General features: G+C 70.6%; 67 protein-coding genes and 7 pseudogenes. 47 read left to right on the plus strand and 27 right to left on the minus strand.

Annotated elements, in window-relative coordinates; all coding sequences use genetic code 11:
• Positions 1 to 74: 74 nt before the first annotated feature.
• Positions 75 to 1,190: an IS5 family transposase gene (locus AC5WS8_RS33540; protein ID WP_496107291.1), complete on the minus strand. Its 1,116-nt coding sequence runs from the start codon at positions 1,188 to 1,190 to the stop codon at positions 75 to 77.
• The gene (locus AC5WS8_RS33545; protein ID WP_496107292.1) at positions 1,105 to 2,073 is read right to left on the minus strand and encodes an ISAs1 family transposase; all 969 of its coding nucleotides are present in this window, start codon (positions 2,071 to 2,073) and stop codon (positions 1,105 to 1,107) included. The genes AC5WS8_RS33540 and AC5WS8_RS33545 overlap by 86 nt, the downstream gene beginning before the upstream one ends.
• Positions 2,074 to 2,483: 410 nt before the next feature.
• On the opposite strand from AC5WS8_RS33545, the pseudogene AC5WS8_RS33550 reads away from it, so the two are divergent.
• Both AC5WS8_RS33550 and AC5WS8_RS33555 read left to right on the plus strand, forming a co-directional pair.
• Positions 2,484 to 3,487, plus strand: a pseudogene (locus AC5WS8_RS33550) (IS5 family transposase).
• Between the two features lie 161 nt (positions 3,488 to 3,648).
• On the plus strand, positions 3,649 to 4,461 hold the full coding sequence (locus AC5WS8_RS33555; RefSeq protein ID WP_496107293.1) for a hypothetical protein: 813 nt from the start codon (positions 3,649 to 3,651) through the stop codon (positions 4,459 to 4,461).
• A gap of 83 nt (positions 4,462 to 4,544) precedes the next feature.
• Here the strand turns inward: AC5WS8_RS33555 and AC5WS8_RS33560 are convergent.
• Both AC5WS8_RS33560 and AC5WS8_RS33565 read right to left on the minus strand, forming a co-directional pair.
• Positions 4,545 to 4,634: pseudogene (locus tag AC5WS8_RS33560) on the minus strand (IS5/IS1182 family transposase); the annotation flags it as partial.
• A gap of 69 nt (positions 4,635 to 4,703) precedes the next feature.
• Positions 4,704 to 5,261 (minus strand): DNRLRE domain-containing protein, encoded by a 558-nt coding sequence (locus tag AC5WS8_RS33565; RefSeq protein ID WP_496107294.1) that lies wholly within the window; start codon positions 5,259 to 5,261, stop codon positions 4,704 to 4,706.
• Between the two features lie 291 nt (positions 5,262 to 5,552).
• Between AC5WS8_RS33565 and AC5WS8_RS33570 the strand changes: the two genes are divergently transcribed.
• From AC5WS8_RS33570 to AC5WS8_RS33580, 3 genes and pseudogenes are all read left to right on the plus strand, one after another.
• Positions 5,553 to 6,773 carry a metallophosphoesterase gene (locus AC5WS8_RS33570; RefSeq protein ID WP_496107295.1) on the plus strand — a complete coding sequence of 407 codons (1,221 nt, stop codon included), beginning with the start codon at positions 5,553 to 5,555 and terminating at the stop codon, positions 6,771 to 6,773.
• Between the two features lie 285 nt (positions 6,774 to 7,058).
• Positions 7,059 to 7,325 carry a hypothetical protein gene (locus AC5WS8_RS33575; protein WP_496107296.1) on the plus strand — a complete coding sequence of 89 codons (267 nt, stop codon included), beginning with the start codon at positions 7,059 to 7,061 and terminating at the stop codon, positions 7,323 to 7,325.
• A gap of 30 nt (positions 7,326 to 7,355) precedes the next feature.
• Positions 7,356 to 7,493: pseudogene (locus AC5WS8_RS33580) on the plus strand (uS14 family ribosomal protein); the annotation flags it as partial.
• Between the two features lie 199 nt (positions 7,494 to 7,692).
• On the opposite strand, the gene AC5WS8_RS33585 reads toward AC5WS8_RS33580, so the two are convergent.
• From AC5WS8_RS33585 to AC5WS8_RS33605, 5 genes are all read right to left on the minus strand, one after another.
• Positions 7,693 to 9,762: a putative Ig domain-containing protein gene (locus AC5WS8_RS33585; RefSeq protein ID WP_496107297.1), complete on the minus strand. Its 2,070-nt coding sequence runs from the start codon at positions 9,760 to 9,762 to the stop codon at positions 7,693 to 7,695.
• 1,214 nt (positions 9,763 to 10,976) lie between these two features.
• Entirely contained in the window at positions 10,977 to 12,020 is a 1,044-nt protein-coding gene (locus AC5WS8_RS33590; protein ID WP_496107298.1) for an NAD(P)-dependent alcohol dehydrogenase, read from the minus strand.
• Positions 12,021 to 12,044: 24 nt separating this feature from the next.
• Positions 12,045 to 13,313: a cytochrome P450 gene (locus AC5WS8_RS33595; protein ID WP_496107299.1), complete on the minus strand. Its 1,269-nt coding sequence runs from the start codon at positions 13,311 to 13,313 to the stop codon at positions 12,045 to 12,047.
• A gap of 60 nt (positions 13,314 to 13,373) precedes the next feature.
• Positions 13,374 to 14,777 (minus strand): NAD(P)/FAD-dependent oxidoreductase, encoded by a 1,404-nt coding sequence (locus tag AC5WS8_RS33600; protein WP_496107300.1) that lies wholly within the window; start codon positions 14,775 to 14,777, stop codon positions 13,374 to 13,376.
• Positions 14,774 to 14,992: a ferredoxin gene (locus AC5WS8_RS33605; protein ID WP_496107301.1), complete on the minus strand. Its 219-nt coding sequence runs from the start codon at positions 14,990 to 14,992 to the stop codon at positions 14,774 to 14,776. Before AC5WS8_RS33605 ends, AC5WS8_RS33600 begins: the two co-directional genes overlap by 4 nt.
• Positions 14,993 to 15,821: 829 nt before the next feature.
• Here AC5WS8_RS33605 and AC5WS8_RS33610 point away from each other — a divergent pair.
• The 3 genes from AC5WS8_RS33610 (at position 15,822) to AC5WS8_RS33620 (ending at position 17,154) form a co-directional block, all read left to right on the plus strand.
• A complete protein-coding gene (locus AC5WS8_RS33610) occupies positions 15,822 to 16,253 on the plus strand; it encodes a hypothetical protein (RefSeq protein ID WP_496107302.1) in 432 nt (143 codons plus the stop codon).
• Positions 16,254 to 16,507: 254 nt separating this feature from the next.
• Positions 16,508 to 16,930, plus strand: coding sequence for an SsgA family sporulation/cell division regulator (locus AC5WS8_RS33615; RefSeq protein ID WP_496107303.1), 423 nt, complete (start codon positions 16,508 to 16,510; stop codon positions 16,928 to 16,930).
• Positions 16,931 to 16,980: 50 nt separating this feature from the next.
• Positions 16,981 to 17,154 carry a hypothetical protein gene (locus tag AC5WS8_RS33620; protein ID WP_496107304.1) on the plus strand — a complete coding sequence of 58 codons (174 nt, stop codon included), beginning with the start codon at positions 16,981 to 16,983 and terminating at the stop codon, positions 17,152 to 17,154.
• Between the two features lie 174 nt (positions 17,155 to 17,328).
• Here AC5WS8_RS33620 and AC5WS8_RS33625 read toward each other — a convergent pair whose 3' ends face one another.
• Both AC5WS8_RS33625 and AC5WS8_RS33630 read right to left on the minus strand, forming a co-directional pair.
• Positions 17,329 to 17,964: a TetR/AcrR family transcriptional regulator gene (locus AC5WS8_RS33625; protein WP_496107305.1), complete on the minus strand. Its 636-nt coding sequence runs from the start codon at positions 17,962 to 17,964 to the stop codon at positions 17,329 to 17,331.
• Between the two features lie 433 nt (positions 17,965 to 18,397).
• The gene (locus tag AC5WS8_RS33630) at positions 18,398 to 19,033 is read right to left on the minus strand and encodes a TetR/AcrR family transcriptional regulator (protein ID WP_496107306.1); all 636 of its coding nucleotides are present in this window, start codon (positions 19,031 to 19,033) and stop codon (positions 18,398 to 18,400) included.
• Between the two features lie 138 nt (positions 19,034 to 19,171).
• Here AC5WS8_RS33630 and AC5WS8_RS33635 point away from each other — a divergent pair, with 138 nt between their 5' ends.
• The 6 genes from AC5WS8_RS33635 (at position 19,172) to AC5WS8_RS33660 (ending at position 26,089) form a co-directional block, all read left to right on the plus strand.
• Positions 19,172 to 20,317 carry a VOC family protein gene (locus AC5WS8_RS33635; RefSeq protein ID WP_496107307.1) on the plus strand — a complete coding sequence of 382 codons (1,146 nt, stop codon included), beginning with the start codon at positions 19,172 to 19,174 and terminating at the stop codon, positions 20,315 to 20,317.
• Positions 20,314 to 21,252, plus strand: a complete 939-nt coding sequence (locus AC5WS8_RS33640; RefSeq protein ID WP_496107308.1) for a fumarylacetoacetate hydrolase family protein — start codon at positions 20,314 to 20,316, stop codon at positions 21,250 to 21,252. The genes AC5WS8_RS33635 and AC5WS8_RS33640 overlap by 4 nt, the downstream gene beginning before the upstream one ends.
• A complete protein-coding gene (gene mhpA / locus AC5WS8_RS33645) occupies positions 21,249 to 22,862 on the plus strand; it encodes a bifunctional 3-(3-hydroxy-phenyl)propionate/3-hydroxycinnamic acid hydroxylase MhpA (RefSeq protein ID WP_496107309.1) in 1,614 nt (537 codons plus the stop codon). The genes AC5WS8_RS33640 and mhpA overlap by 4 nt, the downstream gene beginning before the upstream one ends.
• A gap of 16 nt (positions 22,863 to 22,878) precedes the next feature.
• Positions 22,879 to 24,912, plus strand: a complete 2,034-nt coding sequence (locus AC5WS8_RS33650) for an acetoacetate--CoA ligase (protein ID WP_496107310.1) — start codon at positions 22,879 to 22,881, stop codon at positions 24,910 to 24,912.
• Positions 24,909 to 25,262, plus strand: coding sequence for a DoxX family protein (locus tag AC5WS8_RS33655; RefSeq protein ID WP_496107311.1), 354 nt, complete (start codon positions 24,909 to 24,911; stop codon positions 25,260 to 25,262). Before AC5WS8_RS33650 ends, AC5WS8_RS33655 begins: the two co-directional genes overlap by 4 nt.
• 134 nt (positions 25,263 to 25,396) lie before the next feature.
• Positions 25,397 to 26,089, plus strand: a complete 693-nt coding sequence (locus tag AC5WS8_RS33660) for a hypothetical protein (protein ID WP_496107312.1) — start codon at positions 25,397 to 25,399, stop codon at positions 26,087 to 26,089.
• A gap of 132 nt (positions 26,090 to 26,221) precedes the next feature.
• Here the strand turns inward: AC5WS8_RS33660 and AC5WS8_RS33665 are convergent, their stop codons facing one another.
• Complete coding sequence (locus AC5WS8_RS33665) at positions 26,222 to 26,824, minus strand: TetR/AcrR family transcriptional regulator (protein WP_496107313.1); 603 nt, start codon at positions 26,822 to 26,824, stop codon at positions 26,222 to 26,224.
• A gap of 119 nt (positions 26,825 to 26,943) precedes the next feature.
• Between AC5WS8_RS33665 and AC5WS8_RS33670 the strand changes: the two genes are divergently transcribed.
• On the plus strand, positions 26,944 to 27,756 hold the full coding sequence (locus tag AC5WS8_RS33670) for an SDR family NAD(P)-dependent oxidoreductase (RefSeq protein ID WP_496107314.1): 813 nt from the start codon (positions 26,944 to 26,946) through the stop codon (positions 27,754 to 27,756).
• 213 nt (positions 27,757 to 27,969) lie between these two features.
• Here AC5WS8_RS33670 and AC5WS8_RS33675 read toward each other — a convergent pair whose 3' ends face one another.
• Positions 27,970 to 28,227 (minus strand): hypothetical protein, encoded by a 258-nt coding sequence (locus AC5WS8_RS33675; RefSeq protein ID WP_496107315.1) that lies wholly within the window; start codon positions 28,225 to 28,227, stop codon positions 27,970 to 27,972.
• Positions 28,228 to 29,264: 1,037 nt separating this feature from the next.
• Here AC5WS8_RS33675 and AC5WS8_RS33680 point away from each other — a divergent pair.
• The 21 genes from AC5WS8_RS33680 (at position 29,265) to AC5WS8_RS33780 (ending at position 57,009) form a co-directional block, all read left to right on the plus strand.
• On the plus strand, positions 29,265 to 30,743 hold the full coding sequence (locus AC5WS8_RS33680) for a sugar transferase (protein ID WP_496107316.1): 1,479 nt from the start codon (positions 29,265 to 29,267) through the stop codon (positions 30,741 to 30,743).
• Between the two features lie 73 nt (positions 30,744 to 30,816).
• Entirely contained in the window at positions 30,817 to 32,133 is a 1,317-nt protein-coding gene (locus AC5WS8_RS33685; RefSeq protein ID WP_496107317.1) for a nucleotide sugar dehydrogenase, read from the plus strand.
• Positions 32,123 to 33,388: a glycosyltransferase family 4 protein gene (locus tag AC5WS8_RS33690; protein ID WP_496107318.1), complete on the plus strand. Its 1,266-nt coding sequence runs from the start codon at positions 32,123 to 32,125 to the stop codon at positions 33,386 to 33,388. The genes AC5WS8_RS33685 and AC5WS8_RS33690 overlap by 11 nt, the downstream gene beginning before the upstream one ends.
• On the plus strand, positions 33,385 to 34,752 hold the full coding sequence (locus AC5WS8_RS33695) for a Wzz/FepE/Etk N-terminal domain-containing protein (RefSeq protein ID WP_496107319.1): 1,368 nt from the start codon (positions 33,385 to 33,387) through the stop codon (positions 34,750 to 34,752). Before AC5WS8_RS33690 ends, AC5WS8_RS33695 begins: the two co-directional genes overlap by 4 nt.
• Positions 34,749 to 36,269 carry a Wzz/FepE/Etk N-terminal domain-containing protein gene (locus AC5WS8_RS33700; protein ID WP_496107320.1) on the plus strand — a complete coding sequence of 507 codons (1,521 nt, stop codon included), beginning with the start codon at positions 34,749 to 34,751 and terminating at the stop codon, positions 36,267 to 36,269. Before AC5WS8_RS33695 ends, AC5WS8_RS33700 begins: the two co-directional genes overlap by 4 nt.
• A gap of 3 nt (positions 36,270 to 36,272) precedes the next feature.
• Positions 36,273 to 38,228 carry an asparagine synthase (glutamine-hydrolyzing) gene (gene asnB / locus AC5WS8_RS33705; RefSeq protein WP_496107321.1) on the plus strand — a complete coding sequence of 652 codons (1,956 nt, stop codon included), beginning with the start codon at positions 36,273 to 36,275 and terminating at the stop codon, positions 38,226 to 38,228.
• Positions 38,225 to 40,408 (plus strand): bi-domain-containing oxidoreductase, encoded by a 2,184-nt coding sequence (locus tag AC5WS8_RS33710; protein WP_496107322.1) that lies wholly within the window; start codon positions 38,225 to 38,227, stop codon positions 40,406 to 40,408. Before asnB ends, AC5WS8_RS33710 begins: the two co-directional genes overlap by 4 nt.
• Positions 40,405 to 42,363 carry a heparinase II/III family protein gene (locus AC5WS8_RS33715; RefSeq protein ID WP_496107323.1) on the plus strand — a complete coding sequence of 653 codons (1,959 nt, stop codon included), beginning with the start codon at positions 40,405 to 40,407 and terminating at the stop codon, positions 42,361 to 42,363. The genes AC5WS8_RS33710 and AC5WS8_RS33715 overlap by 4 nt, the downstream gene beginning before the upstream one ends.
• A 208-nt stretch (positions 42,364 to 42,571) precedes the next feature.
• Entirely contained in the window at positions 42,572 to 44,098 is a 1,527-nt protein-coding gene (locus tag AC5WS8_RS33720) for a right-handed parallel beta-helix repeat-containing protein (protein WP_496107353.1), read from the plus strand.
• 1 nt (position 44,099) lies between these two features.
• Positions 44,100 to 45,332 carry an O-antigen ligase domain-containing protein gene (locus AC5WS8_RS33725; RefSeq protein WP_496107324.1) on the plus strand — a complete coding sequence of 411 codons (1,233 nt, stop codon included), beginning with the start codon at positions 44,100 to 44,102 and terminating at the stop codon, positions 45,330 to 45,332.
• Positions 45,333 to 45,334: 2 nt separating this feature from the next.
• A complete protein-coding gene (locus AC5WS8_RS33730) occupies positions 45,335 to 46,576 on the plus strand; it encodes a glycosyltransferase (protein ID WP_496107325.1) in 1,242 nt (413 codons plus the stop codon).
• Positions 46,573 to 47,808 carry a class I SAM-dependent methyltransferase gene (locus AC5WS8_RS33735; RefSeq protein WP_496107326.1) on the plus strand — a complete coding sequence of 412 codons (1,236 nt, stop codon included), beginning with the start codon at positions 46,573 to 46,575 and terminating at the stop codon, positions 47,806 to 47,808. Before AC5WS8_RS33730 ends, AC5WS8_RS33735 begins: the two co-directional genes overlap by 4 nt.
• On the plus strand, positions 47,805 to 48,602 hold the full coding sequence (locus AC5WS8_RS33740) for a glycosyltransferase family protein (RefSeq protein WP_496107327.1): 798 nt from the start codon (positions 47,805 to 47,807) through the stop codon (positions 48,600 to 48,602). Before AC5WS8_RS33735 ends, AC5WS8_RS33740 begins: the two co-directional genes overlap by 4 nt.
• Positions 48,599 to 49,246 carry a PIG-L deacetylase family protein gene (locus tag AC5WS8_RS33745; protein WP_496107328.1) on the plus strand — a complete coding sequence of 216 codons (648 nt, stop codon included), beginning with the start codon at positions 48,599 to 48,601 and terminating at the stop codon, positions 49,244 to 49,246. Before AC5WS8_RS33740 ends, AC5WS8_RS33745 begins: the two co-directional genes overlap by 4 nt.
• A 3-nt stretch (positions 49,247 to 49,249) precedes the next feature.
• Positions 49,250 to 50,275: an NAD-dependent epimerase/dehydratase family protein gene (locus tag AC5WS8_RS33750; protein WP_496107329.1), complete on the plus strand. Its 1,026-nt coding sequence runs from the start codon at positions 49,250 to 49,252 to the stop codon at positions 50,273 to 50,275.
• Complete coding sequence (locus AC5WS8_RS33755; protein ID WP_496107330.1) at positions 50,272 to 51,609, plus strand: DUF4910 domain-containing protein; 1,338 nt, start codon at positions 50,272 to 50,274, stop codon at positions 51,607 to 51,609. Before AC5WS8_RS33750 ends, AC5WS8_RS33755 begins: the two co-directional genes overlap by 4 nt.
• A 5-nt stretch (positions 51,610 to 51,614) precedes the next feature.
• The gene (locus tag AC5WS8_RS33760; protein WP_496107354.1) at positions 51,615 to 52,925 is read left to right on the plus strand and encodes a hypothetical protein; all 1,311 of its coding nucleotides are present in this window, start codon (positions 51,615 to 51,617) and stop codon (positions 52,923 to 52,925) included.
• A complete protein-coding gene (locus AC5WS8_RS33765; RefSeq protein WP_496107331.1) occupies positions 52,922 to 53,869 on the plus strand; it encodes a glycosyltransferase family 2 protein in 948 nt (315 codons plus the stop codon). Before AC5WS8_RS33760 ends, AC5WS8_RS33765 begins: the two co-directional genes overlap by 4 nt.
• Positions 53,866 to 55,110 (plus strand): polysaccharide pyruvyl transferase family protein, encoded by a 1,245-nt coding sequence (locus tag AC5WS8_RS33770; protein WP_496107332.1) that lies wholly within the window; start codon positions 53,866 to 53,868, stop codon positions 55,108 to 55,110. The genes AC5WS8_RS33765 and AC5WS8_RS33770 overlap by 4 nt, the downstream gene beginning before the upstream one ends.
• The gene (rfbC, locus tag AC5WS8_RS33775; RefSeq protein WP_496107333.1) at positions 55,107 to 55,658 is read left to right on the plus strand and encodes a dTDP-4-dehydrorhamnose 3,5-epimerase; all 552 of its coding nucleotides are present in this window, start codon (positions 55,107 to 55,109) and stop codon (positions 55,656 to 55,658) included. Before AC5WS8_RS33770 ends, rfbC begins: the two co-directional genes overlap by 4 nt.
• Before the next feature lie 7 nt (positions 55,659 to 55,665).
• Positions 55,666 to 57,009, plus strand: a complete 1,344-nt coding sequence (locus AC5WS8_RS33780) for a glutamate-1-semialdehyde 2,1-aminomutase (RefSeq protein ID WP_496107334.1) — start codon at positions 55,666 to 55,668, stop codon at positions 57,007 to 57,009.
• Positions 57,010 to 57,029: 20 nt separating this feature from the next.
• Here the strand turns inward: AC5WS8_RS33780 and AC5WS8_RS33785 are convergent, their stop codons facing one another.
• From AC5WS8_RS33785 to AC5WS8_RS33815, 7 genes and pseudogenes are all read right to left on the minus strand, one after another.
• Complete coding sequence (locus AC5WS8_RS33785; protein ID WP_496107335.1) at positions 57,030 to 57,689, minus strand: phosphatase PAP2 family protein; 660 nt, start codon at positions 57,687 to 57,689, stop codon at positions 57,030 to 57,032.
• Between the two features lie 821 nt (positions 57,690 to 58,510).
• Positions 58,511 to 58,723: pseudogene (locus tag AC5WS8_RS33790) on the minus strand (hypothetical protein); the annotation flags it as partial.
• A 174-nt stretch (positions 58,724 to 58,897) separates the two neighbouring features.
• On the minus strand, positions 58,898 to 59,821 hold the full coding sequence (locus tag AC5WS8_RS33795) for an NADP-dependent oxidoreductase (protein ID WP_496107336.1): 924 nt from the start codon (positions 59,819 to 59,821) through the stop codon (positions 58,898 to 58,900).
• A gap of 199 nt (positions 59,822 to 60,020) precedes the next feature.
• Positions 60,021 to 60,104 (minus strand): annotated as a pseudogene (locus AC5WS8_RS33800) (alpha/beta hydrolase); the annotation flags it as partial.
• Positions 60,105 to 60,108: 4 nt separating this feature from the next.
• Positions 60,109 to 63,261, minus strand: a complete 3,153-nt coding sequence (locus tag AC5WS8_RS33805; protein WP_496107337.1) for an FAD-binding and (Fe-S)-binding domain-containing protein — start codon at positions 63,259 to 63,261, stop codon at positions 60,109 to 60,111.
• Between the two features lie 27 nt (positions 63,262 to 63,288).
• Positions 63,289 to 64,437 carry an enolase C-terminal domain-like protein gene (locus AC5WS8_RS33810; RefSeq protein ID WP_496107338.1) on the minus strand — a complete coding sequence of 383 codons (1,149 nt, stop codon included), beginning with the start codon at positions 64,435 to 64,437 and terminating at the stop codon, positions 63,289 to 63,291.
• Positions 64,434 to 66,236: a thiamine pyrophosphate-requiring protein gene (locus AC5WS8_RS33815; RefSeq protein WP_496107339.1), complete on the minus strand. Its 1,803-nt coding sequence runs from the start codon at positions 66,234 to 66,236 to the stop codon at positions 64,434 to 64,436. The genes AC5WS8_RS33810 and AC5WS8_RS33815 overlap by 4 nt, the downstream gene beginning before the upstream one ends.
• Positions 66,237 to 66,333: 97 nt before the next feature.
• Here AC5WS8_RS33815 and AC5WS8_RS33820 point away from each other — a divergent pair, with 97 nt between their 5' ends.
• A complete protein-coding gene (locus tag AC5WS8_RS33820) occupies positions 66,334 to 66,615 on the plus strand; it encodes a hypothetical protein (protein WP_496107340.1) in 282 nt (93 codons plus the stop codon).
• A gap of 18 nt (positions 66,616 to 66,633) precedes the next feature.
• Here the strand turns inward: AC5WS8_RS33820 and AC5WS8_RS33825 are convergent.
• Positions 66,634 to 67,371 (minus strand): annotated as a pseudogene (locus tag AC5WS8_RS33825) (sigma-70 family RNA polymerase sigma factor); the annotation flags it as partial.
• Between the two features lie 189 nt (positions 67,372 to 67,560).
• Here AC5WS8_RS33825 and hpnR point away from each other — a divergent pair.
• Together hpnR and qcrB are read left to right on the plus strand one after the other, a co-directional pair.
• Complete coding sequence (gene hpnR / locus AC5WS8_RS33830) at positions 67,561 to 69,078, plus strand: hopanoid C-3 methylase HpnR (RefSeq protein WP_496107341.1); 1,518 nt, start codon at positions 67,561 to 67,563, stop codon at positions 69,076 to 69,078.
• A gap of 192 nt (positions 69,079 to 69,270) precedes the next feature.
• A complete protein-coding gene (gene qcrB, locus AC5WS8_RS33835) occupies positions 69,271 to 70,911 on the plus strand; it encodes a cytochrome bc1 complex cytochrome b subunit (protein WP_496107355.1) in 1,641 nt (546 codons plus the stop codon).
• Between the two features lie 10 nt (positions 70,912 to 70,921).
• On the opposite strand, the gene AC5WS8_RS33840 is transcribed toward qcrB, so the two are convergent.
• From AC5WS8_RS33840 to AC5WS8_RS33855, 4 genes are read right to left on the minus strand one after another with little or no spacing between them, the layout of a single operon-like run.
• The gene (locus tag AC5WS8_RS33840; protein WP_496107356.1) at positions 70,922 to 71,404 is read right to left on the minus strand and encodes a hypothetical protein; all 483 of its coding nucleotides are present in this window, start codon (positions 71,402 to 71,404) and stop codon (positions 70,922 to 70,924) included.
• A gap of 5 nt (positions 71,405 to 71,409) precedes the next feature.
• Complete coding sequence (locus AC5WS8_RS33845) at positions 71,410 to 71,781, minus strand: hypothetical protein (protein ID WP_496107342.1); 372 nt, start codon at positions 71,779 to 71,781, stop codon at positions 71,410 to 71,412.
• A complete protein-coding gene (locus AC5WS8_RS33850; RefSeq protein ID WP_496107343.1) occupies positions 71,778 to 73,448 on the minus strand; it encodes a cytochrome c oxidase subunit I in 1,671 nt (556 codons plus the stop codon). The genes AC5WS8_RS33845 and AC5WS8_RS33850 overlap by 4 nt, the downstream gene beginning before the upstream one ends.
• On the minus strand, positions 73,445 to 74,107 hold the full coding sequence (locus AC5WS8_RS33855) for a cytochrome c oxidase subunit II (protein WP_496107344.1): 663 nt from the start codon (positions 74,105 to 74,107) through the stop codon (positions 73,445 to 73,447). Before AC5WS8_RS33855 ends, AC5WS8_RS33850 begins: the two co-directional genes overlap by 4 nt.
• Before the next feature lie 691 nt (positions 74,108 to 74,798).
• Between AC5WS8_RS33855 and AC5WS8_RS33860 the strand changes: the two genes are divergently transcribed.
• The 6 genes from AC5WS8_RS33860 to AC5WS8_RS33885 all read left to right on the plus strand — a co-directional run bounded on the left by AC5WS8_RS33860 (position 74,799) and on the right by AC5WS8_RS33885 (position 80,718).
• Positions 74,799 to 75,260, plus strand: a complete 462-nt coding sequence (locus AC5WS8_RS33860; RefSeq protein ID WP_496107357.1) for an ATP-binding protein — start codon at positions 74,799 to 74,801, stop codon at positions 75,258 to 75,260.
• 399 nt (positions 75,261 to 75,659) lie between these two features.
• Complete coding sequence (locus AC5WS8_RS33865) at positions 75,660 to 76,031, plus strand: sensory rhodopsin transducer (protein WP_496107345.1); 372 nt, start codon at positions 75,660 to 75,662, stop codon at positions 76,029 to 76,031.
• A gap of 338 nt (positions 76,032 to 76,369) precedes the next feature.
• On the plus strand, positions 76,370 to 76,897 hold the full coding sequence (locus tag AC5WS8_RS33870; RefSeq protein ID WP_496107346.1) for an HPP family protein: 528 nt from the start codon (positions 76,370 to 76,372) through the stop codon (positions 76,895 to 76,897).
• A gap of 450 nt (positions 76,898 to 77,347) precedes the next feature.
• Positions 77,348 to 77,992 carry a PepSY domain-containing protein gene (locus AC5WS8_RS33875; RefSeq protein ID WP_496107347.1) on the plus strand — a complete coding sequence of 215 codons (645 nt, stop codon included), beginning with the start codon at positions 77,348 to 77,350 and terminating at the stop codon, positions 77,990 to 77,992.
• A gap of 11 nt (positions 77,993 to 78,003) precedes the next feature.
• On the plus strand, positions 78,004 to 78,411 hold the full coding sequence (locus AC5WS8_RS33880; protein ID WP_496107348.1) for a hypothetical protein: 408 nt from the start codon (positions 78,004 to 78,006) through the stop codon (positions 78,409 to 78,411).
• A gap of 525 nt (positions 78,412 to 78,936) precedes the next feature.
• Positions 78,937 to 80,718: a glycoside hydrolase family 15 protein gene (locus tag AC5WS8_RS33885; protein ID WP_496107349.1), complete on the plus strand. Its 1,782-nt coding sequence runs from the start codon at positions 78,937 to 78,939 to the stop codon at positions 80,716 to 80,718.
• On the opposite strand, the gene AC5WS8_RS33890 is transcribed toward AC5WS8_RS33885, so the two are convergent.
• Together AC5WS8_RS33890 and AC5WS8_RS33895 are read right to left on the minus strand one after the other, a co-directional pair.
• Complete coding sequence (locus tag AC5WS8_RS33890; RefSeq protein ID WP_496107350.1) at positions 80,690 to 81,742, minus strand: SDR family oxidoreductase; 1,053 nt, start codon at positions 81,740 to 81,742, stop codon at positions 80,690 to 80,692. The two genes, AC5WS8_RS33885 and AC5WS8_RS33890, sit on opposite strands and share 29 nt — an antisense overlap.
• Positions 81,739 to 83,544 (minus strand): thiamine pyrophosphate-requiring protein, encoded by a 1,806-nt coding sequence (locus AC5WS8_RS33895; protein ID WP_496107351.1) that lies wholly within the window; start codon positions 83,542 to 83,544, stop codon positions 81,739 to 81,741. Before AC5WS8_RS33895 ends, AC5WS8_RS33890 begins: the two co-directional genes overlap by 4 nt.
• A 274-nt stretch (positions 83,545 to 83,818) precedes the next feature.
• Between AC5WS8_RS33895 and AC5WS8_RS33900 the strand changes: the two genes are divergently transcribed.
• Together AC5WS8_RS33900 and AC5WS8_RS33905 are read left to right on the plus strand one after the other, a co-directional pair.
• Complete coding sequence (locus tag AC5WS8_RS33900) at positions 83,819 to 84,292, plus strand: SPW repeat protein (protein ID WP_496107352.1); 474 nt, start codon at positions 83,819 to 83,821, stop codon at positions 84,290 to 84,292.
• Between the two features lie 114 nt (positions 84,293 to 84,406).
• Positions 84,407 to 84,695 (plus strand): annotated as a pseudogene (locus AC5WS8_RS33905) (copper chaperone PCu(A)C); the annotation flags it as partial.

Genomic DNA, 84,695 nt, shown 5'->3' on the forward strand with positions numbered 1-84,695 from the left:
TTAGGCTCAGAAGATCACTAGTTACAGACCGCTACGGGGGAGCCATGGCCGTCACCTACTTGATGCTCGCGCGGCTACCTGAAGGGGGCCTGGGCGCCTTCGACGCTTATGAAAGCGCCGTCCTGCCGCTCCTTGCCGAGTATGGCGGGCGCCTTGAGCGCCGACTGCGCACTCTGGACGATCAGGTCGAGGCCCACCTCATCACCTTTCCCAGCAGCGAGGATCTCGCTGCCTATCGGGCGGATCCCCGGCGCTCTGCTGCTGCACCGCTGCTGGAGTCGTCTGGGGCAGCGGTCGAACTGCTTGCGGTGCGCGACGTTTAGAGGTGGCGCGGATACGGGTGCGGTCATGGTCGTCGGCTCGGGCGTTCGTCCCAGCGGTGAGTCGTCCATGCCCGCCGGATGAGACTGCGCACGGTGATGACCGAGTCGGCCAGGTCGAAGAATGCGTCGATGACGGTGGCGCGCCGCTCGTAGCAGCGGGCGAGCCGGTAGAAGGCGTTCTGCCAGGCGTGGGTACGCTCCACGTGCCACCGCTGACTTGCCTGGATGGGCGCCTTTCTCGCCTTTGTGCGCGATGCGGCCGTGCAGGCCGCGTTCGTCGAGCACAGTGTGGGTCTTGTCCGAGTCGTAACCGGCGTCCAGGTGCACGATGACGTCGACGGGCAACGGCCCCAGGTCGGCCAGGCGGTCCAGGGTCGGGGCGAGCAGCGGGGAGTCGTGGCGGTTGGCGCCGGCCAGGACACGGCCCAGCGGAATGCCGTATCCCTCCGTCATGCCCGAGCGTTTCAGGCCCTGTTTGCCGGGGTCGACGGGGGAACGCCCGGCTACCTCGCCGCCTCCGGGAGCCTTGGTGATGGAGCCGTCCACGGCGATCTGGTCGAGGACGAGGCCGACGATCCGGTCGTAGGACTCCAGCGCGATCTGCTTGAGCCGGGCGAAGACGCCCAGTCGTATCCACTCGTCTCGGCGGCTGCGGATCGTGGTGGCCGAGCAGGTCGTATCGGCGATCGCCTCGTAAGAACAGCCGAAGCGCAGCAGCTGCAGCATCTTGTCGAAGACGATCCGGTCGCTGATGCGCCGGCGGTGGCAGCCGAGTGGATGGTCAGGGTGGTACTCCGGCCGCTCGGGCAGCAGGACCGCGAATTGGTCCCAGAGCGGTTCGGTGAGCCATGATGGCAGCGCGGGCACAGGTTTCCTCAGTGATCACAGAGCGTCGCAACTCCATGATCAGCGGGACCTGTGCCCGTTCTGTTGCCGGTGTCCCCCAAACGCGCCTATCCGCGCGACCTCTTATGCGGCGGATCTCGCAGCGCCCGTGGCCGGTTCCGCGCGTGCGGCCTTGGAGAGGGATATCCCTCCAGGGGAGGGCTTCGAGTTGCCGGCGCAGGTTCTTCTGGTTGCGCTTGACGATCACGATGTAGTGGGCCCGCCGGCCCAGGAGGTAGGCGGCGTGCTCGCGCTGGGTGTGCAGCGCATCGCTGGTGACGACCGTGCCAGCGAGATCGGCGAAGGTGTCCAGCAGCGGCTGGAAGCACGTGGTCTCGCCGGTCTTCTCGCCGACGTCCAACTGAGCCAGGACCAGACCGGTGGTGTGGTCGAGGGCGCCGAGCAGGTGGATCCTGCGGCCCTCGGCCTTGGCTGCGCCGCGCAGGCTCTTGCCGTCCACGGCAAGGCCATGCAGCCCAAGAGTGCCGGGTTGCGCCGGGCGGCGGTCCGCGAGCCAGCGGCCCACCGCCCGGTCCAGTGCGTCACCGTCGATGCGGGCCGGCAGGCGGCGTACTGCCGATTCCGAGGGAGCCAGCCGCTTGGGCAGGAGCGGATCCGGACAGGCACCGAGCTGTTCCAGTACGTGTTCCGGGGCATCCGCGATCCACTCGCCGACCGCAAGGAGTGACGTCGCTCCGGCCAGCACGGCGCACGCTGCGAGCGCGAGTACGACGGCGAGGGCGTGCCGTATCCCGCGTGGATCACGGGGATCCGGTACTTCCGCCAGGCGCTCCAGCAGCCCGGGGATCTCCTCGGGCGCGGCACCGGGGAACTCGCGGAGCTGGCCAAGGGCAGGTGGGATCAAGGATGATGCGTCGACAGGCACGGTCTTCCGGTCAGGTCATGGGGCGTCGAGAACTCCATGATCTTGGAAGCCGTGCCTGTCGCGCTGCCGGCCTGCCGAGCCGGCAGAACGTCATAAAATGGACGTCACGCGACTACGCCGAAGCCTTGCCCGAGGCGACACTCGGGCCGTCGGAATGCCCGCCGTCAGCCACCGAAAGCGAAACGGTCCACCGACTCCGTCGGCGGACCGCCATGCAAGATCGAGGCTAGCCTCGGGCTTTCGCGAGTGCGGGTGTCCGAAACCAGATCAAATGAGTGAACAGTACAGGTGACCTGGGACGATGGGGCTCATCTAGGGCGCGTATCGGGTCGTGATCAATCTGCGGGATGTGCCTTCGTGGCATGGTCTGGTCCGGTAGACCGTTGTACGTGACGCGAGTGCAACTGACCGACCCGGAATGGGAGTTCATCGAGCCGTACCTGCCGATCGGCGAGTACGGCCCGTACCCTGAGCGGCTGCGGCAGCAGTTCGAGGGCGTGATCTGGCGGTTCAAGACGGGCGGTCAGTGGCGGGAGATGCCGACAGAGTTCGGTGCATGGTCAACCGTCCACAACCGGTTCCGGCAGTGGCGTGACGCCGGGGTCTTCGAGGCCCTGCTGGAGGGCCTGATCGCGGAAGCCGCGAAGCGCGGTGAGGTGGACCTGTCCCTGGTCAGCATCGACTCCACCACCGCCCGTGCCCACCACGACGCGGCCGGGATGCACCTCGACGAGGACGTCGTCACCGCCCTGGAGAAAGCCGCCGTCGAGGAGGAGACGGCCAGGTCAAAGGGGGCGGCCTCGAAGAACAAAGAGGGCAGGAGACCGAAAGCGATCCAGTGCGGGAAGAACGACGACGCGTCCGGCGGCGGCGGAAACTCCGGCTGAAGGCCGCCCTCCTCGGACGCTCCAGGGGCGGGCAGACCAGCAAGGTCCATCTCGCCGCCGACCGCAAGTGCCGCCCGCTGGCGTTCATCCTGACCGCGGGCCAGGCGGAGGACAGCCCACAGTTCGTCCCCGTCCTGAAGAAGGTGCGGGTGCGCGGGCCCGTCGGCCGCCCCCGCACCCGGCCGGACGCAGTCGCCGGAGACAAGGCTTACTCGTCTCGCGGCAACCGTGCCCACCTGCGCAAACGCGGTATCAAGGCGGTCATCCCGGAGAAGAAGGACCAAGCCGCCAACCGGAAGAAGAAGGGCAGCGGAGGCGGTAGGCCCGTCAGTCACGACACCGAGCTCTACAAGGAACGGAACACCGTCGAGCGGGCGATCAACAGGATGAAGGCATGGCGAGGCATCGCCACCCGCTACGACAAGACCCCGGGGAGCTACCTCGCCGGACTCCACCTCCGGGCGTCCGTGATCTGGATCAAGGACCTCACACGAGCGACCCCTTGATCACAACCGAATACGCTCCCTAGTTCCTGTTCGTCATCGGGCAAGCTGCACCTCTTGGGTGAAGGAGCTTGTGGGAAGCCGAAAATCGTGGAGCGCTGTCATCATGGTTGGCAGGGGCGCGACGGGACGGCGAGGCCCTCGGGGAGTCGGAGGAGGGGGATATGGGGGACGACGGCATCGGCATTCCACCACTGCTGGTCCCGGACGTACTGCCGAAGCGGGTAGAGAGTGCGGCGGCGGCTCTGGAGCTCGGCGCGATACTGGGTCGCGGCTGGGGCACCGCGCCGCGTGGAAGGCGCACCCTGTGGGCATTCGAGCACGGCCTGGTGATCACCACCGGCAGGTTCTGGCGTGTCGTCGCTTCGTACCGTTGGCCTGACGTCCGCAGCGTCGTTTTCGACTTGATGCTCGACGCCGAGCTCCAGCGGGAATGGGGCAGCATCGTCCATCAGTTCAGCCGCCTGCTCGCGTTCGAGTTCGCCGACGGGCAACAGCAGCGTCTGACCTTGTGGGACGCTCCCGACCGCACGGGTGTCAACATTTTCAGGATGTCCGGCATCCGGGAGGACTATCCCCGCTCGGCGTTTGCGCCGTTCATCGGCGTCGTGCGCGACAAGGTGGCCGCGGTTCAACTGCCGGAGGTGTGCCGTCGGCTGACTGGCGGCGCCGAGGTGGACTTTGGCGCGTTCGTCGCCTCGCCGGAGGGACTGCGACACGAGGAGATGCTGGTCCGGTGGTCCGAGCGGCCACTTGTCTGCTTCGAATTCGGCTACTCCATGCTGGCGCCGATGGCGAAGCCGTTGCATCAAACTGCCACCACCACGGTCCGCTGCAAGCTGCGCGACGCTGTCCCCCTTGGACGGCCGCGTGCGGAGGTCAAGGCGGAGGAGGTGCTCAACCTGCGGACGCTCGAGCTGCTGTGCGAGGGCATGCAGGACGAGCCGCCCCTCTTCACGGTGTCGGGGCCGCGCTAGCCAAGGATCGTTCGGAGCGCGAGACGGGTGCGTAGCGAAGGGGTGCGTGGAGAGTGCCCCCGGGCACCCTCCACCCTCTCCTGCCGGTCCGGCACCGGCCGCGGGCCGGGAGCCTTCTCGGGCCAGGGCGGCAGCAGCGGTTCGATCAGCGCCCACAGGTCATCGTCCACGATCCACGGCCGAGTACTCACTCCCTACCGAACGGCTGAATCATCACCCCGGTCACCGCCGACCACGGCCGTTCAACAAGAGATGACGCGCAGGAGCGGGCCGAGGTGGGGGGCGGAGGCTTCCGAGGACAGGAACAGGGTGCGTTCCTGCGGTCCGGTGGAGGACTCGTCGCTGAGCTTGACCAGCGCGCCCTGGTTGGAGGTGGGGCTGGTGATCCAGCCCTGGGTCAGGGAGGTGGCGTCCCACCAGTGGCGGCCGACGTCGAAGACGGTGCCGACGGTGCCGACGGTGGCGGAGTGGTCACCGCCCGGTGTCGTCCACGCGGTGCTGGAGTCGGCGTTGTTCCACGTGACGGTGGATTCGCCGAAGTCCTTGTTCAGGCCGTGAAGTTCGCAGACCGCACCGTTGGTACCGGTGGTGGTCTCCGCACCCCACATGAACATGCGGGACCCAAGGACGGTCGCCGAGCTCGGGATGGCGGAGGTGTCGAACCTCAGCGCCACACGGGCCTTGCCGTAGGTGGTCGAGTTGTTGCCGACCTCCGGCCACTTCTGGCCACGCCGTAGGACTGGATCGCGTCCTCGTTCGTCGTGGGCCGGCCGGAGGACAGGGTCGTGTCGCTCACCCACTTCCGGACGGTGTCGGTCACCGGGAACTTGTACCACTGGTTGTAGTCGTCGTCCCGCACCCGCAGGCTCCTCGCCTCAGCGGCCGCCGGCGGGGCGCTGCTCATCGTCTCCGCCTGCGGCAGCGACGGAGGCCACACCGGGGCCGCCGGACCGGTCAAGGCGGACACGAGCAACTCCTCCGCCGCGTCCGGCGCTTCGCCGAGCGGCGCGCTCCCATGAAGGCCGGTCCGGCCGGCCCGAGGGCGACCGGATACAGTGCGCGAGACGGCAGCCGGGTCAGGGAGGGAAAGCGTGACCGACACCAGCAACACCCGACCGGCCGAGGATGAAGCACAAGCGCCGCGGCAGAGCCGACTGCACCGCCTGATGCGCTCCGTCCCCCTGATCGCCCCCGTCCTGCTGTGGTCCGTGCCCTGCTGGGTGCTGCTGCACAGCGGCCAGCACTGGCCGCTGCCCGTCACGCCGGTCGGCACCGCCCTGTTCGCCCTCGGCCTCATCGGTATGCCGCTCGCGATGGTGCGCGGCCACGGCCGGCGCCAGCACGACCGGGCGGCGATCATCGGTGACACCCTGCTGGGCACCAGCTGGGTTCTGTTCACCTGGTCCGTTCTGCTCGGGGTTCTCTTGCGGCTCGCCCTGACCGTGGCCGGCGTCGGCGAGAGTCAGGACCGGGCCCGAATTGTCACTTGGGCCGTCCTCGGCGTAACCGCCGTACTGCTCGGCTGGGGCTACGCGGAGGCCCGCCGCGTGCCACGGGTGCGCCGACTCGACGTGCAACTCCCACGGCTGGGTGCCGGGTTGGACGGCCTCCGCGTCGTCCTCATCACCGACACCCACTACGGCCCACTCGATCGCGCCCGCTGGTCGGCACGGGTGTGCGAGACCGTGAACACCCTGGAAGCCGACCTGGTCTGCCACACCGGCGACATCGCGGACGGCACGGCCGAACGCCGCCGCGCCCAGGCCGTCCCACTCGGTACCGTGCGGGCCACCCGGGCCCGTGTATACGTCACCGGCAACCACGAGTACTACAGCGAGGCCCAGGGCTGGGTCGACCTGATGGACGAGCTGGGCTGGGAACCGCTGCGCAACCGCCATCTGCTGCTCGAACGCGGAGGCGACACCCTCGTGGTCGCCGGCGTGGATGACGTCACCGCCGAGTCCTCCGGCCTGGCAGGCCACCGCGCCCACCTCGCCGGAGCCTTGAACGGCGCCGACCCCGACCTGCCCGTCCTGCTCTTGGCGCACCAGCCCAAGTTCGTCGACCGGGCGGCAGCCGCCGGCGTCGACCTCCAACTCTCCGGCCACACCCACGGCGGCCAGATATGGCCCTTCCACCACCTGGTCCGCACCGACCAGCCTGCCCTCGCCGGCCTCAGCCACCGCGGCACCCGCACCCTCCTCTACACCAGCCGCGGCACCGGCTTCTGGGGGCCGCCGTTCCGCGTCTTCGCCCCCAGCGAGATCACCCTGCTCGTGCTCCGCTCCCCGCACCCGCCCACCTCGCCGTAGCACGGGGCGGGCCCACGAATCCGCTACGGGGCCGTACGCCGTCACGCGCGGCACACCGAGAAGCCTGTCGCCACCTACCCCTACGTCGGCTCGCACCTCGCGCTCGCCGTCGCGCCCACCGCGAGATGGATCTGCAGCGGCAACCAGGACGCATCCATCCACATCTGGCGCGCCCGCGACGGCGGGGAACCGACCGCGTCCGGCCACCCGGAGAAGGTCTCCCGCCTCGCCTTCGACGACACCGGCTTCCGGTTGGCCGCCGACGGCGCACCCGAACGTGACCGTGTGACTTCTCCGGCAAGGGGCCGGAGGGCACGGCACCGCGCTCGCCTGGCGGCCGGGCACCTCACCGGCGGCGGCGCCGACGGCACCGTAGCCCTGTGGCACGCGACCGCCGGGCGGGCGCAGGCACGCCTGCGCCCGGTGCGCGAACTGGGCGGCACGGACGCGGCGGTCGCCGCACTGGCCTGGACGGGTCCCCGCCCGCCGGCCATCTCCTGGTGGGACGGCCAGATCCGGACGTACGGCGTGCCGTCCCGGACCGCGCTGTGAACCGCTCCGCCCAGTGGGAACCACGTCGGCGCCACCCGCCTGCGCAATCGCGACTCCGTGGACGGACACCCCCGCGGCTACCCGCGCGCCTTCGGGCTGTCCCGAATCCGCGTACGTGGGATGGCCCACGCAGGCGAGCTCCCTGGCGTGACCAACAGCAGCGGGTGACCCGGCACGCCAGGGGCTCACAATGGGCGCGCCAGCGGCGCAGCCCGAATCCGTACCCGGCTTCGGCCGCGCCTTCCGCCACTCTGGACGGCGGGCGGGCGGTGGCACCGGCTTGTGGCGTTCTGCAACGAGCGGGTGGTCACGGCGTATCCCGCACGCGGACGGCTTCCGCGTGCGGGACCCATGGTCGTTCCGGGGATCAGCCGGTCGTCAAGGCGGTGTCGTCGACGACGAAGCTGGTCTGCAGCGAGGAGTCCTCCACGCCCTTGAACTTCAGGGTGACCGTCTGGCCCGCCAACGAGGACAGGTCGAAGGTCTTCTGGGCGTAGCCGGAGGCGTGGTTGAGGTTCGAGTAGGTCGCCAGAGTGGTCGAACCGGCGGTCACCGTCAGCTTGTCGTACGCGGTGCCGGAGGTGGTCTCCGCGGTGTCGATGTGCAGGTAGAAGGTGAGCGTGGCCTTGCACCCGGCCGGGATCGTCACCGACTGGGACAGCGTGTCGGTGTGCGAGAAGCCGTAACCGTCCAGCCAGGCGTAGTACGAGCCGCTGTGGGCCGCCTCACCGGTGTCGTTGACGATCACACCGCTGGTCGCGCTCCAACCGGTGCTGCCCGACTCGAAGCCCGGGTTGGCCAGCAGCTGGGAGGAGGTGCAGCCGCCACCGCCGGAGGCGACCGTCCAGGTGAAGGAGGTCGAGCCGGAGGCCCCGGTGGAGTCCTTCGCGGTGACCGTCACCTGGTAGGTGCCCGCAGTGGACGCCGTGCCGGAGATCAGGCCGCTGGAGCTGTTGATGGACAGCCCCGTCGGCAGGCCGCTCGCGCTGTAGGTCAGGGCTGCCCCCGCGCTGTCGGTGGCCTTGATCTGCAGGCTGACCGAGCTGCCGGTGGTGGTCGACTGGCTGCCCGGGTCGGTGACGGACACCGTGTTGCCGCTGGAGCTGCCGGCGGTGAAGGCGGCGGTGCCGTTCGGGGTGCCCCAGCCGGTCGGGCCGTCGTAGCCGGTGCCCGCGGTGCAGAAGTACGACGGGGAGCAGCTGCCGTTGTTGCCGCTGGTCACGTCGTACAGGTTGGCGGTGTGGGAGTACGGGTACTTCGCCGCGTAGTCGCTGGAGCCCGGGGCGCCCGCGAGGGCGTAGACGGACGCGATGATCGGCGAGCTGGCACTGGTGCCGCCGTAGACCGCCCAGCCGGAGCCGCCGTAGGTGTCGTAGACCGCCACGCCGGTGGCCGGGTCGGCGACCGCGGAGACGTCGGCCTCCATGCGCTTGGAGCAGCCGGTGTCGGTCTGCCAGCTCGGCTTGGGGTCGTACGCCGAGCAGCCGGAACCGGTGCCCTCGGTGGAGCTGGTGTTCCACACCGACTCGCTCCAGCCACGGGAGTTGGAGGCGGTGGTGAGCGCGGTGCCGCCGACGGCGGTCACGTACTGGGAGGTCGCCGGGTACTCGGCGCCGTAGCCGGAGTCGCCCGCGGAGACGGTGATCGCGACGCCCGGGTGCTTGAAGTACGAGGTGTCGTCGCTGGTCTGGGAGGAGTCCTCGGAGCCGCCCCAGCTGTTGGAGACGAACTTGGCGCCCAGCGCGACGGCCTCGTTCTCGGCGGCGCCGAGGTCGGCCATGGTCGCGGAGTTGGCCTCGACCAGGATGATGCTGCAGTTCGGGCAGACCGCGCTGACCATGTCGATGTCGAGCATCTCTTCGCCGGCCCAGCCGCTGTCGTTGGTCGGCAGCGAGGTGGTGGAGCCGGTCTGGCTGACCTGCTTGAAGCAGCCGTTGGCCTTGGTGCAGGCGGACAGGCCGAACTGGGAGCGGTAGGTGCCCAGGTCCGACTCGGCGTTGGGGTCGTTGTAGGCGTCCACGATGCCGACGGTCATGCCGGAGCCGGCCGTGGTGGGCAGGTTGTAGGCGCTGTGCAGGTTCGCCGGGGACAGGCCCGAGGGCGCGGCCGCGGCCAGCGCCGAGGCGAGTCGCTGCTTGATGTCCGTGCGGCGCTGGGCGAAACAGGACGCATGACCTGGTTCGGCGGTGGCACACAGGCGCTGGGTCGGCACCTTCTGGCCGGCCTTGCCGGTCGAATGGTAGGTCTGCCGCTCGGGGGCGGTCAGCGCCTTGTCGTTCTGCGTGACCTTGGAGGTCTGAGGGTGGGTCGCGGCAGGCTGGGCGCCCGCCGTCGGTGCGGCGGTGAATCCGGCGACCGTCAGAGCGAGTGCGGGAAAGGCGACGGCGAGAAGTCTTCGCAGACTCCGTCTCCGCCCGCTCGGGTGTGACTCACGCATGGGGTACTGCCTCCGGTTGACGTGGGGTATCGCACTGGATGGGCAGGCCCGTGATTGCGCGTAGCGGCGGTGGAACCGCGCAGTCAGGAGCATGACATTCACAGCGCCCTACACGCCGGGTGAGCGTGACATGACAGGACGCGAGGGGAACGTAGACCGGAACGGGTCCTACCGGGCAGTACCGGACCGAATTCTTTACTTCTCCATGGAATGCGATTGACCCCCTCATGGGGCCGGCACGTGCCGGCCGGGAGTCGGGCCCGGAACTGACCCTGGCGGGTCTCGACAGCATCTTCCGTGACGGGGCTGATTCTGCTGATCAGCCTGAACTCCCTTCCGGGACCGCACAGCGACCGCAAGCGCCGCTTTCACCGTTGTCCAGCATCGGCGGCACCCTCGACGAGCCCGATGACGTGTCAGCCGGCCGCGCACCGCCGCGCGGCCTCCGGCCACCTGCGTTGAGACCGCCGCGCCCCCAGGGCGCTCCAGCCCCGAGGGTGCACGGATCTACGGCCCGACCACGCCCGTTCGCGCCCTGCCGCACACGCGCAGAGGAGCCGTGCTCCTCCCATGGCGACGGGAGTTTCACGGCACGCGCCCCGGGGCGGCGCGGAAAGCGCGGCCGGTGAAGAGGTTCATGATCCAGGCATGGTGAGCAGAACGCTCGGTCTTCTGGCGCTGCTGGTTCGCCCTGCTCGCGGTCGTTTTCAGGCCATGGCGGTGCGGTCGGAGACGAGGCCGACGACGGCTCGGTAGGTCTCGGGCAGGCGATGACGTCGGTGGGTCCAGCGCATCAGTTCCTTCCGGCGTCTGTGACCGGCCAGGCGTGCTCGACGATGGCTTCCGCGACCGAAGCGGGACCGGGCCCGGCCGAGTCCTGGATCGCGTCGGCCTCGCGAAGGCCGCTCGATGAGCGTCGGCTGAGGTCGAGCCGGTGGGCGACCGGCGGGCACGCACGTGTCCCGCAATGGTTCACTTCCCCGAGGACGAAGAACGCCCCGCAACGGCCCTGGCGGACGTCGCGGTTACAGTGTTCGGGGCGGCACTGAAGCTCCGACGGACACCCGCTACGCGGGGTGATGACGGAGCCGCCGGCGCCAGGGGCCCGTACCTCACCTTGCTGGACCCCCGTTCGCCTTCCCCACCCGGGCGACCGCTGACGGCCATCGACGCGACCCTGCTTCCGGGTGTCCCGTCCGGGTCGGCGACGGCGTTCACGCGTGGGGGGTGATGACGGCGCGTCCTTGGATCCTGCCGTCGTGCAGGAGCTGGTAAGCCTCGTTGGCGCGTTGCAGGGGGAAGTGCTCGACCAGCACCTTGATCTTCTCCTGCTGGGCGAGCGTGATCACATCCATCAGTTCGGTGAGGGAGCCCCAGTAGGGCGAGGCGACCGAGCACTCGTGCGGCGGGCTGGAGAAATCGACGGGCAGGGCTCCGCCGCCGAGGCCGACGATGGTCAGGTGGCCGAGCATCCTGGCCACTTCAGCGGCCATCCGCAGCGTCGGGTCGATGCCCACCATGTCCAGCACGAGCTGGGCGCCCTGTCGCCCCGTCATGTCCTTGATACGCGCGATCGCTTCGTCGCCCGAGAGCAGGGCCTCGTCGGCCCCCATGCGCTTGGCGGTCTCCAGCTTTCCTGTGTCGGTGTCGACGGCGACGACGGTGGTCGCCGCGCTGAGCGCGCGCAGGATCTGGATGGTCATCTGGCCCAGGCCGCCGGCCCCGATCACGACCGCGGTCGAGCCCGGTCCCAGCAGGTGCAGCGACCGTTTGACGGCGTGATAGCTGGTCAGTCCGGCGTCGCTGAGCGGGGCGGCCCGGCGGGGGTCGAGGGTGCCGAGCGGAATCAGGTGGCGCGCCGCGGGGACCAGCAGGTACTCGGCCATGCCGCCGTCGTGACCACCGCCCAGGCCCGGGCCCTCACCACCAAGGTTCTGGCAGTAGTTCTCCCTGCCCTGACGGCAGTTGGCGCATATGCCGCAGCCCCAGGAGCCGTAGACGATCACGGGGTTTCCGAGCTCGAACCCGGTGACGCCCGGTCCCAGCCGTTCCACCCATCCCGCGTTCTCATGGCCGAGCGTGAAGGGAAGGTTCGTGAAGCCGGGCAGCGGTTCGGATGCCTGCATGATGTGCAGATCGGAGTGACAGGCACCGGCACCTGCGACCTTCACCAGGACCTGCCCCGGGCCGGGCTCGGGCACCGGCACCTCGCGCAGCTCGGGCGGCTGCCGCCAACCGACGAGTTGAAAAGCCCACATGGCGATCCTTCACTCACACACTGGTCAGTCGCGGATCCCGTCGATGTCGACCAGGACGTGTCGCGGTCCACGGAAGATCTGGTTGTGCCGGTACGGTGGCGGGTCCTCGACCAGCCGAGGGTTCTGCACACGCCGGACGAACTCGCCGACCGCGATCTGGACCTCGAGTCGCGCGAGCGGGGCGCCGAAGCAGAAGTGGATGCCCTGACTGAATCCGAGGTGCTGGTTGTCGCGGCGTTCGAGGTCGAGTTCGTCGGGGTCGGTGAACCGTTCCGGGTCGCGGTTCGCCGAGCCGTACGCCAGGAAGATCGGCGCCCCCTTCGGGATGGTGGTGCCGGCGATGTCGATGTCTTCCACGGCGGAGCGGGTGTGCCAGAACTGCACCGACGACTCGAAGCGCAGCAGCTCCTCCACCCCGGGCACGATCAGCTCGGGCCTGCGGCGCAGCTTCTCGAGCGCGTCGGGGTGCCGCAGCAGGGTGAGCACGCTGTGGGCGATGAGGTTGACCGTGGTTTCGTGTCCCGCGAAGATCAGGAGCAGGGCGTTGCTCGCGAGCACGCCCTGGGACATCCGTTCCTCCGTGCCGTCCTCGTTCACCATGGCCGAGAGCATGCCCGGTCCGGGCTGCCGGGCGTACCGGTCGAGCAGATCCGCTGCGAACTGCCCGAACTCCTGCACGGCCTGGCGGCCCCCGGCCAGCCGGCTCTGCATCTCCTCGGAGGCGGCCTCGGGGCCGAAGTCCAAAGCGTCGAGGGCCGTTTCGATCCAGTGGTGGAAGCGTGGCTCGTCCTCCAGTGGCACGCCCAGGACCTTGCAGATCACGGTCACCGGCAGGGGGTAGGCGAAGTCGTCGACGGCGTCGATCCGGGTCTTGCCCTTCATGTCGTCCAGGAGCTTGGCCACGATGCGGCGGATCTCGGGTTCAAGGTCGGAGATCAGGTGAGGGGAATGGGGAGGGCCGACGAAATGCGGCGTCATCATCCGGCGATCCCGATCGTGCTCGGGCGGATCCTGGGTGATGATGTTCGGCTCCAAAGAGATGACCGCCTCCGTGATCGGCTCGGCCTCCGCCGATCCCTCGGCCGGGGTGGCGGCCGGGACGGGACACTTGCGTGGATCCGAGCTGACCCGGGGGTCGTGCAGCAGCGTGACGATCTCCCGGTAGGTGCTGACGACATAGGTGCCGTCCGGCTGCCGCGCCACCGGTGTCTTGCGCAGTTCCTCGTAGAACGGGTACGGGTTGGCGCGGTTGGCGTAGCGGAGGGCCTGCTGCCAGGGGGTTTCCTCGACCACGAGGCTCCCCTCCTTCTCCTGTCGATGCTGTCCGCCTACAGGCTTGGCCCGGCGAGCGCGTCAGCGACGCCGCGGCCGGAACTCGGCCGTCCGCTCGCTCGGGGCGTGTCCGGTCAGGACGACGTCGGGGATCGCCGTCGGGACCCTTGGGTCCGGGAACTCGGCCGGCATCGGCTTCGTGTCGGGCGGCTGGTCCCAACCCGGCGGCGGGGGCGGGAACGGACCGGATCGCTCGATCAGCTTCCCGTAGTACTCCAGCCACTTGCCGTGATCGAAGGTGACGGCCGCGACGATGCGGCCTCGGTGACCGTAGGCGGCGGCGAAACTGCGCTCCGCGACCGAACCCTGGGTGAAGACGATCTCGTCACCGAAGGGCGGCACCCCGACGGACTTGATGTTCACGCCGAACTGACCGGACCAGAAGCCGGGCAGCAGCAGATGCGGGCGATAGTGGGGCTCGAGGTTCACCATGTTGTGCGCCGCGACCTCGGCGCCGAAAACGGCGTTGTCCCAGTGCTCCATCGCCAGGAACTGGTACTCGTACAGCACATGCGGCGCACGCGCCACGTCGCCCGCCACGTAGATACTGTCGGTGACCACGCCGTTGATGTCGAAGGCCCGACCGCCGGCGTCACACCCGACGCCCCAGAAACCGGCTGCCAGTCCTGAGCCCTCCAGCCACTCCACGTTGCGGATCGACCCCAGGGAGGCCACGACCACGTCGGCGTCCACGGTGGTTCCGTCGGACAGACGCGCACGCCGCACATGCCTGCCGGAGTCGCCCTCCAATGACGACACGCCCAGCCCGCAGCGCAGGTCCACGCCGTGATCGCGCTGCAACTGCGCGGCGATCTCCCCGATCACCCCGCCGAGCGCGCCGACCAGCGGCGACGAACCCCGCTCGACGACGGTCACCGGGATGTCGAGTTCCCGGCAGACAGAGGCCACTTCGGATCCGATGAACCCGGCGCCGATGACCAACACTCGCGACGGCGGCTCGGCCAGCGCCTTTTGCAACTGCTCCGCATCATCACGCGAGCGGATCGTGTGGACACCGTGCAGGGCGGCCTCGGCCGGGTTCGGCCACTGCCGCGCGCGGGTGCCCGTGGCGATCAGCAACCGGTCGTACGGCACCTGCTCGCCGTCGGCAAGGCGCACCTGCTTGGTGTCCCGGTCCAGCCCGATGGCGGCCACCCCGAGCCGCCAGTCGGCATCCACCTCTCGCATCCGGGGCAGCTTCGTGTGGTCGGCCGGCACCCAACCTTTGAGTACCTGCTTGGACAGCGGGGGACGGTCGTAAGGCTCGTACGGCTCGTCCCCGATGATGGTCAGGGAACCGGTGAAGCCCTCCTCGCGCAGGGTTTCCGCCGCCCGCAGCCCGGCCAGAGAAGCACCCACGATGACGATCCGGCCGCTGGCCCGGAACTCGCGCACCAGCTCGGCGACCGTTGCCCTCAAGGTCATGGCGTCTCGCCCCGCTCCGCGCCGTCCACGCGGTCGATCACGATCGCCTGCACCGGGCATGCCGCAGCCGCTCGCTCGACCTGCAGGCGCCGCTCGTCATCCGGGTTCGGCTCATACGTGAGCGCCTCCTGCCCGTTCAGCCTGAAGACCTCGTGCGCCAGATACACGCACTGTGCGTATCCCTGGCAGCGGTTCAGGTCCACGACGATCCGCATGGGCAGACTCCTTCCGTTCTGCCTCCCGCCCCACGGCGACCATCGACCCGGTCATGAAGCCTCGGTCACCAGGCCATGGATCCGTTCTCAAGCCTCCCGTCAGGCGACCGGGCTGGATGTCCCCTCCGTCGCCGTCGGCCAGGCCACCGGCTGAGCAGGTTCGGCCCTGTTCGCTCCGCCGCTTCCTCCACGATGACGTTTGTCGGCTGTGCGCCGGCACAGCTGGACGGTGCCGGTACTTCGACGGCGTCGGCATCAGGGTGTACCGGGTGGCACGCCCCAGAAAAATACTCGTCCCGCCTTCCGTCGATCGCAAACCCGCCACTGCGGCAAACAAGCTGTCCCAGGACAGATGCAGCGTGGGCAGCAAAGCGAGCAAAACCGGACGCTCTGTCGGCTGTTGACGAAGGGGCCGACTTCGACCGTCACCCGGTGCCCTCGCCTCCCGGGGCTGAGGCACTCTCCGAACCGGTGAAGCCGCCGATCACCAGAACCGCTCCGGCTGCGCATCCCGCCGTTCGGCCGGCCCGACCGCGCCCTCGGGCGTACGCAGGGTGCACACACCTCGTCGCGGCCTCGGCAAAAGCCGGTGCGCCGGGGGTGCCGGTCACGGGCAGCTCACAGCGCAGAGCGGAATCTGCTGGTACTCGTGCGCGCCGGTGACCCGGTTACCTTCGTCACTTCGACATTTCCATACGGCGTATGGTAACAATGGAAGGGCAGTTCCATACGACGTATGAAACTGGTCGCTCGGACCACGTCAAGCGCAGCACATCGCCTGACGGAACCGCCGTTGGCGCAGATCGCGCCAACCGGGAAGGAAATGATCATGAAGCAGCTCACGAAGCGAATCGCCCTCGCGGTCTCCTCCGTTGCGGTCACCGGTGTCGCCGTCCTCGGTGCCGGGGGCACCGCTTCGGCCGCGCCCCTTGCATCCACGCACGTCCAGCGCCCGACCGAAGGGGGCGTGGCCGCTGATTACAGCTGGGACCACGGCGTCGGCTACCTGCTCGAGCAGGGCTACTCCTGCGACGCGATCCGCGGCTGGCACCAGGACGCCCACCACCCCGACTCGCCCCGGCACGACTGCGACGGTCTCTTCTACCGCGATGGTCACTTCTACCGCGATGGTCACTTCTACCGCGGAGAGGGCGAGGGTCGCGGCTGGAAGTCGGACAGGTCGTACCACCACGACCGGAACCACCTCTGGCACGACGGCCGGGGCAGGGACCACTACGACCTGAGCCGCGAGGAGCGGTGAGACGGGGACTGGTCGGGGCCGTGGGACCGGGCCGTCTCCTCGCGGCCCGATCCCTGCCGACGGCACAGACACGCCCGGCGGTCGGGGGCCGGCGCCCGCGACCACCGGCCGAGTAAGTGCCCCACCGCGCTCATCGTGCGATGCACCGGTGCCGTCCGGCGCCCGCGGCCTGCTGTACCGCCTCCGCCCGCGCTGCCTCGTTGCCACAGACCGGCGTGAGGCGCCGCCGAGCCACGCCCAGAAACGGAAAGCCGATGAAGAAGTCCTTGCAGGCCATAGAGCGGCGGGTGGCCGTACAACTGATCGTCTCGCGCGACTACTCAGTGCCCCTGTGCGTACGTCTGCGGTATGAGCCCAGTGATCCCTATGTCGTCCGTGCCACTTTCTTCGTCGACTGTGACGAGCCGGTCGAATGGGTTCTGGGGCGGGATGTTCTGACTGATGGCCTGAAGGGTTCCGCAGGCTACGCGGACGTCCGGATCTGGTCGGCCGCGGGGCGGGGAGACCAGTCGGTGTACATCGCCCTCGGGTCCTCCGCCGGCACCGCCTTGCTCGAGGTCCCGGTGCTGGATCTCGCCTCCTTCCTTCGGGACACGGAGGCTCTGGTGCCACGGGGTACCGAGTCCGGACACATCGCCTGGGACGTCGAACTGGCGCACCTCCTCTCGCGAGGCTGACCGCCGAACGGCTGGAGGCGTACCTGTCGAGTCCTGAATTCCGTGCGGACGTGAAGGGTTTCGACATCAGCCAGATCGTCGGCCTCGACGAGACCCTGCTGACACCCACCGCGGACTCACCCATGGACGAAGTCGGTGGGGTCGGCCGTGGCGGTCGGTCCGTCAGCCGAGCGGCGGCCGCCGGGGATGTGGTCGCTACAGCCAGAGCGCTCTCGGTGCGGTGAACCGAACGGCTCGACGGGCGGCGATCACGATGGCGATGAGCAATCCGAGCCCGCAAGCCGGCTCGCCCGCACTGAAACGACCTTCTCCGGAGATCGGGTGCCCTCCTGCGCGGAGCGACCTGAGCTCGCCGGCCGCGCACGAGCCGCAAGCCGTAGGGCTTCAGGGCCACGGACTCAAGGGCGGCTGACGTCCTGGCCGTTACGACCGGCGGTGAGCCGTCCCTCCAGGCCCGTGACAAGTGTGTCGATCACCAGCCGGAACATGTGGTCCTGATCAGGGCCTGACTGGTCCGCGTCCGCGACCTCGTCCGTGCCGGCAGCGGCACCCGGGGGCTTGAGGCTCGCCCACTGCTGGAGCGCCCCGTTGAGTTCCGCGCCGAGGACACCGATGACGACGGCGACCATCAGCGCGGCGATCTCCGGGACCTCCGGCTGGGGCACCCCGGCAGCGGCCACGATCGCGGTGAGGGCTGTCCAGAACGGGTCGTCGGGCTGGATGAAGTCCGGCTGGTGGCTGAAGGAGTAGGCCATCAACTCGGGATGACGGTGCGCCAGGGCCCGGAAGTCCGTGGCGAGCAGGCGGATGCGCTCCTGCCAGGGGGCGTCCTCCAGCGTCACGGTGCGGAACTGGGCGCCGACCATTCTCGTCACGCCGCGCAGCACGGCTTCCTTGTTCGACACGTGGTGGTACAGCGACATCGGGTTCGCGTCGAGTTCGGTGGCGAGTTTGCGCATGGTGAGCGCCTCGACCCCGTCCTCGTCGATGAGCCGCAGGGCGGCGGCATGGATCCCGGCCTCGGTCAGGGGCACGTCCCTCTTCCTGGTTCCCCGCGGGGGACGCCTCACCTTCTTTTCCATACCACGTACGATACCAGTTACGTACGCCGTACGGAAATCGCCGGACCTGCAGACCGGCGACACCCGAGCGCAGGTCGCGGTCAAGCGGTGTCGGGGTGCACCTGACCGTCACCCACGGCTCCAGCCTGGGCTCCTGCGAGGACCTGGCGCGCACCATCGCCGACCGCGGTGAGCGCTCCGGGTTCGGGACCACCCTCGTCAGCCTGGACGAGCCGGGCGACAACCTGCCCACCGAGGGCCTGCCCGCAAGCACTGATGCCGGCCGTCGCCGAGGAGCACGCGGCGAGCACATGGGCGGACCCCCACGGGTGAGGCCGCGCCGACCGCGTTTCGGTGGCCGCCGGTGTGGCAGCACCGGCGGCCGCGCGGAAGGTGTAGGGCGTTGTCAGGCAGGGTCCGGCAGCGGGCGCCGGGTGACCTCATGGGCGTCGTCCGCGGGGACACCGAGCATGCGCAGGACCATCTCGGCCAGGTCGGAGGCGGCCTCGTCGCCGTCGAGGTCCGGGCGGTCCAGCCTGAGGGCCATCAAGGACAGCAGGGTGCCGCCCAGGGCGGACAGGGCGGTGGTCGCGTTGCCGCAGGTGAAGCGGCCCGAGGCGATGCCGATCTCCAGGTCGCGCAGGGCTCGCGGGGAGAGGCCGCTCTCGGAGTGGATGTGGGACAGACCGCGGTCGCGCAGGATCCGCAGGAGTTCGGGGTGGGAGTCGGCCATCCGGGCGGTGAGCCGGAAACCGACCGCGACCAGCTCGGCCGGGTCGTCGATGCCTTCCACGCGCACGTCGATGACCTGCCCGAACTCCTCCAGGGCGTCCGTCACCGCCGCGTCGAAGAGCTCCGTCTTCGACTCGAAGTGGTTGTAGAAGGACCCGAAACCGACGTCCGCGCGCTCGGCGATGGCCTGGATGCTGGCGCTGGCGTCCCCGGTCTCCGCGAGGATCTGCCGGGCCGCGCGGATGAGGGCCTGACGGGTCTCGGCGCGGCGCCGCTCGAAGCGGTTCCTGGGCGGGGCTGACGTCGACATACGACCGAGTGTAACAACCGCGCCGATGACTGCCACATGACTGATGATTCTCTCAACTCTTTGGTTCACCTCTATTGACGATGAGAGTCGGCAAAGTTGATGATTTCCTCATTACGGCAGTGTTGCTTGGAGGACACCATGTCCCACACCCGCGTTAACAGGGCCGATCTCCAGACGCCCCACCAAGATCTGCACAGCGAGCTGGGCGCCCTGCGAGGTGAGCACCCCGGACGAGCCCGGAATCCCGTGATCAAGGTGACCGACCTGGCATGGCTGGAGTTCGAGAAGCCCGACCTGGACCGGGCCGAGGTGTTCGCCCGCGACTTCGGATTCGCCATAGCCGCCCGCACCGAGCGGGAACTGTGGCTGCGCGGCACCTTCGCGGGCTCCCCCTGCATGGTCATCCGCCATGGGCCGGCGTCCCGCTTCGTCGGGCCGGCGTTCCGCGCGGCGGAGCGCGCCGATCTCGGCCGGCTCGCCCGCGCGACCGGAAGTGACGTCCGGGACTTCGACGTACCCGGCGGCGGGCAGTCGGTCACCCTGCTCGATCCCTCGGGCTTCCCGGTCCGGGTCGTGCACTGCGCCGAGCTGCTGCCCGCTCTGCCCGGGCAGCAGCCGCTGATCCTCAACACCGGCATCGAAGGCCCTCGTACGAACGCCACCCAGCGGCCGCCCCGCGAGCCGTCGCGTATTCAGCGGCTCGGGCACGTGGTGCTGGAGACACGGGTGTTCACGCGGGCCCTGGACTGGTACCTGGACACGCTCGGGATGATCGTCAGCGACTTCCTGTTCCTGGACGGGCAGCGCGAGCGCGGTCCGACCATGGCGTTCATCCGCTGTGACCAGGGCAGCCTGCCGGTGGACCACCACACCCTCGCCCTGCACCTCGGGCCGGGCACCGGCTACGTCCACTCCGCCTACCAGGTCACCGACCTCGACGCGATCGCAGCCGGCGGCGAGTACCTGGCCGAGCGCGGATACAAGCGCAGCTGGGGGATCGGCCGGCACATCCAGGGCAGCCAGCTCTTCGACTACTGGCGCGACCCCGACCGCTTCATGCTGGAGCACTTCGCCGACGGTGACCTGTTCTCCTGCGACCTCGAACCGGGATGGGCGCCGATGTCGGCGAGTGGTCTCGCGCAGTGGGGGCCGCCCGTCACCCGCGACTTCCTGGGCGCCAACCCCTCCCCCGCCAAGCTCCGCGAGGTCATGACGGCCCTGCGCGGCGACAACGAACTCGACTCAGCACGCCTGCTGGGCCTGATGAAAGCGATGAGCTCATGAGCACCAACGTTCTGCGCACCCCCGACGGCTGGTGGGTCGTCCGCAACGAACGCGCCGTCCGCATCGAGACCAAGGCGGTCACCACCGCCGAGCTGATCGCCGACCGGGACGCGGTCCGCGAGGCCGCCGCCTCCGCCGACAGCGGCACGCCCGTCGCCGACCTGGTGGCGCTGCCCCCGGTCACCACCCCTTGCCGAGTGGTCGCCCAGATGGTCAACTACCGTAGCCACGCGAAGGATTCGGGCTTCAACGGCGACATCCCGCCGACCTTCTTCCGCAAGGCGTCCGGCTCGGTCAGCGGCCCGCACGAGCCGATCGTCCGCCCCGCGCACGTGAACTTCCTCGACTACGAAGTCGAACTCGGCCTCGTCATGGGCGCGCCGCTGCCGGTGGGCACCGTTGTGGAAGAGCGGGACCTGCCTTCGTATGTCGCCGGGCTCGTCCTGACCAACGACGTCAGTGCCCGCGACGTCCAGCTGACCAGGACGCAGTTCTACGAGAGCAAGTCCTACCCGACCTTCACCCCCACGGGCCCGTACCTGGCCCTGCTGGAGCCCGGGGACTTCGCCCACCTGCTGAACCTGCGGCTGCGGCTGAACGTCAACGGCGTACCGCGCCAGGACCGCACCCTCGCCGACATGATCGTACGACCGGCGCAGGCGCTCACCCTGCTCGCCCGCTTCCAGACCCTCGACCCCGGTGACCTGCTGCTGACGGGCACCCCTGGCGGCACGGCCCTGAAGGCCCCGCCCAAGCCCGTCGAGAAGATCGCCGCCCTGCTGCCGCCCGCACTGAAGTGGAAGGCGTTCTTCAAGGGCCAGGCCAAGAACCCCCTCTACCTGCAGAACGGTGACCTCGTCACCGCCACGATCGCCACCCCTGACGGGCGGATCGACCTCGGCGAACAGCGGACCGCTGTGGCGGACGCGAGGTGAGCGCCACAACCAGGAGGCCGGTGGTCATCATCGGTGCGGGACCCGTCGGAGTCACGGCCGCGCTCCTGCTCGCCCGGTCCGGGGTGCGCAGCCTGCTCCTCGAACGGCACCGGGACGTCTACCCGCTGCCGCGTGCTGTCGTCGTGGACGACGAGGTCCGGCGGATCCTGCAGAGCGTCGGTGTCCACGAGGAGTTCGCCACCCTCGCCCGCCCGGCGCCCGGGTTGCGGCTGCTGGACGCCCGGCGCCGCGTGATCGCCGAGTTCCCCCGGTCCCTGCACGGACACCACGGCTTCCCGCAGACCAGCATGTTCGACCAGCCGGAGCTGGAACGGCTGCTGCGCGACGCCCTGGCCCGCCGCCCCGAGTGCGAGCTGTGGGGCGGTGTGGAGGTCGTGTCCGTCACCCAGGGCAGCGACGGCCCGCCCGCTGCCGCCGGTCCGGTGCGGGTGACCCTCCGCCGCGAGGGCAGCGACGAGGACGAGCACGTGTGGGCCGATGCCGTCCTCGGCTGCGACGGCGCCGGCAGCCTCACCCGCGACGCCATCGGCGCCGTGTGGGAGGACCTGCACTTCGAGGAGAGCTGGCGGGTCATCGACGTACGCACCAACCTCCCGGTGCGCACCTGGGAAGGCGCCGAGCAGATCTGCTGCCCCACGCAGCCCGCCACCTTCATGCGAGTCGGCGAAGACCGCTACCGCTGGGAGTTCCGGCTGGCCGAGGGTGAGTCCGTGGACGGCCCGGAAGGACTGGAGCAGCTGCACGAGCTGGTCGCCCCCTGGGTCGACCTGCCGTCCGCTGCCCACGGGGGCGACGACTTCGAGGTGATACGGCAGGCGCGGTACACCTTCCGGGCCCGCCTCGCCGACCGGTGGCGCCGGGGGCGTGTCTTCCTGCTGGGCGACGCGGCCCACCTCACCCCGCCCTTCATCGGGCAGGGCCTGTGCGCGGGCCTGCGCGACGCCCGCAACCTCACCTGGAAACTCGCCCGCGTCCTTCAGCAGGGCGCAGACGACCGACTGCTGGACACCTACCAGCAGGAGCGCAAGCCGCACGCCCGCCACGTGATCCGTGTCGCGGTCGCCGTCGGCTGGGCCATGACCGGCGGACAGGACCGCGCTGCGGCGTTCCGCCGGGCCGTGGTGGGCGCGGTCTGTCGCATCCCCGGCGTGACCGCGGCGGTGAGCCATGACCTCAGCCCAGCGCTGACCGCCGGTCCACTCGTACGGCGCCGCCCCAGGCTGACCGGCCGCGTCCTGCCCGGCACCTTCTGCCCGCAGCCCTGGGTACGGCATGACGGCAGGCGAGTGCGCCTCGATGACATCCTCGGGGACTCCTTCGCAGTCCTGACCACGGTGCCGCCCACGGCGCAGATGACGGCCGTGGCCATGGCACTGGGCGCCCGGACGATCCACGTCGACGACCTGGACGACGACGGCACACTGGCCGCCTGGCTGGGACGCGGCCGTGCCGACGCCGTCCTGCTGCGGCCCGACCGCGTCGTGACGGACACCGTCCCGGCCGGCGCCGGCGACTTCACGGACACAGCCGCCTGGGCCCCCCTGCTGCACACGGCCCGCCGTACCGCCGACGCCCGGCCCGTCACCTGACCAGGAGCACCACGCCATGACCACCCCGCACCCCACGCCGCATCCGGAACCGTTCCTGTCGCCCGACCCGAAGACTGCCGCCGGCAGCCGCATCGCGGACTTCGCCCGCTGGGCCGCCCGGCGCCGGGGCGCCGAAGGCATCCAGGACCCCACCGACTACCAGGCCCTGCACCACTGGTCCGTCACCGACCTGGAACGTTTCTGGGCGGCGGTGTGGGAGTACTTCGACGTCGACGCTGCCACTCCGTACGAGCGGGTGCTGGCCGAGGAGACCATGCCCGGCGCCCGCTGGTTCCCCGGAGCCACCCTCAACTACGCCCACCACGCACTGCGCAACCTGCACCCGGACGCTCCCGCGATCACCGCACTGGACGAGACCGGAGCCGGCTACGAGATCACGGGCCGGCAACTGCGCGCCCAGGTCGCCTCCGTCGCCGCCACCCTGCGCGACCTGGGCGTCGGACAGGGCGACCGGGTGGTCGGCTACCTGCCCAACACCCCCCACGCCGTCATCGCCTTCCTCGCCACCGCCGGCCTGGGCGCGGTGTGGTCGGTGTGCGGCCAGGACTACGCGCCCAAGGCCGCCGCCGACCGCTTCGCCCAGCTCGAACCGACGGTGCTCATCACCGCGGACGGCTACCTCTTCAACGGCGCCACGCACGACCGTCGCGCCGCCTCCCTCGAACTGGCCGACGCCCTTCCCACCCTGAGGGCCGCCGTGCTCGTGGACCACGTGGGCCTCGCCTGGCCCGAGCAACGGCATCCGCGGCTGACGGTGCCCTGGGAGGACGCGGCCACCCGCACCGAGTACCTCTCCATCGCCCCGGTGCCCTTCGACCACCCGCTGTGGGTCGTCTTCTCCTCCGGCACCACCGGCCTGCCCAAAGGCATCGTCCACGGCCACGGCGGCGTCCTGCTCGAGCACCTGAAGATCCTCGGCCTGCACTGCGATCTGGGCGTCGGGGACCGCCTGCTGTGGTACACCACCACCCACTGGATGATGTGGAACCTGGTCGTCTCCACCCTGCTGACCGGCGCCACCACCTGCACCTACGACGGCAGCCCCGCGCCGGTGGCGCGCCCGGACGTCCTGTGGGAGCTGGCGGCCCGCCACAAGGTCACCGTCTTCGGAACCAGCCCCCAGTACCTGCTGGCCATGGCCAAACTGGGCGTCGAACCCTCCGTGCACGACCTGTCGGCCATCCGCGTCGTCGGCAGCACCGGCTCCACCCTGCCCGCCTCCGCCTACCGCTGGGTCCGCGACCACGTGGACGCGGGCATCCAGCTGGCCTCCACCAGCGGCGGCACGGACGTCGTCTCCGGCTTCGCCGGCAGCGCCCCCACCACGCCGGTGTGGGCGGGTGAGCTGTCGGCCCCCAACCTCGGCGTGGCGCTCGCGGCGTACGACGGCGCGGGACAACCGGTCGTCGACCAGGTCGGCGAACTCGTCGTCACCCGCCCGATGCCGTCCATGCCGCTGTACTTCTGGAACGACCCCGACGGCAGCCGCTACCGCGACGCCTACTTCACCGCCTACCCGGGCGTATGGCGGCACGGCGACTGGATCACCCTCACCTCCCACGGCTCGGTGGTCGTCCACGGCCGCTCCGACGCCACCCTCAACCGCAACGGCGTGCGCCTGGGCAGCGCCGACATCCACGACATCGTCGAACGACTCCCCGAGATCACCGAGGCCCTCGTCATCGGCGCGGAGGAACCCGACGGCGGCTACTGGATGCCCCTGTTCGTCGTCCCCGCGCCCGGTGTCACGCTGGACGACGCCCTGCGCGAGAAGATCCGCGGCGCCATCCGCACCGGCGCCTCCCCCCGCCACGTCCCCGACGAGGTCCTCGCCGTACCGGCCATCCCCCACACGAAGACCGGCAAGAAACTCGAAGTCCCGGTCAAGCGCCTCCTCCAGGGCGCTCCCGCCGAGCAGGTCCTCAACTCCTCGGCGGTCGACAACCCGGACCTCGTCGCCTACTTCGCCGGCCTGGGAGCCGAACGCCGCCAGGCCCGTCACCCGCACACCGTCAAGGACGCTTCATGAGCCTCTCCGCCGCCCTGGCCTGTCCGATCGTGCTGATCTTCGCCCTGCTGGGCACAGCCAAGATCCTGGCCCTCGGCCCGATGCCCGAGCTGGCCGCCCACGCCGGCTTCACCACCTCGGCCTACCGGCTGATCGGTGCGCTGGAGGTGGCGGGCGCCATCGGCGTGGCGATCGGCCCGGCCCTGCCGCTGCTCGGAGAGCTGGCCGGCCTCGGCCTCCTGCTGCTCCTCGGCGGTGCCGTGACCACGCACGTACGCAAGGGAGACGGGCCGCCGAAACTCGTCCCCGCGGTGGTGTGTGCCGCACTGGTCGCCTGGTATCTCGTGCTCCTTGCCGGTGCCGGTTCGTGACGTCGGCTGAGCGCCGTAGCAGCCACAGGCAGGAGCATCGTGCTCGTCTGCGGCTGCGCGCAGGCGGCCGAGCCTCCTGAGTCCTGTCAGCGAGCTCACGCCGGGGCTGGCACACTGAATCTGTGGTTCCGCTGATGACCGCGACCGACCAGGCCGCGTCCTCATCGCTCACAGGCGCCGGTGTGGTGTCGGTCTGCGCACTGCTCTTCACCGTCGCGTCGTTCTGGTGGCTCAACGCCAGACAAGGGCGCCTGAAGACATGGGAGCCCCACGCCTTCGCAGCGATCATCCACTCATCGACGGCCCGCCTGCGGCTCCCGCTCGTCCTTCACAACACCGGCCCCAAGCCGATCGTCGTACAGGACCTCCTCCTGACCTTCCCCGACGAGCCGGCTTCTCACCTGCCGCTGCTGTGGGTGTCCTCACCGTCCCGCCTCCAGCCGGGGCTGGACGAGGAAGCGAAGCTACCGGCCGGGTTCGTTGTGCCCGGGAGAGAAGCGCAACAGCTCTTCATCGAGTTCGAGGCACCCTTTTCGGGATTCATTCCGGAAGCTCGTGACTACCAGGTCCAGCTGCAGGCAAGAGTCGGCCACCGCAAGGGGTGGCGGCGCCTCCTGACGTTCACCCTGCGGGCCGCCAACATCGTCGATCCGGATCGCTACACCGTCTACGACAACGCACCGGTCGAGCTGACGAAGGAAGATCGGAAAAGGGCGGATGCCGCACTCCTTGAACTGCTGCAAGAGGAAGGAGACGACTCCGCTCCGGGCGGCAGGAGACCGCGGCGTTCTTCCCATGACGACGGCGACGCCGGCACGAGCCGCTGACGCAGCACCCGTCGGCCGAGCACGCTCCTGCTGCGATCAGGAGATCACGGCTCCTGCGGTCACGCCGACACCAGGACGCCACGAACCCGCTGATCGCTACGGCAGCCTCCCGCGACTGATTCTGGCGGCTCCTCATCCGCGGACTGCGGCGACCGCCTCGTCGAAGGCCCGCTCCATGTCGATCGTCCCGCCGCTGCGCACCCAGGCGTCCGTTGCGACCTCCAGGCAGGCCAGGGCACAGGCGGCGATCGCGCGGGCCCGCAGCTCGTTCATCGGGTCCGCGGCGGCGCCCAGGCGTCGCACGACGTCCGGGACGAGCAGGTCCGTCCACTGCTGGCGTTTCTCCAGCCGGCGCGCCCGCAGGGAGGACGAGGCGTGCAGCATGTCGGTGATCTTGAGCATGTCCTCAGGTGAGTAAGGGAGCGAGTCGTGGAGCGCCTTGAGGGCCGCCCGGAGAGCCTCCCAGGGTGGTTCGCCGGTGGGACGCGCTTCCAGTGCCGTCCGCAGGGCCTCGCCGTGGTCGGCGTGGTCACCGAGGACGATGTCCTCTTTGGTGCCGAAGTAGCGGAACAGTGAGCGGCGCGAGATGCCGATCTCGTTCGCGATCTGCTCCATGGTGGTGGCCTCGAATCCGTGCTCGAGGAACAGCCGCATCGCAGTGGAGACGATCTCGGCCTGTACAGCTCGCCGGGTGCGCTCCCGCAGCCCCGCTGGATTGCCCACGCGATGGTCCATGACTCCGTAGCCTACCGCGCTCCGCACTCAGTACCAGTCTGGCACTCTGTGACAGATTCGGCGTACAGTGCCAGCACAGTGCACCGCCGAGAGTGTCCACCGCTTCCCGGGAGCAGCCCATGCGCACCGTCGACTACCACGGCCAGACCACCCTCGTCACCGGCGCCAGCGCCGGCATCGGCGCCGAGTTCGCCCGGCAGATGGCCGCCCGCGGCTCAGACGTCGTCCTCGTCGCCCGCCGCGCGGAACGGCTGGAGAAGTTGGCCGCCGAACTCACTGCGGCTTACGGCGTACGAGCCGCCGTCATCCCACTGGACCTGAGCCTGCCCGCCGCGGGGCAGACCCTCGCCGAGGAGGTGGCGCGCCGCGGCCTGGAGGTGACCAGTGTCGTGAACAACGCCGGATTCGGTACCTTCGGCCCGTTCCACACCGAGGACCCCGAGCGGCTCGGCCAGGAGGTCAGCGTCGCCATCGCGGCCGTCGTCGACATCAGCCGGGCATTCATCGAGCCGCTGCGGACCGCCGGCACCGGAGTGCTGGTCAACGTCGCGAGCATGGCCGCGTACTTCCCCATCCCGAACATGGCCGTCTACGCGGCTGCCAAGGCGTTCGTGCTGCACTTCACCGAGGCCCTGTGGCATGAATCCCGCGGGACCGGGCTGCGCGTGCTCGCGCTGTCGCCCGGAGCGACCAGCACCGAGTTCTTCGACGTCGTCGGCACGGATGCGGCAGACGGCGGCAGCAAGCGCCAGTCCCCCCAGGAAGTCGTTGCCACAGCACTGCGAGCGCTCGACCGCCGCACACCACCGCCGAGCGTCGTCTCAGGCCGGCTCAACCGCGTAATGGCCGGCCTGGGCCGGGGGTTGAGCAGGCGTCACGCGGTCCTGCTCATGGGATCCATGACCGCCGCACACGAGGGTCCGGCCCTTTGATCGGGCGACTCCGCCGTGTCGCCGTGCTCAGCGAGAGACCTGACCGACGACGAGCGGGCGGTACCGCAGTCGCTGCCGCCGAGGGGCACCAACCGGCGTGACGGCCCGTGAACCGGGGCGGGCACGCACACACCGCCCTCGAGGCGCCGGCGGCGGCGCAGCCGTACCCGCGGCGACCGGCCGGCTGATCCGCACGCAACCGCGCAGTCGTGGTCAGGTGCCCTCGGGACCCGGCTCGAACGTGAAATAGATGCTCAGGCAGTAGGGCTCGGCCTCGCCGTGGAGGAAGTCCCACGACACGTCCGACAGCCGGATCTTTTGGTCCTGCACCCACTCATGGGCCTTCTTGAAGGCTTCCGCGGCAGTTGCGGCCAGGAACAGCTTCCTGGCCATGGGATGCACTCCGGTCACGGCTTCCGAGTCGTCAAATCCCTCCGGAACGTCCAGGCAGAAGTCGGGATGCAGCACCATGAAGTGCGCCCTTCCAGTCGGTTGGCGAGTACGAATCGTCAGAGGCCGATCCTCCGGGCTCGACGCCAGGGAAGACCTCCGCACGCCCAGGAAGGGTTGCTTCCGCCGACCGCGCGGCTGGGCGACGCAGCCGGTGAACGGCCCTGTGCGTGCGCCTCGCCCCGGTGGCGGAAACATCCGGCCTCCGCATTCGCCGGTGGGGTGTGACCGCCCGCCACCCGGCCGGTCGTGGTCAGCGTTGGTCGGCCGGTTACGGGGGCGTGGGCCGTCGGCCAGGGCGACGTCTGCCGGGTGCTCGCACTGGGTGAACAGGGCGTCGGCGGCGGCGAGTACGGCCGCCCGGTTGCGGGCGGCGCCCTTGCGCGGGCTGCGCTCGGGCACGGGATTCCTTCTCTGCACCTTGACGGAACGGTCCACGGGGCCGGTCCGTGGAGGGCTCACACCGGCCCGTTGCCGGCTTCGGTGACGCGCCATCAGGCGGCTGCGGCAGTGCCCCGGCCCCGGTGCCCGCGGTGCGGCGCCGCCCTCGTGATCAGCGGCGCTCGCTCCACAACAGCGCGCGGTGGCGTCAAGACACCGGTGGGCGGTCGCCGATCGACGGATCCGGCCTCATTGATTGACCACAAATTTCACACATCCTCTCTTCATACCGGACCCGATGGTCTAGATTGACTCGTGCTTCAGCTGTTCGAGCATGAGGCGAGCAGTAATGATCTATGGTCCGGCGCTGCGGAAAGCCAGCAGTCACGTCCCCGGCGCCGGGCGTGGGGGTGATCAATTCCTGGAGTCCGAGGGGGGCCTTGGGCGCGGGGAGCACCCGATGTTTCGACGGGTTTCCGCGCACCTCGAGAGTCGGCAGGACATGCAAGTCTGCTGCCGCCTGGGTGGGTTGCCCGAGTAGCTCTGGAACAGCCGGGATGAATGCGCGGGGGGCGGGGGCCTCCCGAGGGGAATCAGTGCCGGGAGGCGGGGGCCTCCCGGGGGGCGAAACAGTGTGAGGCGATCACGTCGAATCACTGGGGACCTTGGGGGGTTCTGTGCGGCGAGGGGAACTTGTCAGCCCATTTCCGTCGACGGGCGGGCGTCTGGCGAACGGGGCGATCAGCCGGCCCGTGATCGACTGGGAGCAGCGGTACCGCCGTACCGTGATCACCAGCGATACCGTGGCCACCGCCTTCGTGGTGGCGGCGATCGGAAATTTCTTCGGGGACCGGGACGCGGCCAACTGGCACGAGAAGTGGGGAATTCTCGCATTCGGCACGGAGCTGCTGGTACTTGGGGCGCTTGCGGTGAGCCGGGCATGGGCTCCGGCCGTGCTCGGTCAGGGCGCGGAGGAATTCCGCCGGCTCGGACGCTCACTGTTCATGGCGACCGTGGTACTGGCACTCGGCGGAATCGCCCTCACCTCGCGCAACATCAAACTCTGGATATTCGTCGCGATCCCCGCGATCGCGCTCATCACCATGCCCGCTCGGTATCTGCTGCGCCTCTGGCTGCACAAACAGCGGAAGGAAGGCCGGTGCCTGAGACCGGTGCTCGCCGCCGGAAGCACGACCACCGTGCGCGATCTGATCACCCGCACCCGTAAGTTCCCGCACCTGGGCTGGCGAGTGGATGCGGTGTGCACGCCGGACGGTCTCGGACCCGCCGGTGACCAACTGGACGGAGTGCCGGTCGTCGGCCGACTGGCGGACGTCGCGGGCCACGTCCGCCGCGACGGCTACCGTGTCGTCGCGGTCACACCCGACCCGCACTGGTCACCGGACCGGCTGCAGCGGCTGGCCTGGAACCTCGAGGGCAGCGACGCCGAGATGGTCGTGGCTCCGGTGCTGATGGAGGTGGCCGGCCCGCGGCTGCACGTCGACGCGGTGCTCGGGATACCCCTGCTGCGGGTCAGCATGCCGACCTTCACCGGAGGCCGCCGGGCGATCAAAGGAGTCGTCGACCGGATCGGCGCAGCGATCCTGCTGCTGCTGTTCGCGCCGCTGATGGTGTTAGTCGGGCTGCTCGTGCTGGCGGACAGTCGGGGCGGGGTGTTCTACCGCCAGCGCAGGGTCGGCAAGGACGGCCGCGAGTTCACCATTCTCAAGTTCCGCACCATGGTCGCCGGGGCCGACCGGGCGCGTGCCGAGCTGGCCGACCTCAACGAGGGCGCCGGCCCGCTGTTCAAACTCCGCCGGGATCCCCGGGTGACCCGGGTCGGAACGGTGCTGCGCCGGTACTCGATCGACGAGCTCCCACAGCTCTTCAACGTGCTCACCGGGTCGATGTCGCTCGTCGGTCCGCGGCCTCCGCTGCCGGAGGAGTGCGCTGCCTACGGACCGGACATCCGGCGGCGGCTGCTGGTCAAGCCCGGACTCACCGGCCTGTGGCAGATCAGCGGGCGCAGCGACCTGTCGTGGGAGGAGGCGGTCCGGCTGGACCTGCGGTACGTGGAGGACTGGTCGCTCGCCCTGGACACAGTGATCTTGTGGAAGACGCTGCGTGCCGTGGTCTACGGGCAGGGCGCCTACTGATGCGCGGGGGTCGTCGACCGGCCCGGCGCGCGGACCGCAGGCCGGAAGGCCTGCCTGGGGGGAGGAACGGGTCATGAGAGTCAGCGTCTTCGGGCTCGGCTACGTGGGCTGCGTGTCGGCCGCGTGCCTGGCCGGCATGGGTCACGAGGTCATCGGGGTGGACGTGAACCAGGTGAAGGTCGACCTGGTCAACGACGGCAAGGCCCCGGTGGTCGAGGAGAGGATCGACGAACTCATCGCCGAGGTCGTGAGAACCGGGGCCTTGCGCGCCACCGGCGACGTCCGCGAGGCGATCACGGGCAGCGAGGTGTCGCTGGTCTGCGTGGGCACGCCGTCGGAGCCCAACGGCAGCCTGTGCACCACGTACCTGGAACGGGTCACCGAGCAGATCGGCGCCGCGCTGGCCGAGCGGGGTGGGCGGCACACCGTCGTCTTCCGCAGCACCATGCTCCCGGGCACCTGCCTGAACCTGCTGGTACCTCTCCTGGAGAAGCACGTCGGCGGCACGGCCGGGGTGGACGTCGGAGTCGCGGTCAACCCGGAGTTCCTGCGCGAGGGCACAAGCGTCCGGGACTTCTTCGACCCGCCCAAGACCGTCGTCGGCGAGCTCGACCCGGCAAGCGGCGACGCGGTGCTGGCGCTGTACGACGGCCTGCCCGGCGAGGTGTTCCGGGTGCCGATCCCGACGGCCGAGGCGATCAAATACGCGGACAACGCGTTCCACGGCCTCAAGATCGGCTTCGCGAACGAGCTGGGCGCGGTGTGCCAGGCGCTCGGGGTGGACTCGCACCAGGTGATGGACGTGTTCCTGGCCGACCGCAAGCTGAACATCAGCCCCGCCTACCTGCGGCCCGGCTTCGCCTTCGGTGGCTCGTGCCTGCCCAAGGACCTGCGCAGCCTGGTCCACGCGGCGCAGCGGGCCGACGTCTCGGTGCCAATCCTCGCCCACGTGCTGCCCTCCAACTCCGACCATCTGAAGCGCGCGGTGGAGCTGGTCGAGCGCACCGGCAAGCGCCGGGTGGGCCTGTTCGGGTTGTCCTTCAAGCCCGGCACCGACGACCTCCGCGAGAGCCCGCTCGTCGAGCTGGCGGAGAGGCTCTTCGGCAAGGGGTACGAGCTGAAGATCCACGACGCCAACGTGAGCCTGTCCCGGCTGCTCGGCGCGAACCGCGAGTACATCGAGACCCGGCTGCCGCACCTCGCGCAGCTGCTCGCCGATTCCGTCGACGAGGTGCTGGAGCACGCCGAGGTGTGCCTGGTCGGGACCAGGGATCCGGCCGTGCTGTCGGCGCTGCCCCATGGCGACGGCCCGGTGATCGTCGACCTGATACGCCTTCCCGACGCCGAGGCGCGCCGGACCGAACCGGGGTACATGGGCCTTGCTTGGTAACGCAACCAGCGGCGACGGGTCGGACCGGAGCGCGCTGATCCTGGTGGAGAACCTGTCCGTGCCGTTCGACCGGCGGGTGTGGCAGGAGTGCACGACGCTGCGCGACGCGGGCTGGACGGTACACGTCATCTGCCCTCAGGGGAGTAAGCGGGACACGGAACCGGAGGCGGAGATCGACGGGGTGCGGATCCACCGCTACCCGTTGCGCGCGGCCACCGGAGGGCCGGCCGGCTACCTGCGGGAGTACGGATCGGCGTTGTGGCACACGGTCCGGCTGGCCCGCACGGTGGGGCCGGTCGACGTGGTCCACGCCTGCAACCCGCCCGACCTGCTATTCCTGCCTGCACTGTGGCTGAAGCGGCGCGGCGCGCGGTTCGTCTTCGACCAGCACGACCTGGTACCCGAGCTCTACCTCTCCCGGTTCGGCCGCGGCGAAGACCTGCTCTACCGCGCCGTGTGCGCGCTGGAACGGCTGACCTACCGGACCGCGGACGTCGTGCTCGCCACGAACGAGAGCTACCGGGACGTCGCGATGCGCCGTGGCGGCCGGCGGCCGGAGGACGTCTTCGTGGTGCGCAGCGCGCCTCAGGTCGACCGGTTCCGCCCGGTGCCACCCGAACCGGAGCTGAAGCGCGGCAAACCTCATCTGCTGTGCTATCTCGGCGTCATGGGCCCTCAGGACGGCGTCGACTACGCCTTGCGGTCCCTCGCGAGGCTGCGTGACGAGCTCGGGCGGACCGACTGGCACGCGGTGTTCGTCGGCGCCGGCGACGCCTTCGACGCGATGGTGGAGCTGTCCCGACGGCTCGGACTCTCGGAGCAGGCGCAGTTCACCGGGCGCATTCCGGACGCCGACCTGGTGCGCTACCTGTCCACCGCGGACGTGTGCCTCTCCCCCGACCCGCGCAATCCGCTCAACGACGTGTCGACCATGAACAAGGTCCTGGAGTACATGGCGATGGGCCGGCCGATCGTCTCGTTCGACCTGAAGGAGGCGCGGGTCTCCGCCGGTGACGCCGCCGTCTACGCGCCCGCCAACGACGAGGCCGAGTTCGCCGGGCTCATCGCGCTGCTGCTGGACGATCCGGAGACCCGGACCCGGATGGGCAAGATCGGCCAGGAGCGGGTCAGCGGGCGGCTTTCCTGGCGGAACTCGCAGGCATCGCTGCTCGCCGCCTACGCCGCCGCGTGCCGTGACCGCGCTCCGGTGTCGGCGGGCGACCCGCTCCGCGCAGGGAAGAGGCAGCGCCGTTGAGCGATGACACGATACGTCTGGTCACGATCGGGCGGATTCTCCGTCGGCGTTGGCGGCTTCTCGCCGTCGTCACCATGATGGGTGCGCTCGTCGGCTACGGCGCGTCTTTGCTGTTCCCGCCGCGGTACACGACCTCGGCATCGGTGCTGCTGCCGGGTGCGTGGGAGGAACGCGAGCTGCTGACTCAGGCCGAGATCGCGACCAGTTCGGTGGTGGTCGACCGCGCGGCCGCCACGCTCGGGTGGAGAGGGGTCAGCGGCAGCGAGCTGCGGGATCGGGTGACCGCCACGGCCGCCGACGGGAACATCATCCAGATCTCCGGCACGGCCGACACCCCCGAGCGCGCACAGCAACTCTCCGACCAGGTGGCCCAGCAGTTCGTCACATACGCCGCGCGGGTCGTGGGCGGCAACACCGACCCCGACGCGGCGGCGCAGCTCGAGGCACTGCGGCAGATGGTGGAGAAGACCAGCGGCCGCATCACCAAGTTGGCCGAGGCGGCCGATCCGGGTCAGACCGTGGAGAGCGTGCAGGCCCGCACCGACCTCGAGAAGCTGCGCACCACGCTGCAGGAGGCCATGAACAAGCTGGACCAGGCCGGCCCGGCCGCCGACAAGGCCAACATGGTCGTCATGGGGCCGGCACCCCGGCCGGCCGGCGAGGCACCGCCGACGAGGGTGCAGCTCGTCGTCGCCGGCGCACTGCTGTTCTTCCTGCTCGCGGTCGTCGGCCATCTCACCGCCGCACGGATGAGCCGCCGACTGCGCACCGAGCCGGAGATCGTCGCGGCGCTGGGCTCGGCGCTGCTGGGTACCGTCGACGTACCCGGTGAGCGGCCCGTGCACCGGCCGAAGGGCCGTGGCGCGCGGGCCTGGATCCGCTGGCTGCTGGGCGTCGACACCAGATGGGACGCGCCGACCCCGCGGTCGTCCGGCGGCGACGCCGGCAGGCAGATCCGCTACCGGCGGGTGTGCGCCCGCATCCGGGACCAACTGCCGGCCCCCCGGCGGCTGCTGGTTGTCGTGCCGGACGGCGACGAGATCGCCCGCCGGGCCGCCGGACAGCTCGTCGCCGAGGCCGGGACCGATCCGCTGCTGCGGGTGGTGGGGGTTCCCGTGTCCCGGCCGATGGTGCCCGACCACGACAACGAGTCCGGTGCCCTGGTCGTGCTCGGCGCGGGCAGCTGGACCGCGGAGGAACTCGCCGGCATCGCCGACGCCTGTGTGGACGCGGGGCATGAGGTCGTCGGCATCGTCGTCGCCGACACGGTCCAGGTCCGTCCGACGCGGTCCGCAGGCCATCCTCCGGATGAGGCCACTCTGACGCTCGCGGTTCGCGGCCGCACGACGGGAGGTTCGGCGTGACGACGAGCGAGACGTCGGAGTCGTCGGCCGCCGCTCCGCTGCTGGACCTGCAGGCGCTGGTGGTGGCGGTGCGCAGGCGCCGCCGTCTCTGGTGCTCCGCGGCGCTGCTGGGGCTGCTCATCGGCGCGGCGGTCGCCGTCCTGCTGCCGCCGCAGCCGACCGCGGTGACCAAGGTGCTGGTCGCGCACAAGGAGGACCAGCCGAACGACCCGGGAACGCTGATCCGCACCGACGTCGCGCTGCTGCACACCACGCAGATCGCCGGCAAAGCCCTGCGGTCCCTTGGATCCCCGGAAACGCCGGAGGACTTCATGCAGGAATACGGGGGCGTCGGCGTGACCAACAACGTGCTGCAGATCACCGTGACGGGTGACAGCGAGGCGGAAGCGATGGCCCGTGCCAAGGCGCTGGCCGATGCGTTCGTCGCGGACCATGTGACGCGGATACAGGCAGCCGCGGACGCCGAGGCCAAGAGCCTGCTCGACCAGCGTGACCGAATGCGGGACGAACTCGCCCAGGTCAACAAGGCGATCGGAGACGGATCGCCGCAGAGCGGGCCGAAGGCGGCGGCGAACCTGGAGTCGCTCTTCGCCCGCCGGGCCGAACTCACCTCGCGTATCACCGATTTCGGCCAGCGCGCCGCGGAGGCCCGCATCGGCACGCCCCAGCTCGTCGCCGGCACACAGGTCGTGGACGCCCCGCACGCGGTGCGGCACTCCCTGCCCAAGAGCGCCGCCACCGACGCCGCGATCGGGCTCGTCCTCGGGCTGGTCCTCGGGCTCGCGGTGGCCGCGGTCGGCACGGTGGTGGCGGACCGCCCCGTGCTGCGCCGGGACATCGCGGCGAACCTCGGTGCCTCGGTCATCGCGGAGCTGCCCCGCCGATCGGGCAGGCTGTGGCAGCGCCGACGGACACGGGCGGCACGCGAACGGCTCACCGCGTCCCTGGCCCGTACCGTGCGCAACTCCGCGGAACCGGTGTCGCTGCTGGAACTGGGCTGTGCGCGCAGCACGAGCGTGATCGCCCTGGACCTCGCTCGCGCACTGGCGGCGGAGGGGCCAGTGGTCGTCGTCGATGGTCTGCCCGGCCTGCAGCTCGCCGGCCGCCGCCCGACGCCAGGGGACCCCACCGTGGTCAGCGGCGAGCGCGCCGCGGCCGTGTCGCCCCGGGAGCGCAGGCTCGGCGTCGGCTCGGTGGGGCCCGGCACGGCGTGGACCGACCTCCAGTACCTCGGCACCCAGACGGTGCTCGTCGTGCGGGCCGGGCACGGCAGCGCCGCATGGCTGCACACCGTGGCGCGGCAGCTCGCGGACCAGCGCATCGTGGTGATCGGTGTGGTGCTGATCGACCCCGATCCGCGTGACCGGACCGACGGCACGCTGTGGGACGGGCTGCACACCGCGCTGCGCGGCCAGAACGAGCGGCTGGCCCGGCAGAGCGGGACGGGCCGGCGGCGGGCGGAGCGGCTGCCGATATGGGCGGCAGGGGCCCCGGACAGCGACCAGGAGGCGCGGTAGGACATGTGTGGCATCGCAGGCACTTACCGATGGCCGGACGGGAAGGCCGTGACCGACCGGCTCACCGACACGCTCGCCCACCGCGGTCCCGACGGCGCGGGCCGGTACAGCCACCCCGTCGGCGACGGCGAAGTGCACCTCGGGCACCGCCGGCTGGCCATCATCGACCTGTCCGGGACCGGCGCCCAGCCGATGGTCTCGGACGGCCTCGCCCTGACGTACAACGGCGAGCTGTACAACGCGCCCGAGCTGCGTGCCGAGCTGGCGGCCGCCGGGGTGCGCTTCCGCGGCACCTCCGACACCGAGGTGCTCCTCGAGGCCTGGCGGCGCTGGGGCACGGACTGCCTGCCGCGGCTGCGCGGCATGTTCGCGTTCGGCGTCTTCGACGAGCGGACCGGTGACCTGGTGCTCGCCCGCGACCAGCTCGGCATCAAGCCGCTGTTCCTGCTCCGGCGCGGCGAGGGTCTGGTGTTCGCCTCCGAGCTCAAGGCGCTCACCGCCGCGACCGGCGGGTCGCTGGAGGTGGACCATGCCGCACTGGTCGCCTCGCTGCTGTACTACTGGGTGCCGGACTCGCGCTGCGCGTTCCGCGAAGCCGAGAAGCTGCCGGCGGGGAGCTGGCTGAAGTACCGGGCCGACGGCCGGGTGGAGCGCGGCCGGTTCTGGGACCTGAAGCACGTCGCCACCGAGGGCCGGGAGCGGGCCCGGGCCGGTGAGCGGCCGGACATAGCCGCCGTCGTCGAGGAGTCGACGCGGCGCCACCTGCTCTCCGACGTGCCCGTGGCGACCTTCCTCTCCGGCGGCCTCGACTCCAGCTACCTGACCGCGCTGGCGGCCCGCCACCAACCCGGGATCTCCGCGTACACGATCGGGTTCCGCGCCGAGGACGCCAGGTTCGAGGCGATGCCGGACGACCTGCGCTACGCCCGGCGGGTGGCCGAGCGGTTCGGCGTCGACCTGCACGAGATCGAGATCGCTCCCAACGTGCTCGACCTGCTGCCGCAGATGACGTACCACCTGGACGAGCCGATCGGCGACCCCGCCGCGATCAACACGTTCCTGATCTGTTCGGCCGCCCGGGAGGCCGGGGTCAAGGTGATGCTCTCGGGGATGGGCGCCGACGAGCTGTTCGCCGGGTACCGCAAGCACCTGGCCAATCTGCTGGCGCTGCGCTACCAGCGCGTGCCGCGGCCCCTGCGGCGCGGGGTGTCCGCGGCCGTGGACCGGCTGCCGGTCGCCACGTCCCGCCGGGGGTACCGGTCGGTGCGCTTCGCGAAGCGGTTCCTCTCCTTCGCCGATCTGCCGGAGGAGACCGCGTTCCGGCGCAGCTACACCATGTACGACCAGGAGGAGCTGCTCGCCCTGCTGGATCCGGACCTGGCCGGGACGGTCGAGGACGTGCTGACCGAGCATGCGGACATCTACGAGGACAACGACCTCGACGACTTCGTCAACCGCATGTGCCTGGGCGACGCCCGGATGTTCCTGCCGGGCCTGAACCTCGCCTACACGGACCGCTCCAGCATGGCCGCGTCGACCGAGGTGCGGGTGCCTTACGTGGACGTCGAGGTGGTCGAGGCGGCGTTCGCCGTGCCCGGTGATCGAAAGATCGTCGGACGGCAGGGCAAGGCCGTCCTGAAGGAGGCGGCCACCTCGATCCTGCCCCGGGAGATCGTGTACCGGCCCAAGGGCCTGTTCAGCGCCCCGCTGCGCGCCTGGATGAGCCGGGATCTGGCACCGCTGGTGCGCGAGGTGGTCAACGACGGCGTCCTCGTCCGTTCCGGGTTCCTGCGCCGGGACGCGCTTCAGCGGCTCGTCGCCGAGGACGCCGCCGGGCAGCGGGACTTCTCCAAGCATCTGTGGCATGTGCTGACCCTCGAGTACTGGTATCGCGACGCGACCTCTGGGTCCGGCCAGAGCACTCGGTTGACGGCTTGGAAATCAGAGGAGTTCGGGTGAAACAGGTTGTGCAGAACTACAAGAGCGGCGAGCTGGCGGTGCTCGACGTGCCGGTGCCGGGGTGCAAGCCGGGCGGTGTGCTGGTCCGTAGCGCCTACTCGCTGATCTCCACCGGGACCGAGCTGATGAAGGTGTCCGAGGCCGGCATGTCGATGCTGGGCAAGGCCCGCTCCCGACCGGACCAGGTGGCCAAGGTCATGCAGAGCGTGGCCACCAACGGGGTGCCCGCCACGTACCGCAAGGTGATGGGCAAGCTGGACTCGTACACGCCGCTGGGCTACTCGCTGTGCGGGGTGGTCGAGCAGGTCGGCGCCGGGATCGACGATGTGGCGGTCGGTGACCTCGTGGCCTGCGCCGGCAATGAGCACGCGTTGCACGCCGAGCTGAACTGGGTGCCGAAGAACCTCTACGCCCGGGTCCCGGACGGTCTCGCGCCGCGGCACGCGGCCTTCGGCACCGTCGGGTCGATCGCGCTGCAGGGCGTCCGCCAAGGCGAGTCACAGCTGGGCGAGGTGGCACTGGTCATCGGCCTGGGGCTGATCGGGCAGCTCGTGGTGCAGCTCCTTGCCGCCTCGGGAGTCCGTGTCGTCGGGGCAGACCCCGACCCGGTGCGCTGCGAGCTCGCCGAGCGCCTGGGCGCGGCGGCCTGCGGCGATCCCGCCTCCGCGGCCGTGGAAACCGCCGTCGCCGAGCTCACCGGCGGCCTGGGTGTGGACCAGGTGTACCTGGCCGCCGGCGGCGGCAGCAACCAGCCCGTCGAGCTGGCCGCCAAGTTGAGCCGGGACCGCGGCCGGGTCGTCGACATCGGCAAGTGCCGCCTGGACCTGCCGTGGAACGCGTACTACGAGAAGGAGCTCGACGTCCGGTTCTCGCGCAGTTACGGCCCCGGGCGCTACGACCCGGAGTACGAGCTCGGGGGGCGGGACTATCCGATCGGCTACGTACGCTGGACCGAGCGCCGCAACCTGGCGTGCTTCCTGGACCTCCTCGCCCGCGGCAGCGTCGACGTGGAACCCCTGGTCTCCCACATCGCCGACTTCGACGACGCCGTCGACACCTACCAGAGCCTGAGGGACGGCGACCTGAAGGCCGTCGCCGTGCTGTTCCGCTACCCCGGACACACGGCGGAGCCGGCGGCCCCGGCGGTGGCCGTGCCCGCGGTGACGGCACGCGGCAGCGGTGCGTCCACCCCGGCCCGGGCCGCCGGGACGCCGGTGCGGCTCGCGTTCGTCGGCGCGGGAAACTACGCGAGTTCGATGCTGCTGCCGCACCTGGTGCAGCGCGACGGTGTCGAGCTGTCGACCGTCGTCACCACGACGGCGCTGTCCGCGGCCAACGCGCAGCGGAAGTTCGGCTTCGCCGAGGCGACCACCGATCTGGACGCCGTGCTCGGCGACAAGTCCATCGACGCGGTGTTCGTGGTCACCCGGCACAGCTCGCACGCCGAACTGACCCGAAAGGCGCTGCTGTCCGGCAAGGCCGTGTTCGTGGAGAAGCCCCTGGCACTCACCGAGGACGAACTGGGCGGCGTGCTCGCGGCGGTGGAGGAATCCGGCAACGACCGGCTGCAGGTGGGGTTCAACCGCCGGTTCTCGCCGTTGCTGCGGGAGGCCCGGCAGCGGTTCGGCGCCCGCAGCGGTCCGGCGAGCCTGCGCTACCTGGTCAACGCGGGCCGACTCGACCACGGCAGCTGGTACCTCCGTCAAGGCACCGAGGGATCACGGTTCGCGGGCGAGGGCGGGCACTTCATCGACACGGCGAGCTGGCTGCTCGGGGCCGACCCGGTCTCGGTGTACGCGGTCGCCCCGTCCGGCAACGAGGACCTGCAGATCGTGCTGCGCTACCCGGACGGGTCCATCGCCACCATCAGCTACGTCACCAGCGGCCCGGCCGGCTTCCCCAAGGAGACGCTGGACCTGGTCGCGGACGGCAGGGCGCTGCGGCTCGACGACTTCGTCCGTGCCTCGGTGTACGGCCGCAAGCGGTGGGTCAGTTCGCGGCTGCCCAAGGCGCGGGACAAGGGCCAGTCCGCCGAACTGGCCGCGTTCGTCAAGGCGGTGCGGACCGGTGGCCCGATGCCGGTGCCGCTTCAGTCGCTGGTCGCCACCACGGCGGCCACCCTCGCCGTGCAGACCGGCCTCGCGGGCGGTGTGCCGGTGACGTTGGCGGGGGCGCGATGACCATGAGCGCGGGCTGGTACCTGCGGCGTCTGTCCCGGATGGGACCGCGGGAGGTCGGCGGCCGGGTGGGCGACGCGGTGCGCAGGCGGCGGTGGCGGTCGGCACGGCCCGAATGCCCGAGCGTGACCGGCGCCCGGTTCACCGCGGTACTGCCCGCGGGCACGACCGCCGCGGTGCCTCCGGACGCCGCGAAACGACTCATCGCCGAGGCGGACCGGCTGATGGCCGGGCACGCCGCGTATTTCGGCGTGGACCGCGACGACCTGGCCGACCCGGACTGGTGGTACGACCCGAAGACCGGGCGCCGGGCTCCGTGGGGCTACGCCTTCGACGTGCCGTACCGCGACGAGGACGCGGTCGGGGACATCAAGCAGATCTGGGAGCTGTCCCGGCATCAGTACCTCACCGTGCTCGCCTCCGCCTACGCGATCACCGGGGACGAGCGGTACGCCGAGCGAGTGGCCGAGCACCTGCGGTCCTGGTGGGCGGCCAACGCGCCGCTGCGCGGAGTGCACTGGACCAGCGGTATCGAGCTGGGGATCCGGCTGCTGTCCTGGGTGTGGATCCGCCGGCTGCTCGACGGCTGGCCGGGCGCGGCCGCCCTGTTCGAGGCCAACCCGGTGGCGCTGCACCAGATCTGGCACCACCAGCGCTGGCTGGCCGCCTTCCCCAGCCGGGGATCTTCGGCGAACAACCACGTCATCGCCGAGACCGCCGGGCAGTTCGCCGCGGCGTGCGCGTTCGGCTGGTTCCCCTCCTCGGCGCGCTGGCGGGCCGACGCGCTGCGGTCGCTGGAGCGGCACCTGCGCAGCAACACCTTCGCCTCCGGCCTCAACCGCGAGCTGGCCACCGAGTATCACGGACTGGTGCTGGAGCTCGGTCTGGCCGCGGTGGCCGAGGCGGATGCCGCAGACGTGCCGGTCCCCGCGTCGATCCGGCTCGTACTGCTGCGGATGACCGACGCGCTCGCGGCCGTCGTGGACAGCCGGCTGCGGCCGCCGCGCCAGGGGGACGCGGATGACGGGCACGGTCTGGTCGTGGACGGCGCGGGCACCGACCGCTGGGCCTCGCTGCTGGCCACCGGGGACGCCGTGTTCGGCCGGCTCTCCTGGTGGCCGGAGGTGACCGGCACCGATGTGCGCACCCCGCTGCTGGCCGCGCTCATCCGGCCGTACGCGAAAGGGGGCACCGCACCGGCCGTGACCCGCCCGGCAAGCCGACCGGCTCACTTCGCCGACGCGGGACTCACCATCCTGCGCGGTCCGGGGGAGATCTGGTGCCGCTGCGACGGTGGTCCGCACGGCTTCCTGTCCATCGCCGCGCACGCCCACGCGGACGCGCTGTCCGTGGAGGTCCGGCACGACGGGGTCGACGTGCTCGCCGACCCGGGGACGTACTGCTACCACGGGCAGCCCGAGTGGCGGCAGTACTTCCGGTCGACCCTCGGCCACAACACCCTGCAATGGGACGGCGGTGACCAGTCCGTCTCCGGCGGCCCGTTCCTGTGGACCCGGCATGCCCGCAGCCGGGTCCTGGCCGTGGACGCCTCCGGTGACGGTGTGGCCCGCTGGTGTGCCGAGCACGACGGTTACCGGCCCTCCGTGCACCGCCGCCGGGTGGAGCTGACGGCCGCGAGCCGGGAGCTGAGGGTGATCGACGAGGTGCACGGCCCGCGCGCGGCCGTGCGGCTGGCGTTCCACCTCGGCCCGGCGATCGCCGCGGACCTCGTGGGGAACCGGGCCGTGCTCACCTGGGCCAGGGACGGCGAGGACCGCTCCGCGGTGCTCGACCTGCCCGGGGAGCTGTCCTGGCGGGCGCATCGCGGCGAGACCGAGCCGCCGCTGGGCTGGTACTCCGCCGGATTCGGGCGCAAGGAACCCGCCACCACGCTGGTGGGCACCGGCTTCGCCGACGGCGCGGAGGGCTTCACCACCGTGCTCAGGTTCCGCGGCTAGGGGGCTTCTGGTGGATCTCCGTGGAGGCGGGAGCGGCGTGCGGCGCGTACTCCCGGCATGCCGGCCGAAACCCCTCGTACTGGGCGTACTCGGGCTTTTGGCGGGTGCGGCGAGTGGGAGTCCGCCCTGCTCGAAGAGATTGGGGGAGCGTGCCGGGCGTCGCGACGCCGCGGAGATCCGTCAGAAGCCCCCTGGGGGCGGCGCGGGGATCAACAGGCGGCACTGGGCGTGGGCGGGGGCACCGCTGGCGCTGGCCCTGCTGGCGGTGACCGGCTGTGAGAGCACGCCGAGCGCCCGGGCGAAGCCGACCGCCGCGCCGTCCGCACCCACGTCCACGCCTGTGGCCCGGGTGTGCGCCCGGCCGGCGGACGGGCCGGCGAAGGCTCCGGCGGGCGCGGTGACGGTGGACCCCGCGGTGGTCGGTGACCTGGCGGCGAAGACCAGGAGCAGCCCTGCGCACACCACGTTCTGGCTTCGACCGGGCACGCACAGGCTCGACCCGGACCGCTATGCCCAGGTCGTCCCCAAGGAGGGGGACCGCTACCTCGGTGCGCCGGGCGCGGTGCTCGACGGCGGGAAGAGGAACCAGTACGCGTTCAGCGGCAGTGCCCGCGACGTCACCATCAGCCACCTGACCGTGCAGCGTTTCGTCGCGCCGCTCGACGAGGGCGTGGTCAACCATGACTCGGCCGACGGGTGGGTGATCGAGCGCACGACCATCCAGGACAACTCCGGCGCCGGGCTGATGGCCGGTGCCCGCCAGCAGGTCCGCGCGAACTGCCTGCGCGACAACGGTCAGTACGGCCTGAACGCGTACAAGTCCCAGGGGCGCATCAGCGGCCTGGTGGTCGAGGGCAACGAGATCGTGGGCAACAACACCGGCGACTGGGAGCGGCGCAAGCCCGGCTGCGGCTGCACCGGAGGCGCCAAGTTCTGGGCGGTCAACGGGGCCGACATACTGGGCAATTGGGTGCACGACAACCGCGGAACGGGGTTGTGGGCGGACACCGACAACAACGACTTCCGCATCGAGAACAACGTGATCGAGACCAACGACGGTGCGGCGCTGATCTACGAGACCAGTTACAACGCGGTCATCCGGGACAACACGATCCGGCGGAACAACTGGGTCGAGGGCCGCAAGTACGCCGACCGCGGCGACAGCTTCCCGTTCGCGACCGTCTACCTGTCCGAGTCCGGCGGCGAACCACGGATCCGAGCCCGCACGGACAAGATCGAGATCTACCGGAACGTGCTGGAGAACAACTGGTCCGGTATCACCCTGTGGGAGAACGCCGACCGGTTCTGCAACAGCCCGGCCAACACCTCGTCGGGTGACTGCACGTTGCTGGTGAACAGCACCGGCCGCTGCGCACAGCCGGCGATCGCCACCGCACCGCTCTACGCCGACTGCCGGTGGAAGACCCAGCGGGTGGACATCCACGGCAACCGCTTCGTGCTGGACAAGTCCGTCGTCGACTGCACGGTGAAGTGCGACCGGATGGCGGTGCTGGCCAACTACGGCACCTATCCGGACTGGTCGCCGTACCGGGGCGAGCGGGTGGCCGACGCGATCACCGGGAAGCAGCACAACCGCTGGCACGACAACGTCTACGTCGGACCATGGAAGTTCGTCGTCCACGACCCGAGCCGGATACTCGACTTCGGGCAGTGGCAAAGCACGCCGTACCGGCAGGACGCGGGCAGTACCTTCCGTGCGGGGGACGGTGGTTGAGATGGCCGCGGACCACACGCCGAAGATCGCCGGGACAGCCTGGGGACTGCTGGTCCTCAACACGCTCGGCTCCGCCGGGGCGAAGACCATCGTCCCGCTGCCCCGCTCCCTCATCCAGATGGTCACCATGGGCGCGCTGGCCGCCGCGTTCGCGCTGGCGCTCGCGGTCAATCTCCGGCTGCGCATCCGGGCCGGCTCCTTTCTGCTCCTGCTCACCCTGCTGCTGGCGATGAGCGTGATCTCCAGCGCGAACCTGGAGTCCGGGTTCGGCGCGCTGTTCCGCTGCGCCCGGCTGGCTCTCTTCGTCGGCACGCTGTGGCTGCTCAGCCGCTGGTGGGACGGCGGCCTGACCTTCGTCCGGCACCACATCCGGATGTACTTCGCGGTGCTCGGGTCGGTGGCCGCCGGCCTGGTCGTCTCACCGGGCGCGGCCATGCCCGATCTCTACGGCGGGCGGCTGGTCGGCGCGTTGTGGCCGCTCACCCCGCCGCAGATCGGACAGTACGCCGCGGTGATCACCGGGCTCACCGTGCTGCTCGTACTGGGCCGCCGGACCGACAGGACCAGCGCGGCGGTGGTCATCGTGCCGTCGCTCGTCCTGCTCGCGCTGACCCACACCCGGACGGCCACGCTCGGGCTGCTCGTCGGGCTGGCGTTGGCGATCGGCTCGCTCATCCTGACCAGCGCCGCCGCCCGCCGGTTCTTCGCCTGGGCGGTGCTGTGCGCCACGGTGGCCGCGGTGGGGTTCGCCTCCGCGCTCCAGGCGTGGTTCCTGCGCGGACAGAGCCAGGAGAACTTCTCCAGCCTCACCGGTCGGGCCAAGGTCTGGGACGCCCTGCTGGCAGCCCCCAGGACGGGCTCGGAGCAGTTGTTCGGCGTGGGCCTGGGCGACAAGTCGTTCGGCGGGCTGCCGATCGACAACAGCTGGCTGGCCGTTTACAACGAGCAGGGTCTGATCGGCGTCGCGCTGGTGGCTGCGTTCATCATCGTGCTGGGCGGCGTCGCGTTGCTGAGGCCACCGTCACTGCAGAGGGCCTGCGCGATCTTCCTGATCAGCTACTGCGCGATCGCGTCGTACACCGAGGCCGGTCTGGGCGACGCCTCGCCGTATCTGCTGCATCTGGCCGTGGCCGCCTCGCTGTTGGCGGCACCTGCCGCGGCCACTCCCGTCCCGACGCCCGAAGCCCCTCGACGTCGCATCCCGCGATCAACCCGGAGATCGGAGGTGGCCTGAGCATGCACATCCTCGTGGTGCACAACCGCTACGCCTCGGCGCAGCCGAGCGGCGAGAACAGGGTCGTCGACCAGGAGGTGGCGCTGCTGCGCGGGGCCGGTCACCGGGTCGAGGTGTTCGAGCGGCGCAGCGACGACATCGCCGCCCGGTCCCTGCTGGGCAAGGTCGCGGTACCGCTCCTCGTGCCGTGGAACCCGGCCGTCCGCACGGAACTCGCCGAACGGCTCCGCACCGAGCGGCCGGACATCGTCCACGTCCACAACGTCTTCCCGCTCCTGTCGCCCGCGGTCCTCGCCGCCTGCTCCGACGCCGGCGTGCCCGCCGTCGCCACACTGCACAACTACACCCAGGTCTGCCCGCCCGGCACGCTGCAGCGGGACGGCCGGCCGTGCACGGAGTGCGTCGGGGCGACGCCGCTGCCCGCCGTCCGGCACGGCTGCTACCGGGACTCCCGGCTGGCGACGGTGCCGCTCGCGGTCAGCCTGTCGGTCAACCGGCGGCGGTGGTGGTCCGGCGTGGAGCGGTTCTTCTGCATCTCCGCGGCCCAGCGCGACGTCCTGGTTCGGGCCGGCATGCCGGCCGAGCGGCTGGCGGTGAAGCACAACTTCGTGCCCGACCCGGGCGCGTGTCGAACGGGCGCCGGCGAGCATCTGCTCTATCTCGGCCGGCTCGCGGTGGCCAAGGGCGTGCGGCTGCTCATGGCCGCGTGGGACGAGATCGCCGCTGACGGCGGTGTGGGCGTGCCGCTCGTGATCGCCGGCGCGGGGCCACTGGAGCGGGAGGTGGCCGCCTGGGCGGCGGGCCGGGACGACGTGCGGTACGTCGGCCTGTACGACCCGGCTCAGTGCCGGCAGGCGGTCGCGCGGTCGGTCGCCGTGGTGGCTCCCTCGACGTGGCTGGAGGCGTTCGGCCTGGTGGTCGTGGAGGCGATGGCGGCGGGGGTCCCGACCGTCGCCGCCGGTCACGGCGCCTTCGTCGAACTCGTCGAGGACGGGGTGACCGGGCTGCTGCACCGGCCGGGCGAGCCCGCCTCGCTCGCGTCCTGCATACGCCGGATCACGGCCGAGCCGGACCGCAACCGGGAGATGGGGCAGGCGGCCCGGCGCCGTTACGAACAAGGTTTCAGCCCGGCCGTCGGCCTCGACCGCCTGGTTGACGAGTACCGCACCGCGATCGCGGGTCGGTCAGCACTGGCTCGCGGCGGGGACACCCGCGTGAGCAGGGGGGATGGGGACAGCAGATGACACGATGCCGACTCTGCGGTTCGGCGGCGCTGGCGAGCGTCGTCGATCTGGGGGCGACCCCGCCGTGTGAGAGCTTTCTCGCCGCGGACCAACTGGACCGGCCGGAGCCGACGTACCCGCTGCACCTGCGGGTCTGCACCGACTGCTGGCTGGCGCAGATCCCTCCGCTGATCACGCCGGAGGAGACGTTCAAGGAGTACGCGTACTTCTCCTCCTACTCGACCTCCTGGGTGGAGCACGCGCGCACGTTCGTCGCCGACGCCGTACAGCGCCTTGCTCTCGGCCCCGACGCCCTCGTGGTCGAGGTCGCGAGCAACGACGGGTACCTGCTGAGGCACGTGGTGGACCGCGGGATCCGCTGCCTGGGCATCGAGCCCTCGGTCAACGTCGGCGCCGCGGCGCGGGACGCGGGTGTGCCCACGCTCACGGAGTTCCTGGACCCGGACACCGGCGCGGCCGTCCGTGCCGAGCACGGCCCGGCGGACCTGGTCGTGGCCAACAACGTGTACGCGCACATCCCCGACGTGGTCGGGTTCACCCGGGGGCTGCGCGCCCTGGTCGCCGACGACGGCTGGGTCTCCGTCGAGGTGCAGCACCTGCTGTCCCTGATCGAGGAGAACCAGTACGACACGATCTACCACGAGCACTTCCAGTACTACACGGTCGCGTCCGCGATCCGGGCCCTTGCGAGCGGCGGACTCGCGCTCGTGGACGTCGAGCTGCTGCCCACGCACGGCGGCTCCATCCGGCTGTGGGCCCGGCCGGCCGAGGTGGCCGGCGAGCCGACGCGGAGGGTGACCGACGTGCTCGACCGGGAGAAGGCCGCCGGGCTGCAGGAGCTGTCCGGGTACACCGAGTTCTCCGCCCGGGTGGCCAAGGTGCGCCGGGACCTGCTGAGGTTCCTCATCGAGGCGGCCGAGCGCGGCGAGACGGTCGTCGGCTACGGCGCGCCCGGCAAGGGCAACACGCTGCTCAACCACTGCGGCGTCCGGCCCGACCTGCTCCCGTACACGGTCGACCGCAACCCCTACAAGCACGGCAGGTTCACCCCGGGCACCCGCATCCCGATCCTGCCGCCCGAGCAGATAGCCGCCGACCGACCGGAGTACGTCCTCGTCCTGCCGTGGAACCTGCGGGCCGAGCTGGTCGAGCAGCTTTCCTTCGTGCACGACTGGGGCGGCCGGCTGGTCTTCCCCATCCCGGAACTGAGCATTGTCGAGGTCGAGTCATGAAGGTCGTTCTGTTCTGCGGCGGCTACGGGATGCGGATGCGCAACGGATCCTCCGACGACGTGCCCAAGCCGATGGCGATGGTCGGCCCGCGGCCGCTGATCTGGCACGTCATGCGCTACTACGCGCACTACGGGCACAAGGAGTTCATCCTGTGCCTCGGGTACGGGGCCCACCACATCAAGGACTTCTTCCTCAACTACGAGGAGACGACGTCCAACGACTTCGTGCTGCGGGGCGGGCGGACCGAGCTGCTGTCCACCGACATCGCGGACTGGACGATCACGTTCGCCCAGACCGGCATCGAGTCACCGATCGGGGAGCGGCTGCGTCGGGTGCGGCACCACCTGGACGGCGACGAGATGTTCCTCGCCAACTACGCCGACGTGCTCACCGACGCCCCGCTGCCGAGGATGATCGAGAACTTCGCCCGGTGCGACGCCGGTGCGTCGATGATGGTGGTGCCGCCGCAGTCCTCGTTCCACTGCGTGGAGCTGGGCGAGGACGGCCTGGTGGGGGGCATCACCGCGGTGAGCGAACTGCCGCTGTGGGAGAACGGCGGCTACTTCGTGCTCCGCCAGGAGGTCTTCGACCACATCCCGGAGAACGGGGACCTGGTCGCCGACGGATGCGCCCAACTGGCCAAGCACGGCCGGCTGGTGGCACACCGGCACCGCGGCTTCTGGAAGCCGACCGACACCGTGAAGGAGCGGGCCGCGCTCGACGAGGCCTACGCCCGGGGCGACCGCCCGTGGGCCGTGTGGGAGCGGGACGGCGCCGAAGTGAGGACCGCGTGATCCGGCTCGGGGCCGGACCCCTGGACCGGATCGTCGCGGTGGGCGCGCACTGCGACGACATCGCCATCGGCGCCGGCGGCACGCTGCTGTCGCTGTGCCTCGCGCGGCCGGGTGTCCGCGTCGACGCGCTGGTGCTCTCCGGCGGCGGCAGCGAGCGGGAGCAGGAGGAGCGGGCCGCGCTCGCCGCCTTCTGCCCGGGTGCCGATCTGCGGCTGACCGTGCTGAAGCTGCCGGACGGGCGGCTGCCCGTGCACTGGGACGAGGCCAAGGCCGCGGTCGAGGACCTGCGCGGGCAGACCGAGCCGGATTTGATCCTGGCCCCGCGGACCGATGACGCGCACCAGGACCACCGCGGCCTGGCGCAGCTGGTGCCCACCGCGTTCCGCGACCACCTGGTCCTCGGCTACGAGATCGTCAAGTGGGACGGCGACCTCGGCCGTCCGGCGGCGTACCAGCCGCTGTCGCCGGAGATCGCCGAGGAGAAGGTGCGGCTGCTGCAGGAGCACTACCCCTCGCAGCGGCACCGGCCCTGGTACGACCGCGAGGCCTTCCTCGGCCTTGCGCGGATCCGCGGCATCGAATGCCACGAGCGCTACGCCGAAGCGTTCGCCGTCACCAAAGTCATGCTCAACCTGGGGGGTTGAACCTTGCGCGTACTGCTGACCGGACACCAGGGCTACCTGGGCACCGTCATGGCCCCGGTCCTCGCCGCCGTCGGACACGAGGTCGTCGGCCTCGACGCCGGCCTGTTCGCCGACTGCGTCCTCGGGCCGCAGCCCGCGGACCCGCCGGGGCCTCGGGTGGACCTGCGCGACGTCACGGCCGACCACGTGGCCGGGGTGGACGCCGTGATCCACCTGGCGGCGCTCTCCAACGACCCGCTGGGAGCGCTGGCGCCGGAACTCACCTACGACATCAACCACCACGCGTCCGTGCGGCTGGCCCGGCTGGCCCGCGACGCCGGGGTGCGGCGCTTCCTGTACGCGTCGACCTGCTCCGTCTACGGTGCCGCCGGCGGCGGCGACCTGGTGGCCGAGGACGCCCCGCTGCGCCCGGTGACGCCGTACGCGGAGTCCAAGGTGCGGGTGGAGGACGACCTGCACGAGCTGGCCGACGGCGACTTCAGCCCGGTGTACATGCGCAACGCCACCGCCTTCGGCTACTCGCCCCGGCTGCGCGCCGACATCGTGCTGAACAACCTGGTGGGCCACGCGCTCCTGTCCGGCGAGGTGCTGGTGCTCTCCGACGGCACCCCCTGGCGTCCGCTGGTGCACGCCGCCGACATCGCACGGGCCTTCACGGCCGCGCTGACCGCGCCGCGGGAAGCGGTGCACGACCGGGCGTTCAACATCGGCAGCGAGACCAACAACGTCACGGTCGCCGAGATCGCCGAGCAGGTCGCCGAGGCGGTGCCCGGCTCCACGGTGGTGATCACCGGGGAGACCGGGGCCGATCCGCGGTCGTACCGGGTGGACTTCTCCCGGTTCCGCGCCGCGGTGCCCGGCTTCGACTGCGAGTGGACGGTGAAGCAGGGCGCCCTCGAACTCGCCGACGCCTACCGGAAGCACGGGCTGACCCGGGAGGACTTCGAGCGGCGCTTCACCCGGCTGGCCGTGCTGCGCGCGGCGTCCGACGCCGGCGCGGTCGACGACACCCTGCGGTGGCGCGGATGACCGCGGCCGGCGAACAGCCGTCGACCTCGGCCGGCGAAGAGATGTACGCGCTGGTGGAGCGGCTGTACCCGCTGTGCCGGAGCATCACCGGCGACGGTGTGCGCGCCACCCTGGAGATCGTCGGCGAGTACGTCCCGCTGCAGGTGCACGAGGTGCCGACCGGGACCCAGGTGCTCGACTGGACGGTGCCGCAGGAGTGGAACATCCGGGACGCGTACATCGCCGACACCGCCGGCAACCGGGTCGTCGACTTCGCCGCGTCCAGCCTGCACGTGCTCGGCTACAGCGTGCCGGTGTCGGCGACCATGCCACTGGCCGAGCTGCGCGGCCATCTGCACACCCTGCCCGACCACCCGTCCTGGGTGCCGTACCGCACCAGCTACTACAAGCCGGAATGGGGGTTCTGCCTGGCCCAGGAGACCCTGGACGCGATGCCGGACGGCGAGTACGAGGTGCGCATCGACTCCACGCTCGCGGACGGCCATCTCACCTACGCCGAACACGTGGTCCCCGGGCAGGTCGCCGACGAGGTGATCGTCTCCTGTCACGTCTGCCACCCGTCGCTGGCCAACGACAACCTGGCCGGCATCGCCGTGGCGACGTTCCTGGCCCGGGCGCTGGCGGAGCGGACGCCGTGGTACACCTACCGGTTCCTGTTCGCGCCCGGCACCATCGGGGCGATCACCTGGCTGGCCCGCAACGCGGAGCGGGTGAACGGGGCATCCCCTGCTCGAGCGGAGCCGAGAGCTCGGGGACGGGTCAGGCACGGGCTGGTGCTGGCCTGCGCCGGGGACCTGGGCCAGTTGACGTACAAGCAGAGCAGGCGCGGCGACGCGGAGATCGACCGGGTGATGCGGCATGTGCTGGCCGCTTCCGAACGCCCCCACCGCGTCACCGAGTTCACTCCGTACGGGTACGACGAGCGGCAGTTCTGCTCGCCCGGGTTCGATCTCGGCGTCGGCTCGCTCACCCGGACCCCGTACGCCGGCTACCCCGAGTACCACACCTCGGCGGACAACCTGGACTTCGTCTCCCCGGAGGCGATGGCGGACACGCTCGCCGTCTGCCACGAGGCGTTCGACGTGCTGGACCGCAACCGGCGGTACATCAACCTCAGCCCCTACGGCGAGCCCCAGCTGGGCCGGCGTGGGTTGTACGACTCGCTCGGCGGCCGCAGCGACGCGAAGGAGGCCCAGATGGCCATGCTCTGGGTGCTCAGCCTCTCCGACGGCGAGCACAGTCTGCTGGATGTCGCCGAGCGGTCCGGGCTGCCGTTCGACACCGTCGCCGCCGCGGCCGGCGCCCTGCACGGCGCCGGGCTGATCAAGGCATGACGCCGATGACCACCGAGGGGGCGAAGACGACGACACCGGCGGACCGGGCCGAAGACGTCCGGCGGACCGCCAAGCGGGCCGTCTTCGGCCGGCTGTCCTGGGGGCTCGCCGACCAGGCGGCCTCCAGCATGAGCAACTTCGCGGTGGGCATCTACGTGGCCCGCTCGCTGGGGGTGACCGCGTTCGGCGTGTTCAGCCTGGCCTGGGTGACCTACGGCGTGGTGCTCAACGTCTCCCGCGGGCTGGCCACCGACCCGCTCGTGGTGCGCTTCAGCGGTGTGTCGGACGCGTCCTGGCGGGGGGCGGTGGCCCGGTCGACGGGCACCGCGCTCGGTGTCGGTGCCGCCCTCGGCGCGGCGTGCCTGGTGGCCGGGCCGGCTCTCGGCGGTCGGGTGGGGCCCGCGTTCGCCTGCCTCGGCGTCATGCTGCCGGGGCTGCTGCTGCAGGACGCCTGGCGGTTCTCGTTCTTCGCCGCCGGCACCGGGCGCAAGGCGTTCGTCAACGACCTCGTGTGGGGCATCGCCCTCGTCCCGGCCATGGTGGTGGCGGCCCGCGTGGGCAGCGTGGCCGCCTTCGTGCTCGCCTGGGGCGCGTCCGCCGCGGTGGCCGCCGCGTACGGCTGCCTGCAGTCCGGCATCCGGCCCGGGATGACCGGGGCGCGCGGGTGGCTCCGCGAGCAGCGCGATCTCGGCTACCGGTACCTGGTCGAGAACGTCAGCCTCAGCGGTGCGAGCCAGCTGCGGGCGTACGGGCTCGGCGCGATCGCCGGGGTCGGCGCGGTGGGTGCGGTGCGGGGCGCCGAGCTCCTCCTCGGCCCGTTCCTCGCGGTGCTGATGGGGCTGTCGCTGGTCACCGTCCCGGAGGCGGCACGGGTGCTGCGGCAGGCCCCGCACCGCCTCGGCCCGTTCTGCCTCCTGCTGGGCGGCGGGCAGGCCGCCGCCGCGCTGCTCTGGGGCGGGGCGCTGCTGATGATGCCGGACCGCCTCGGTCGGCTGGTGCTCGGAGACGTCTGGCACTCCGCCGCGGTCCTCATCGTGCCGGTGACCCTCGCCGTCGCGGGCGCGGGCCTCGGCACCGGCGCGGCGGCCGGGCTGCGCGCGCTCGGCGCGGCCCGGCGCAGTCTGCGCTGCCAGCTGTTCGCCTCCGCCTGCTATGTCGGCGGCGGGCTCGGCGGGGCGGCCGCGGCCGGCACGGTCGGCTCGGCCTGGGGCGTCGCCGCCGCCACCGTCAGCGGCTCGGCCGTGTGGTGGCTGCAGCTGCGGTCCGCCCTGCGCGAGCACCGCCGGAATCCCATCCCCGAAGTGAGGACCGCATGACCGACCGACCCAGGCTGAGCATCGGCCTGCCCGTGTACAACGGCGAGGAGTACCTGGCCGAGTCGCTGGACGCCCTGCTCGGCCAGACCTACGAGGACTTCGAGCTGGTCGTCTCCGACAACGCCTCGACCGACGGGACCCAGGACATCTGCCGCCGGTACGCCACGAAGGACTCGCGCATCCGGTACATCCGGCTGCCCCGGAACATCGGCGCCACGCCGAACCACAACCATGTGTTCGCCGAGTGCCGCGGCGAGCTGTTCAAGTGGGCCTCGCACGACGACCTGTACGGCCGGGATCTGCTGAAGCGCTGCGTGGAGGCGCTGGACGAGCGGCCCGACGTGATCCTCGCGCACACCGACCAGGCGGTCGTCGACGGCGACGGCCGGGTGAAGGTGCCGTACGACTACACACTCGCCACCGACTCGCCGCACGCACCGGAGCGTTTCCGCAGTCTGCTGTTCGAGCCCGGTGGCGACGACTTCTACGGGGTCATGCGGGCCGACGTCCTGCGCCGGGTGAAACCGCTCGACAGCTACCACCACGCGGACCGCACGTTCGTCGCCGAGATCACCCTGCACGGGCGATTCCACCAGGTGCCGGAGCTGTTGTACTTCCGCCGCGACCACCCCGCCCGCGCCGAGCGGGCGAACCCTTCCAAGCGCGCCCGGTGCGTCAACCTGGACCCGCGCCGGGCAGGCCCGCTGCATCCGACGCCCCGGCTGCTCGCCGAGTACGTCTGGGGCTTCGCCTCGGCGATCCGACGGGCGCCGTTGTCCCCGGCCGACCGGCGCGCCTGCCACCGCCACCTGGCCGCGTGGATGACCAGCCGGGCCCGGCCGGGCGCCGGCGAGCGGGTCGAGGACCGCCTCCCGGTCGACCCGAGCCTGCTCGGCGTGTCCGTCGACGCCGTCGTCGCCGGCCGCGAGGGGAGGCAGGCATGACGTCAGCGGACGAAACTCCGGTGCGTGTGGGGGTGTTCGGCCTGCTCGGCTCCGGCAACCTCGGCAACGACGGGTCGCTGGAGGCCGTGCTCGGGTACCTCCGCGCCGCACACCCGGAGGCGGTCGTGGACGCGCTGTGCGGCGGGCCCGAGGCGGTGACGGCCCGGTTCGGGATTCCCGCCACGCGACTGCACTGGAACCGCGCGGAGTACCGGACCGCGTCGCGTGCGGGCGCGATCGCGGCGAAGGGCCTGGGCAAAGTCGTCGACGTCTTCCGCACCGCCGCCTGGGTGCGCCGGCACGACGTGGTGATCGTGCCGGGCATGGGCGTCCTGGAGGCCACGCTGCCGCTGCGGCCGTGGGGCTTCCCGTACTCGCTGTTCCTGCTCTGCGCGAGTGGTCGGCTGCTGGGCACCCGGGTCGCGCTGGTCAGCGTCGGCGCCGCCGGGATCGGCAACCGGCCGACGCGGGCCCTGGTGCGCTGGTCGGCGCGGCTGGCCGCGTACCGGTCGTACCGGGACGCCCAGTCCCGAGACGCGATGCGGGCGATGGGCGTGGACACCGCGCGCGACGAGGTCTACCCGGACCTCGCGTTCTCCCTGCCGGCGCCGCCGGCGAGCGCGCCCTCGGACCCGCCGGGCCGAGTCTGCGTCGGTGTCATGGACTTCCACGGCGGCAACGACGACCGCGCCCGGGCCGACGAGATATACCGGCGCTACCTCGACGGGACGATCCGGTTCGTCCGCGTGCTGGTCGAGGAGGGCAGGCCGGTCCGGCTGCTCACCGGCGACGACTGCGATGCGTCGGTGGTCGCCGCGATCCTCGACGCGGTGGACTCACCGCTGGTCACCGCTGCCGAGCCGGCGTCACTGGCCGACCTGATGAAGGAGATGGCGGCTGCCGACAGCGTGGTGGCGGTCCGGTATCACAACCTGATCTGCGCGCTGAAGACCGGCACGCCGGTACTCGCACTCAGCTATGCGGCGAAGAGCGACGCGCTCATGGACCGGATGGGGCTTGCCGCGTACTGCCATCCGGCGCGCGAGGTCGACGCCGACCGGCTGCTCGAGCAGTTCCGGGCGCTGGAGAAGCGATCGGCCGAGCTGCGGCAGACCCTCACCGAGCGGAACCTGGCCGCCGCCCGGCAACTCGAGCAGCAGTTCGCCGCGTTGACCGCGGCGCTGTTCCCGGCGACCGGCCACCCCCACACCCGTACCCATACCCGCCAGGAGGCTCCATGAAGGCGACCGAAGTCCCGGCGATCGCAGGTGCGTACCTGTTCGAGCCGACGCCGTACGTCGACGAGCGCGGTTTCTTCTGCCGCACCTTCGACGCCGACGTGGTCCGCTCGGTGGGCCTCGACCCGGACGCCTTCGTCCAGGACAGCCTGTCCCGTTCGGTCCGGGGCGTGCTGCGCGGCCTGCACCTGCGCTCCGGCGCCGGCGAGGCCAAGCTGGTGCGGTGCTCGTACGGGAGGATCTTCGACGTGGTCGTGGACCTTCGGGCGGACTCGCCGACCTACCTGGGCCGGGCCTTCTTCGAGCTGTCCGACGAGACGCAGGCGACCCTGTACGTCCCGGCGGGCTGCGCGCACGGCTTCCAGGCGCTGACCGAAACCGCCGACGTCTCGTACCGGATCGACCGCCCGCATGATCCGGCCGAGGACGTGACGATCGCCTTCGACGACCCCGAGCTCGCCATCGACTGGCCGCTGCCGGTCACCTCGACGTCCCAGCGGGACCGGGAGGCGCCGAGCCTCGCCGAGGTTCTGAAGCACAGGGAGGGCTGAGGTCGGCGTGGACACCGAAGACACCGAAGACGCCGGACAGTTCCTCCTGCCCCGCTCGCGGAGGGCGAACGAGCGGCTGCACGCCATGATCCCCGGGGGCGCCCACACCTACGCCAAGGGCGACGACCAGTACCCCGAGGACCTGGCCCCGGTCATCAGCCACGGCCGCGGTGCCCACGTGTGGGACATCGACGGCAACCGCTACATCGAGTACGGCTCCGGCCTGCGGTCGGTCAGCCTCGGCCACGCCCACCCACGGGTGATCGAGGCGGTGCGGCGGGAACTCGGCCGCGGCAGCAACTTCGTCCGGCCGTCCATCGTGGAGGTCGAAGCCGCGGAACGCTTCCTGGCCACGGTACCGACCGCCGAGATGGTGAAGTTCGCGAAGAACGGCTCCGACGCCACCACCGCCGCGGTACGCCTCGCCCGCGCCGCCACCGGGCGCCCGCGGGTGGCCGTCTGCGCCGACCATCCGTTCTTCTCCGTCGGCGACTGGTTCATCGGCACCACGCCGATGTCCGCCGGTGTTCCGGCGGCGACCAACGAGCTCACCGTGGCGTTCCCTTACGGGGACCTGGCCGCCACGGAGGAGTTGCTCTCCCGGTACCAGGACGAGGTCGCCTGCCTGATCCTGGAGCCCGCCACCCACACCGAGCCGCCGCCCGGCTACCTCGCCGGCCTGCGTGAGCTGGCCGACCGGCACGGCTGCGTACTGATCTTCGACGAGATGATCACGGGCTTCCGCTGGTCCGAGGCGGGCGCCCAGGGCCTGTACGGCGTCGTCCCCGACCTCTCCACCTTCGGCAAGGCGCTGGGCAACGGGTTCGCCGTCGCCGCGCTGGCCGGGCGCCGCGAGCTGATGGAGCGGGGCGGGCTGCGTCACTCCGGTGACCGGGTGTTCCTGCTGTCCACCACGCACGGTGCGGAAACGCACTCCCTGGCGGCCGCGATGGCCGTGCTCACCACCTACGTCGAAGAGGGCGTCACCGCGCGGCTGCACGCGCTCGGCGCGCGGTTGGCCGCCGGGGTCCGCGACGCCGCGGCCGGTATGGGCGTCGGCGACCACATCGTCGTCCGGGGCCGGGCCAGCAATCTGGTCTTCGCCACCCTCGACGAGAACGGGCAGCCGTCACAGCAGTACCGCACCCTGTTTCTGCGCAGGCTCCTCGCGGGCGGGGTGCTGGCCCCGTCGTTCGTGGTGAGCAGCGCGCTCGGCGACGCCGACATCGATCACACCGTCGACGTGGTGGCCCAGGCGTGTGCGGTGTACCGGAAGGCACTGGACGCCGCCGATCCCACCCCCTGGCTGGGCGGACGACCGGTGAAGCCGGTGTTCCGCCGCTGGGCGTGACCTGACGTCAGCGGCGCCGGTCAGCGACGTTTCCGCCGACCGGCGTCGGCCGTCCGGTCGACCAGCCACGCGGTCACCGGAATCACCGCCAGCGCGGTGCACCAGCCGCCGAGGACGTCGGTCGGGTAGTGCGCGCCCAGGGCGACCTGAGCCCAGCCCATGGCGACGCCGGCGACCAGCGCCGCGGCGAGCACGAGTGAGGTTCCGGCTGTCCTGCCGAGGCCGAGCCGGCCGGTCGCGAGCAGCGCCACCACCAGGGCGAGCGCGGTGGCGAAGGCGGTGTGCCCGCTCGGGTAGGACAGGTTGCCGTCGCCGTGGATGGTGCGTCCTGCCAGGTGCTTGAGCAGCGTCGTCGTCCCCACGCTCAAGCCGACACCGGCGACGACGAGCGCCGCCGCCCGAGGACGCCGAAGCAGCAGGCAGCCCGTCACGATGGCCAGGACCAGCGGCACCGCTCCCCCGGGCTCCCCCAGGAAGTCCATGGCCTGGGCGACGTACCGCCACGGCGGCCCCGCACCGTCCACCGCCGCCGAGATCCGCGCGTCCACCCTGCCGGGTTTGCTGTCGCCGGCATACAGGACCCCGAGCACGGCGACCACCAGCGCGGCGAGGGCCGCCACCAGTCCGAGCCACCCGCGCAGCGACGGGGGCATCACCGCGGGCGCGGACCGGCCGGTCACACGCCCACCGCGTCCGGCCGGCCTGCGGTACTTCGCAGTGATCGGAAGATGATGTCCCGGATCTCTCGGGGCAGGGTGAGAGTGCTGCTCTTCACCCGACCGGTGGGCAGACATGAGTCAGCGGCCTCCTGTTTCTTCTGCTCCGGGCCAAGTGCCGCATCAGGCGACGTTCGCCCCGTCGCGCCGCCCGGCACGCTCCCCCAAGCTCTTCGAGCAGGGGGTGCCCCCCGGAGCACGCGCCGGACGCCGCTCCTCGACGGGCGAACGTTGCCTGTTGCGGCACCAGTTGGACCGTCAGATGCAGGGGCTGCGTACGGCCGGACCGAGCGAGATCAACGAGCTGCCCCTCCCCCGGTCGTGTCCGACGTGGCCCGCGCGGGAGCCGTCAGCCTGTGCAGTCCCGAACTCGCCGGGCTGACCGTCATCCCGGCCGAGGCCGTCGAAATCAGGCTTTCCTCGCCACCCTAACCAACAATGCGACCGCGGCGCACCGCCGTCGAAAAGTCCGTGTCAGCACTCCCCGAATTCCGGCCCGGGCTCGCCCGCACGGTCCTGGTCATCCTCACCGCATGGGCCGTGGCGGTCGCCCGGCACGCGCTCGGGCTGCCGTGGGGACCGGCGTGGGTGCTGGGCCGCGGCGGTGGCTCCCACCGACGCCACCTCGGTCGGCGCCCCGGCCGGCTCCCTGTCACGCCGTCAGGTCACGGTGCCGGCGCGGAGAGCCTCGTCACCGACGACACCGCGCCGGTCGTCCACGGCCTGGCGGATCGACGCGGTGCGCAGTCCCGAACCGAGGCGTCATCACGGGGGCGGCTCGCCGGTCATCGGGTGGGCGGCGCCTGGGCACGGCAGCGGGCCAGGCGCTCCTCGACCTCGCTCGTGGCGCCCCGGGCGAAGCCGTTGGAGATGGACCGCTGGAGGAGGGGGAAGACGGCCGGCGTCGGCAGGATCACCAGGACGGCCCCGCAGGAGAGGTCCTCCCAGTGCGCGCCGAACGGCCTCCTGAAGCGGAACAGTGCGGTCGTGACGGCGCCACGGCGCCTTGGCGAGGTCGACGAACTGCGGCATCCCTGCCGGGGAACAGGCCCGGTGGACCGCCCCTGCGCGCGCTGAAGGCGCCGGGCCGACATGCCGGGCGGCCCGCCGCGGGGCGGCCGCGGGCCGGCCTCCCGGGCGCTGCCGCCGCCGGCCATGCCCCGGACCGCCGATCAGCCGGCCTCGAGCACGATCTTGCCGCGGGTGTGCCCGCTCATACTGAGGCGGAACGCGTCCGCCGCCTCGGCCAGCGGCAGGACGTGCTCGACGTGGACTCCGAGCCTGCCGGCGTCGGCGAGTCGAGCGAGTGCGGCCAGGTCCGCGCTGTCGGGCCGGACCCACACGTGGTGTCCGCCGTGCTCGGTGACGGCGGGGTCGACGATCGACGCGAGGCGGGAGCGATCCTTCAGCAACTCCTGGGAGACGGCGACCGCGTCACCGCCGACGTAGTCGACTGCCGCGTCGACACCGTCCGGAGCCAGCTTCCGCACCCGCTCGGCCAGGCCGTCGCCGTAGGTGACGGGTTCCGCGCCCAGGGAGCGCAGGAAGTCGTGGTTGTGTTCGCCGGCCGTGCCGATCACCCGTGCCCCCTTGGCCACCGCGATCTGCACGGCGAAGGACCCGACGCCTCCGGCCGCGGCATGGACCAGGACCGTGTCCCCCTCGGCGACCCCCACCCGGGCCAGCGACTGCCAGGCGGTGAGCCCCGCCAGCGGGACGCCGGCCGCCTGCTGCCAGCTCAGCGACGCCGGTTTGCGCGCGAGGGTGCGGACGGGCGCGGCGACGAGCTCGGCATAGGTGCCGTGCTGTACTTCGTCCTTGCGGACGTACCCGAAGACCTCGTCGCCGACCGAGAATTCGGACACGTCCAGGCCGACCGCCTCGACGACGCCCGCGACGTCCCATCCGGGCACCAGGGGGAAGTGGACATACATGATCGGGTCGAGATGACCGGCGACGATCTTCCAGTCCACCGGGTTGACCCCGGCGGCCTTCACCCGCACGAGCACCGAGTCGGGCCCGACCTTGGGATCCTCGGTCTCCGCCAGTTCCAGAGCCTCAGGGCCACCGTAACGGTTGACGATAATTGCACGCATAACGGACACGATAGGTGGTCAGGGGTGAGTGATCGACGTTCTCTGCGGCATCTCCACGAACAGGCCTCACGCCGAACACCGTCCGTTTGCTCCTCCCCACGTGCGCCGGGCGACCGAAACCGTCCCGCCACTCGTCGCGGTGCGGCCGCGCGGACCCGGTGCGGGGACTGCCTCCGCGCGGCCGTCCGGGACGGGGGCAGCTCGCCGCGCGTACCGCCTCCCTGATCAGGTCGGCGACCTCCCCGGGCCGGGAGACGGCGACCGCGTGCGACGCACCCTCCAGCAACTCAGCGTCGTACGATCCGTACTCCCGCCAGTGCCAGCGTCCCGCCCAGCGCCGCCGCTGCCGAAAGCCGGAGCAGGCGGGTGCGCACCGGGGGCTTCGGCACGGGGGCGACGGCGCGTTCCGGGTGCCGGGCGACAGCGTGCCGGCCCTTGTCGCGGGCCAGCTTCATCACCTCGGCGACGTGCAGGGCCTGCCGCCCGGTCCCGGCGTCCTTGATCTGGGTCTTGCAGGAGAACCCGTCGGCCACCACGAGGCAGTCGTCGGCGGCATCGCGGACTGCGGGCAGCAGGGCCTGTTCGCCGCAGTCCAGGGAGATGTCGTACTTCCCCGACTCGAAGCCCCAGGAACCGGCGAGGCCGCAGCAGCCGCCCTGGAGGTTCTGCACCTCAAGGCCCATTTTCTGCAGCAGTTCCTGCTCCGGGCTCATACCGCCGGTGGCGCGGTGGTGGCAGTGGCCCCAGAGCAGAGCCGTTCCCTCGAGTGTGGGCGGGTCGATGTCGAAGGCCTGGAAGAACTCCGGGAAGTGGTAGGCGTTCTTGGTGAGTCGTTTGGCGTCGTCGTCGTGCGGGAGCAGCTTGGGCAGCTCGTCCTTGAACACGGCCAGGCAACTCGGTTCCATGCCGACGATCGGCGTGTCGGCGCGCAGATAGGGCCGCAGGGTGTCGAGGACGTGGTGGAGGTAGCGCTCGGCGGCGTCGAGGAAGCCGTAGTCGTACAGGGGCCGCCCGCAGCAGATGTGCTGCTCCGGCATGACCACCTGCCAGCCGGCGGCCTCGATGGCCTCGACGCAGGCGACACCGACGTTGGTGTGGAAGTGGTTGTTGAAGGTGTCCGGGAACAGGACGACGGGACGCCCGTTCGGGTTGGCGGTGCCGCCGCGGCGGGCGAACCACTGCTGGAGCGTGATGGGGGCGAACCGGGGCAGTGGACGGCGCCGGTCGATGCCCGCGACCAGCTTGGCGATGCGGGCGAGACCGGGGGTGTGGGTGGCGAGGTTGGCGAGTTCGGGGATGCGGGAGGCGATCCTGGCCGCCTGGTCGATGAACCCGAAGGCGTAGGCGTACCGAGGACGCCTGCGGCCCGGGGACTTGAAGTGGTGGTACAGGAACTCCGCCTTGTAGGTCGGCATGTCGACGCTGACGGGGCAGTCGTTGGTGCAGCCCTTGCAGGCCAGACACAGGTCGAGGGCGTCGTACACCTCCTTGGACTGCCAGCCGTCGGTGATCACGTCGCCCTTGAGCATCTCGTACAGCAGGCGGGCCCGGCCGCGGGTGGTGTGCTTCTCCTCGCGGGTGACCTGGTAGCTGGGGCACATCGTCGTCTCGGCCTGCGGGACCCGGCACTTGCCGACGCCGACGCAGCGCAGCGTCGCGTGGGCGAAGTCCCCGCCGTCTTCCTCGTAGGCGAACTTCACCGGGTGGCGCGGCGGGTTGTAGTCGGTGCCGAGTTTGAGGTTCTCGTCCATCCGGTAGGCGTCGACCACCTTGCCGGGGTTCATCTTCCACTGCGGGTCCCAGATCGCCTTGAACTCCCGCATGGCCTGGAGGAGTTCGGGCCCGTACTGCTTCTCCAGCAGCTCGGCGCGCTGCTGCCCGTCCCCGTGCTCCCCGGAGACCGAGCCGCCCATGGACACGCACAGGTCGGCGGCCTCCTCCATGAACGCCCGGTAGGTGGCCAACCCGTCGGCGGTGCGCAGGTCGAAGCTGAGCCGGCAGTGGATGCAGCCCTGGCCGAAGTGCCCGTACATGGCGCCGGTGATGCCGTGCCGGTCCATCACCTTGCGCAGCTTGCGTACGTACTCGCCGATCCGGTCCGGCGGGACGGCGGAGTCCTCCCAGCCCGGCCAGTGGTCCTTGCCGTCGGGCGGGAAGGCGGTCGATCCGAGGCCGCTCTCCCGGATCGCCCAGAGCTGCTCGCTGGTGCCGCCCTCCTGTTTGCTCCTGGCGATGCGGATGCGTTCCCGCTCGTATCCCTTGTCGTCGGTGAGCCATCGTGTGAAACGCTCGGCCTGGTCGACGGACTTCTCGGTGGTGTCCGCGCCGAACTGCACCAGCAGCCAGGCGCCGCCGCCGAGGCGCGGCAGCTCCTTGATGTCCTCCACGTTCATCTTCTGCAGTTGCTGGTCGCGGATGAGCTCGTCGTCGAGCGCCTCCAGGCCGACCGGCTTGAAGTGCTCGATGATCTCCATGCAGTGCTCGGCCGCGTCGGCGAGGTCGTCGTACTCGACGACCACGAGGGTGCGCTGCAGGAACGCCGGAGTGAGCATGAGGACCGCCTGCAAGGCGGTGGCGCAGGTGCTCTCGGTGCCGACCAGTGCGCGGGCGACGTTGAAGCCGCGTTCCGGCAGGAGTTCGTCCAGGTTGTAGCCGGACACCCGGCGCGGCACCTGTTCGGCCGGGCGGAAGCCGGCCCGGATGGCGTCGGCGTACTTGTCGCGCAGGTCCCGCAGCGCGGCGTAGATCTCCCCCTTGCGGCCGCCCTCGGCGATGATGCGGTCGAGGTCCTTCTCCTCGTCCACGCCCACCCAGAAGCGGGCGCCGTCGTAGGTGACGACCTCAAGGGCATGGGTGTTGTCGCTGGTCCGGGGGCCGGGGCCGTACAGCTGCGACTGCACGGAGTGGATGCCGCAGGAGTTGTTGCCGATGTTGCCGCCGATCACGCAGCGGGAGTGGGAGGACGGGTCGGGTCCGAAGACCAGGTTGTGGCGGCCGGTATAGCGGTTCAGTTCCTCGTTGATCACGCCTGGTTCGCAGGTCACCAGACGGCGTTTCGGGTCGATTTCACCGATACGGTTGAGGTATTTGGAGTGGTCGATGACCACGGCCTCGTTGACCGTCTCGCCGGACAGGCTGGTGCCGCCACCGCGGTTGAGGATGGGGGCGCCGAAGCGGTGGCAGATCTTGTGCACGGCGACGACGTCGTCGAGGGTGCGCGGGATGACGACTCCGATCGGCACCTGTCGGAAGTTGGACGCGTCCTGGGCGTACAGGCCCAGCGAACCGGCATCGAACCGCACCTCGCCTTCGACGGCCTTGCGCAGGGCCCGCTCCAGTTTGCCGACGTCGATCGTCTGGCGGGCTCGTGGCGCTCCCGGGATCTGCGGGTGCGTCTTGGCCGGGATCTCGCGTGTGGTCCGGCGGGTTGGCTTCGCCATCGGGTGAACTCTCCTTCGCGAGCCTGGTCAGGTGTTCCGTGTTCCGTACACGCGGTACGGCTCGGCGTCGGCCCACTTGATGTCCAGGCCGAGGCCGGCACGGGAGGTGTCGGGGCGCAGGGCACCGCCGTCGGGTGACAGGGTGCCGTCGAACAGCAGACGCTCGAGCCGCACATGGTCGTGGAAGTACTCCAGGTGCCTCAGTCGGCGCACCGCGCAGAAGGCATGGGCCGAGACCGCCGGCGCGCAGTGGGCTGACAGGTCCAGGTGGTGAGCCGCGGACAGTCCGGCCGCCTCCAGGACGCCGGTGATGCCGCCACAACGGGTCACGTCGGCCTGAAGACAGTCCACGGAAGGGCCCTCGACGAGGTTGACGAAGTCCTGTGTGGTGTAGGCGTACTCACCCGCCGCGATCTCCAGCCGCTCGGGACCCCGCTCAACCAGCATGCGCAGTCCTTCCAGGTCGGCGGAGCTGACGGGTTCCTCGAACCAGCGCACGTCCCACTCGTCGTGGAACCGGCGGGCCCAGTACAGCGCCTGCTTGTGACCCAGTGCCCCGTTGGCGTCGGTGAACAACTCCGGCTCGTCGCCGATCGCCTTGCGGACGGCCGCCAGCCGACGCGGGTCGCTCTCGGGGTCCCGGGAGGTCTTCAGCTTGACGCGGGGGATGCCCTGCTCCACCCATCCGGTGAGCTGATCGGTGAGGCGGTCCAGGGAGTAGTTCGTGAAGCCACCGCTGCCGTACACCGGTACCCGGTCGTGCCAGGCGGGCAGGAGGTGGACCAGCGGCAGCGCCAGCAGCCTGGCCTTGAGGTCCCACAGCGCCACGTCCACCGCGGAGACCGCCATGGCGCCGACACCGGGGCGGCCCGCGTTCCGGACCTCGTGTCCCATCCGGTGCCAGAGGGCCGGTGGAGAGGTCGCGTCCGCTCCCTGGAGCACCCCGGCGAGCTTGGACTCGACGAACGAGGCGACCGACACGTCTCCGTAGGTGTAACCGAGCCCGGTATGACCGCCGGCGTGCACCCGAACCAGAACGATGGTGGTGGAGTCCCACTCCAGGGTGCCGTCCTGTTCCTTGCCGTCCGGGCCGTCGGTCGGGACCTCGAAGGCGTGCACGTCGACGGATGTGATCCGGCAGGCTCCCAGGTCCGTACCGGCCGTTGCGCCGCTCATGAATGCCGTCCCGGCAGGTGTTCGGTCACCTCGGTGAGTTTCTGGCGCACGCCCCTGGCGGCGATGCCCACCCGCTCCGGGTCGCGTACGGCGGCCTTGGCGGCCTTCTTGCCCTGCGCCAGCATGATGTGCGGCGGGATCGGCGCGATCTCCTGGTCGACCTTGAACTCCAGCACCACCGGCTTGTCGGAGGCCAGCGCCTCGTCCCACGCCTTCCCGACCTTCTTCGGCTTCGCGCAGTGGATGCCCTTCAGACCGAGCATCTCGGCGTACTTGGCGTAGGGCACGTCGGGGATGTACTGCGAGCCGGGGAACTTGGGGTCGCCGGCCATGGCGCGCTGTTCCCAGGTGACCTGGTTGAGGTCCTGGTTGTTGAAGACGCAGAAGATGAACGGGGCTGACGGATTGGCCAGACGGTCCAGGTACCGCTTGACGGTGATCATCTCGGCCATGCCGTTCATCTGGAACGCCCCGTCACCGACGAACGCGATCACCGGCCGGTCCGGATGGGCGAACCGCGCCGCGATCGCGTACGGCGTCCCGGGCCCCATCGTCGCCAGCGTCCCGGACAGGGACGCCCGCATGCCGTTGCGGAGCTTCAGGTGCCGGGCCCACCAGTTCGTGCCCGAACCCGAGTCGGCGGTCAGGATGCAGCCGTCCGGCAGCCGGGGCGACAGCTCGGCGGCCACCGCCTGCGGATTGATGGTGCCGCCGAAGTGCTGGCCGGCCCGCTTCCGGCAGATGGCGTCCCACTCGCGGACGTCCTCCTCGATCTGCTTGCGCCAGCTGCGGTCCTCCTTGCGTTCCAGCAGCGGCAGGAGTGCCTTGAGCGTCTCCTTGGCGTCCCCGACGAGATGGGCCTCCATCGGGTAGCGGATGCCGATCATCCGCCCGTCGATGTCGATCTCCACGCCCCGGGCCTGCCCCTCGTCCGGCAGCCACTCGGCGTACGGGAAGCTCGTGCCGACCATGAGCAGGGTGTCGCACCCCTGGATCATGTTGTCGCTGGCCTTGGTGCCGAGCAGACCGATGGGGCCGGTCACGAACGGCAGATCGTCGGGGAGAACCTCCCGGCCGAGCAACGCCTTGGCCACCCCGGCACCCAGCAGCTCCGCGGTCTGAACGACCTCGCTCTCCGCCTCGGCGGCGCCCTGGCCGATGATCATGGCGACCTTGCTGCCGGCGTTGAGGACGTCTGCAGCCTTGCGCAGCTCGCCGGGGTCGGGCAGCAGACGGGGGCGGCTCCAGCCGACACTGGAGAACACCGACCCGTGCGTCTTCGGCGGCGACGGCTGAGCCTTCTCCTCCTGCACGTCCTCCGGAATGATGATCGTCGCGACCGATCGCATGGTGAGGGCCGTCTTGAAGGCACGGTCGATCACGTGCCGCGCCTGCCCCGGGTGCACGATCATCTGGCAGAACTCGGACACATCGGCGAACAGCTGGGCCAGCGGAATCTCCTGCTGGTACTGAGCACCGAGGGAGAGCCGCTTCTGCTGGCCCACCACGGCCACCACCGGCTGGTGGTCCAGCTTGGCGTCGTACAGGCCGTTCAGCAGGTGTACCGCGCCGGGCCCCGAGGTCGCCGTGCAGCAGCCCACCTCGCCGGTGAACTTCGCATGGGCGCAGGCCATGAAGGCGGCCATCTCCTCGTGCCGTGTCTGGATCAGTTCCGGCTGGCCCTTCGCCCGGTCGAAGGCGCCCAGCAGGCCGTTGATCCCGTCGCCGGGATAGCCGTAGACGCGCTCGATCCCCCATTCCCTCAAGCGTTGCAGTACATAGTCGGCCACCAGCGTCATAACCTGCTCCCTCGAACGCGCACCTTTGCCACCGCCACGGGGTGACCTGCGGCCGTGTCCCATAAACGACCGTTGGTTCTTCTCCCCGGCCTGGTGGTTGGCTGTGCACGCCGTGGGCGTCCGTCGGCTGCGCAGCGGCCTCGCGGTCCGTTCCGCACAGCGCCTGTGCCGGAACGTGCGCCGGCAGGCCGGCGGACGTGACGGCGGTGGCCGGCTCGTCAGCACCGACCGCCACCCCGACCGCGCCGTCGCCTGCGGACGCCTGTTCGACATGAGCCGAAACGGGCGTCGAGCCATCGGGGCGTCCTTCGGGGCCCGCCGGGGCAAGGTGGCTCAGTCCCTCTCGCAACTGCGCCAGGCAGCGGGCAAGCAGCCGTGACACGTGCATCTGCGAGATACCGACGGCAGCGGCGATCTGCTGCTGGGTCTGATCGTGGAAGAAGCGGAGAACGAGGATGCGGCGCTCGCGCTCCGGGAACTGCCGCATCGCCTGGATGAGCTCCACACGGTCGGCGGCAGTTTCCAACCCCGGATCCCAGTCGCCCATCACGTCCGCGGACGCGGGCAGGGGCCCCTCCCCTCCCTCGAGGGGAGCGTCGAGGGATCGAGGCCGTACAGCGCCCTGGGAACGGATCGCCTGCACCACCGCGGATTCGGACAGACCGGCGGCTCGACCGATCTCCGCCGGCGTGGGCGGGCGCCCTCCGAAAGCCTGTTCAAGTTCCCGCTGCACCCGTCGCACCTGCTGCCTGGCCTCCTGCACGGTCCGCGGCAACCGGACGAGTCCCGTCCTGTCCCGCAGATGCCGCTTCAGCTCTCCGGTGATCGTCGGCACCGCATAGGACAAGAAGGCGTGGCCATGGTCGGGGTCGTAACCGTCGACGGCCTTGACCAGGCCCAGACAGGCCACCTGAACGAGATCGTCGTGCTCCTCCCCGCCGAGGTTCCGGTACTTGCCGGCGATCCGGCGTGCCAGAGGCAACAGTCTGCGGATCGCCTCCTCACGAGCGCCCTCCCGCTCTCGGGCCGTCGGCTGCCGGCGGACCCGCCCCACAAGCTCATCGATCTGCGGGGAGGTGAGCGCACCGCCGACTTCAGACCTCAGCGGCGGACGAAGGGTTTCGAGGGGAGTCATCTGAGCCTCTGCGCTGAACGGGGTTCCTGGGCATCGCCATGTGTCCCCCCCTTCGTTTGGCCTATGCAAAGATCACCCTGCCAGTCGAACATTTTCAGTCGGTCGGCGGCCCGGACGGCTGATCCGCGTTTACGCACCCCTCGGATGAGGCCACAGACAGACGTCCCCGCCGCGCGCCCGAGGTGGCCCATGCGTCTGCTGCTCATTCATCCCAGTGCCCTGATGTATTCGGAGATCTTCCTACGACTGGAACCCCTCGGTCTGGAACGCGTCGCCGCCGCCGCCCGCGCCGCCGGGCACGAGGTCAAGGTCGTGGACCTCCAGGTGCGAAGGCACCGCGACCTGCACGAGACCTTCGCGTCGTTCCGGCCCGAGGCTGTGGGCTTCTCGCTGAACTATCTGGCGAACATTCCGGAGGCCATCGACCTCGCGCGCGGCATCAAGCAGGCGGTGCCCGGCTGTTTCGTCTTCTTCGGCGGGCACAGCGTCTCCTTCGTTGCCGAGGACGTCCTGGAGCAGGCTGAAGGGGCCGTGGACGCGGTGGTCCGCGGCGAGGGCGAACCCGCCATGGCGCCGCTGCTGGAAGCCGTCCGCGACGGCGGTGTCGACGGTGTGCCCGGGATCGTCACGAGCACCGGGCGCGGGCCCGCCCCGGCCATGCTGCACTCGATCGACAGTCCGCACCCGGCGCGTGACCTCATGACCCACCGCCGCCGCTATTTCATCGGTGAGCTGGACCCCTGCGCATCGATCGAGTTCACCCGCGGCTGCCCATGGGACTGTTCCTTCTGCTCAGCCTGGACCTTCTACGGCCGCAGCTATCGCAAGGCCTCCCCGAAGGCCGCGGCCGAGGAACTGGCGAGCATCCGGGAGCCGAACGTCTTCATCGTCGACGACGTCGCCTTCATCCGGCCCGAGCACGGCGACGCCATCGCCGCCGAAGTGGAACGGCGCCGGATCCGGAAGCAGTACTACCTCGAGACCCGCAGCGACGTCCTGCTGCGCAACACCGACGTCTTCGAACGCTGGACGCGCCTCGGCCTGAGGTACATGTTCCTCGGGATGGAGGCCATCGACGCCGAGGGACTGGATCTCTACCGCAAGCGTGTCAGCCCGGACGACAACTTCCGCGCTCTGGAGACGGCACGCAAGCTGGGGATCAGCGTCGCGATCAACCTCATCGTCGATCCTGCCTGGGACGCGGAACGGTTCCGGATCATCCGCGAGTTCGCGCTGGCCGTGCCGGAGATCGTGCACCTCACCGTGATGACGCCCTACCCGGGCACCGAGATCTGGCACACCGAGGCCCGTCGGCTGACGACCCGGGACTACCGGCTGTTCGACATCCAGCACGCCGTCGTGCCGACCACGCTGCCCCTGGAGGAGTTCTACGAGGAACTGGTCCGCACACAGGCCGTCATCAACCGCAAACACCTCGGCCTGCGCACCGCTCTGGGAGCGGCGCAGATCCTCGGGCGCAATCTGCTGCGCGGGCAGACGAACTTCGCCCGCATGCTGTGGCAGTTCAACCGGGTCTACAACCCGAAGCGCCAGTTGGCCGACCACCGGCGTCCGGTGCGCTACGAGCTCCCGCTGCCGCGCCGGCTCGACGTCGGTGACCGGCGCCGGCTCTACGTGCACAGCAAACCCGCGCCCCGGTCCGGCTCCGGCTCCGGCGCACCGAAGGACGCCGGTACCGAACACTGAGACCCCCGGCACGACGGGGCCGCGGCACTTCCGGGGTGCATCACCGGCTCGTCGCGGGGGCGCACCTCTTCCGGCGTTTCGAGCCCGGCGGGCGCGGGGACCCCCGTCCGCGGCCGAGACCCTCTGGTCCCGGTCCTCCATCGGCGGGTCCGGCCCGCTCGCAGGCCACCGGAGGTTGTTTTCTTGTCTCTCCTGCGGAAGCTGCTGCATCCGGAGCCGCAACCCACTCGCGGTGAGCGGTTCGTGACCGCCGTGGACCGGCGTGTGCCCTTGTCGGAGGCGGGAAAGCAGTTCCTGCGCAAGGCGTTTCCCGACCACTGGTCCTTCCTCCTGGGCGAGATCGCCCTGTACAGCTTCGTGGTGCTGGTGCTCACCGGGACGTTCCTCACGTTCTACTTCCATCCCAGCATGGAGGAGCGCCCGTACAACGGCTCCTACGAGCCCCTGCTGGGCCAGATGGCTTCCGAGGCCTACACCTCCACGCTGCACATCAGCTTCGACGTGCGCGGCGGACTGCTGGTCCGACAGATGCACCACTGGGCGGCTCTGGTCTTCGTCGCCGCGATCGGCGTGCACATGCTGCGGATCTTCTTCACCGGGGCGTTCCGTCGGCCGCGTGAGGTCAACTGGACGATCGGCGTGACCCTTTTCTGGATGGCCATCCTGGAGGGCTTCTGCGGATACTCCCTGCCGGACGACCTGTTGTCCGGTACGGGGCTGCGGACCGCGGAGGGCATCGTGCTGTCGATTCCGATCGTGGGCACGTACCTGATGTTCTTCATCTTCGGCGGCCAGTACCCGGGGCACGAGATCATTCCCCGGATGTACGCGGCGCACATCCTGCTCATTCCGGGACTGATGGTCGCGCTGATCGCCGTTCACCTCGGCCTGGTCATCTATCTCAAGCACACGCAGTGGGCCGGACCGGGGCGCACCAACCAGAACGTGATCGGCAAGCCGCTCTACCCGCAGTACACGACGAAGTCGGTGGGGCTCTTCTTCACCCTGTTCGGGGTTTTCGCCATCATGTCGGCCCTGATGCAGATCAATCCGATCTGGGACTTCGGCCCCTACCGGGCAGACCAGGCGTCGATCGACGCCCAGCCGGACTGGTACATGGGCTGGCTCGAGGGCTCCATGCGCCTGATGCCGAGTTGGGAGACCAACTTTCTGGGACACACCGTCGTCTGGGACGTCTTCATTCCCGCCGTGGTGGTCCCGGTCCTGCTGTTCGGGGTGCTGTATCTGTATCCCTTCTTCGAACGATGGGTGACCGGCGGCGGCAAGGAATACCACTTGTGCGACCGGCCCCGGAACCAGCCCACCCGTACCGGGCTGGGGGTAGCCGGCATCACCTTCTTCGGCGTCCTGCTCCTGGACGGCGGCCAGGACGTGCTCGAAAGGGTCTTCCGCGTCCCGTTCGAGGTGTACACCTGGTCCTTGCGGGTGGGTGTCTTCGTCCTTCCTGTCCTTGCTTTCGGGCTCACCAAGCGACTGTGCCTCGGCCTGCAGGCCAAGGACCGTGCGCGCCTCGTGGCGGGAGAACCGACGGAACAGGTACGGCTGTCTAGCGACGGCGCGTATGCCAGGGCCCATGAAATCCTGTCGAAGGACGAACGCATCGCCCTCGTCGTCCGGGACACCCCCCGGCCCCTGCACAAGCCCGGCCGCTGGTACATGCCCATCGGGCGTTACCTCAGGCGGGCTCTGAGCCGCTGGTACTACGCCAAGCGAGTGGAGATGCCGCTGACGGAGGACGCCCGCCGTCACGTCGCGGAAGTGACGGCCGACCCCGCCGAGGCGCAGAAGGCCACGGAGGAGTCGGGCGAGTAGCGGCAGGTCGTCACTCGGCGCCGGCCTGGGCCAGACGCTCCTCCTGGGTGATCCAGCGCCATGTGATGCCGAGAGCGAGCAGGCCGATCGGCAGCATGGCCGCGACCATGGCCAGTCCCCCCGCCACGTGGCCGAGTGCCACCATCACCACTGCCGGCAGGTCCAGCAGCGGCATCGACAGGTAGAGGTAGACCGAGCGCGCCGGATCGCTCAGCCGGTGCCGGGTGCCAAGGACGGGCAGCCAGTACAGCACCGCCGCACCCAGCAGCAGCGCCTCGACGGCGAGCCGGGCGAGCCCCGAGGGCACCCATGGCTCGGTCAGGACGACGGCCCCGTGCACCACGACGAACAGCGGCAGGGCCACCGCGGCGGGCACGGAGAAACTCCGCCACCCGGCCCATGCGTGGGTGAAATGAATCAGAGCGGGCACGCCGGCAGCCACGAGGAGCCCCGACAGGGCCATGGTGAGGACCTCCGGGCTCTCGACACCCATGCCGTTCACGATGAGCCTCCCTTGCGCCATGCGCCTCGGTGGATCGCCAGCGCCAACGCCACCAGGAGCAGCGGAACCGCCAGAGACAGCATCCACGGGCCGTACACGAGGGTGAGCAGGGCCAGGGTGAGGCCGACGGCCATGAAGGGGAGGGCTACGGCGCCCTGTACAGCCAGGCGCTGGCGCCGCTGTACGTCGCCGCCGCGCCGGGCTGAGACGAGGAACGGCACGGCCGCGGCCTCGATCAGGACGACGGCGCCGGCGTAGAGCGCGACAGCGATGATATGGCCGTGGTAGACCACGAGGACGGCGACGAGGACGGCGTTGAACAGTCCCCAGGCCGCCACCACAGCCCAGCCCGGAAATTCTCTGCTCATGTCTGGCTCCCCTCTCCGGCCGCGCGCGCCTCCTCGGCGGCGCGCTGCTCGCGCAGTCTCAGGTCGAGCAGCGGGGCGTAGCTGGTGATCGGGGGCAGCGGGCGCTCGGGCGGAAAGTTGATCTCCGGTGGAGGGGAGGAGGTGGCCCATTCCAGGGTCTGACCGCCCCACGGGTCGTCACCTGCGGGCCGTTTGCTGCGCAGTGACTCCAGGACGTTGAACAGGAACACCAGCATGGCCAGTGCCAGCACGCCGGCGCCGCAGCTGGAGAGGAGGTTCAGCCAGCCGAAGCCGTCCACCGCGTCGTAGGAGGAAACGCGTCGGGGCATGCCGAGGTAGCCGAGCCCGAACATGGGCAGGAAGGTGAGGTTCGTTCCGATGACGAGCAGCCAGAAGTGCAGCTTGCCAAGGCCCTCCCGCAGGAGGACACCGGTGGCCTTGGGGAACCAGTAGTAGACCGCCGCGAACAGGCCGAACGCGCTGCCGGCGAAGAGCACGTAGTGGAGGTGCCCGACGACGAAGTAACTGTCGGTGACGTGGTAGTCGATCACCGGGGTGCCCAGCATGATCCCGGTGAGGCCTCCGATGAGGAACTGCGGAATGAACGCCAGGGCGAAGAGCATCGGCGCGCGGAAGACCAGCCGTCCACCCAGGATCGTGCCGATGAGCGCGAAGTACTCGATCCCGGCCGGCATGAGCAGAGTGATCGAGGTCAGGGAGTAGTAGTCGTTGGCGGCCTGTCCGGTGGCGAACATGTGGTGGCCCCACACGCTCATCGACAGGGCGGCGAACGTCAGCAGTGCCAGGATCGTGCCCTTGTAACCGAAGAAGCGGCGGCCGGAGAAGACGGCGAGGACCTCGCCCACGGCGGCCAGGTAGGGGAAGAACATCACGTAGACGACGGGGTGCCCGTAGAACCAGAAGATGTGCTGGTAACCGATGTTCCACACGTTGGAGGCGAAGACCGCGGGATCGACCCGGCCCACCGCGAGCATCACCAGGGCGGCGAGCAGTGCCGGGAAGGAGCCGACCACCATCAGGCAGGTGGCCACCATGGACCAGGAGAAGACGGGCATCCGCATCATCGTCATGCCGGGCGCCCGCTTGCGCAGGGTCGTCCACAGCACCGTCCAGCCGATGAGGATGGTGCCCGTCACCGCGAGGAAGACGCCGACGATCCACAGATCGGTGCCGACAGAGGGCGAGTTGTCCCTGTCGGCCATCGGCGGATAGGAGAACCAGCCGTCGGCGTGCGCCCCGTCGTTCGCCGCGAAGCCGGACAGCATGGTCACGGCGCCGCACACGTAGAGCCAGTAGCCCATCAGCGTGGTGCGCGGCATGGCGATGCCCGGGGCACCGATCTGCAGCGGCACGAGGTACACGCCGAGGCCGAGGGCGAAGGGCGTCATGACCATGTAGATCATGCCGGAGCCGTGGATGGTGAACAGCTGGTTGTAGGTGTGCGCGTCGAGGAAGGTCTCGTCCGGCAGGGCGAGCTGGCTGCGCATCAGCAGGGCGAGCACTCCCACCAGGGACATCAGACCGAGAGACGTCCCGACGATCAGCAGCCCGATGTGCTTGTGATCGGTCGAGGTGAGGGACATCAGCCGGCCGCCGGCACCGGTATGGTCCGCCCTCTCGCTCGAGGAGTGCTGATGAACGGTCATGCCGCCGCTCCGGTGGCGCCGGCCGCCTGCTGCGTCAGCCACTTGTGGTATTCGTCGGGCGACACGGCTTTCACCCAGAAGTCCATCACCCTGTGGCGCTGGCCGCAGAACTCCCCGCACCTGCCCCGCCAGCGGCCTGCACGGTTGAACGTCATGCTGAACGTGTTCTCGTGGTTCGGGAACGCGTCCATCTTGTAGCGCAGGGCCGGGATCCACATCGAGTGGATGACGTCCTTCGACGTGACTCTGACCTTGATGGTCGTTCCCGTGGGCACGACGAGGGTGGGGTATCGGTTGTTGCGGCAATTGCCCTGCACTGAGACGGCCCGCTGGGTGGCGGCGCCCGGGTAGCTGAACTTCCAGCACCACTGGAAGGCGGTCACGTCGACGCGGGTGGTCGGCTGGTCCGCCTTCGTTTCCTGCTCGCGGTGGTTGGCCAGAGCTGTGTAGACGACGAGGAAGACGGCAAAGGCGGCGAGCACACCGAGGTAGTACGACTCCAGCCGATTGCGCTCGGCCCTCCTGGACGGCTCCCTACCTGCCCCGGCCCGCCGCCGGATGACAGCGATCGTCAGCAGCGCGAGAACCGCCACGAAGACGAACGAGGCGATAGCCGTCTCCAGGGTGAAGACCTCTCCGAAGACATGCCGTTGATTCATGCGTCGTTTCCCTCCGCTCAGCCGGTACGGCCTGCGGGAGTGCCCCCGAGCACACAATTTGAAGCGCCGGCCGTCGGCCAGGCGGCCCCCGCCTGCCCCGGAGGCACGGACGTGCCGCCGACTGACCGGCACCGCCCCGCTCCCCGCCGCACGAAATCGCCACGACCGGGCGCTCCGCCACGTCGACGGTCGGCAGACCCCCGACAGCGGTGCGCCGACCGGGAGCACACACGGGACCTCACGAGTCCGGCTCAGATCGGTACGGGGGCGAAGCATGCGGGTTCCCCCATTCGCCTCACCGACGGCTCGGTCCCGCACCGTCGCCTTCCCTTTCGGAGGCCCGGCGGCTCAAGGAACTCCGCCCGAGGCCGGAGTCGAGGCACTGGTCGGCGCCGTGCGCCAGGTCACGGTGGAGAACAGTCACCTGCGCCGGCAGCTCGCCGACCGCCCGCCGTCGTACACGTGCCGTCGGCGCGGGCAGGCGCCCCCGTGGAAGGTCGCGGGCCGGCCGGCGCGGCGCGCCACCCCCGACGGCGTCCGGAACGTCTGGTGCCGGCCGCTCCCGGCGTCGGCATGACAGGTGTGCCCACCCTGTGTCGGATGGGTGAGGATGGCGTGCACCTGCGTTTCGCGGGTATGCGAGCGCCGTTGGCCGTGTTGCTCAGGACGAGGGTGGTGGTGTGCGCCAGTGGTGCACGAAGACGAGGAACCACCGCTGGCCGGCCGTCCCATCGTGTCGGCGGTGGCCCTGGACGGCGGAGAGCCGATCACACAGGCGCGGCATGCGGCCCGCCGTCTCATGACCGAAGTGCAGGCCGTTCACGGGGTGCCCGTCTCCGCGCGCGCGATGGGCCTGGTGGAGCTGGTGGTCAGCGAGCTGGTGACCAACGCCTACAAATGTGCGCCCGGCCCGTGTCTGCTCGACCTGGAGGTCAGTGACGGCGCCGTGAGGATCAGCGTGTGGGACAGCGATCCGGCTCTGCCGGTGCCGCAGGCCGCCGATCCGGGACGGATCGGCCGGCACGGTCTCGAGATCGTGATGGCCGTCTGCCGCAGTTTCGAGGTCCGGCGGGAACCAGTGGGCAAGCGCGTCGAGGTCGCGATCGTACTCGCCGACGATCCCGAGGGGCATCCGGCAGGCCGACCGGTGTAGCCGGGAGGGTGGTCGCCATGCTCCCGGACGCGGTACACGCCGCGGCGGAAAGGGGCACGGCGAGGGCGATACCGGGGGACGTCCTGATCGCCGCGGATCGCTGCGTCGACGGGAGCTTCCTCCAGGAAGGCGTCGATATGGTCGAACTGGACCGGAGACCAGCAGCATGCGGCCCGTGCTCGGCGTTGCCGGTGGCCGCCGGTGCGGGCGCGGCGCGGGTGAAGCCGGCGAACCCTGCTTCGAACAGCGCCCTGCCCGGCTCCGGACGCTCCGGCCGCTCTCGGTGAGCCGAACCTGGCGGAGACCATGTTTGGTGCGTTGCCGCCGTTTCACGACTGACCGGCCGGGTGACCCAGCAGCCCGACCGATCAACGCCACCGGGCAAAGGAGTCAACAGATATGGAGCACATCGGGCACCGGGTGTGGGCGATCCCGGAAGGGTTCATCCCGGATTCGAGTACCGGGCCGCAGTCGATGACGAGCCACGAGACGGCCTGCATCCTCAACACCGGCGACGAGGACGCCCACGTCCGGATCACCCTCTTCTTTCCGGACCGGGAACCGTCGGGTCCGTACCACATCACGGTACCTGCCCGTCGCACCCTGCATCAGCGGTTCAACGAACTGGCGGATGACGGTTCTGTGCCGGTCGGGGCTGACTACGCTTCGGTCCTGGTCAGCGACGTACCGGTCGTCGTGCAGCACACCCGGCTCGACAGCCGGCAACCGGCGAACGCCCTTTTGTCGACCGTCGCCTACGCCGTGGACTGACGGAGGTCACATCGCCCACGCCGAAGCCGTGGGGCACCACACCCTGCAGCACTGCCCGGGACTGGCACGATGCCGAGACGATCCGCCTCCCCGTGGCCATGCACGCTGAGCATGCCGGCGCCCGGCGCGCCCCATCGCCTTCCAGGGCACGGGTGGCCGAGCCGACGAACCCCTCCGCTTGACACACCTCGCGCGCGGACACTGGGCAGCCCGATCCACAGGAGGCCAACAATGATGACGATGGAAGACCTGCCGGCTCCCCACCACCACGCGCCGGGGCGCCCGGCGTGACCCCCCACAAGGAGCCGAGGACGCAAGGGTCCAGGCTCTTCCAGCGTTTGGGCGGTGCTCCGGCTCGTCTCTTCAGTGGCCTGCGTCTGTTCCTGCTGTCCGCACTGCTGCTCGCGGGCGTCGGGGCGATCGGCCGGCTCATCGGATGGGTGGCCCTGACCACCACTCTGGGCCCTACCGCATACCTGCTGCTGGCCCACCCCGAGTCGGTGGCCGCACGGCTGCGCAGTGCTGTGACCGCTCACTCCGTAGCCATGGCCGTGAGCCTTGCGTGTCTGGCCGCCTTCGGCCTGTGGAGCCACCCCTCAGTTGCCGAACAGCACCAGGAAACCGCTGGGCAGATCGGCGCTCAGGCCCTCGCTGTGGGGCTCACCCTCTTCCTGCTCCACGTGTGCGACGCCCACCACCCCCCGGCCGCCGCCACGGCACTGCTGATCGCCTCCGGCATCACACGCCCGGGCCCACCCCTTTACGGACTGCTTCTCGGACTCGCCCTGGTTCTGGTCATCGCCCCCCTGCTCACGTTGGCGACCTCCTCGCAAGGCTCGCGCAACGCCCGACGGACGAATGCTTGAAGTCATCCCGACTCCGGCGGCGCGCCCGCCGGTCCACACGTGACCCCGTGGCCCGTGCGGACGCCTCGCTCCTACGACCGGACGTGGACGTCGTCGACCCGGTCCCCGCCCGCCGGGAGCGGCGCCACCGCCTGCCGGCCGGGGTGACACCCCGGCCGCTCGAACCCCGTCCCGGGCACCGCTGCGCCGGCTCTCACGGCCTCGCCCGGCTCCCGGTACCACCGCGACCGGGTGGGAACCGCCCGCAACGGCGGAGGAACGTCCGCAGGTCACGGACCGCACGGCGGACCCGGTGTCGGGCGTCCTTGTCAACGGCTCCCGAGACGTCATGCCGCGCTGCCGGGCGTCCCGGGCGTCTTCCCCCGTCCGCCTTCACCCTGTTTCCCACAGCCCGGACCTGCGTACTCAGGTGCTTGCACACAGCCAGGCGTCGGGGACCAGGAGGTAGGCATGAGCCGCGGAAGAAGGGAAACCGGCAAGAGGATGCCGGTCATGGCCGCGTTCCTGGTGGCCGGTGGTCTGCTGGCCACCGCTGCCGCCTGCCACGGGCCTCCGCCGGAACACCGCCGGGAGGCCCTGCCTCAGGTCGAGACCACCTACGAGCGTGCTGTGCTCACTTCACTCTCCGAAGTGCCCGGCGCCAAGTTGTTCTCCGTCCGCGTCACCGAGGTGTCCGCCCCGGCCCCCGTCTGGCTGACCCAGGTCGCCGACGCGGACGGCACGATCCACGCTGTACGCGTCGACGCCGTTCACGGACGCTTCCTGGGCGCGTCGGTGCCCTCAGGCCAATCGTCCGAGGACAAGTCCCGCACCGCCGCGCTTGTCGCCGCAGCGAAAGTCGAGCCCGAGGAGGCGGTGGACAAGGTGAAGAAGCCCGACTTCGGCAAGGTCACCGACCTCCGTCTGGAGAAGGGCGAGCGCGGAAGGACGGTATGGTCCGTCACCACCGCCACCCTGCAGGGAAGCCAGACGCACATCTACCAAGTCGACGCCGCCACCGGGGACGTCGTGAACAGCCGCACCGTTCCTTCGAACTCCACGATCCCCAGCGAACCGGCCAGCCCTCCTGCCTCCCCTTCACACAGCCCAGGATGAGGTGATCCGGCATGGACCTCATATCTGCCGCCCGCATCACGTGGGGAACCATCCTCACCGTGGCTCCCGGAGCCGTGCTGCACCACTGCCCTCGGACGCCGACGAGCACGGCCGCGCACACCGTGGTACGGGTGCTGGGTGTCCGCCACCTCGTGCAGGGCCTCGCCACGGCTGCGGGAGCGGTGCCGACCGGCTGGACCGCGGTGCCGGACGCCCTGCACGCTGCCACGATGGCCGGCCTGGCCCTGCGCAGCGAACGGTGGCGTACGGCCGCCTCCATGGATCTCGTCGTCGCCGGGGTCTTCACAGCGGTCGGAATCCGGGGCCGGCCTTCTCCACAGCCGCGTCGGAGCGGTCGCCGGCTGTCCGTTGCTTCACGGGCGCGGTTGCCGTGCACCCCGCGCGTCGGCGTTTCGTGAAGAGGGGGCGGCATACCCCCGCGAGCGCCCAGCCCGCCGGTTCGAGGAGCGGTCTGCGAACCGGTCGGGCTCCCGTGGTCGCCACCGCAGCGAGATCTGCGCGGGCAACCGGACCGGCACGCGGTACACGGGCCGGCGCGATGCTGCAACGACCGTGCGGGCGGCGGGCGTCAGTCGGCCGGCCTTCGTCCACCGTGTCGCGGGCTCCCGCTCCGGTTGCGGCGGAAGTCTGTCTGACGTCACGTCATGACGGCCGCACGGATGCGGCGGGTGGCCCGAGACGCCGAACCTGCCGGACGCTCGTACCGGCTGCGGACTGCGGAGAGCGTCGCGGCAGGGTTGACGCTCGCGTTCCGCGGCTCCGCCGTTCGGCAGCCGCAGCCATCCGGGTGGCAACGGTGTTCGCGCGATGGCGGTTTCACGGCGGGGGTCGGCCACGGTCCCCTGCATGGCGCGCGCATCCCGTTGTGCCTTCTCGGCGTACAGCTCGTTTCCTGGCCGGGCAGTGGGGAAATCCCACCTGCCATGAATGAGCGAGCGGACGGACAGGCAGGACTGGGCAACGGCGTGTGCCCACCGTGGGTGCTGCGGGACTACGCGGTCATCGCCGACGGCGAACGCGGCGCGGTGGTGGACCCGGAGGGACGGATCGTCTGGCTGTGCGCGCCACGCTGGCACAGTGACGCGGTGTTCTCCTCCCTGATCGGGGGCGGCGGGTTCTTCGGCGTCGAACCGGAGGATCGGTGGCATGTATGGGGTGGCTACTACGAGGACGGCACGCTGATCCGGGTCAGCCGCTGGCTGACCGCCGACTCGGTGATCGAATGCCGAGACGCCCTGGCCATGCCGGCCACGACGGACCGTCTGGTGCTGCTGCGCCGGATGCGCGTCGAGAAGGGTGAGGCTCGGCTCCGGGTGGTCCTCGACCCGCGGCCCGGGTTCGGCGCGGGACGGGTGCGCGACCCCCGTTTCCAGGGTGACGTGTGGACCGCGGACGCCGACGGGCTGCGGCTGCGCCTGCTCGGAGCGCACCGGGCGGCCTGGGACCCGGAGTCCGGGCTGCGCGGTGAGTTCCGGCTGCGCAAGGGCGAGCAGCACGACGTCGTCCTGGAGCTCTCGGAGAGGGAGTGCACGGACCGGCTGGACCCGGAGCAGCTGTGGTCGGCGACGGAGGACGCCTGGCGGCGGGCCGTGCCCGACTGCTCCGAACTGGCCGCGCCGCGCGATGCCCGGCACGCCTACGCTGTTCTGCGCGGTCTGACCAGTTCCTCCGGCGGCATGGTCGCGGCGGCCACCACCTCGCTGCCGGAGCGGGCGGACACAGGCCGCAGCTACGACTACCGGTTCGCGTGGATCCGTGACCAGTGCTACGCGGGCCTCGCGGTCGCCACGCACGGCCCGCACGACCTGCTGGACACCTCTGTGCGCTTCGTCGCCGAACGGATCCTCGCCGACGGTGAGGGTCTGCACCCCGCCTACACCGTCGACGGCGGCCCCGTGCCAGGTCAACGTGGGCTTCCATTGCGCGGTTACCCGGGAGGGGACGACCGGATCGGGAATCAGGCGGCCGAGCAGTTCCAGCTCGACGCGTTCGGGGAGGCGCTGCAGCTGTTCGCCGCCGCCGCTCATCACGACCGGCTCACACCGGAGGCCGAGCAGGCTGTGACGGTCGCGGTGGACGCGGTGGAGCGCAACTGGCGGCGGCCCGACGCCGGCCTGTGGGAACTGGACGACCGGTGGTGGACCCAGTCCCGACTGAGTGTGGTCGCCGGTCTGCGCCGGGTGGTCCAGGTGGTGCCGGGCAAGACGGGACAGCGGTGCGCCGACCTCGCCGACACCGTCTACGCCGAGACGCGGCGGCGCTGTCTGCGCGAGGACGGCCGATGGCGCCGGGCCGTCGACGACGACGGGCCGGAGGCCGCGCTGCTGACGCCGCTGGCCCGTGGCTGTCCTTCCGCCGATGATCCCAGTAGCACGATCACCCGCGACTTCATCGAGGATCAGTTGGCCGAGGACGGGTACCTCTACCGCTTCGTCCATCCCGGTATCCCCCTCGGCGAGGCCGAAGGGGCTTTCCTGCTGTGCGGGTTCACCATGGCGCTGGCCACCGACCGACTCGGTGACCGGGCCGGCGCGCTGCGCTGGTTCGAACGGACCCGGGCGGCCTGTGGGCCGTCCGGGCTGTTCGCGGAGGAGTACGACGTGCGTCAGCGTCAGCTGCGCGGCAACCTGCCCCAGGCGTTCGTCCACGCCGTGCTGCTGGAGTGCGCGGTCCGCCTCAACGACTCCTCGTCGCTGCCGCACTGAGGGAGCCGCGCAGCCCGGCCACGATGGCCGCGCTCAGGGCGCCACCGGCAACGGCTCCGAGTGCGAGCGGGCGCCGGTGGCGGGAGGCCCACAGCTGCAGACTGCGGGAGTGTGCCTCCTGGTCGAAGACGCCGTGCGGGCCGTGGTCGGCTCCATGACTGTCATCGACCGGCTTCCACAGGTTGACCGGTCGTGACGGGTCGACGGGCTCGCCGGTCTGCTGGGAGTCGTAGCCGGTCCGGGCCAGGTACCGGTCCAGCAGGCCCGCGGCGAACTTCTGCCCGAGGACGGTTCCGACCGTGGAGCCGCCGATCCAGTACTCCCGTCGCCCGGGATGGTCGGCCGCGTACAGGATGCCCTCGGCGGCGACCTCCGGCTGGTAGACGGGGGCGACCGGCCGTGGATGCCGTGGCAGACGCGTCAGCACCCAGCTGAACTGCGGCGTGTTGACCCCGGGCAGATGTGCCGTGGTCACCTTCACGCCGCTGCCGTCGTGCATCAGCTCGCAGCGCAGGGAGTCGGTGAAACCCCGGATGGCGGCCTTGGCGCCGCAGTAGACAGCCTGCAACGGCACACTGCGGTAGGCGAGGGCCGAGCCGACCTGCACGATGGTGCCGCGGTCACGCGGCAGCATGCGGCGCAGGGCCGCTTGGGTGCCGTGGACGAATCCGAAGTACGTCACCTCGGTGGCCCTTCTCAGCTCGTCCGGGCGGATCTCCGTTGCCGGTGAGAAGACCGTGGTGAAGGCAGCGTTCACCCATACGTCGATCGGGCCGAGCTGGTCCTCCACCTGCTGTGCGGCCGCGTCCACGGCCTCGGGGTCCGCGACGTCGACGACCAGGGGCAGCGCCTGGCCGCCGGCCGTCCGCACGTCCTGCGCGGCCTGCTCCAGGCCCTTCTGGCCGCGGGCCAGCAGCGCCACGGCGGCGCCGCGCGCGCCGAACGCCCGGGCGGTGGCCCGGCCGACGCCTGCGCTCGCGCCCGTCACCACCACGACCTGGGAGTTCGATGGGGCGGCGCTCATTTCTCCCCCCGTCCCGGGAGGTGTTCGGCGTACTCGGTGAGCTTCTGCCGGACACCCTTTGCGGTGATGCCGGCCCGCTCCGGGTCGTGCAGCGCCGCCTTGGCGGCCTTCTTGCCCTGCGCCAGCATGATGTGCGGCGGGATGGGGGCGATCTCGTTGTCGACCTTGAACTCCAGCACCACCGGCTTGTCGGAGGCCAGCGCCTCGTCCCAGGCCGCCCCGACCTTCTTCGGGTCGTCGCAGACGATCCCCTTCAGGCCGAGCAACTGGGCGTAGGCCGCATAGGGCACGTCCGGGATCTCCTGCGATCCCGGGTACTTGGGGTCGCCGGCCATGGCGCGCTGTTCCCAGGTGACCTGGTTGAGGTCCTGGTTGTTGAAGACGCAGAAGATGAACGGGGCTGCCGGATTGGCCAGACGGTCCAGGTACCGCTTGACGGTGATCATCTCGTTCATGCCGTTCATCTGGAACGCCCCGTCACCGACGAACGCGATCACCGGCCGGTCCGGATGGGCGAACCGCGCCGCGATCGCGTACGGCGTCCCGGGCCCCATCGTCGCCAGCGTCCCGGACAGCGACGCCCGCATCCCCTGACGCAGCTTCAGATGCCGCGCCCACCAGTTCGTGCCCGAACCCGAGTCGGCGGTCAGGATGCAGCCGTCCGGCAGCCGGGGCGACAGCTCGGCGGCCACCGCCTGCGGATTGATGGTGTTTTCGAAGTGCTGACCGGCCCAGCGGTCGCACAGGTCGTTCCACTCGCGGACGTCCTTCTCGATCTTCTCCCGCCAGCTGCGGTCCTCCTTGCGTTGCAGGAGAGGGATCAGTGCGCGGAGGGTCTCCTTGGAGTCACCGACGAGATGGGCGTCCATCGGGTAGCGGATGCCGATCATCCGCCCGTCGATGTCGATCTCCACGCCCCGGGCCTGGCCCTCGTCGGGCAGCCACTCCGCGTAGGGGAAGCTGCTGCCGATCATGAACAGGGTGTCGCAGTCCTGGATCATGTGGTCGCTCGGCTTGCTGCCGAGCAGACCGATGGGGCCGGTCACGAAGGGCAGGTCGTCGGGCAGCACCTCCCGCCCGAGCAGCGCCTTGGCGACGCCGGCGCCCAGCAGTTCGGCGACCTCGGCGACCTCCTCCTGCGCCTTGGCGGCACCCTGGCCCACCAGCATGGCCACCTTGGAGCCCTCGTTGAGGATGTCGGCGGCCTTGCGCAACTCGTCGGGGTCGGGCAGCACCCGGGGGCGGCTCCAGCCGACGCTGGAGAACACCGACCCGTGCGTCTTGGGCGGCGAGGGCTGGGCGTCCTCCTCCTGGACGTCGCTCGGGATGATGATGGTCGCGACGCCGCGTGTGGTCAGGGCGGTCTTGAAGGCGCGGTCGATGACGTGCCGTGCCTGGGCGGGGTGCGAGACCATCTGGCAATACTCGGAGACGTCCGAGAAGAGCAGCTCGAGATCGATCTCCTGCTGGTAGTGGGCACCGAGGGAGAGCCGTTTCTGCTGGCCGACGACGGCGACCACCGGCTGGTGGTCCAGCTTGGCGTCGTACAGACCGTTCAGCAGGTGTACGGCGCCGGGACCTGAGGTGGCGGTGCAGCAGCCCACCTCGCCGGTGAACTTGGCGTGTGCGCACGCCATGAACGCGGCCATCTCCTCGTGCCGCGTCTGGATGAATTCCGGATTGCCCTGGGCGCGGTCGAACGCGCCGAGCAGTCCGTTGATGCCGTCTCCCGGATAGCCGTACACCCGCTGCACGCCCCATTCGGTCAGGCGTTGCAGCACGTAGTCGGCGACTTGAGTCATGGATTCTCCTGAGCCGCAGATGCGAGGGTCAGGCCCGGGGTTGCCTCGGCGGATCGCATGTAAACCTCGGCCTCCCGCTGCTCGGGTGACGATGAGCGTGGGCAGGCGCCGCGGCGTCCTGTCCCACCACGGCCTCCTCCCGGGGAAGCCGAGGTCAGAAGCGACAGCCGAGGTCAGAAGCGATATTTGTGCACGGTCACGGAGGAATGCCGTCCGGGTGGGTACCCGTACGGGAGGACTGACGCACCCGTGGTAATCGATCAGGGGAGCGGCCATGACCAACGAGTCGAACTCTCGCCGTGTCCTGGAGCGTGGGGCCGATACGTCTGCCCACCGGCCCACGCTCGGGCAGGGACCACTGACCGTCGTGTTGTTCGTCCTGAGCTTCTGGCTCTACTGTGCGCCATGGGCTCTCGAATACCCGTTCGGTGTCGCTGGCGACAACGCCCACCTCAACGAGATCGGCGCGTGCATCATCATCTTCCTCACCGCGTTGTACCGATTGCTGCACCGGAGCGGGTATCGGTCGGACGCACTCATCCTGGCCGTCGGGGGTTGGCTGGTGGGAGTTCCGTTCCTGGTCGGTTACGGGGGTACTGCGGGGACGAGTCAGGAGCGAGTGAACTCCTTGGTCGTGGGTGCCCTGCTCATCCTCGTAGCCCTGGCGAGCATGGCGCTACGACGCTCCGCGCAACACGGGCCGCGCACGGGCGAACGCAGGCCCGACTTGCGTTTCCTGCCCCAATAGGCCCCGCCCGGAGGCGGCCACGGCCTGGCGCCGCTCCTCACGCGATCAGGCTCGCACGGTTTGCTTCGGGCCAGGGAAGCACTCAGGCTGGACCGGTGAGAGGAGAGAACGGCAATGGCAACTCTCTCCGTGGCCCGCGGCGTGTGCATCCTCGCAGCCGCCACGTTCGCCATGTCCATGGCGGCAAGCGGATGCAGCGGTGGCTTCTCCCCGCCGAGCTGGGACGCGCCGGGCCAGAACGCCCGCGTCGGCGACATCATGATCCGGTACGCGCATGTGGCAGAGCCGACAGGCGAGCCGTGGCAGCCGGGAGACGACGTCCCCGCATACGCATGGCTCTACAACAAGGGCACCGACGCCGACAAGCTGGTGGGCGCCAGCACACCGATCGCGTCTTCGGTGG

The organism is Streptomyces sp. PTL18 (assembly GCF_059510295.1).

What these genes read in the sequence shown, in the direction of transcription:
- AC5WS8_RS33615 (WP_496107303.1), top strand. Translation starts at nt 16,508, where the DNA reads ATGAAGAAGTCCTTGCAGGCCATAGAGCGGCGGGTGGCCGTACAACTG.
- AC5WS8_RS33715 (WP_496107323.1), top strand. Translation starts at nt 40,405, where the DNA reads ATGACCATGAGCGCGGGCTGGTACCTGCGGCGTCTGTCCCGGATGGGA.
- AC5WS8_RS33815 (WP_496107339.1), bottom strand. Translation starts at nt 66,236, where the DNA reads ATGACGCTGGTGGCCGACTATGTACTGCAACGCTTGAGGGAATGGGGG.
- AC5WS8_RS33840 (WP_496107356.1), bottom strand. Translation starts at nt 71,404, where the DNA reads ATGGGTGTCGAGAGCCCGGAGGTCCTCACCATGGCCCTGTCGGGGCTC.
- AC5WS8_RS33605 (WP_496107301.1), bottom strand. Translation starts at nt 14,992, where the DNA reads ATGCGGATCGTCGTGGACCTGAACCGCTGCCAGGGATACGCACAGTGC.
- AC5WS8_RS33555 (WP_496107293.1), top strand. Translation starts at nt 3,649, where the DNA reads ATGGGGGACGACGGCATCGGCATTCCACCACTGCTGGTCCCGGACGTA.
- asnB (WP_496107321.1), top strand. Translation starts at nt 36,273, where the DNA reads ATGTGTGGCATCGCAGGCACTTACCGATGGCCGGACGGGAAGGCCGTG.
- AC5WS8_RS33635 (WP_496107307.1), top strand. Translation starts at nt 19,172, where the DNA reads ATGTCCCACACCCGCGTTAACAGGGCCGATCTCCAGACGCCCCACCAA.
- AC5WS8_RS33875 (WP_496107347.1), top strand. Translation starts at nt 77,348, where the DNA reads ATGAGCCGCGGAAGAAGGGAAACCGGCAAGAGGATGCCGGTCATGGCC.
- AC5WS8_RS33590 (WP_496107298.1), bottom strand. Translation starts at nt 12,020, where the DNA reads ATGTGGGCTTTTCAACTCGTCGGTTGGCGGCAGCCGCCCGAGCTGCGC.
- AC5WS8_RS33730 (WP_496107325.1), top strand. Translation starts at nt 45,335, where the DNA reads ATGCACATCCTCGTGGTGCACAACCGCTACGCCTCGGCGCAGCCGAGC.
- AC5WS8_RS33865 (WP_496107345.1), top strand. Translation starts at nt 75,660, where the DNA reads ATGGAGCACATCGGGCACCGGGTGTGGGCGATCCCGGAAGGGTTCATC.
- AC5WS8_RS33725 (WP_496107324.1), top strand. Translation starts at nt 44,100, where the DNA reads ATGGCCGCGGACCACACGCCGAAGATCGCCGGGACAGCCTGGGGACTG.
- AC5WS8_RS33610 (WP_496107302.1), top strand. Translation starts at nt 15,822, where the DNA reads ATGAAGCAGCTCACGAAGCGAATCGCCCTCGCGGTCTCCTCCGTTGCG.
- AC5WS8_RS33770 (WP_496107332.1), top strand. Translation starts at nt 53,866, where the DNA reads ATGACGTCAGCGGACGAAACTCCGGTGCGTGTGGGGGTGTTCGGCCTG.
- AC5WS8_RS33665 (WP_496107313.1), bottom strand. Translation starts at nt 26,824, where the DNA reads ATGGACCATCGCGTGGGCAATCCAGCGGGGCTGCGGGAGCGCACCCGG.
- AC5WS8_RS33885 (WP_496107349.1), top strand. Translation starts at nt 78,937, where the DNA reads ATGAATGAGCGAGCGGACGGACAGGCAGGACTGGGCAACGGCGTGTGC.
- hpnR (WP_496107341.1), top strand. Translation starts at nt 67,561, where the DNA reads ATGCGTCTGCTGCTCATTCATCCCAGTGCCCTGATGTATTCGGAGATC.
- AC5WS8_RS33650 (WP_496107310.1), top strand. Translation starts at nt 22,879, where the DNA reads ATGACCACCCCGCACCCCACGCCGCATCCGGAACCGTTCCTGTCGCCC.
- AC5WS8_RS33805 (WP_496107337.1), bottom strand. Translation starts at nt 63,261, where the DNA reads ATGGCGAAGCCAACCCGCCGGACCACACGCGAGATCCCGGCCAAGACG.
- AC5WS8_RS33670 (WP_496107314.1), top strand. Translation starts at nt 26,944, where the DNA reads ATGCGCACCGTCGACTACCACGGCCAGACCACCCTCGTCACCGGCGCC.
- AC5WS8_RS33675 (WP_496107315.1), bottom strand. Translation starts at nt 28,227, where the DNA reads ATGGTGCTGCATCCCGACTTCTGCCTGGACGTTCCGGAGGGATTTGAC.
- AC5WS8_RS33585 (WP_496107297.1), bottom strand. Translation starts at nt 9,762, where the DNA reads ATGCGTGAGTCACACCCGAGCGGGCGGAGACGGAGTCTGCGAAGACTT.
- AC5WS8_RS33890 (WP_496107350.1), bottom strand. Translation starts at nt 81,742, where the DNA reads ATGAGCGCCGCCCCATCGAACTCCCAGGTCGTGGTGGTGACGGGCGCG.
- AC5WS8_RS33740 (WP_496107327.1), top strand. Translation starts at nt 47,805, where the DNA reads ATGAAGGTCGTTCTGTTCTGCGGCGGCTACGGGATGCGGATGCGCAAC.
- AC5WS8_RS33850 (WP_496107343.1), bottom strand. Translation starts at nt 73,448, where the DNA reads ATGACCGTTCATCAGCACTCCTCGAGCGAGAGGGCGGACCATACCGGT.
- AC5WS8_RS33845 (WP_496107342.1), bottom strand. Translation starts at nt 71,781, where the DNA reads ATGAGCAGAGAATTTCCGGGCTGGGCTGTGGTGGCGGCCTGGGGACTG.
- AC5WS8_RS33760 (WP_496107354.1), top strand. Translation starts at nt 51,615, where the DNA reads ATGACCACCGAGGGGGCGAAGACGACGACACCGGCGGACCGGGCCGAA.
- AC5WS8_RS33755 (WP_496107330.1), top strand. Translation starts at nt 50,272, where the DNA reads ATGACCGCGGCCGGCGAACAGCCGTCGACCTCGGCCGGCGAAGAGATG.
- AC5WS8_RS33685 (WP_496107317.1), top strand. Translation starts at nt 30,817, where the DNA reads ATGAGAGTCAGCGTCTTCGGGCTCGGCTACGTGGGCTGCGTGTCGGCC.
- AC5WS8_RS33640 (WP_496107308.1), top strand. Translation starts at nt 20,314, where the DNA reads ATGAGCACCAACGTTCTGCGCACCCCCGACGGCTGGTGGGTCGTCCGC.
- AC5WS8_RS33880 (WP_496107348.1), top strand. Translation starts at nt 78,004, where the DNA reads ATGGACCTCATATCTGCCGCCCGCATCACGTGGGGAACCATCCTCACC.
- AC5WS8_RS33895 (WP_496107351.1), bottom strand. Translation starts at nt 83,544, where the DNA reads ATGACTCAAGTCGCCGACTACGTGCTGCAACGCCTGACCGAATGGGGC.
- AC5WS8_RS33660 (WP_496107312.1), top strand. Translation starts at nt 25,397, where the DNA reads ATGACCGCGACCGACCAGGCCGCGTCCTCATCGCTCACAGGCGCCGGT.
- AC5WS8_RS33600 (WP_496107300.1), bottom strand. Translation starts at nt 14,777, where the DNA reads ATGACCTTGAGGGCAACGGTCGCCGAGCTGGTGCGCGAGTTCCGGGCC.
- AC5WS8_RS33735 (WP_496107326.1), top strand. Translation starts at nt 46,573, where the DNA reads ATGACACGATGCCGACTCTGCGGTTCGGCGGCGCTGGCGAGCGTCGTC.
- AC5WS8_RS33765 (WP_496107331.1), top strand. Translation starts at nt 52,922, where the DNA reads ATGACCGACCGACCCAGGCTGAGCATCGGCCTGCCCGTGTACAACGGC.
- rfbC (WP_496107333.1), top strand. Translation starts at nt 55,107, where the DNA reads ATGAAGGCGACCGAAGTCCCGGCGATCGCAGGTGCGTACCTGTTCGAG.
- AC5WS8_RS33655 (WP_496107311.1), top strand. Translation starts at nt 24,909, where the DNA reads ATGAGCCTCTCCGCCGCCCTGGCCTGTCCGATCGTGCTGATCTTCGCC.
- AC5WS8_RS33795 (WP_496107336.1), bottom strand. Translation starts at nt 59,821, where the DNA reads ATGCGTGCAATTATCGTCAACCGTTACGGTGGCCCTGAGGCTCTGGAA.
- AC5WS8_RS33900 (WP_496107352.1), top strand. Translation starts at nt 83,819, where the DNA reads ATGACCAACGAGTCGAACTCTCGCCGTGTCCTGGAGCGTGGGGCCGAT.
- AC5WS8_RS33855 (WP_496107344.1), bottom strand. Translation starts at nt 74,107, where the DNA reads ATGAATCAACGGCATGTCTTCGGAGAGGTCTTCACCCTGGAGACGGCT.
- AC5WS8_RS33810 (WP_496107338.1), bottom strand. Translation starts at nt 64,437, where the DNA reads ATGAGCGGCGCAACGGCCGGTACGGACCTGGGAGCCTGCCGGATCACA.
- AC5WS8_RS33630 (WP_496107306.1), bottom strand. Translation starts at nt 19,033, where the DNA reads ATGTCGACGTCAGCCCCGCCCAGGAACCGCTTCGAGCGGCGCCGCGCC.